101 protein-coding genes and 2 pseudogenes are annotated in these 114,525 nt (G+C 74.2%); 32 read left to right on the plus strand and 71 right to left on the minus strand.

Annotated elements, in window-relative coordinates; genetic code table 11:
- Positions 1-129: 129 nt before the first annotated feature.
- On the minus strand, positions 130-2,685 hold the full coding sequence (locus tag SLP03_RS01430) for an FtsK/SpoIIIE domain-containing protein (protein WP_319458639.1): 2,556 nt from the start codon (positions 2,683-2,685) through the stop codon (positions 130-132).
- Positions 2,686-2,899: 214 nt separating this feature from the next.
- On the opposite strand from SLP03_RS01430, the gene SLP03_RS01435 reads away from it, so the two are divergent.
- Both SLP03_RS01435 and SLP03_RS01440 read left to right on the plus strand, forming a co-directional pair.
- Positions 2,900-4,321, plus strand: coding sequence for an alkaline phosphatase PhoX (locus SLP03_RS01435; protein WP_319458640.1), 1,422 nt, complete (start codon positions 2,900-2,902; stop codon positions 4,319-4,321).
- 261 nt (positions 4,322-4,582) lie between these two features.
- Entirely contained in the window at positions 4,583-6,118 is a 1,536-nt protein-coding gene (locus SLP03_RS01440) for a M1 family metallopeptidase (protein WP_319458641.1), read from the plus strand.
- A 132-nt stretch (positions 6,119-6,250) separates the two neighbouring features.
- On the opposite strand, the gene SLP03_RS01445 is transcribed toward SLP03_RS01440, so the two are convergent.
- The 3 genes from SLP03_RS01445 to gltB form a co-directional block, all read right to left on the minus strand.
- Complete coding sequence (locus tag SLP03_RS01445) at positions 6,251-7,819, minus strand: MFS transporter (RefSeq protein WP_319458642.1); 1,569 nt, start codon at positions 7,817-7,819, stop codon at positions 6,251-6,253.
- 126 nt (positions 7,820-7,945) lie between these two features.
- Complete coding sequence (locus SLP03_RS01450) at positions 7,946-9,463, minus strand: glutamate synthase subunit beta (protein ID WP_319458643.1); 1,518 nt, start codon at positions 9,461-9,463, stop codon at positions 7,946-7,948.
- Positions 9,456-14,183, minus strand: coding sequence for a glutamate synthase large subunit (gene gltB / locus SLP03_RS01455; RefSeq protein ID WP_319458644.1), 4,728 nt, complete (start codon positions 14,181-14,183; stop codon positions 9,456-9,458). Before gltB ends, SLP03_RS01450 begins: the two co-directional genes overlap by 8 nt.
- A 145-nt stretch (positions 14,184-14,328) precedes the next feature.
- Here gltB and SLP03_RS01460 point away from each other — a divergent pair, with 145 nt between their 5' ends.
- Complete coding sequence (locus SLP03_RS01460; RefSeq protein WP_319458645.1) at positions 14,329-15,174, plus strand: GNAT family N-acetyltransferase; 846 nt, start codon at positions 14,329-14,331, stop codon at positions 15,172-15,174.
- Between the two features lie 9 nt (positions 15,175-15,183).
- On the opposite strand, the gene SLP03_RS01465 is transcribed toward SLP03_RS01460, so the two are convergent.
- Complete coding sequence (locus SLP03_RS01465; RefSeq protein WP_319458646.1) at positions 15,184-16,371, minus strand: NAD(P)/FAD-dependent oxidoreductase; 1,188 nt, start codon at positions 16,369-16,371, stop codon at positions 15,184-15,186.
- A gap of 11 nt (positions 16,372-16,382) precedes the next feature.
- On the minus strand, positions 16,383-17,570 hold the full coding sequence (gene lgt, locus SLP03_RS01470) for a prolipoprotein diacylglyceryl transferase (protein ID WP_319458795.1): 1,188 nt from the start codon (positions 17,568-17,570) through the stop codon (positions 16,383-16,385).
- A gap of 118 nt (positions 17,571-17,688) precedes the next feature.
- Here lgt and SLP03_RS01475 point away from each other — a divergent pair, with 118 nt between their 5' ends.
- Entirely contained in the window at positions 17,689-18,273 is a 585-nt protein-coding gene (locus SLP03_RS01475; protein ID WP_319458647.1) for an NUDIX hydrolase, read from the plus strand.
- A gap of 439 nt (positions 18,274-18,712) precedes the next feature.
- Here the strand turns inward: SLP03_RS01475 and trpA are convergent, their stop codons facing one another.
- From trpA to trpC, 3 genes are read right to left on the minus strand one after another with little or no spacing between them, the layout of a single operon-like run.
- Entirely contained in the window at positions 18,713-19,516 is an 804-nt protein-coding gene (trpA, locus tag SLP03_RS01480) for a tryptophan synthase subunit alpha (protein WP_319458648.1), read from the minus strand.
- 4 nt (positions 19,517-19,520) lie between these two features.
- On the minus strand, positions 19,521-20,753 hold the full coding sequence (trpB, locus tag SLP03_RS01485) for a tryptophan synthase subunit beta (RefSeq protein ID WP_319458649.1): 1,233 nt from the start codon (positions 20,751-20,753) through the stop codon (positions 19,521-19,523).
- Positions 20,754-20,789: 36 nt separating this feature from the next.
- Complete coding sequence (gene trpC / locus SLP03_RS01490; protein WP_319458796.1) at positions 20,790-21,593, minus strand: indole-3-glycerol phosphate synthase TrpC; 804 nt, start codon at positions 21,591-21,593, stop codon at positions 20,790-20,792.
- A 489-nt stretch (positions 21,594-22,082) separates the two neighbouring features.
- On the opposite strand from trpC, the gene SLP03_RS01495 reads away from it, so the two are divergent.
- On the plus strand, positions 22,083-22,346 hold the full coding sequence (locus tag SLP03_RS01495; RefSeq protein WP_319458650.1) for a hypothetical protein: 264 nt from the start codon (positions 22,083-22,085) through the stop codon (positions 22,344-22,346).
- Here SLP03_RS01495 and SLP03_RS01500 read toward each other — a convergent pair.
- From SLP03_RS01500 to SLP03_RS31465, 4 genes are all read right to left on the minus strand, one after another.
- Entirely contained in the window at positions 22,339-22,917 is a 579-nt protein-coding gene (locus SLP03_RS01500; protein WP_319458797.1) for a Trp biosynthesis-associated membrane protein, read from the minus strand. The genes SLP03_RS01495 and SLP03_RS01500 overlap by 8 nt on opposite strands.
- A gap of 29 nt (positions 22,918-22,946) precedes the next feature.
- A complete protein-coding gene (locus SLP03_RS01505; protein WP_319458651.1) occupies positions 22,947-24,500 on the minus strand; it encodes an anthranilate synthase component I in 1,554 nt (517 codons plus the stop codon).
- The gene (hisI, locus tag SLP03_RS01510; protein WP_319458652.1) at positions 24,497-24,931 is read right to left on the minus strand and encodes a phosphoribosyl-AMP cyclohydrolase; all 435 of its coding nucleotides are present in this window, start codon (positions 24,929-24,931) and stop codon (positions 24,497-24,499) included. Before hisI ends, SLP03_RS01505 begins: the two co-directional genes overlap by 4 nt.
- 457 nt (positions 24,932-25,388) lie before the next feature.
- Entirely contained in the window at positions 25,389-25,877 is a 489-nt protein-coding gene (locus tag SLP03_RS31465; protein WP_413644196.1) for a HEAT repeat domain-containing protein, read from the minus strand.
- A gap of 362 nt (positions 25,878-26,239) precedes the next feature.
- On the opposite strand from SLP03_RS31465, the gene SLP03_RS01515 reads away from it, so the two are divergent.
- The 3 genes from SLP03_RS01515 to SLP03_RS01525 are packed head-to-tail and all read left to right on the plus strand — an operon-like array spanning position 26,240 to position 28,334.
- The gene (locus tag SLP03_RS01515; RefSeq protein WP_319458653.1) at positions 26,240-26,986 is read left to right on the plus strand and encodes an ABC transporter ATP-binding protein; all 747 of its coding nucleotides are present in this window, start codon (positions 26,240-26,242) and stop codon (positions 26,984-26,986) included.
- Positions 26,983-27,738, plus strand: a complete 756-nt coding sequence (locus SLP03_RS01520) for an ABC transporter permease (RefSeq protein WP_319458654.1) — start codon at positions 26,983-26,985, stop codon at positions 27,736-27,738. The genes SLP03_RS01515 and SLP03_RS01520 overlap by 4 nt, the downstream gene beginning before the upstream one ends.
- Complete coding sequence (locus SLP03_RS01525) at positions 27,738-28,334, plus strand: TetR family transcriptional regulator (protein ID WP_319458655.1); 597 nt, start codon at positions 27,738-27,740, stop codon at positions 28,332-28,334. Before SLP03_RS01520 ends, SLP03_RS01525 begins: the two co-directional genes overlap by 1 nt.
- 64 nt (positions 28,335-28,398) lie before the next feature.
- On the opposite strand, the gene SLP03_RS01530 is transcribed toward SLP03_RS01525, so the two are convergent.
- The gene (locus SLP03_RS01530; RefSeq protein WP_319458656.1) at positions 28,399-30,171 is read right to left on the minus strand and encodes an ABC transporter ATP-binding protein; all 1,773 of its coding nucleotides are present in this window, start codon (positions 30,169-30,171) and stop codon (positions 28,399-28,401) included.
- Positions 30,168-32,045 (minus strand): ABC transporter ATP-binding protein, encoded by a 1,878-nt coding sequence (locus SLP03_RS01535; protein ID WP_319458798.1) that lies wholly within the window; start codon positions 32,043-32,045, stop codon positions 30,168-30,170. Before SLP03_RS01535 ends, SLP03_RS01530 begins: the two co-directional genes overlap by 4 nt.
- 215 nt (positions 32,046-32,260) lie before the next feature.
- Here SLP03_RS01535 and SLP03_RS01540 point away from each other — a divergent pair, with 215 nt between their 5' ends.
- The 3 genes from SLP03_RS01540 (at position 32,261) to SLP03_RS01550 (ending at position 35,365) form a co-directional block, all read left to right on the plus strand.
- Entirely contained in the window at positions 32,261-32,890 is a 630-nt protein-coding gene (locus SLP03_RS01540) for a TIGR03085 family metal-binding protein (RefSeq protein ID WP_319458657.1), read from the plus strand.
- Between the two features lie 170 nt (positions 32,891-33,060).
- Positions 33,061-33,396, plus strand: a complete 336-nt coding sequence (locus SLP03_RS01545; RefSeq protein ID WP_319458658.1) for a terpene synthase family protein — start codon at positions 33,061-33,063, stop codon at positions 33,394-33,396.
- 142 nt (positions 33,397-33,538) lie between these two features.
- A complete protein-coding gene (locus tag SLP03_RS01550) occupies positions 33,539-35,365 on the plus strand; it encodes a long-chain fatty acid--CoA ligase (protein ID WP_319458659.1) in 1,827 nt (608 codons plus the stop codon).
- Between the two features lie 68 nt (positions 35,366-35,433).
- On the opposite strand, the gene SLP03_RS01555 is transcribed toward SLP03_RS01550, so the two are convergent.
- Positions 35,434-36,747 carry a low temperature requirement protein A gene (locus SLP03_RS01555; protein WP_319458660.1) on the minus strand — a complete coding sequence of 438 codons (1,314 nt, stop codon included), beginning with the start codon at positions 36,745-36,747 and terminating at the stop codon, positions 35,434-35,436.
- A gap of 87 nt (positions 36,748-36,834) precedes the next feature.
- Complete coding sequence (locus SLP03_RS01560; protein ID WP_319458661.1) at positions 36,835-38,292, minus strand: PLP-dependent aminotransferase family protein; 1,458 nt, start codon at positions 38,290-38,292, stop codon at positions 36,835-36,837.
- A 59-nt stretch (positions 38,293-38,351) separates the two neighbouring features.
- Between SLP03_RS01560 and SLP03_RS01565 the strand changes: the two genes are divergently transcribed.
- Positions 38,352-39,038: a hypothetical protein gene (locus SLP03_RS01565; RefSeq protein WP_319458662.1), complete on the plus strand. Its 687-nt coding sequence runs from the start codon at positions 38,352-38,354 to the stop codon at positions 39,036-39,038.
- A gap of 212 nt (positions 39,039-39,250) precedes the next feature.
- Positions 39,251-39,712 carry a hypothetical protein gene (locus SLP03_RS01570; RefSeq protein WP_319458663.1) on the plus strand — a complete coding sequence of 154 codons (462 nt, stop codon included), beginning with the start codon at positions 39,251-39,253 and terminating at the stop codon, positions 39,710-39,712.
- Between the two features lie 76 nt (positions 39,713-39,788).
- Here the strand turns inward: SLP03_RS01570 and hisF are convergent, their stop codons facing one another.
- The 13 genes from hisF to hisD all read right to left on the minus strand — a co-directional run bounded on the left by hisF (position 39,789) and on the right by hisD (position 48,602).
- The gene (gene hisF / locus SLP03_RS01575; RefSeq protein WP_319458664.1) at positions 39,789-40,556 is read right to left on the minus strand and encodes an imidazole glycerol phosphate synthase subunit HisF; all 768 of its coding nucleotides are present in this window, start codon (positions 40,554-40,556) and stop codon (positions 39,789-39,791) included.
- Between the two features lie 73 nt (positions 40,557-40,629).
- A complete protein-coding gene (locus SLP03_RS01580) occupies positions 40,630-41,628 on the minus strand; it encodes an NADP-dependent oxidoreductase (RefSeq protein ID WP_319458665.1) in 999 nt (332 codons plus the stop codon).
- 46 nt (positions 41,629-41,674) lie between these two features.
- Positions 41,675-42,106 (minus strand): organic hydroperoxide resistance protein, encoded by a 432-nt coding sequence (locus tag SLP03_RS01585; RefSeq protein WP_319458666.1) that lies wholly within the window; start codon positions 42,104-42,106, stop codon positions 41,675-41,677.
- A gap of 1 nt (position 42,107) precedes the next feature.
- Entirely contained in the window at positions 42,108-42,554 is a 447-nt protein-coding gene (locus SLP03_RS01590; RefSeq protein ID WP_319458667.1) for a MarR family transcriptional regulator, read from the minus strand.
- Positions 42,555-42,650: 96 nt separating this feature from the next.
- A complete protein-coding gene (locus SLP03_RS01595; RefSeq protein ID WP_319458668.1) occupies positions 42,651-43,064 on the minus strand; it encodes a RidA family protein in 414 nt (137 codons plus the stop codon).
- Positions 43,061-43,789 carry a bifunctional 1-(5-phosphoribosyl)-5-((5-phosphoribosylamino)methylideneamino)imidazole-4-carboxamide isomerase/phosphoribosylanthranilate isomerase PriA gene (gene priA / locus SLP03_RS01600; protein ID WP_319458669.1) on the minus strand — a complete coding sequence of 243 codons (729 nt, stop codon included), beginning with the start codon at positions 43,787-43,789 and terminating at the stop codon, positions 43,061-43,063. The genes SLP03_RS01595 and priA overlap by 4 nt, the downstream gene beginning before the upstream one ends.
- 67 nt (positions 43,790-43,856) lie before the next feature.
- Positions 43,857-44,261: a zinc ribbon domain-containing protein gene (locus SLP03_RS31470; protein ID WP_413644146.1), complete on the minus strand. Its 405-nt coding sequence runs from the start codon at positions 44,259-44,261 to the stop codon at positions 43,857-43,859.
- Between the two features lie 6 nt (positions 44,262-44,267).
- Positions 44,268-44,591 carry a hypothetical protein gene (locus tag SLP03_RS01605; RefSeq protein ID WP_319458670.1) on the minus strand — a complete coding sequence of 108 codons (324 nt, stop codon included), beginning with the start codon at positions 44,589-44,591 and terminating at the stop codon, positions 44,268-44,270.
- Between the two features lie 55 nt (positions 44,592-44,646).
- Positions 44,647-45,270, minus strand: a complete 624-nt coding sequence (gene hisH, locus SLP03_RS01610; protein ID WP_319458671.1) for an imidazole glycerol phosphate synthase subunit HisH — start codon at positions 45,268-45,270, stop codon at positions 44,647-44,649.
- Positions 45,270-45,428 (minus strand): hypothetical protein, encoded by a 159-nt coding sequence (locus SLP03_RS01615; protein WP_319458672.1) that lies wholly within the window; start codon positions 45,426-45,428, stop codon positions 45,270-45,272. The genes hisH and SLP03_RS01615 overlap by 1 nt, the downstream gene beginning before the upstream one ends.
- A 117-nt stretch (positions 45,429-45,545) precedes the next feature.
- Positions 45,546-46,157, minus strand: coding sequence for an imidazoleglycerol-phosphate dehydratase HisB (gene hisB, locus SLP03_RS01620; RefSeq protein WP_319458673.1), 612 nt, complete (start codon positions 46,155-46,157; stop codon positions 45,546-45,548).
- 55 nt (positions 46,158-46,212) lie between these two features.
- On the minus strand, positions 46,213-47,283 hold the full coding sequence (locus tag SLP03_RS01625; protein ID WP_319458674.1) for a histidinol-phosphate transaminase: 1,071 nt from the start codon (positions 47,281-47,283) through the stop codon (positions 46,213-46,215).
- On the minus strand, positions 47,280-48,602 hold the full coding sequence (gene hisD, locus SLP03_RS01630) for a histidinol dehydrogenase (RefSeq protein ID WP_319458675.1): 1,323 nt from the start codon (positions 48,600-48,602) through the stop codon (positions 47,280-47,282). The genes SLP03_RS01625 and hisD overlap by 4 nt, the downstream gene beginning before the upstream one ends.
- Before the next feature lie 131 nt (positions 48,603-48,733).
- On the opposite strand from hisD, the gene SLP03_RS01635 reads away from it, so the two are divergent.
- Positions 48,734-49,435, plus strand: coding sequence for an LON peptidase substrate-binding domain-containing protein (locus SLP03_RS01635; RefSeq protein ID WP_319458676.1), 702 nt, complete (start codon positions 48,734-48,736; stop codon positions 49,433-49,435).
- Here the strand turns inward: SLP03_RS01635 and SLP03_RS01640 are convergent.
- From SLP03_RS01640 to mraZ, 25 genes are all read right to left on the minus strand, one after another.
- On the minus strand, positions 49,350-50,258 hold the full coding sequence (locus tag SLP03_RS01640; protein ID WP_413644150.1) for a DUF2567 domain-containing protein: 909 nt from the start codon (positions 50,256-50,258) through the stop codon (positions 49,350-49,352). The genes SLP03_RS01635 and SLP03_RS01640 overlap by 86 nt on opposite strands.
- Positions 50,259-50,305: 47 nt before the next feature.
- Positions 50,306-51,844: an AAA family ATPase gene (locus tag SLP03_RS01645; protein ID WP_319458677.1), complete on the minus strand. Its 1,539-nt coding sequence runs from the start codon at positions 51,842-51,844 to the stop codon at positions 50,306-50,308.
- 100 nt (positions 51,845-51,944) lie between these two features.
- Entirely contained in the window at positions 51,945-52,877 is a 933-nt protein-coding gene (locus tag SLP03_RS01650) for a hypothetical protein (RefSeq protein WP_319458678.1), read from the minus strand.
- Positions 52,878-52,918: 41 nt separating this feature from the next.
- Positions 52,919-53,863, minus strand: coding sequence for an RluA family pseudouridine synthase (locus tag SLP03_RS01655; RefSeq protein ID WP_319458679.1), 945 nt, complete (start codon positions 53,861-53,863; stop codon positions 52,919-52,921).
- A complete protein-coding gene (gene lspA / locus SLP03_RS01660) occupies positions 53,860-54,486 on the minus strand; it encodes a signal peptidase II (protein ID WP_319458680.1) in 627 nt (208 codons plus the stop codon). The genes SLP03_RS01655 and lspA overlap by 4 nt, the downstream gene beginning before the upstream one ends.
- A 65-nt stretch (positions 54,487-54,551) precedes the next feature.
- Positions 54,552-54,971 carry a TraR/DksA family transcriptional regulator gene (locus SLP03_RS01665; protein ID WP_007463005.1) on the minus strand — a complete coding sequence of 140 codons (420 nt, stop codon included), beginning with the start codon at positions 54,969-54,971 and terminating at the stop codon, positions 54,552-54,554.
- Between the two features lie 231 nt (positions 54,972-55,202).
- Positions 55,203-56,705 carry a potassium/proton antiporter gene (locus SLP03_RS01670; RefSeq protein WP_319458681.1) on the minus strand — a complete coding sequence of 501 codons (1,503 nt, stop codon included), beginning with the start codon at positions 56,703-56,705 and terminating at the stop codon, positions 55,203-55,205.
- 22 nt (positions 56,706-56,727) lie between these two features.
- A complete protein-coding gene (locus SLP03_RS01675; RefSeq protein WP_319458682.1) occupies positions 56,728-57,027 on the minus strand; it encodes a DUF167 domain-containing protein in 300 nt (99 codons plus the stop codon).
- Between the two features lie 12 nt (positions 57,028-57,039).
- Complete coding sequence (locus tag SLP03_RS01680) at positions 57,040-57,747, minus strand: hypothetical protein (RefSeq protein WP_319458683.1); 708 nt, start codon at positions 57,745-57,747, stop codon at positions 57,040-57,042.
- Positions 57,748-57,819: 72 nt separating this feature from the next.
- On the minus strand, positions 57,820-58,623 hold the full coding sequence (locus SLP03_RS01685) for a DivIVA domain-containing protein (RefSeq protein WP_319458684.1): 804 nt from the start codon (positions 58,621-58,623) through the stop codon (positions 57,820-57,822).
- A gap of 43 nt (positions 58,624-58,666) precedes the next feature.
- Entirely contained in the window at positions 58,667-58,972 is a 306-nt protein-coding gene (locus tag SLP03_RS01690) for a YggT family protein (RefSeq protein ID WP_319458685.1), read from the minus strand.
- Between the two features lie 28 nt (positions 58,973-59,000).
- Complete coding sequence (locus tag SLP03_RS01695; RefSeq protein WP_319458686.1) at positions 59,001-59,702, minus strand: cell division protein SepF; 702 nt, start codon at positions 59,700-59,702, stop codon at positions 59,001-59,003.
- Positions 59,703-59,891: 189 nt separating this feature from the next.
- The gene (locus SLP03_RS01700; protein WP_319458687.1) at positions 59,892-60,644 is read right to left on the minus strand and encodes a YggS family pyridoxal phosphate-dependent enzyme; all 753 of its coding nucleotides are present in this window, start codon (positions 60,642-60,644) and stop codon (positions 59,892-59,894) included.
- 9 nt (positions 60,645-60,653) lie between these two features.
- A complete protein-coding gene (gene ftsZ, locus SLP03_RS01705; RefSeq protein WP_319458688.1) occupies positions 60,654-61,769 on the minus strand; it encodes a cell division protein FtsZ in 1,116 nt (371 codons plus the stop codon).
- A 263-nt stretch (positions 61,770-62,032) separates the two neighbouring features.
- Positions 62,033-62,851: a cell division protein FtsQ/DivIB gene (locus tag SLP03_RS01710; RefSeq protein WP_319458689.1), complete on the minus strand. Its 819-nt coding sequence runs from the start codon at positions 62,849-62,851 to the stop codon at positions 62,033-62,035.
- A complete protein-coding gene (gene murC / locus SLP03_RS01715) occupies positions 62,848-64,329 on the minus strand; it encodes a UDP-N-acetylmuramate--L-alanine ligase (protein ID WP_319458690.1) in 1,482 nt (493 codons plus the stop codon). Before murC ends, SLP03_RS01710 begins: the two co-directional genes overlap by 4 nt.
- Before the next feature lie 31 nt (positions 64,330-64,360).
- Positions 64,361-65,467, minus strand: a complete 1,107-nt coding sequence (murG, locus tag SLP03_RS01720; protein WP_319458691.1) for an undecaprenyldiphospho-muramoylpentapeptide beta-N-acetylglucosaminyltransferase — start codon at positions 65,465-65,467, stop codon at positions 64,361-64,363.
- A complete protein-coding gene (locus SLP03_RS01725) occupies positions 65,467-66,930 on the minus strand; it encodes a putative peptidoglycan glycosyltransferase FtsW (protein ID WP_319458800.1) in 1,464 nt (487 codons plus the stop codon). The genes murG and SLP03_RS01725 overlap by 1 nt, the downstream gene beginning before the upstream one ends.
- Positions 66,931-67,103: 173 nt before the next feature.
- The gene (mraY, locus tag SLP03_RS01730; protein WP_319458692.1) at positions 67,104-68,228 is read right to left on the minus strand and encodes a phospho-N-acetylmuramoyl-pentapeptide-transferase; all 1,125 of its coding nucleotides are present in this window, start codon (positions 68,226-68,228) and stop codon (positions 67,104-67,106) included.
- The gene (locus SLP03_RS01735) at positions 68,225-69,622 is read right to left on the minus strand and encodes a UDP-N-acetylmuramoyl-tripeptide--D-alanyl-D-alanine ligase (RefSeq protein ID WP_319458693.1); all 1,398 of its coding nucleotides are present in this window, start codon (positions 69,620-69,622) and stop codon (positions 68,225-68,227) included. The genes mraY and SLP03_RS01735 overlap by 4 nt, the downstream gene beginning before the upstream one ends.
- Complete coding sequence (locus SLP03_RS01740) at positions 69,619-71,241, minus strand: UDP-N-acetylmuramoyl-L-alanyl-D-glutamate--2,6-diaminopimelate ligase (protein WP_319458694.1); 1,623 nt, start codon at positions 71,239-71,241, stop codon at positions 69,619-69,621. The genes SLP03_RS01735 and SLP03_RS01740 overlap by 4 nt, the downstream gene beginning before the upstream one ends.
- A 52-nt stretch (positions 71,242-71,293) precedes the next feature.
- Positions 71,294-73,498, minus strand: a complete 2,205-nt coding sequence (locus SLP03_RS01745) for a penicillin-binding protein 2 (RefSeq protein ID WP_319458695.1) — start codon at positions 73,496-73,498, stop codon at positions 71,294-71,296.
- Between the two features lie 4 nt (positions 73,499-73,502).
- Complete coding sequence (locus tag SLP03_RS01750; protein WP_319458696.1) at positions 73,503-74,099, minus strand: hypothetical protein; 597 nt, start codon at positions 74,097-74,099, stop codon at positions 73,503-73,505.
- Positions 74,096-75,205: a 16S rRNA (cytosine(1402)-N(4))-methyltransferase RsmH gene (gene rsmH / locus SLP03_RS01755; RefSeq protein ID WP_319458697.1), complete on the minus strand. Its 1,110-nt coding sequence runs from the start codon at positions 75,203-75,205 to the stop codon at positions 74,096-74,098. The genes SLP03_RS01750 and rsmH overlap by 4 nt, the downstream gene beginning before the upstream one ends.
- A 206-nt stretch (positions 75,206-75,411) precedes the next feature.
- Positions 75,412-75,843 carry a division/cell wall cluster transcriptional repressor MraZ gene (gene mraZ, locus SLP03_RS01760; protein ID WP_200209727.1) on the minus strand — a complete coding sequence of 144 codons (432 nt, stop codon included), beginning with the start codon at positions 75,841-75,843 and terminating at the stop codon, positions 75,412-75,414.
- Between the two features lie 355 nt (positions 75,844-76,198).
- Here mraZ and SLP03_RS01765 point away from each other — a divergent pair, with 355 nt between their 5' ends.
- Genes SLP03_RS01765 through SLP03_RS01775 form a run of 3 tightly spaced genes read left to right on the plus strand, consistent with a single transcriptional unit; the run spans position 76,199 to position 78,838 of the window.
- Entirely contained in the window at positions 76,199-77,446 is a 1,248-nt protein-coding gene (locus SLP03_RS01765) for a MurT ligase domain-containing protein (RefSeq protein WP_319458801.1), read from the plus strand.
- Positions 77,436-78,158, plus strand: a complete 723-nt coding sequence (locus SLP03_RS01770) for a glutamine amidotransferase (RefSeq protein ID WP_319458698.1) — start codon at positions 77,436-77,438, stop codon at positions 78,156-78,158. Before SLP03_RS01765 ends, SLP03_RS01770 begins: the two co-directional genes overlap by 11 nt.
- Positions 78,098-78,838, plus strand: a complete 741-nt coding sequence (locus tag SLP03_RS01775; protein ID WP_413644199.1) for a TVP38/TMEM64 family protein — start codon at positions 78,098-78,100, stop codon at positions 78,836-78,838. The genes SLP03_RS01770 and SLP03_RS01775 overlap by 61 nt, the downstream gene beginning before the upstream one ends.
- Before the next feature lie 74 nt (positions 78,839-78,912).
- Here SLP03_RS01775 and leuS read toward each other — a convergent pair whose 3' ends face one another.
- On the minus strand, positions 78,913-81,753 hold the full coding sequence (gene leuS, locus SLP03_RS01780; protein WP_319458700.1) for a leucine--tRNA ligase: 2,841 nt from the start codon (positions 81,751-81,753) through the stop codon (positions 78,913-78,915).
- Between the two features lie 454 nt (positions 81,754-82,207).
- Here leuS and SLP03_RS01785 point away from each other — a divergent pair, with 454 nt between their 5' ends.
- The 3 genes and pseudogenes from SLP03_RS01785 (at position 82,208) to SLP03_RS01795 (ending at position 87,048) form a co-directional block, all read left to right on the plus strand.
- Positions 82,208-83,266 carry a MoxR family ATPase gene (locus SLP03_RS01785; RefSeq protein WP_319458701.1) on the plus strand — a complete coding sequence of 353 codons (1,059 nt, stop codon included), beginning with the start codon at positions 82,208-82,210 and terminating at the stop codon, positions 83,264-83,266.
- Between the two features lies 1 nt (position 83,267).
- A complete protein-coding gene (locus SLP03_RS01790; protein WP_319458702.1) occupies positions 83,268-84,566 on the plus strand; it encodes a DUF58 domain-containing protein in 1,299 nt (432 codons plus the stop codon).
- Positions 84,563-87,048, plus strand: a pseudogene (locus SLP03_RS01795) (DUF3488 and DUF4129 domain-containing transglutaminase family protein). Before SLP03_RS01790 ends, SLP03_RS01795 begins: the two are co-directional and overlap by 4 nt.
- 79 nt (positions 87,049-87,127) lie before the next feature.
- On the opposite strand, the gene SLP03_RS01800 reads toward SLP03_RS01795, so the two are convergent.
- The 10 genes and pseudogenes from SLP03_RS01800 to SLP03_RS01845 all read right to left on the minus strand — a co-directional run bounded on the left by SLP03_RS01800 (position 87,128) and on the right by SLP03_RS01845 (position 98,803).
- On the minus strand, positions 87,128-87,520 hold the full coding sequence (locus SLP03_RS01800; RefSeq protein WP_319458703.1) for a DUF3040 domain-containing protein: 393 nt from the start codon (positions 87,518-87,520) through the stop codon (positions 87,128-87,130).
- Between the two features lie 115 nt (positions 87,521-87,635).
- Positions 87,636-88,895 (minus strand): DNA polymerase IV, encoded by a 1,260-nt coding sequence (locus tag SLP03_RS01805; RefSeq protein ID WP_319458704.1) that lies wholly within the window; start codon positions 88,893-88,895, stop codon positions 87,636-87,638.
- 24 nt (positions 88,896-88,919) lie between these two features.
- A complete protein-coding gene (locus tag SLP03_RS01810; RefSeq protein ID WP_319458705.1) occupies positions 88,920-90,272 on the minus strand; it encodes a transposase in 1,353 nt (450 codons plus the stop codon).
- A 211-nt stretch (positions 90,273-90,483) separates the two neighbouring features.
- Positions 90,484-91,665, minus strand: a complete 1,182-nt coding sequence (locus SLP03_RS01815; RefSeq protein ID WP_319458706.1) for an alkaline phosphatase family protein — start codon at positions 91,663-91,665, stop codon at positions 90,484-90,486.
- Positions 91,662-92,411, minus strand: coding sequence for a methyltransferase domain-containing protein (locus SLP03_RS01820; RefSeq protein WP_319458707.1), 750 nt, complete (start codon positions 92,409-92,411; stop codon positions 91,662-91,664). The genes SLP03_RS01815 and SLP03_RS01820 overlap by 4 nt, the downstream gene beginning before the upstream one ends.
- 41 nt (positions 92,412-92,452) lie before the next feature.
- Positions 92,453-92,635: a hypothetical protein gene (locus tag SLP03_RS01825; protein WP_319458708.1), complete on the minus strand. Its 183-nt coding sequence runs from the start codon at positions 92,633-92,635 to the stop codon at positions 92,453-92,455.
- A gap of 94 nt (positions 92,636-92,729) precedes the next feature.
- A complete protein-coding gene (locus SLP03_RS01830) occupies positions 92,730-96,140 on the minus strand; it encodes an error-prone DNA polymerase (protein ID WP_319458709.1) in 3,411 nt (1,136 codons plus the stop codon).
- A gap of 27 nt (positions 96,141-96,167) precedes the next feature.
- A pseudogene (locus SLP03_RS01835) lies at positions 96,168-97,432 on the minus strand (DNA polymerase Y family protein).
- A gap of 20 nt (positions 97,433-97,452) precedes the next feature.
- The gene (locus SLP03_RS01840; protein ID WP_319458710.1) at positions 97,453-98,190 is read right to left on the minus strand and encodes a hypothetical protein; all 738 of its coding nucleotides are present in this window, start codon (positions 98,188-98,190) and stop codon (positions 97,453-97,455) included.
- 163 nt (positions 98,191-98,353) lie between these two features.
- Positions 98,354-98,803, minus strand: a complete 450-nt coding sequence (locus SLP03_RS01845; RefSeq protein ID WP_319458711.1) for an SAV_6107 family HEPN domain-containing protein — start codon at positions 98,801-98,803, stop codon at positions 98,354-98,356.
- A gap of 518 nt (positions 98,804-99,321) precedes the next feature.
- Between SLP03_RS01845 and SLP03_RS01850 the strand changes: the two genes are divergently transcribed.
- From SLP03_RS01850 to SLP03_RS01860, 3 genes are read left to right on the plus strand one after another with little or no spacing between them, the layout of a single operon-like run.
- Positions 99,322-100,719, plus strand: a complete 1,398-nt coding sequence (locus tag SLP03_RS01850; protein ID WP_319458712.1) for a ferredoxin reductase family protein — start codon at positions 99,322-99,324, stop codon at positions 100,717-100,719.
- A gap of 20 nt (positions 100,720-100,739) precedes the next feature.
- Positions 100,740-101,315 carry an FMN-binding protein gene (locus tag SLP03_RS01855; protein ID WP_319458713.1) on the plus strand — a complete coding sequence of 192 codons (576 nt, stop codon included), beginning with the start codon at positions 100,740-100,742 and terminating at the stop codon, positions 101,313-101,315.
- Between the two features lie 14 nt (positions 101,316-101,329).
- On the plus strand, positions 101,330-102,142 hold the full coding sequence (locus SLP03_RS01860) for an FAD:protein FMN transferase (RefSeq protein WP_319458714.1): 813 nt from the start codon (positions 101,330-101,332) through the stop codon (positions 102,140-102,142).
- On the opposite strand, the gene SLP03_RS01865 is transcribed toward SLP03_RS01860, so the two are convergent.
- The gene (locus SLP03_RS01865; protein ID WP_319458715.1) at positions 102,124-103,320 is read right to left on the minus strand and encodes an FAD-dependent monooxygenase; all 1,197 of its coding nucleotides are present in this window, start codon (positions 103,318-103,320) and stop codon (positions 102,124-102,126) included. The two genes, SLP03_RS01860 and SLP03_RS01865, sit on opposite strands and share 19 nt — an antisense overlap.
- Before the next feature lie 95 nt (positions 103,321-103,415).
- On the opposite strand from SLP03_RS01865, the gene SLP03_RS01870 reads away from it, so the two are divergent.
- Genes SLP03_RS01870 through SLP03_RS01900 form a run of 7 tightly spaced genes read left to right on the plus strand, consistent with a single transcriptional unit; the run spans position 103,416 to position 109,417 of the window.
- Positions 103,416-104,147, plus strand: coding sequence for a TetR/AcrR family transcriptional regulator (locus tag SLP03_RS01870; RefSeq protein WP_319458716.1), 732 nt, complete (start codon positions 103,416-103,418; stop codon positions 104,145-104,147).
- A gap of 35 nt (positions 104,148-104,182) precedes the next feature.
- The gene (locus tag SLP03_RS01875) at positions 104,183-104,671 is read left to right on the plus strand and encodes a YbaK/EbsC family protein (protein WP_319458717.1); all 489 of its coding nucleotides are present in this window, start codon (positions 104,183-104,185) and stop codon (positions 104,669-104,671) included.
- On the plus strand, positions 104,668-105,399 hold the full coding sequence (locus SLP03_RS01880) for a monooxygenase (RefSeq protein WP_319458718.1): 732 nt from the start codon (positions 104,668-104,670) through the stop codon (positions 105,397-105,399). The genes SLP03_RS01875 and SLP03_RS01880 overlap by 4 nt, the downstream gene beginning before the upstream one ends.
- Positions 105,396-105,974 carry a GNAT family N-acetyltransferase gene (locus tag SLP03_RS01885; protein ID WP_319458719.1) on the plus strand — a complete coding sequence of 193 codons (579 nt, stop codon included), beginning with the start codon at positions 105,396-105,398 and terminating at the stop codon, positions 105,972-105,974. The genes SLP03_RS01880 and SLP03_RS01885 overlap by 4 nt, the downstream gene beginning before the upstream one ends.
- Positions 105,974-106,789, plus strand: coding sequence for a carotenoid biosynthesis protein (locus tag SLP03_RS01890; protein WP_413644201.1), 816 nt, complete (start codon positions 105,974-105,976; stop codon positions 106,787-106,789). The genes SLP03_RS01885 and SLP03_RS01890 overlap by 1 nt, the downstream gene beginning before the upstream one ends.
- Entirely contained in the window at positions 106,786-107,919 is a 1,134-nt protein-coding gene (locus SLP03_RS01895; RefSeq protein ID WP_319458721.1) for a glycosyltransferase family A protein, read from the plus strand. The genes SLP03_RS01890 and SLP03_RS01895 overlap by 4 nt, the downstream gene beginning before the upstream one ends.
- A 10-nt stretch (positions 107,920-107,929) precedes the next feature.
- Positions 107,930-109,417, plus strand: a complete 1,488-nt coding sequence (locus SLP03_RS01900; RefSeq protein ID WP_319458722.1) for a phytoene desaturase family protein — start codon at positions 107,930-107,932, stop codon at positions 109,415-109,417.
- A gap of 38 nt (positions 109,418-109,455) precedes the next feature.
- Here the strand turns inward: SLP03_RS01900 and SLP03_RS01905 are convergent, their stop codons facing one another.
- From SLP03_RS01905 to SLP03_RS01920, 4 genes are all read right to left on the minus strand, one after another.
- A complete protein-coding gene (locus SLP03_RS01905) occupies positions 109,456-110,145 on the minus strand; it encodes a CDP-alcohol phosphatidyltransferase family protein (protein ID WP_319458723.1) in 690 nt (229 codons plus the stop codon).
- A gap of 46 nt (positions 110,146-110,191) precedes the next feature.
- Complete coding sequence (metF, locus tag SLP03_RS01910) at positions 110,192-111,109, minus strand: methylenetetrahydrofolate reductase [NAD(P)H] (RefSeq protein WP_319458724.1); 918 nt, start codon at positions 111,107-111,109, stop codon at positions 110,192-110,194.
- A 275-nt stretch (positions 111,110-111,384) separates the two neighbouring features.
- Positions 111,385-111,570: a hypothetical protein gene (locus tag SLP03_RS01915; RefSeq protein WP_319458725.1), complete on the minus strand. Its 186-nt coding sequence runs from the start codon at positions 111,568-111,570 to the stop codon at positions 111,385-111,387.
- Positions 111,571-111,897: 327 nt separating this feature from the next.
- Positions 111,898-112,272 (minus strand): hypothetical protein, encoded by a 375-nt coding sequence (locus SLP03_RS01920; protein WP_319458726.1) that lies wholly within the window; start codon positions 112,270-112,272, stop codon positions 111,898-111,900.
- 757 nt (positions 112,273-113,029) lie between these two features.
- On the opposite strand from SLP03_RS01920, the gene SLP03_RS01925 reads away from it, so the two are divergent.
- Positions 113,030-113,227, plus strand: a complete 198-nt coding sequence (locus SLP03_RS01925) for a hypothetical protein (protein WP_319458727.1) — start codon at positions 113,030-113,032, stop codon at positions 113,225-113,227.
- Positions 113,228-113,406: 179 nt separating this feature from the next.
- Positions 113,407-114,489, plus strand: coding sequence for a polyprenyl synthetase family protein (locus SLP03_RS01930; protein WP_319458728.1), 1,083 nt, complete (start codon positions 113,407-113,409; stop codon positions 114,487-114,489).
- The last annotated feature ends 36 nt before the right edge of the window (positions 114,490-114,525 follow it).

Raw genomic sequence — 114,525 nt, forward strand, 5'->3', positions numbered from 1 at the left:
GCTGGCCGAGCTGGTCGGCGGAGGCGTGCAGCGCGCGGCGGCGTTCCTCCTCGGCGACGGCGGCCCGGTCCGCGCCGCGCCGCTGCGCGGAGAGCTGCCGGGCCAGCGCCGCGTACTCCTCGAATGCGGTCACCGGTCAGCGCTCCCGTCCGCCTCGGATCCGTCGTGGACGAACGGCACGATCAGGCGGAGGCGGTGGTCGTGCCGGTCCACCAGCAGCGCCCGGCCGGCCCGCGGGGCGTAGCTGAGGTCGTGCACGCCGAGGTGCAGGCCGAGGTCGGCGCCGGGCACGTTCAGCGCGACCAGGCAGGCGACGTCGTCCCGGTGCTGCGTGCCGCCGAGGTCCTCGGCGAGCCGGCGCAGCCCCCGCCACCAGCCGAGCAGGTGCACCCCGTGGCCCGGCCCCTGGCGCAGCAGGGCCCGCAGGTCGTCGTACCCGGAGCGGAAGGTGGCCGGGTCGGTGGCACCCAGCGCGGCGGAGGCGGCGTCCATGCCGAACACCACGAGGTAGGTCCGGCCGGCGGTGTCGGCGGCGATTCCGGGCCGGTCCGGTGCGGCGAGCGCGGCGATGCGGTCCGGCAGGGCCGCCGCGTCGAGGCACTCGACGGGGTGGCCGGCTGCGGCCAGCGTCATGGCCAGGTCGTCGGCCAGCTCGGCCGTCCCGGCGGCGAGCGGGGCGAGCAGGAAGCGGGCGCCGCCGGGGGCGTGCTGGCGGGCCAGGCTGAGGGTGGCCGTCCGGAGCACGTCCGCCCCGGCGGCGGCGGTGCCGACCACCGCCAGGTGCCGGCCGGGGGTGGCGTCCAGGCTGAAGCCGACGGCGCTGCCCGCCACGTCGACCGCGCGGCCGACCAGGGCGAGCGGCGCGTCGGCGCCCGGCCGCAGCCCGGCCCAGGTGGGATCGTCGGCCAGCCGCGGCGCCTCGTACCCCCGGAAGACGGCGGGTGGCCGCGCGCCCGCCGGCCGGGCCTGGAACAGCTCGTGGCGGAGGGTGGCCAGGTCCGCGGCGGCGGCGTGCGCGTCGGGGAACCGGACCACGGTGTTCGCGCCCGCCGCCCCGCCGGCGGTGTTGACCACGGCGGAGCCGACCTCCAGCGTCTTCGCCGCGTCGTTCAACGGGTCGAGCACGCCGCCCCCGCCGGGCAGCGCCACCCGCAGCGGGAACTGGCCGAAGATCGCCTCGGCCCGGCCGAAGATCGCCTCGATACCGGTCGTGCTCTGGCTGGCCAGCACCAGGTGCAGCCCGTACGAGCGGCCCTTGCGGGCCAGCTCCTCCAGCAGGTCGACGGCCTGCCGGGCGAGAGCGTCGTTGCCGGCGAAGAGCACCTGGAACTCGTCGACCACGGTGACGATCCGGGGCGGACGGGCGTCCGGGGGCAGGTCGGCGAGCTTGGTGACGCCGTGTCCCTTGAGGACGTCGGCCCGCCGGGTCAGCTCCGCGCGCAGCTCCCGCAGCACGGCCACGCCGTACTCGCGGTCGGTTTCGATGCCGACCGCGCGGGCGTGCGGCAGCCAGGACGGGTCGCGTTCGGTGGGGACGAACTCGGTGAAGCTCACCCCCTCCTTGAAGTCGAGCAGGAGGAGTTGGAGGTCCGGCGGGGCGTACCGGGCGGCCAGCCCGTAGAGCACGTCGAGCAGGAACACCGTCTTGCCCGCCCCGGTACGACCACCGACCAGCCAGTGCGGGGTGGCGTCGTCGAAGGCGACCGTCACCTGCTCCCGACCGGCCCGGCCGAGCACCGTACGCAGTCCGGCGCCGGCCGACTCCGCCCAGCGCCGCGCGGGCAGCAGGTCGGTGAAGCGCAGCGCCTCGGCGCGGCGGGTGGCCGCGGCGAGCCGCGCGCCGAGCGCGGCGACCGAGGCAGCCGGCGGGTCCCCGTCGAGCAGCACCGCGGCCGCCAACCCGGTGCCGTCGGCGCTGTACGGCTGCCCGGGCGGGTCGCCCACCAGCGCGTACCGCTCGTTGAGGCGGAGCTGGGTGGTCGCGCCCAGCGGCGGCGCGGCGTCGCCCGGCCCGGCTGGCGGGTGGCCGGCGAGCAGGACGCAGACCCCGGCGGCCGGGCCGGCGTGGGTCAGCGCGGCGAGCCGGGCCAGCTCCCGGGGCGGCGGCGCGGACGCGGCGACGAGCAGCAGCAACTCCCGGTCGGCCGGTCCGGCGTGCTGGGCGGCGCGCGCGTGCCGCTCCGCCTCGTCGAGGAGGGCGGCCACGTCGGCGGCGGTGGTGGCCGGCGGGGCGAGCACCCCGGCGTCGAGCAGCGGCCGCAGCGGCAGGAAGGCGGCGCCGAAGGCGACCGGGTCGATCCCGGCGACCCGGACCGTGCCGGCCGGGGCGGCGGCGAGCAGCCGCACGATCACCGCCCGCAGCAGTTCGCCGACCCGGGGGTCCCGGGCGTCACAGTACACCGCGAGATGGGCGCCGCCGCCCAGCGGCAGCAGCACCGGGAAGCCACCGTCCAGGGTTGTCGCCTCGCCGACGCGTACCGGCACCGGGGCGGCGGTGAGGTCGGCGGCGCCGGGCGGTGGGGCGGTGAGGGCGGCGCCGACCCGGGCCAGCCGGGCGACCAGTTCCGCGTTGTCGGGGGCGGGCGGTCCGGCGGCGGCGAGCGACCGGCGGGCGTTCTCCCACCGCCGTACGGCCTGCCGGTGAGCGGCGACCGCCTGCCCGTACGCCGTCGCGAGCCTGCCCACCCTCTGCCCCCCGACGCCGCCGCGGTCCACGATCGAGGGGAACCCTAACGGACGCGCGCCGACCGGGCACGGCGCGCGGCGCACCGAGGATTGGTCGACTGTTCACCTGGCCGCCGCCGGCCACCCCGGCCGTCGTTGGCCCGGCCCCACTTGCCTGCTCAAGGAACGACAATGGTGAAGACGGAACGACAATGGTGAACAGGAAGGCGACGACGTGACCTCCTCCCCCTTCTCCCGCCGCTCCCTGCTGCGCGGTGGCGCGGCCGGCGGCCTCGGCATCGTGGTGGCCGGCAACCTGGATGCCATCGCGGGACCCGCGGCGGTCCGGGCCGCCACCCGTCCGGCGGTCGGCTACGGCGACCTCGTCCCGGACCCAGCCGGCCTGCTGGCGCTGCCGCCCGGCTTCTCGTACACGATCGTGGCCCAGGCCGGCGCGACGCTGCTGGAGTCCGGGCAGCCGACCCCGAGCGACGCCGACGGCACCGGCTGCTTCCTGGGCCGTGAGGGCTCGGTGCTGGTCAACAACCACGAGATCGGCGGCAGCGAGCCCTACCCGGTGCCCGCGCTGGCCGGCCTTACCTACGACCCGGGCGCCCGCGGCGGCACCACCACCATCGAGGTGGACGCGCACGGCCGGCGGCTGCGCGAGTACGTCAGCGTGGCCGGGACGCACAACAACTGCGCCGGCGGCATCACCCCGTGGGGCACCTGGCTGACCTGCGAGGAGACCGAGCAGCGGGCCGGCGGGGTCTTCCTCAAGGACCACGGGTACGCCTTCGAGGTGGACCCGCACGACCGGGCCGCCAACCAGGACCCGGTGGCGCTGAAGTTCCTCGGCCGCTACGCGCACGAGGCAGTCGCGGTCGACCCGTACACCCACTCGATCTTCCTGACCGAGGACGCGGGCGGGCCGAACGGCCTCTACTTCCGGTGGACGCCGCCGGCGGGCTTCCGGGGCGGCAAGGGCACACTGCGCGCGCTGGCCCAGCGGCCCGACGGCGACACCGCCGGCCGGCTCCAGGCGATGAGCTGCCGGCACGGCAGCAACCACGTCGCCGACCTGTCCGAGGCCACCACCCCGGGCACGCGGTACAAGGTGGAGTGGGTGGACGTGCCGGACCGGGACGCGAAGACGGTCTCGGTGCGCAAGCAGTTCACCGACGAGCAGGTGACCCGCAGCCGCAAGCTGGAGGGCGCCTGGTGGGCCGATGGCGGGGCGTACTTCGTGGCCAGCTTCGCCCGGCACTCCGACGGCAGCACCAACGAGCACGACGGCCAGGTCTGGTTCTACGACCCGCAGACCGAGACGGTCACCCTGAAGACCATCTTCGGGGTCAACCAGCACCCGGACGCCGACGCCGGGAACTTCGACGGGCCGGACAACATCACCGTCTCCCCCTACGGCGGGGTGATCCTGGCCGAGGACGGCGAGGGGGTGTCCCACCTGGTCGGGGTGACCGCCCAGGGCAAGGCGTACCCGCTGGCCCGCAACGAGCTGAACGACAGCGAGTTCACCGGGCCGACGTTCAGCGCGGACGGGAAGATCCTCTTCGCCAACATCCAGTCCCCCGGCTACGTCTTCGCCATCACCGGCCCGTGGGGCCGGCCGAGCAACGCGGACGTCGCCGACGCCTGACCACGGCGCGCCACGGCCGGCGGTCCTCACGAGGGGCCGCCGGCCGTCCGGTCGGCCAGCCGGCCCGGCAGGTCGGGCGAGGTCAGCCGATCCCGGCGGTCAGCGCCGGCAGGTAGCCGTAGCGGTAGCCGTCGGCGTCCGGGTAGCTATCGAAACATTTCCATAATATGAATGGGCGGAGACGGGCCGCGGGGTCGGCGACGTTCACAACTGTCGATTAGGTTGGCCGGTGCGTACACCCCGATGGAGGGAGTCCACCTCGTGCGACGCGTTCTCACGGCGGCCATCGCCGCCCTGACCGTCACCACCGCCGGCACCGTGACGACCGGCGCCCCCGGCCAGGCCGCCCTACCGGGCTGGGGCCGGCCGGCGCCCGCCTCGGCCACCCCGACGCCCGGCAGCGCCGGGCTGGGCGACAGCTACTTCCCCGACTACGGCAACGGCGGCTACGACGTCGGCCACTACGACGTCCGGCTGCGCTACGAGCCGGCCACCGACCGGCTCACCGGCACCACCACCATCCTGGCGAAGGCCACCCAGGCCCTCTCCCGGTTCAACCTGGACTTCCTGCTCGGCGTGCGGTCGGTGCGGGTCAACGGCTGGCCGGCGACGTTCAAACGAGCGGGGGTCCACGAGCTGGTGGTGACCGCCCCCCGGCCGATCGCCAAGGACCAGCAGCTCACCATCGTGGTCACGTACGCCGGCGTGCCGTCGGAGACGCTGGTCAACGGCTACTCGGGCTGGACCCGGACCGCGGACGGCGCGCTCGCGGTCAACGAGCCGGAGTCGGCCTGGTGGTGGTTCCCCAGCAACGACCACCCGAAGGACAAGGCGACCTGGGACATCTCGGTGTCCGTGCCCACCGGCGTGGAGGTGGTCAGCAACGGGGTCCAGCCGCGCGACCCCGTCGCGGAGGCCGGCAACCGGACCCGGTGGAGTTGGCGCAGCACCAAGCCGGGCGCGACGTACCAGGCGTTCCTCGCCATCGGGCAGTACGACATCGTCACCGACACCGCGCCGAGCGGGCAGCCGGTGATCAACGCGTACAGCACCACCCTCGGCGACCGGGAGCCGGCCGCGCGGGCCAGCATCGAGCGCACCGCCGAGATCGTCGACTGGGAGAGCGGCCTATTCGGGCCGTACCCGTTCGAGGCGCAGGGCGGCGTCGCCGGCCCGATCGACGGGATCGGGTTCGCCCTGGAGACGCAGACCCGTCCGGTGTACGGGCCCGGCTTCTGGCGGCGCGGCGCGAACCCGTACGTGGTGGTGCACGAGAACGCCCACCAGTGGTTCGGCGACTCGGTCTCGGTGGCGGACTGGAGCGCCATCTGGCTGAACGAGGGCTTCGCCTCGTACGCCGAGTGGCTCTGGTCGGAGGAGCAGGGCGAGGGCACCGCGCAGGAGCTCTTCGACTTCACGTACGCGGGCTACCCGGCCGACTCCGAGTTCTGGCAGGTACTCCCCGGGAACCCGGGCGCCGACCGGGTCTTCGACGACGCGGTCTACGACCGGGGCGCGATGGCGCTGCACCAGCTCCGGCTGGCCGTCGGCGATCAGGCGTTCTTCCGGATCCTGCGCGCCTGGGCGGCCCGGCACCGGTACGGCAACGGCACGATCGCGCAGTTCCAGGCGCTCGCCGAGCGGATCTCCGGCCGGAACCTGGATGGCGTCTTCACCACCTGGCTGTTCACCGCCGGACGCCCCGAGCTGACCGGCGCCGCCCGGACCGCGGTCGCGCCGGTGCAGCCGAAGTCCTGGCCCAGGCTGCGCGAGGCGCACCAGCTCCTGCCGCACTGACCGCCGCCGGCCCCGATGGACTGAGCCGACGCTACGGAGCTGATGTCACCGATGAAACAATCTCGTGCACTACGTGGCGGAGTGGGACCTGCGGACACCGGACGTAGTGGCACAGCCGAGTCATCCACGACATCAGCTTCGTAGCGCCCGACCCGTACACCGGGTCGCGCGGGCGGCATCAGCCGGAACCAGGACGGTCGACCAACTCCGCCCGGACCCCGCGCCCACCCCCCGCGCGCAGCCGGCGCACTCGTGGGCCGCCCGGACCGCCCGGCTGGACCGCAGCCGCCCGACGCCCGGGCGGAGCCCCGCGACGCGCAGGCCGGACGGCAGGTTCCCCGCCGGCCAAGGCGTTCCGGCCAGGCGGGCGGGCGCGACGATCGGCGTCGCGGGCCGGACGACGCGGGCGGCCGTGGCGACGGCCCGGCGTAACGGGTGGCGCACGGCGGGCGCGGCCAGCATCAGGGTTACCCGACGAGGCAGCCGGTGGTCGCGCAGCCCGCCGACGGCGACGCCCGCGACGACGGTGGCGACCGCGGCCACCGCGCCGGCCAGCACCAGGGTCTGCCGGGGCCCGGCGTGCTCGGAGAGCCAGCCGAGCAGGGGTGCGCCGACCGCGGCGGAGACCGAGCCGGTGACCGCCAGGGCGGCCAGCACCCGACCGCGCATCGCGTAGTCGGTGTCGAGCTGGGCGCGGGCGCCGACCGTGGTGTCGATGATTACCGCCGCCGCGGCGACGGGGAGGATCACCGCGGCGAAGCTCATCGTGCCGGGGGCCAGCCCGGCGACGATCTGCAGCACGCTGGCCAGCAGCCCGGCGCCGACCAGCATCCCGTAGCCCAGCTCCCGGCGACGGGCCGCCACGAGCGCGCCGAGCACCGTGCCGACCGCGAAGACGGTGGAGAGGAGGCCGTAGCCTGACGCGCCGCCGTGCAACGGGCCGTCGCTCATCGCCGCCATGGTCACCTGGTAGTTGCGGCCCAGGCTGCCCAGCACGAACGACAGCGCCAGCGCGACCAGCACCACCGGCTGGCGGAGCAGGTAGCGGAACCCGGCCCGGACGCTGCGGTCCGCCGGCGCGTCGTCGGCCGCCGGCGCCTCGCCGGTGTGCCGCTCCCCCTCGCGTACGGCGAACAGGGCGACGACCACCGCGACGAAGCTGGCCGCGTTGATGCAGAAGAGCAGCGCCGGGCCGACGGCGGCGACCACGACGGCGCCGACGCTCATGCCGAGGATGCGCCCGGCGGAGTTGGTCAGCGAGCCGAGCGCGAGGGCGTTGCCGAGGTCCTTCCGGTCGACCAGGGTCGAGGACCATCGACCCGCCACCGGCCCCTCGATCGCCGAGACCGCGCCGGTGACCAGGGAGATCGCGTAGATCGCCGGGAGGCCGCCGGCGCCGGTGACGGCGACCACGGCCAGTCCGGCCGCGAGCGCGGCGTGCGTCGCCTGGGCGGCGATCAGCAGCGGCTTCGCCGCCAGCCGGTCGGCCAACGCCCCGCCCCAGACGCTGAGCAGCAGCGTGGGCAGGGCCTGGAGCAGGATGGCCAGGCCCATCGAGGTCGCCGAGCGGGTCTGCGCGAGCACGTACCAGTTGACGCCGAGCACCTGCATCCAGGTCCCGATCACCGACACGAACCCGGCACCCGCCCAGATTCGGTAGTTCCGGTGACGCAGCGCGGCGAACGTGGCTCCGAGGGCCACGACGACCTCCCTGTTGGCGACTACATGACAAAGCCGCACCATTTCGGGTGCGGCAGCCGCCAAGTCTTGCGGCAGTTAAACCGTTTTGCCATGTTTCGTGAGCGGACTCACCGGCTCGACGAGGGGTCAGCGGGCAGCGAGCGGCTGCCGGGCCGGGTCCACCGAGGCGGGCAGGGCGCCGGCCCCGCCCAGGAAGGAATGGATCGCCGCGGCGGCGGCCCGCCCCTCGGCGATCGCCCAGACGATCAGCGAGGCGCCCCGGTGCATGTCGCCGGCGACGAAGATCCCGCCGACATCGGTCTGCCAGTCCGGCCGGGCGTCGACCGCGCCCCGGGCGTTGCGAACCACCCCGAGCTGGTCGAGCAGCGGCTGCTCCTCGGTGCCGTCGAAGCCGATGGCCAGCAGCACCAGGTCGGCCGGCAGCTCCCGCTCGGAGCCGGGCAGCGCGGTGACGATCCGCCGGCCGTCCCGCTTCTCCACGCTCACCTCGGCGATCCGGACGCCCTTGACCTGACCGGTGCCGTCGTCGACGAACTCCTGCACCGCGACGGCGAAGACCCGCTCGCCGCCCTCCTCGTGCGCCGGGTAGTTGCGCAGCACCCACGGCCAGGTGGGCCACGGGTCCCGGGCGGCGTCCCGGCTGGTCGGCGGCTCCGGGTAGAGGTCGAGCTGGTGGACCCCGGCCGCGCCCTGCCGGTGGGCCACGCCGAGGCAGTCGGCGGCCGTGTCCCCACCGCCGATGATCACCACGTGCCTGCCGGCCGCGTCGATCGGCGTGCCGTCGGGCAGCACGGCCAGCGCCGGCCGGCCCTCGCCGGCCGCGGCCACCACCCGGTTGGCGGCGACCAGGTGTGACATCGCCTGATGCACGCCACGCAGCGGACGGCCCGGCGTCTCCGGGGTGTCCCGGCCCTGCAACGCGCCGCAGGCGAGCAGCACCGCGTCGTGCTCGGCGCGCAGCTGCTCGGCGGTGACGTCCACCCCGACGTTCACCCCGGTGCGGAACCGCACGCCCTCAGCGACCAGCTGCGCCAGCCGCTTGTCGATGTGCTGCTTCTCCAGCTTGAAGTCGGGGATGCCGTACCGGAGCAGGCCGCCAAGCGCGTCGTCGCGCTCGTACACGGTGACGGCGTGACCGGCGCGGGCGAGCTGCTGCGCGGCGGCCAGCCCGGCGGGTCCGGAGCCGACCACGGCGACGGACTTCCCGGTCTGGGCCGGCACCGGGCGGGGGAGCAGGCCGCCCCGGGCCACCGCCGCGTTGGCGATCTCCACCTCGACCTGCTTGATGGTGACCGGGTCCCCGCCGCCGATGCCGAGCACGCAGGCCGCCTCGCAGGGCGCCGGGCAGAGCCGGCCGGTGAACTCCGGGAAGTTGTTGGTGGCGTGCAGCGACTCCACCGCCGCGTCCCAGTTGCCGGTCCGGACCAGGTCGTTCCAGTCAGGGATGCGATTACCGAGAGGACAGCCGGCTGTGTCGCTCTGGCAGAACGGGATGCCACAGTCCATGCACCGGGTGGCCTGCTCGCGGACCAGCTCCTCACCGGCCGGCGGGTACACCTCCCGCCAGTCGGAGATCCGCACCGGCACCGGGCGGCGCGCCGGCAGCCGCCGGTTGTAGCGCAGGAAACCGTTCGGGTCAGGCACGAGCCACCTCCTGGGCGACCGCCCGCGGGGCGGGCGGCACCGGCATGGACGAAGCGGAAGGCGCCGACTGCGGTGTCGGGGCGGCGTGCGCCGCCAATGCGCTCATCACCGCGTCGTCGACGTCACGGCCGGCGGCTTCGGCGGCCCGCATGATCTCCAGCACCCGGCGGTAGTCCCGGGGCACCACGGCGGTGAACTCCTCCACCGCCTCCGGCCAGCGCTTCAACAGCTCCCCGGCGACCGCCGAGTCGGTCTCGGCGAAGTGCCGCTGAACCAGCTCGTGCAGCCGGTCCCGCTCCTCGGCGCGCAGCGGCGACAGGTCGACCAGTTCGGCGTTGACCCGCGCCCGGTCGAGCCGCCAGACGAACGCGGTGCCGCCGGACATGCCGGCGGCGAAGTTACGCCCGGTCTCGCCGAGCACCACCACCGTGCCGCCGGTCATGTACTCGCAGCCGTGGTCGCCGACGCCCTCGACGACGGCCACCGCGCCCGAGTTGCGCACCGCGAAGCGCTCGCCGACCCGGCCGCGCAGGAAGACCTCGCCCGCGGTGGCCCCGTACAGGATGGTGTTGCCGGCGACGATCTGGTCCTCCGCCCGCTCCCCCGGCCCGGCCTCGCCGTCGACGAACGGTGCCGCGGGGTCCGGACGGACGATGAGCCGGCCGCCGGAGAGGCCCTTCCCGACGTAATCGTTGGCGTCGCCGTGCAGCCGCAGGGTCACCCCGCTCGGCAGGAACGCGCCGAACGACTGGCCGGCGGTGCCGTGCAGCAGGAACTCGACGGTGTCGGCGGGCAGGCCCGCACCGCCGAAGCGGCGGGTCACCTCGCCGCCGAGCATCGCGCCGACGCTGCGGTGCTCGTTGCGGACGGCCACCTCGACCCGGACCGGCGTGCCGTCGCGCAGCGCCGGCTCGGCGAGCGCGATCAGCTCGTTGTCCAGGGCCAGCTCCAGGCCGTGGTCCTGGGCCCGGACGCCGCGCCGCGCCGCGCCCGCCGGCAGCTCCGGCAGATGCAGTACGGGCGCCAGGTCGAGCCCGTGCGCCTTCCAGTGGTCGATCGCCGGGACGACGTCGAGCAGCTCGGTCTGCCCGATCGCCTCCTCGAAGGAGCGGAAGCCCAGCTCGGCCAGGTAGCCGCGGACCTCCTCGGCGAGGAAGAGGAAGAAGTTCTCCACGAACTCCGGCCGGCCGGTGAACCGCTCGCGCAGCACCGGGTTCTGGGTGGCGATGCCGACCGGACAGGTGTCCAGGTGGCAGACCCGCATCATCACGCAGCCCTCGACGATCAGCGGGGCGGTCGCGAAGCCGAACTCCTCGGCGCCGAGCAGCGCCGCGATGAGCACGTCCCGGCCGGTCTTGAGCTGGCCGTCGACCTGCACGGTGACCCGGTCGCGGAGCTTGTTGAGCAGCAGCGTCTGCTGCGCCTCGGCCAGGCCCAGCTCCCACGGGGTGCCAGCGTGCTTGAGCGAGTTGAGCGGCGACGCGCCGGTGCCGCCGTCGTGGCCGGAGATCAGGATGACGTCAGCCTTGAGCTTGGCCACGCCCGCCGCGACGGTGCCCACGCCGACCTCGCTGACCAGCTTGACGTGCACCCGGGCGGCCGGGTTGACGCACTTCAGGTCGTGTACGAGCTGGGCGAGGTCCTCGATGGAGTAGATGTCGTGGTGCGGCGGCGGGGAGATCAGGCCGACGCCCGGGGTGGCGTGCCGGGTCCGCGCGATCCACGGCCAGACCTTGTTGCCGGGGAGCTGGCCGCCCTCGCCGGGCTTCGCGCCCTGGGCCATCTTGATCTGAAGGTCGTCGGCGTTGACCAGGTATTCGCTGGTCACCCCGAACCGGCCGCTGGCGATCTGCTTGACCGCGGAGCGGCGGGCCGGGTCGTGCAGCCGGTCGACGTCCTCGCCGCCCTCGCCGGTGTTGGACTTGCCGCCGAGGCGGTTCATGGCGATGGCCAGGGTTTCGTGCGCCTCGGCCGAGATCGACCCGTACGACATGGCGCCGGTGGCGAACCGCTTGACGATCTCGCTGGCCGGCTCCACCTCGTCGATCGGCACCGGCGGGCGCACCCCGGTACGCAGGGTGAACAACCCGCGCAGCGAGCCGGCCCGGGCGGCCAGCTCGTCGACCTTGGCGGTGTACTGCCGGAAGACGTCGTACTGGCGGGTGCGGGTGGCGTGCTGGAGCAGGAAGACCGTCTCCGGGTTGAACAGGTGCAGCTCCCCCTCGCGGCGCCACTGGTACTCGCCGCCGACCTCCAGGCGGTCGGAGGTCTCCGCGCCCGGGGCCGGCCAGGCGAGCGAATGCCGGGCGGCCACCTCGGCGTGGATCTCGTGCAGCCCGATGCCGCTGATCTTGCTGGGGGTGCCGCGGAAGTACCGCTCGACCAGGCGGGTGTCCAGGCCGACCGCCTCGAAGACCTGCGCCCCGCAGTACGACGAGACCGTCGAGATACCCATCTTCGACATGATCTTCAGGACGCCCTTGCCGAGCGCCTTGACGTAGTTGCGGACCGCTTTGGCCGGGTCCATGCCGACCAGCGCGCCGGTGGAGATCATGTCCTCCACCGACTCGAAGGCCAGGTACGGGTTGACCGCCGCCGCGCCGTACCCGATCAGCACCGCCGCGTGGTGCACCTCCCGGCAGTCGCCGGACTCCACGATCAGCGCCACCTGGGTGCGGGTCTGCTCGCGGACCAGGTGCTGGTGCACCGCCGCGGTGAGCAGCAGCGACGGGATCGGCGCCAGGTCGGCGTTGGAGTCCCGGTCGGAGAGGACCAGGATCCGCACCCCGTCCTCGATCGCCTCGGAGACGTGCCGGCAGATCTCGGTCAGCCGGGCCTTGATGCCGGCGCCGCCGTCGCGGACCCGGTACAGGCCGGAGACCCGGACCGCCTTGAAGCCGGGCAGGTCGCCGTCCTCGTCGATGGAGAGGATCTTGGCCAGCTCGTCGTTGTCGATCACCGGGTACGGCAGCACGATCTGCCGGCAGCTCGCCGGACCCGGGTCGAGCAGGTTGCCCTCCGGCCCGATGGTCGACGCCAGGCTGGTCACCAGCTCCTCCCGGATCGCGTCCAGCGGCGGGTTGGTGACCTGGGCGAAGAGCTGGTGGAAGTAGTCGTAGAGCAGCCGCGGCTGGGTCGACAGCGGGGAGATCGGGGTGTCCGTGCCCATCGAGCCGATCGGCTCCGCGCCGGCCCGCGCCATCGGCGCGAGCAGGATCTTCAGCTCCTCCTCCGTGTAGCCGAAGGTCTGCTGACGGCGGCGTACCGAGTCGTGGGTGTAGACGATGTGCTCGCGCGGCGGCAGATCGCCCAGGTCGATCAGGCCGGCGTGCAGCCAGTCGTCGTACGGCTGGGAGGCGGCCAGCTCCGCCTTGATCTCGTCGTCGGAGACGATCCGGTGGTTGACCGTGTCGACCAGGAACATCTTCCCGGGCTGGAGCCGCCCCTTGGCGACCACCCGGGCGGGGTCGAGGTCGAGTACGCCCGCCTCGCTGCCCAGCACCACGAGCCCGTCGGCGGTCCGCCACCAGCGGCCGGGGCGCAGCCCGTTGCGGTCCAGCACGGCGCCGACGATCTCGCCGTCGGTGAAGGCGACCGAGGCCGGCCCGTCCCACGGCTCCATCAGGCTGGCGTGGAACCGGTAGAAGGCGCGCTTGTCGGCGCGCATCTCCGGGTCGTTCTCCCAGGCCTCCGGGATCATCATCAGCACCGCGTGCGGCAGGCTCCGCCCGGCCAGGTGCAACAGCTCCAGGACCTCGTCGAAGTTCGCCGAGTCGGAGGCGCCCGGGGTGCAGACCGGGAAGACCCGCCGGATGTTCCCCGGGATCTGTCCGCCGGCTCCGCCGGCGGCAGCGGAACCGCCGCTGAGCATCGACTCTCGTGCCTGCATCCAGTTCCGGTTGCCACGGATCGTGTTGATCTCGCCGTTGTGCGCGATGAACCGGTACGGGTGGGCCAGCGGCCAGGACGGGAAGGTATTGGTGGAGAAGCGCGAGTGCACCAGCGCGATCGCGCTGACCACGCGCTCGTCGGTCAGCTCCGGGTAGTACGCCGGCAGCTGGTCCGGGGTGAGCATGCCCTTCCAGACCATGGTCCGCCCGGACAGCGACGGGAAGTACGCCGGCGCGCCCCGCTCGGCGGTCTCCCGCTCGGCCTGCTTGCGCACGCAGAACGCCACCCGGTCCAGGTCCAGCCCGCTCAGCGGGGAGCCGGCCGGGCCGGCCGGCGAGTCGGTCAGCCGGTGCGCGGCGAGGAAGAGCTGCCGGACCCGGGGCATCGCCGCGAGCGCGGTCTCGCCGAGGCCGCTCGGGTCGGTGGCCACGTCCCGCCAGCCGAGCACGTCGGCCCCCTCGACCAGGGCGTACTTCTCCACGACCCGGCGGGCCAGCGCCTCGCCGGCGTCGTCGTCGGGGAGGAAGACCAGGCCGGTCGCGTACTGGCCGGCGGGCGGCAGCGGAAAGTCGACCACCGCGCGCAGGAACGCGTCCGGCACCTGGATCATGATCCCGGCGCCGTCACCGGTGTTGTGCTCCGCGCCCCGGGCGCCCCGGTGGTCCAGCCTGCAGAGCGCGCCGAGACCGTTGGCGACGACCTCGTGCGACCGGCGTCCGTGCAGGTCGGCCACGAAGGCCACGCCGCACGCGTCGTGCTCCTGCGCCGGGTCGTAGAGGCCCGTCGCAGGCGGGGCCGACTGCGGGCTGAGAGGGTACGGAAAGGCCACCGGGCCTCCTGTCGTCACTCAGGTTGGATCATGGTCGGGACGACGTCGGCCCTCGTGGGTTTATTGAGTCTACGTTAGGGCGTGCGGCGCAAGGCCAGTTCGGATTGATCACACTTCCAGAATCTGGGACATGTAGTCTCGCGCGGTGGATAGCGTACGCGCTGAGGCGTTCGACCGGCTGGAGCGTTTCTACGACGCGGTGCCCCGCGACGGCGCCCGTGCGGAGGAGTACGGCGCCCTGGTGCTCTTCGTCCGCGACGGCGCCGGTTGGCCGTTCTACGCCCGGCCGCGGCGGGACGCCACGGCGCCGCCGTCCCTGGCCGACGTAACCGCCGTCCGGGCCCGCCAGCGGGAGCTGGGGCTGCCCGAGGCGTTCGAGTGGGTGCACGAGGTCACACCCGATCTGCTCACAGTCACCCGCTCGGCGGGGCTGAGCGTGCTGGAGGCGCCGCTGATGGTGCTCGACCCGGCCGGCCCGCCGGACCCGGCGACGCTCAGCGACGTACCGGTGCGGGTCCTCGACCCGGCCTCCCCCGGCTTCGCCGGCGACGTGGCGATCCGGCGGGCCGTCGCGGCGGTCGGCTTCTCCCACGGCGGCACCGCGCGGGGCGGGGCCGGACCGGCGGAACGGAACGCGGTGATAGCCCACCTCGACGTGGCCGCGCTGGACGAGGAGGGCGCCCGGATCGCCGACGGCCGGCGGATCTCGGTGCTCGCCGAGACTCCCGAGGAGGGGGCGCTGGCCAGCGGGATGGCGATGCGGGTCGAGGACGTCGCGGAGATCGCCGGGGTGGCCACCCTGCCGGTCGCCCGCCGCCGCGGCCTCGGCGCGGCGGTCACCGCCACCCTGGCCCGCGAGCTGCGCGCCGCCGGCACCGACCTGATCTTCCTCTCGGCCGGCAGCGAGGAAATCGCGCGGGTCTACCTGAAGGTCGGCTTCCGCCGCGTCGGCACCGCCTGCATCGCCGAACCGGCCGCCCTCATCGTCTGACGGGTCGGCTCAGGCTGGCGGGTGCCACTGGGCGGCGGCGGAGGCGGCGGTGTTGCGCAGCCGGGGGCTGATCGTGCCGAGGGCGGCGTCGCGGGCGCGCAGCGCCAGCCGGCCGCGGGTCTGGAGCACCGCCGACATCCGGCGGGTCTGCCGGATCATCGTGGCCGCGCGGGGCCGGCGCAACCGGTCGTACGACGCCACGGCGTCGGGCAGCCGGGACTCGCGTAGCAGGGAGGCGAGCGTGGCGGCGTCCTCGAAGGCGAGGCAGGCGCCCTGCCCGAGGTGCGGCGGCATGGCGTGGGCGGCGTCGCCGAGCAGCACCACGCCGCCCGGGCCGGCCGGGAAGCCGTACGCCCGGGGCAGCGGACGCAGCTCGCGGATCTCCTGCTGGACCAGGTCGGCCGGGTCGGTGGCGTCGAGCAGCTCGGCGATCGGCGCGGGCCAGCCGGCGTACCAGCGCTTGAGCAGGGCGAGCTGGGTCTCCGGCGGCTCCGGGCGCGGCGCGCCGGCGGCGGTGGCCACCCAGTAGATCCCGCCCCGGCTGGACCCGCCGGCCGCGCCCCGGTCACCGAGCGAAGCGGCCACGAAGCGGTAACCGGCACCCAGCGTCTCCCCACCCACCGGCTGGTCGGCGGGGAGCCTCGGCGCCCGGTACCAGGGGATCACCGCCCGCCAGGCGGCACAGCCGGAGCTGACCACCCTCGACTCCGGGGCGAGCTGACGGCGAATCTCACTGTCGGTGCCGTCGGCGGCGACCACCAGGTCCGCCTCGACGGTGTACCGGCCGTCGCCGACCGCCGGACGCTCGCCGGGGACCGCGCGGACCGTCCGGACGGCCACCCCGGTCCGCAGCTCGACCCGGTCACCGAGGCCGGCGATCAGCGCGTCGTGCAGGTCCTCCCGGTGCACCACCACCGGCATCCGCTCGGCCGGCGTCGGCCGGGGCTGCACCAGCCAGTGCCCGTCCGGGCGGCGGACGCCGCCGTCCGTCAGCGGTGTGGCGATCGCGTCCAGCCCGGCGCCGAGCCCCAGGGCGCGCAGCGCGCGCACCCCGTTGGGCCAGAGCACGACGGCGGTCGGTTCCGGACGGACCCGGTCGGCCCGTTCGAGCAGGGTGACCCGCCACCCGGACCGGGCCAGCGCGCCGGCCACCGCCAGCCCGCCGAGTCCGGCGCCGACCACCACCGCGGTACGCATCGCCGACCCGCTCAGCTGTCCCGGTCGGCGGGGTGGGCGCCGGCCGCGCCGGCCCGGTCGTCCTTGGGCCGGTCTGCGCCGGTCGTCGCCTCCCCCGGGGCCGGTTCGGCCCGGTCGGCGGCCTCGGCGGCGGCGCTGTCCGCGACGGCCGTGCCGTCGGCGGCCCCGTCCCCGGGCGTGGTCTCCGTCGGCTCGTCCGGCACCACGCCGGTCTCCTGGTACGCCCGGAACTGCTCCTCGCTCACCACCCGGTAGCCCTCCGGCGCGACCGCCCGCGGCCCGGCCTCCCGGGCGGAGAGGTCGACCTGCGACACGTCGCCGCCCGCCGGCGGGACCGGCGTCGCCGGCGTGCCGACCGGGATGAGGTACTCCCGCGGACCGCGGACCCGGACGAAGTAGATCAGCGCGCCGAGGAAGACCAGCGCCGCCGTCCAGACGTTGAGCCGCAGGCCGAGGATGTGAGTCGCCTCGTCGGTCCGCATCAGCTCGATCCAGAACCGGCCCGCGGTGTAGCCCATCACATAGAGCGCGAACGCCCGGCCCTTACCCAGCCGCAGCTTCCGGTCGAGGACGAGGACCAGCGCGGCGACGCCGATGTTCCAGAGCGCCTCGTAGAGGAAGGTCGGGTGGTAGAGCCCCGGCTGGAGAATCGGGTTGCCGGCGTCGTCCCGCAGCGCGTGCCCGGGGTTGTCCGGGTCCATCAAGTGCACCTCGAGCCCCCACGGCAGCGACGTGCGACCGCCGTACAGCTCGTTGTTGAACCAGTTGCCGAACCGGCCCACGGCCTGGGCCAACGGCAGGCCCGGCGCCAACGCGTCGGCGACCACGGCGAACGGGATGCCGAGCTGTCGGGCGGCGATCCAGGCGCCGACCGCGCCACCGGCGACCGCGCCCCAGATGCCGAGACCGCCCTCCCAGATCGCGAACGCCTTGAGCGGGTGCCCGTCGGCGCCGAAGTACTTCTCCGGCGAGGTGATCACGTGGTAGATCCGGGCGCCGATGATGCCCGTCGGCACCGCCCAGACGGCGATGTCGAGCACCGCGCCGGGAGCGACGCCGCGCTGGCGCAGCCGGCGTTCGGTGACCAGGCAGGCCACCACGATGCCGACGATGATGCAGAGCGCGTACGCCCGGATCGGTACCGGGCCGAGCTGCCAGACGGCGGTGCTGGGGCTGGGCAGGGCCGCCAGTGGGGTCATCGGGGCGTGGGTCACGAGTGCACACGCTACCGCTGCGGACCGGCTCCGCGGCACCCCGGTCCGGTCGGCCTCGCCGGCCGGCTGACTACTGGTTTGCACGGCCGTAGGCTCTTTGTCCATGAGCGCGCTCACCTGGGCGGTCGCGGCGGTCGTCAGCGACGACGCCGGTCGGGTGCTGCTCTGCCGGCAGGGCCGGGGCGAGCGACGCTGGGCGCTGCCCGGCGGGCGGCTGCGCCGGGACGAGAGCCCGGCCGCGGCGGTACTCCGCAACATCCGCGCGGAGACGGGCCGGGAGATCCGGGTCGTCGACCTGGTGGGCCTCTACCGGCTCAGCGACCGGGGCCCCGCTCCGCCCGCCGCGGGGCGGTGCGGCCCGCTGCCGGACGTGCTGGTGCACGTCTTCCGTGCCCAGGTGACCGGCGGAACGCCGACGGCAGCCCCGGCGGGTGGCTGCCACCTGGGCTGGCACGTCCCGGCCGACCTGCCGGACGCCGTCACCCCGATCACCCGGGCCGCCGTCACCGACGCGCTGGCCGGCCGGTCCGGGGTGCTGCGGGACGCCGGACCGGAGCCGGCGCGGCCGGCGGCCGTCCCGTCCACCGGGGAAGCCGGCGGAGGGCCCGGCGGCCGCGGCCCGAGCGACGACCTGGTCGCGCCCGGGCAACGGGCCGAGCCGGACGACATCCCCATCCCCCGACGCTGAGCCGCCGCCGTCGCGGACATGGACGCCGGCGCCGGCGACTATGCCCAGCGCCCCTACCAAGCTGATGTCGTAAACGATTCACGGGTCGGCACCCCCGCCGTCGCGGTCAAGATCCGCACGCCTTCCGGCAGGGAGTGACCTCGGCGTGCGGGAAAGCCGCCCTCTCCCGCAAGCTGCGGCGTCGTCACGGGCTGCGCCGTGCGGCAGCGCGGTGCGGAGGGGCGCTGTGGGCCGCGCGGACGCGGGCCCGGACACCGCGGACGCGGGACCGGACCGCACGGACGCGGGCCGGACCGCGCGACACCACCGGAAGAGTGCCCGCGCCTAGCGGCGCCGGCCGGCCTGAGTCACCTGCGACATCAGCTTCATGGCGTCCGTCAGCGGGCACCGCCGTCGGGGCGCGGCGGGGCGCAGCAGGGCCCCGCCGGACCGTCCGGGTTCAGCGGACCGGGGTGCGGACGCCCTCGGCCAGCTCGGCGCTGAGCGTACGCAGCGCGGCCAGGCCGGCGGCCTGGTCCGCCGCGTCGAGCAGGCAGCGGACCAGCGCGCTGCCGACGATGACGCCGTCGGCGTACCCGGCGACCGTGCCGGCCTGCGCGCCGGTGCCCACGCCCAGCCCCACGCCGACCGGCAGGTCGGTGACCTCACGCAGCCGGGAGACCAGGATCGGCGCGGCGCCGGAGGTCTTTGCGCGGGCGCCGGTGACGCCCATGATCGCGGTGGCGTAGACGAAGCCCAGGCAATGCTCCACGGTCATCTTCAGCCGAGCGTCGGTGGAGGACGGGGAGACCAGGAACGTGCGGTCCAGGCCGTGCGCGTCGGAGGCCGCCAGCCACTCGTCGGCCTCGTCCGGGATCAGGTCCGGGGTGATCAGGCCGGTGCCCCCGGCCGCGGCGAGGTCGCGGGCGAAGGCGTCCACGCCGTACTGCTCGATCGGGTTCCAGTAGGTCATGGTGACCACCGGGGCGCCGGTGGCCGCGACCGCCTCGACGATGCGCAGCGTGTCCGCGGTGCGGACGCCGCCGGCCAGGGCGATGTCGCTGGCCTTCTGGATCACCGGGCCGTCCATCACCGGGTCGGAGTACGGGATCTCCACCTCGATGACGTCCACGCCCGCCTCGACCATCGCGGTCATCGCGGCGATGCTGCCCTCGACGGTCGGAAACCCGGCCGGCATGCAGCCGACCAGCACGGCCCGCCCGTCGGCGCGGGCCTTGTCGAAGGCGACCCCGATGCGGCTCACGCTGTCACTCCTTGTCGAGGATGCCGAAGTACTCGCTGGCGGTGTGCACGTCCTTGTCGCCCCGGCCGGAGAGGTTGACCACGATGACCGGCTCCCGGCCCAGCTCGGCGGCGAGCGTCGGGGCGATCTTCAGCGCGCCGGCGAGCGCGTGCGCGCTCTCGATCGCCGGGATGATCCCCTCCGTCCGGCAGAGCAGCTCGAACGCGGCCATCGCCTCGGTGTCGGTCACCGGCGCGTAGCTGGCCCGGCCGCTGTCGTGCAGCCAGGCGTGCTCCGGACCGACGCCCGGGTAGTCCAGCCCGGCCGAGATCGAGTGCGACTCGATGGTCTGGCCGTCTTCGTTCTGGAGCACGTACGTCCGGGTGCCGTGCAGCACACCGGAGCTGCCGCCGGTGATGCTGGCCGCGTGCCGGCCGGTCTCCACGCCCTCGCCGCCGGCCTCGAAGCCGTACAGCCGGACGTCGGTGTCGGGCACGAACGCGTGGAAGATGCCGAGCGCGTTGGAACCGCCGCCGACGCAGGCCGCGACCGCGTCCGGCAGCGCGCCGGTCAGGTCCAGGCACTGCTGGCGGGCCTCCTCGCCGATGCCCCGCACGAAGTCCCGGACCATCTCCGGGAACGGGTGCGGGCCGGCGGCGGTGCCGATCAGGTAGTGGGTGTCGTCGACGTTGGCGACCCAGTCCCGCATCGCCTCGTTCATCGCGTCCTTGAGGGTCCGCGAGCCGGTGGTGACCGGGACGACGGTGGCGCCGAGCATCCGCATCCGGGCCACGTTGAGCGCCTGCCGCTGGGTGTCGACCTCGCCCATGTAGACCACGCACTCGAGGTCGAACAGGGCGGCGACGGTGGCGGTGGCCACGCCGTGCTGGCCGGCGCCGGTCTCCGCGATCACCCGCTTCTTGCCCATCCGCCTGGTGAGCAGCGCCTGGCCGAGCACGTTGCGCACCTTGTGCGCGCCGGTGTGGTTGAGGTCCTCGCGCTTGAGCAGGATCCGCGCACCCGCCTTGGCGGAGAACCGCTCGGCGGTGTAGAGCAGCGACGGGGTGCCGGCGTAGTCGCGCAGCAGGGCGTCGAACTCGGCAAGGAAGCTCTCGTCGGTCATCGCCTTGCGGTACGCCGCGTCCAGCTCGTCGAGGGCAGCGACCAGCGCCTCCGGGACGAACCGGCCGCCGAACCGACCGAAGTGACCGGCGGCATCGGGGAGCTGGCCGGCCGGGGCGGACGCGTTGGCGCTCATCGGTGTCCTCTCGCTGCTGACTCTCCCCGGTGCGGGTCAGCGCACCGGGCGGGGCGTGGCCGGGTGGTTGCCGGCGTTGACCAGCTCGGCGACCGCCTCGCGGGGGCTCTTCTGGGTGACCAGGCCCTCGCCGACCAGGACCGCGTCGGCGCCCGCCGAGGCGTACCGGATGAGGTCGTGCGGGCCACGCACGCCGGACTCAGCGATCTTGACGACGCGACTGGGCAGGCCGGGCGCGATCCGCTCGAACACCGAGCGGTCGACCTCCAGGGTACGCAGGTCACGGGCGTTGACGCCGATCACCTGCGCGCCGGCCTCCAGGGCCCGGTCGGCCTCCTCCTCGGTGTGCACCTCGACCAGCGCGGTCATCCCGAGCGACTCGATCCGCTCCAGCAGCCCGACGAGCGCGTTCTGCTCCAACGCCGCGACGAGCAGCAGCACCAGGTCGGCGCCGTGGGCCCGCGCCTCGTGCACCTGGTAGCTCGAGACCACGAAGTCCTTGCGGAGCACCGGGACCTTCACCGCGGCCCGCACCGCGGCCAGGTCGTCGAGCGACCCGCCGAACCAGCGGCCCTCGGTCAGCACGCTGATCGCCCGGGCGCCACCGGCCGCGTAGTCGCCGGCCAGGTCGGCCGGGTCGGCGATCTCCGCCAGCCGCCCCTTGGACGGCGACGAGCGCTTCACCTCGGCGATCACGGCCACCCCGGGCCGGCGCAGGGCCGCGTACGCGTCCAGGGGCGGCGGCGCGGCGGCGGCCAGCTCCCGGATCCGCTCCAGCGGAACCTGCTCCTGCCGTCGTGCCACGTCCTCGCGGACGCCGGCCAGGATCTCGTCGAGCACGCTTACGGACGCCGCCGAACCGGCCTCGTCCCCCTCCGCGTGCGCATGCTCAGCAGTCACCAGCGGACTCCCCTCTCCGGGTGTCATGGGCCGATGCTAGGGGGCGCCACCTGGCCACAGGTGCCGGGGGTATGGCGCTCCTCACGAGATGGGCTGTGGCATGATGCCGGACTTCCGGTGAGCGATGTGTCACGCAGCGCCACCGCGCCCATCGACCGGCGTCACCTCCGCCCGTCGACCCGCGTCGACCGCTCCATGGATCGCCGCCCATGCTCCATCTCACCACGGCCGGCGCGGGGATGCAGGACGACGATCCCGGTCGATGCTGTGACCAAGCTCAAGGCCGAACGGCTCTACCCAGGTCGTATCCCCGGCGGCACAGTTGACCTGCCCTTCACGGCCGCGAAACGTCAGACGGGCAGCATCTTCCTCGGGCAGACTCGATGAGGCGTCCGCCAACCGTCGCCAACGATCTCGTGTGGGGTGACCATGAGCACCAACGGGCCGAACCAGACCATCGGACTGACCACCATCTCCCGGACTGTCGCCTCGCTCGCCGTCGGCGTGGTGGACACCCTCGAACGGGCAATGGTGGGTGACGGCCGGATGCGGACCGCGCGCGGCAACGCCTGGGAGGCGGTCTGCGCCGACCGGGCCCGCGCCGAGCAGCGTCGGGAGCTGGACCGCCTGGTCGCCGAGCTGGCCGCCGCCCGGGACCGCGTCGAGGTGCGCCAGCCGCAGTCGGTCAGCTGACCGTCGGGTCCTCACCCCGGTCGAGCGCGTCCCAGGCGTCCCGGGTGCTCCGCCCGACCGCCGGCCCGTCCGTCGGCGACTGTTCCGCCGCGCGGACCGGCCGCTCGTAGCGCGCCCCCATCGCCGGCCAGTCGCCACCCCGCAGCGCGGTGACCAGGCCGCCGGCCGCGGCGATCAGCCCGCCGACCAGACAGAGCGCCGGCCACTGCCGGCTGACCTCGCCGTCGAAGGCGGCGGTCAGGCCGTACCCCCCGCCGGCCGCCACGGCCAGGCCGAGCAGGGTCAGCAGGCCGCCCAGCAGACGCCGGACCCGACCCCGGGTGGCCAGTACCGCGCCACCACCGGCCAGCGCGACCAGCGCCAGCGCGGAGACCCACGGCAGCAGGTCCGTGCCGCTGCGGGCCTGCCGGGACGGCGGCAGCGACCCGCGGGCGGTCAGCTCGACCGACCAGGTCCGGGTCGCCGCCCAGCACGCCAGGCCCGCCCCGGCCAGGCAGAGCAGCACCGCGTACGTCAGCTCCCGCCGCCGGTGCGCGACCGGCGCGCCGTCCTCAGCGCCGGTGGCCGAGATTTCGGCGGCCGACGGGTCGGGTGCGGCGCTCACCGGGCCGGCCGGAGGGTCTCGGCGGCGGCGATCGCGGCGAGCACCGCGGCGGCCTTGTTCCGGGTCTCCTGGTCCTCCGCGGCCGGATCGGAATCGGCCACCACGCCCGCCCCGGCCTGCACGTACGCCCGCCCGTCGCGGATCAGCGCGGTGCGGATGGCGATTGCCATGTCCAGGTCGCCGCCGAAGCCGAAGTAGCCGACCGTGCCGCCGTAGAGGCCCCGCCGGACCGGTTCCAGCTCCTCGATGATCTCCATGGCCCGCACCTTCGGCGCGCCGGAGAGGGTCCCGGCCGGGAAGGTCGCGGCGAGCGCGTCGAAGGCCGTCCGGTCCTCCCGCAGCTCCCCCACCACCGTCGAGACGATGTGCATGACGTGGCTGTACCGCTCGATGGTGGCGAACTCGGGCACCTCCACGGTGCCCGGCCGGCAGACCCGGCCCAGGTCGTTGCGGCCGAGGTCGACCAGCATCACGTGCTCGGAGCGTTCCTTCGGGTCGGCGAGCAGTTCGGCGGCGAGCCGGGCGTCGGCCTCCGGGCTGCCGCCGCGGGGGCGGGTGCCGGCGATCGGGTGCAGCAGTGCGCGCCGCCGGCCGTCCCCACCGGTGCTGACCTTCAGGTGCGCCTCGGGAGAGGAGCCGACGATGTCGAAGCCGTCGAAACGCAGCAGGTACATGTACGGGCTGGGGTTGGTGGTGCGCAGCACCCGGTACACGTCGAGCGGGTCGGCGTGCGTCTGGCGCTCGAAGCGCTGGGCGAGCACGATCTGGAAGCACTCGCCGGCCCGGATCGCCTCCTTCGCCGCCTCCACCGCCTTCGGGTACCCGCCGTCGGGGGTACGGCTGACCACCTCGCCGGCGGGCGGCCGGTCGACGGTCGAGATCATCGGCGGAATCGGTCGGGACAGCGCGGTGGTCATCGCGTCGAGCCGCCCCACCGCGTGGTGATACGCCGCCGCGACCAGGGGCTCCCGGTCCGGCGCGTCCGGCGGCGGCAGGATCGCGTTGGCGACCAGGATCGCCGAGCCGTCGTAGTGGTCGAGCACCACCAGGTCGGTGGCGAGCATCATGCCCAGCTCGGGCACGCCGAGGTCGTCCTCGGTCAGCTCGGGCAGCCGTTCGAAGCGGCGGACCAGGTCGTACCCGAGGAAGCCCACCATCCCGCCGGTCAGCGGCGGCATGCCGCTGGCCGGGTCCCAGGCCGGCCCGGCGAGGGCCGCGACGGTCTCCCGCAGCACCCGGACGGGGTCGCCGTCGACGGGCAGGCCGGCCGGCGGCTCGCCGGTCCAGACCGCGGCGCCGTCCCGTGCGGTGAGCGTGGCGCTGCTGCGGACGCCGATGAAGGAATACCGGGACCAGGCCATCCCGGCCGAGCCGACGCCCTGCTCGGCCGATTCCAGCAGGAAGGTGCCGGGGCCGCCGGCGAGCTTGCGGTACACCCCGACCGGGGTCTCCGCGTCGGCGAGCAGCCGCCGGGTGACCGGGACGACCCGCCAGCGGGCCGCCAGGTCGGTGAAGGTCGCCTGGTCCGGGCTGACCGCGCCGTCGGTCATGAGGTCGCCTCCGGGGCGGTCACCGGAAGTTCGGTGAAGAAGCAGGTCCGGTGCCCGGTGTGGCAGGCCGCGCCGACCTGGTAGACGCCCACCAGCAGGGCGTCGCCGTCGCAGTCCAGGGCGACCGAGCGGACGTGCTGGTGGTGGCCGGAGGTGGCGCCCTTGACCCAGTACTCCTGCCGGCTGCGCGACCAGTAGGTGGCCCGACCGGTGGTGAGGGTGCGGTGCAGCGCCTCGTCGTCCATCCAGGCGACCATCAGCACCTCGCCCGAGTCGTGCTGGCGCACCACGGCGGCCACCAGGCCGTCGGGGGTGCGGCGCAACCGGGCGGCGATGGCCGGGTCGAGCCGGGACGGGCGGACCGGGCCGGGGGCCGCGGGTTCGCCGGAGGTGGCGGGGGCGCCGGTGAGCGGCGCGTCAGAGGCGGGCACAGTGAACCATTGTCCCGCACGCGGCGACGGGACCGGCGGCGCGTCCCGACCGCCGGGCACAGCGCACGCGACGGCCCGGGTCAGCTGGGCCAGTTAGCGGTCCAGCAGGGCGTCCGCCAGGTCCGCGCCGGACACCGCGGCGATCTCCTCGGCGTACGGGCGGACCAGCGGCACGATCCCGAGACCTCGGCCCGGTCGCGCCCACTCGTCGCCGGATCATGCGCCCTCCTCCTCCGCCCGGCGATACGCGTCGATCTTGTAGTCGAGCATCTTCAGGAGGTAAGCCCTCCGGGTCGCCTCCACAGTGGTCGACCGCCCTACAGATTCCCAGTTAAAAGCACCGTCACTCGACTACGCAATGGCCCTAGGGCTGTCGGGCGGTCACGGCGACACCCACACAGCACAGCACCATCTCGGAGCCTGCATCCGCTGATCCGTCTGGCCGCCATTGATCACGTCAAACTCCCTTTGAAGACCCTTCACCCAACCGCCCAAGCGCCCATTCCGCAGCACGACGAACCTGCTCATGAGGATCGTCAAGCGCAGCCTGAAGCAGGGGTATAACGGAGGGGTCACCAAGACCACCAAGCGCGTACGCGAGACCACTGCGACCTTGGGGCGTAGGCTCCCCCTCCCAGTGCCTCAAGAGCGTCGGGAGGATGCGCCGAATAAGTCGGTCCGGAATGGGTTGCACCCCGCCATATGCAAGGGCCTTGGTAATTGCGTCAGCAGCAGAGGCGCGGACGCCGCGATCGTCATCCTCAAGAGCTTCCAGCAACTCCGTGAGAGCCGACCTCCCGGCACGAAAACCAATCAGGTCGCACAGCAAATGGCGAGTCAGAGGACGTTCAGCAACTCTGAGCGCCTGAGTCAGGACACGAACGGAAGCCTGACGTCGAAGTCTGTCAACGACAGGACGCCGGTCGTCGGTTTCCCGCTCTAACATCTGAATGACTTCCGTCGATGTCAGGTTAAAATCCACCACGACTCGATCACCTAATTTCAAGTGGAAACTCTCAAAGAGGGCCGGACTAATCGCACTCGAAAAGTACTCGACCTTGCGCTAGTAGTCCCAAAGGTCACGCCGTCGATGCCGCCGCAGCACCACCAAACAGTAGGTCCTCCTCCAGTTCAGCCATCCGGGCCAGCACCCGGGCCCGGTGGGCCTCGAAGAGCGCCCGTCGGGCGCCCAGCGTCCGGTCGCCCTGTCGGGCCAGCTCGGCGTAGCACTCGAAGTCAACCGTTGCGCGCCGGGGTGCAATTCATCTACCGTTGAGTTCAACGGATGATGAGTTTTGGAGGCGGGCGATGGAGGACGCGGTGGTGGTCCGTGACCTGGTCGTCGACCGGGGACGCAGGCGGGTGCTCCAAGGCATCAGCTGTGCGGTGCCCCGCGGCGCGGTCACCGGGCTGCTCGGGCCGAGCGGCAGCGGCAAGACCACGCTGATGCGGGCGTTGGTCGGGGTGCAGACCGTCAAATCGGGCACGGTCACCGTGCTCGGCCGGCCGGCCGGCGCGCCGGAGCTGCGCCGCCGGGTCGGCTACCTGACCCAGGCGCCCAGCGTCTACGCCGACCTGACGGTGCGGGAGAACGCCCGCTACTTCGCCGCCCTGCACGGCCGCAGCCACGCGGAGGCCGACCGGGCGGTCGCCGACGTCGGGTTGGCCGACGCCGCCGGTCAGCTCGTCGGCACCCTCTCCGGCGGTCAGCGCAGCCGGGCCTCGCTGGCCTGCGCCCTGGTCGGCGATCCCGAGCTGGTCGTCCTCGACGAGCCGACCGTCGGCCAGGACCCGGTGCTCCGGGCGGACCTGTGGGCCCGGTTCCACGCGATGGCCGCGACCGGGACGACGCTGCTGGTGTCGAGCCACGTGATGGACGAGGCCGCCCGCTGCGACCGCCTGCTGCTCGTCCGGGAGGGCCGGCTGATCGCCGACGACACCCCGGACGCCATCCGAGCCACCACCGGCGTCCACGACCTGGAGGAAGCTTTCCTCCGACTGATCAGGGCGAACGAGGCGGGCCAGCGGCACGCCGGACGGGAGGAGCAGTCATGAATCCCCGGATCCTGGCCGCGACGACCGGCCGCATCCTGCGCCAGCTCGGTCACGACCGGCGCACCGTCGCGCTGCTGGTGGTGCTGCCCACCGTGCTGCTCACCCTGGTCTACTTCATGTACGTCGACCAGCCCACCCCGCCGGGGCAGCCCGCGGTCTTCGACCGGGTGGCGCTGATCATGCTGGGCTTCTTCCCCTTCATCATCATGTTCCTGGTGACCAGCATCGCCATGTTGCGGGAGCGCACCACCGGCACCCTGGAACGGCTGCTCACCACCCCGCTGGGCAAGCTCGACCTGCTCTTCGGCTACGGCATCGCGTTCGGGCTGGCCGGCGCGGTCCAGGCGACCATCGCCTCGGCGGTCGCGTACTGGGTGTTCGACCTGGACACCGCCGGCAGCATCGGGCTGGTGGTGCTGATCTCGGCCGTCAACGCCGTGCTGGCGGTGGCCCTGGGGCTGTTCTGCAGCGCCTTCGCCCGCACCGAGTTCCAGGCGGTGCAGTTCCTGCCGGTCGTGGCGGTGCCGCAGCTGCTGCTCTGCGGGCTGTTCGTGCCCCGGGGCCAGATGGCCGGCTGGCTCCAGGCGGTCAGCGACGTGCTGCCCCTGTCGTACTCGGTCGAGGCCCTGCAGGAGGTCGGCCGGCACGTCGACCCGACCGGCACCATGTGGCGGGACCTGGCGGTGGTGGCCGGCGCGGCGGTGGCGGCCCTGGTGCTCGCGGCGGCCACCCTGCGCCGGCGCAGCGGGTGATGGCCCGTCGGACCGGCCGGCGGCCCGGCAACCCGGACACCCGGGAGGCGATCCTCACGGCGGCCCGGGCGGCTTTCGCCGAGCGCGGCTTCGACGCCACCTCGATCCGGGGCATCGCCACCGCCGCCGGGGTGGACCCGGCCCTGGTGCACCACTACTTCGGCACCAAGGAGGAGCTCTTCCGGGCCACCATGAACGTGCCGATCGACCCGGCCGAGCTGCTGCCGCGCGTGCTGGCCGGCGGCCCGGACGGGGTCGGCGAGCGGCTGGTCCGGACGTTCCTCGGGGTCTGGGACTCCCCGGCCGGAGCGGCGGCGGTCGCGCTGCTCCGGTCGGCGGTCAACAACGAGTGGACCGCCCGCCTGATGCGCGAGTTCCTGGTCACCCAGGTGCTTCGCCGGGTGCTCGACCACCTCGACATCGACCCGGATGAGCTGCCGCTGCGCGGCTCGCTGGTGGCCACCCAGATGCTCGGGCTGGCCATGACCCGGTACGTCGTCCGGCTGGAGCCGGTCGCCTCCGCCGACCCGGCGACCCTGGCCGCCGCGATCGGCCCTACCGTGCAGCGCTACCTCACCGGCGACCTCGACGCCTGATGGGCGCGGGCGCCGGGTCTTCCTGCGGCGGCGGAACGGCCGGGCGACGCTGCCCGCCGGATGCCTACCGGGTCTGCTCCAGCCACGATGCGAAGAGCAGGCCGTAGATCGACTCGGGATCCCTGACCAGTTCGTCGTGCGGGCCGCGCTGCACGATCCGGCCCCGGTCCACCACGATCACCTCGTCGGCGGCCTGGGCGGTGGAGAGCCGGTGGGCGATGGCGAGGGTGGTCCGGCCCCGGGTGACCGCGTCCAGGGCGCGCTGGAGGCGCACCTCGGTGGCCGGGTCGACCGCGCTGGTCGCCTCGTCGAGCACCAGCAGGTCGGGGTCGGCGACGTACGCCCGGGCGAGCGCCACGAGCTGCCGCTCTCCCACGCTGAGCGCCTCCCCACGCTCGCCGACCGCGGTGTCCAGCCCCGCCGGCAACCCGTCCAGCCAGTCGGCCAGGCCCAGCTCGGTGAAGGCGGCGGTGAGCTCCGCGTCGGTCAGCTCGGGCCGGGCGAAGCGGACGTTCTCCCCGACGGTGGCGTCGAAGAGGAAGCCGTCCTGCGGCACCATCACCACCCGGGAGCGCAGCGAGTCGAACCGGACCTGCCGCAGCGGCACCCCGGACAGCAGCACCTCGCCGGCGGTCGGGTCCATCAGCCGGGTGAGCAGCTTGGCGAAGGTGGTCTTGCCGCTGCCGGTCTCACCGACCACGGCCACCCGGCTCTTCGCCGGGATGTCCAGGCGGACGTCGTGCAGCACCGGCGGCCCGCCCGGGTAGGCGAACGTCACCCCGGCGAAGCGGATGTCCAGCGGGCCGGGCGGCAGCTCGCGCCCCTGCGCTCCCGGGTCGGCCACGTCCGGGGCGATGTCCAGCACGTCCAGCACCCGGCGCCAGCCGGCGATCGCGTTCTGCGCCTCGTTGAGCACCTCGGTGGCGATCTGCACGGGCTGGATGAAGAGCGTCACCAGGAACAGGAACGCGGTCAGCTGACCGATCGACAGGGTGCGGTCGACCCCCAGGGTGACCCCGACGACGACCACGCCGGCCAGCGCCAGGCCGGCCGCCAGCTCCCCCACCGAGCTGCCCACGATGCTGATCCGGATGGCCCGCTGCTGGGCCTGCCGCTGCCCCTCGATCGCCGTGTCCAGCCGCCGGGCCGTCCGCCCGGCGATCCCGTACGCCCGGATCACCGGGGCGCCCACCACGCTCTCCGCGATGATGCCGAGCAGCGTGCCCATCCGCTGCCGGACCAGACCGTACGCGCTGGCGAGGCGACGCTGCAGCAGCCGGATCACCAGCACCGCCGGCGCGAACGCGACGAGCACCACCAGGGTGAGCTGCCAGGAGTACGCCAGCATGACGATCGTGGTGACCACCAGCTGACCGAGGTTGACGATCAGGATCACGCCGCCCCACTGTAGGAACGTGGTGATCTGGTCGACGTCGCTGGTCACCCGGGACACCAGCGAGCCACGCCGCTCGGACTGCTGGTGCAGCATGGACAGGTCGTGAACGTGCCGGAACGCCCGGGTCCGCACCCCGGCCAGGGCGGTCTCGCTGACCGTGAAGAGCCGCCGCATCATCAGGTAGCCGCAGGTGGTGGTGACCACCAGCACGGCCGCGGTGACCGCGACCACCCGCCACACCACCCCGAGGTCCAGGCCGCCGATGATGCCGTGGTCGATGCCGCGCTGGACGGCGACCGGGACGGCCACCCGGCCGACCATGTAGATCAGCGCCAGCACGACCGTGCCGGCCAGTCCGGTCTTCAGCTCCGGGGAGAGCGCCAGCCCCCGCCGCAGCGTCCGCCAGGTCGATTCCGCCTGCTCTTCGGGCTCCCCCGTCACCGGTCAACCTCGACTTCCAGGCCGGAGGTCAGCGGCGTGACCTCGTCGTACGTCCGGGTCTGCTCGCGGTCGTGTTCCGCCTGCTCGTACGCGGTGACCAGGTCGGCGTAGCCGGAGACGGTAGCCAGCAGCTCGGTGTGGGTGCCCCGGGCGAGGACCCGCCCCTGCTCCAGGTAGATCACCTCGTCGGCGAGGGCGATGGTCGCCCGCCGGTACGCGACCACCAGGATCGACGCGGCGGCGCCGGGGCCGCCGGTCGGGGCGCGCAGGCCGGCCAGGATGGCCGCCTCCACCCGTGGGTCGACGGCGCTGGTGGCGTCGTCGAGCACCAGCAGCCGGGGCCGGCCGGCGAGCGCGCGGGCCAGGGTGAGCCGCTGCCGCTGGCCGCCGGAGAGCGAGGTGCCCCGCTCGCCGACCATGGTGTCCAGCCCGTCGGGGAGTGCGGCGACGAACCCGTCGGCCTCGGCCAGCCGCAGGGCCGCCCACACCTCGTCGTCGCCGATGCCCGGCCGGTCGAGGGCGATGTTGGCCCGGACCGTGTCGTCGAAGACGAACGGCACCTGGGCGACCAGGGCGACCGTCGAGGCGAGCGAGGCGGCGGTGAGGTCACGGACGTCGGCGCCGTCCAGGGTGACCGTGCCGGCGCGCGGGTCGACCAGCCGGACCGCGAGGGACGCGATGGTCGACTTGCCGGCGCCGGTCGGCCCGACCAGGGCGACGGTCTTCCCGGCCGGCACGGTGAAGCTCACCTCGCCGAGCACCTCGGTGCCGGGGAGGTGCGCCTCGGCCGGCTCGTAGCCGAAGTGCACGTCGTGGAAGGCGAGGGTGGCCGGCGTCGGATCGGCCCGGTCGAGGACGGTGTCGCCGTACGGCATCTCGCCGGTGGCGTCGAGCACCCGGCGCACCCGGTCCCAGCCGGCGACGCTGCGCGGCAGCTCGGCCAGCACCCAGCCGATGGCCCGTACCGGGAAGGCCAGCACGGTGAAGAGGAAGGCGACGCTGACCAGCTCGGCGACGCTGATCGCGCCCTGCTGGAGCCGGATCGCGCCGACCACCAGCACGGCGAGGGTGCCGAGGCTGGGCAGGGTCTCCAGCATCGGGTCGAAGACGCCGCGGAGCCGGCCGACGTCGATCAGTGCGTCGCGCAGCTCACCGGCGTGGGACGCGAATCGCGCGGTCTCCTGCGCCTCCCGGCCCATCGTCTTGACCACCAGGGCACCGTCGAAGCTCTCGTGGGCGATGCCGCTGACCTCGGCGCGCAGCCGCTGGGCCCGGGCCTGCCGGGGCGCCATCCGCCGGGAGTAGACCACGTTGAGCGCGAAGAGGGCGGGGAAGACGGCGAGGCCGACCAGGGCGAGCCCCCAGTCGGTGAGGAAGAGCGAGACGACCGCGCCGACCAGCATGACCAGGGTGCCCACCGCGAACGGCAGGGGTGCGATCGGGTACCAGGCCGCCTCCACGTCCGAGTTGGCGTTGGAGAGCAGCGTGCCGGTGGCGTTGCGGTGGTGCCAGGACAGCGGCAGGTCCAGGTAGCGCCGGGTGACCCGGCGGCGGTAGGCGGCCTGGAGCCGGAACTGCATGTAGCCGGCGCCGAGCCGACGGCCGAAGATGCCGACCACCCGCAGCACGCTGATCCCGAACAGGGACGCGGCGGCCAGGGCGAGCACCCCGGCGCCGACCGAGCCGCGGGCGATCGCCGGCACCACGACGTCGCCGACCACCCGACCGACCACGAACGCGCTGGCGATCACCATGAGGCCGAAGAGCACGCTCCCGGACACCGCGACCGTGAAGATCCGCGGCTGCTCCCGGATGGCCCGGCCGAGGACCCACAGCCCCCTGCCGAGGACGTCCCGACTTGTCCCGCTCGCCACGCTCTCCCCCGCCGTAAGCCGCAATTATCTCCCTCATCCTTACCGGTCCGTGCCAGCTCCGACGAGCCGGAAGGATATGTCCACCGTCACTCCCCGGGGCGGGGGCGTGCCCACCAGGGCACCCGTCGCCGCGGTGGACCGCAGCCGGGCCGGCCGCGGTGGCGCCGCGCCGCGCCCGGCGCGCCGGGACGCCGCCGCGGCCCTACGATCGGCCCATGCCGCGGTACGCCCGATCGGAGCGCGAGGCGCTCGCCGACCTGTTGCTGGACCTGGGACCGGACGCGCCGACGGTCAACGAGGGGTGGAGCACGCGGGATCTCGCCGCGCACCTGATCGTCCGGGAGCGCCGGCCGGACGCCGCCGGGGGCATCCTGCTGCCGCCGCTGCGCGGCCACGGCGAGACGGTCCGCCGCCGGTTCGCCGCCCGCCCGTATTCGGAGCTGGTGGCGCGGGTCCGCCGCCCGCCGGTCTGGAGCCCGCTGAGCAACCCGCTCACCGACGAGCTGGTCAACACGGTGGAGTTCTTCATCCACCACGAGGACGTGCGGCGGGCCCGCCCGGGCTGGCTTCCCCGGGATCTGCCGGCCGGCCTGTCGGCGGTGCTCTGGAAGCGGACCGCCGTGCTGGCCCGGGTGGCGTTGCGCCGGTTCCCCGCCGACCTGCTCGTCCAGGCGCCCGGGTTCGGCGACCGCACCGTCGGTCGGGGCGGGGAGCGGCTGCGGCTGGTGGGCGCGCCGGGGGAGCTGGCCCTCTTCCTGTCCGGCCGGCAGCGGGTGTCCCGGGTGCAGATCGACGGGCCCGCCGCCCCGGCAGGTCGGCTGCGGGCGGCCAACCTGGGCTTCTGACCGAGTGTCCGGAAACGGCCACCGACCAATGTGAACGACGCTCGACCCAGGGACGGCCGCCGATCCGTGCTCCCGTACGCTGCTGCCCGCCGCCCTTTCCCGGACGCCGGCATTCCGCCGTCGATCTGGTCGCCGAGGAGAGCACCGGGTGGGCGCGCGACCTCGATCTGGTGACCACGGCGGCCGGCCTGCGCCGGTTGCGCGGGGCCGGCGCGGCGGAGCTGGTCTGCTGGTGCAACGACCTCTTCTCCTACGGCAAGGAGTTGAGCAGCGCGCCGGACGTGCACAACCTGGTCACCACGATCGCCGGCGAGACCAGGCAGGGCGAGGAGTCGGCGCTGCGGGCGGCGGCCGCCCGGTTCAACGAGGGCCTGGCCGCGTACGCCGAGTGGGAGGCCGCGCTGGCGGGGGCCGGGGAGGAGTCGGTCCGGGCCTTCCTGGTCACCCGCCGGAACTGGATCCGGGCCACCTACGACTGGTCGCTCGCCGTCTCCCGGTACGCCTGATCGGGGCGTTCCACGTGCCGGGACGCTGGCCGCCACCCGGTGGGAGGGCTAGCCGCTGCCCCGGCGCAGGCCATACTCTTCGGTAACCGCAGAATGGCGTGACCCCCGTCACGTCCTACCACCCTTGAAGGCGGCTACAGCGATGGCTCTCGATGTACCGTACCGTTCCATCCCCGACATGTTCCTCAAGCGCGTGGCGGCGACCCCCGACCACCACGCCTTCGCCCATCCCGCCCCCGACGACTCGGGACCGGTCTGGCTGAGCTGGGAGCAGGTCGGTCAGCGCGCCAAGGCGGTCGCGGCCGGGCTGCACGGGCTCGGCGTCGGCCTGGAGGATCCGGTGGCGATCCTGGCCAACACCCGGCTGGACTGGGTGCTCGCCGACTTCGGCATCATGTGCGCGGGCGGCGCGACCACCACCGTCTACCCGACCACCGAGCCCGAGGACGCGACCTTCATCATCGCCGACTCCGGGTCCCGGGTGCTCTTCGCCGAGAACCCGGGCCAGGCCGCGAAGATCGCCGGCGCCGAGCTGCCGGCGCTGACCCACGTGGTGCTCTTCGACGGCTCCCCCGACCCGGCCGCGGCCGTTCCCCAACTCACCCTGGCCGAGTTGGAGGAGCGGGGGGCGCGCGCTCTCGAGGCCGAGCCGGACCTGATCGACATGCTGGTCGCCGGCATCGGACCGGAGCACCTGGCCACCCTGATCTACACCTCCGGCACCACGGGCCGACCCAAGGGCGTCGAGCTGCTGCACGGCGGCTGGTGCTGGGAGGCGGTCGTGCAGGCCGAGACGAGCCTGCTGCGCGACGACGACCTGCAGTACCTGTGGCTCCCGCTGTCCCACTCGTTCGGCAAGACCCTGCTCTGCGGCTCGACCCACGTCGGCCTGCCGACCTACGTCGACGGCCGGGTGGACAAGCTGGTCGAACTGCTCGGCGTGGTGAAGCCGACGCTGATGTGCGGCGCACCCCGGGTCTTCGAGAAGGTCTACAACCGGGCGGTCACCACGGCACAGGACGCCGGCGGCGCGAAGGCGAAGATCTTCGCCTGGGCGGTCGGCGTCGGCAAGGAGAAGGTCGCCCTGGAGCAGGCCGGCAAGCCGGTCCCGGCCGGGCTGAAGCTGAAGTACGCGCTGGCCGAGAAGCTGGTGTTCAGCAAGCTCCAGGCCCGGCTCGGCGGCCGGATCCGGGTGCTGGTCTCCGGGGCGGCGCCGCTGAGCAAGGAGATCGCCACCTTCTTCGCCGCCGCCAACCTGCCCATCTCCGAGGGGTACGGCCTCACCGAAACCAGCGCCGGCAACTTCGTCAACCCGCCGGACGGGCTGCGGATCGGCACCGTCGGCCGGCCGATGGGCGACCTGGAGTGCCGGATCGACACCGACGGCGAGATCCTGGTACGCGGCAGGCCGGTGATGCGCGGGTACCACAACCTCCCCGAGGAGACCGCCGCGGCGTTCACCGAGGACGGCTTCTTCCGTACCGGCGACATCGGCAGCCTGGACGACGACGGCTACCTGCAGATCACCGACCGGAAGAAGGACCTGGTCAAGACCTCGGGCGGGAAGTACATCGCGCCGTCGCACATCGAGGGCATGTTCAAGGCGATCTGCCCGTACACCTCGCAGGCCGTGGTGATCGGACAGGCCCGGAACTACTGCACCATGCTGGTCACCCTCGACCCGGACGCGATCAAGGGCTGGGTGGCCGGCGGTCCGCTGGAGGGCAAGGAGTACGCGGAGATCGTCACCTCGCCGGAGGCGCAGGCGATGGTTGACGGGTACGTGGCCGAGCTCAACGCCAAGCTCAACCGGTGGGAGACGATCAAGAAGGTCAGCATCCTCTCCCGGGACCTGACGATCGAGCACGGCGAGATCACCCCGTCGATGAAGATCAAGCGCCGGGGCGTGGAGAGCAACTTCGCCGCCGAGATCGACAAGATGTACGCCGGCACCCTCGCCGAGCTCTGACCCACCCGTACCGGCCGGCGGCCGTGCCCCCACCGTCCCGGGGCACGACCGCCGGTCCGTCCGGGACGTCAGAGGTGGTGCCGGCGCCACTCGCTCTGCTCCGCCTCGGCAGCGAGTTGCTCGTCCAGCGCCACTTTACGCACCCCCCGCCGGGCCGCGGCGCCGGTGACGGCCTGCGCCGCCGCCATCAGCACGCAGACCAGCGCGAGCAGTCCCAGCGCGGCCAGTTCCGGCAGCGGCGAGGCGACCGGGACCAGCCCGACGATCAGCACCAACCCGGTCAGCGGCACCCAGCGGACGGTCCGCAACGTCCGCAGCGCCAGGGCGCCGAGCGACAGCAGGTAGAGCGCCACGCCGCCGTAGAGGCTCAGCAGCCCGACCCGGGTCAGCGGATCGCCCCAACGCGGAGTGGACGGCTCCGCCACGTTCGACAGCAGGCCCTTGAGCCCGAGCGCGAAGAAGATGATCCCGGCGATCATCGGCAGGTGCAGGTAGGTGTAGGCGTCCCGGGCCAGGGCGATCCGGACGGACCGGTCCCGGGTGCGGTGCAGGAGCTGCTCGACCGCGAGGGCCAGGGTGTCGAAGTACGCCCACCACAGCACCGCGGCCACCGCGATGCCGCAGACCGCGGCGACCACCACCGCCCAGGTGAGCGGCAGTCCGCCGATGAACTTCGGCCCCAGGCCCAGCGAGATGATCGTCTCGCCGAGCGCGACGAGGATGATCAGGGCATGCCGTTCGGCCCAGTGGCCGGCCGACACCACCGTCCAGCCGGCACCGCCCAGCACCAGGCCGACACCGTACTCGGCGAGGATCGCGGCGAGCCAGAGACCCAGCCGGATCAGCGACTCCGCGGCTCCGTCGGCGAGCCGCTGCGGGACCACCGCGGCGGTGACCAGCAGCGCGGTCGCCACCAGCACCGGCAGGGCGAGCAGCAGCCACCGCCGACGCAACTCGGGATCAGCCCGGGACACCCAGCCGAGGACCGCCACCTGCGTGGCGCGGACCAGGAAGTAGCAGCTGGCGAAGACCAGCGGACCGGGCAGCCCGCCCGGGCGGTCGGTGAAGGCCTCCGGCAGGGTCAGCGCCAGCAGGAAGGCGGCCGCCACGGTGACGAACCCGACCACCGGAAGGACTCCCTGGTCGGTGCGGACCAGGTTGCCGAGCGCGGCGAAGCCGCTCCAGCACCACCAGAGCAGGGCGAGCACCAGCAGGCAGCGGACCAGGGAGTGGACGCTCAGGTAGGTCGCGGTCAGTGTGGTGACGTTGAGGAAGGCGAAGACGAAGACCAGGTCGTAGAAGAGCTCAAGCCGGGTCGCCCGAGATCCCGGCGCGCCGGGCCGGACGCCGCGCGACCACCGGGCACCGCCGCCGTTCCCCACCAGCGCAGTCTCCCAGCCCGGACCACCGTCGCAGGGGCGAACGGCAGGTCAGGCGCCCGAAACGCCCGGCGGTCGGTGCCGCCGGCCTCAGGCGATGACGGAGGGCTCCCGCCACTGCGGCCGTCCCGCCCGGTCCAGGTCGTAGCGGACCGCGGCGAGCCGGCCCACCGCCTCGACCAGGTCTGCGGCGGGCAGCGTGAAGGGCAGCCGCAGGAAGCGTTCGAGGGTGCCGTCCAGGCCGAACCGGGGGCCGGGCGCCAGTCGTACGCCAACCTCCTCGGCGGCCCGGGCCAGGGCGCTGGAGATGGGGCCGTCCAGCTCGGCCCAGAGCGTCACGCCGCCGCGCGGGACGGCGACCCGCCAGTCCGGCAGCCGCTCGGCCAGCACACCGATCAGCGCGTCCCGCTGGGCGGTGAGCTGCGCCTGGCGGGCGGCCACGATGGCCGGCGCGTCGGCCAGCAGGTGCACCGCCACCAGCTGGTCCAGCACCGGGCTGGCCATGTCGACCCCGACCCGGGCGGCGGCCAGCCGCTGGACCTGCGGGGCGGAGGCGCGCACCCAGCCGATCCGCAGCCCACCCCAGTAGGGCTTGCTCATCCCGCCGATGGAGATGACCCGGGAGTGCCGGTCGAAGGTGGCGGTCGGCGGGGGCAGCTCGGTGCCGTCCAGCGGCAGGTCCACGAAGGACTCGTCGACGACCAGGTCGGTGCCGGCGGCGTGGGCGGTGCCGACCAGCCGCTCGCGCAGCTCGGCCGCCATCAGGTGGCCGGTCGGGTTCTGGAACTCCGGGATCAGGTACGCCAGCTTCGGCCGGGTCTGCCGGATGCTGCCGAGCAGCAGGTCGGCGTCCCAGCCCGCGCCGTCGGCGGCGAGCCCGTGGGTGGTGATCCGGGCCCGGCGGGCGGCGAGCGCCGCGAGGGCGTTGGGGTAGGTCGGGGACTCGACCAGCACCCCGCCGCCGGGCGATAGGGCCAACCGCAGCACCAGGTCCAGCGCGTGCTGGGTGCCGCTGGTGACCATGATCTGCTCGGGGCTGGTGGGCAGGCCCCGCTCGGTGTACGACCGGGCGACCGCCTCGCGCAGCTCGATGATCCCGGTCGGGTGGTAGCCGGCCCCGCTCACGTAGCGCGGCAGGTCCTCGGCGGCGGCCCGGGCGGCCGGGACGAGCTGCGCCGGCGCGGCCAGCGCGGCGACGCCGAGGTCGATCATGTCCCGGTCGTCCAGCGGGGTCCACAGGCCGGTGCTGGCCACCCGGTGGGTGCCCGGGAGCATGGTCCAGCTGCCAGCGCCCCGGCGGCTGGTCAGGTGGCCGGTCTCCCGCAGCTCCCGGTACGCGGCGGTGACCGTGGTCCGGCTGATCCGCAGCGCCTCGGCCAGCTCCCGCTCCGCCGGCAGGCGTACCCCCAGGGGGAGCCGGCCGTCGGCGAGCAGGCCGCGGACCGCGGCGGCGAGCGCGGCGTAGTCCGGGTTGCGTCGCCGGCCCGGCAGCGCGTGCCACTGGCCGAGCAGCCGGGCCAATTGGATGCCACGTACCTGAGTCGTCATGGCCACCCCTCCGGAATTGGCTCCTTCAATCGCCGCGATTGGCCCCTAGGGTGGCATGCATGGCAGCGATTGGCAATCTCCGGTACCGGCCGGCCCGGCGGCTGAGCCAGCTCTACGTCGGGCTCGCCCTCTACGGGATCAGCATGGCGCTGATGATCCGGTCCGGGTTGGGGCTCGACCCGTGGGACGTGTTCCACCAGGGCCTCGCCCGGCAGACCGGGCTCTCCTTCGGCACGGTGACCATCGCGATCGGCGCCCTCGTCCTGCTGCTCTGGATCCCGCTGCGGCAACGCCCCGGCCTGGGCACCGTCAGCAACGTGGTGGTGATCGGCCTGGTGGTGGACGGCACCCTCGCGGTGCTGCCGCCCGGCGGACCGCTGCCGGTGCGGATCGGCATGCTGGTCGTCGGGATCGTCGCCAACGGCGCCGCCACCGGCCTCTATCTCGGCGCGCGACTCGGCCCGGGCCCGCGCGACGGGCTGATGACCGGGTACGTCGCCCGCCGCCCGGGCCGATCCATCCGGCTGGTCCGCACCGTCATCGAGGTGACGGTGCTGACGCTCGGCTGGCTGCTCGGCGGCACTGTCTGGGTCGGCACCGTCGCCTACGCGCTCGCCATCGGGCCGCTGGCCCAGGTGTTCATCCCGCTCTTCGCGGTGCCCCCGGAACCCGGACCGGCACCGTCCATCCCGGACCCGGCGGTCCGCGCCGCCGGTCCCGCCGGTCCGGCGACCGAGGCGGCCTGACCTTCTCCGGTCGCGCCGCCCCGCCCCGCACACCGCCGCCGCGCCCCGCCCGGTTCGGCGCCGACGCACACGCCCCTCGGACACCCAGCGTGAACCGCCGGACACGCCGACCGCCACTGGATGGGATCGCCCGGACCCGAGGTGAGCTGCGGTGATGTCCGCCGGGAAAACCGGGTGTTTGCACCGCCGCCGACGCCGGGCATCATTCGTGCATGGGGGAGAGCGGATGGCGCTGGACCGACGCCTGGATCTTCGTCTCACTGGTCATCGCGAGCGGCGCCGGCCGGCACCGCCGGGCGGCTGCGAGCCGACGACCCGAGGGCGTGCGCCTGGCTGACGTGCTCTCCACCGCGGACCACCTCAACCAGTCCATCCCCGAGCGGCACGAGGTGGAGGGCGCGGTCCGCCGGCTGTCCGGCGCCGGGTTGGTCAGCGTCTCGGACGGCTGGTTCCGGATCACGCCGGACGGGGAGCGGCTGTGGCGCACCCGACCCAGCGCCGGCGTGGCGACCACGGTGGACACCGTGCAGGGGGTGCTGAGCCGTCGGCACACCCCGGGCACCGCCGACTGGAGCCTCCCCGAGGACGACCACGCCGCCGCCGTCCAGGAGTACGTGGTCCGCTCGATCCCCGCCCCGCGCCGCTCCCCCGAGGGCCACTCGAGCCGCGACTGAGCGGGTCCAGGCTCGGCCCCGCCTCGATCCGCCCAGTCGCCGGGGCCGGGCGAGATCACGAGGTCGGCCGCGGTGGTCAGCGGACCGGGTGGCCGGCTCCGCGCAGGGCGTCCTTGACCTGACCCACGGTCAGCTCGCCGAAGTGGAATACGCTGGCCGCCAGCACCGCGTCCGCGCCCGCCCCGATCGCCGGCGGGAAGTGCGCCACCTCGCCGGCGCCGCCGCTCGCGATCACCGGCACGTCGACCACCGCGCGGACCGCCTCGATCAGCGCCAGGTCGAAGCCGGCCTTGGTGCCGTCGGCGTCCATCGAGTTCAGCAGGATCTCCCCCGCCCCCAGTTCCGCGCCGCGCCGCGCCCACTCGACGGCGTCGATGCCGGTGCCCCGGCGGCCGCCGTGAGTGGTCACCTCGAAGCCGCTTCCGGTGGTGCCGGCCCGCGCGCGCCGGACGTCGAGCGAGAGCACCAGCACCTGCCGGCCGAACCGGTCGGCGATCGCGGCGATCAGCTCCGGGCGGGCGATGGCGGCGGTGTTCACACCGACCTTGTCCGCCCCCGCCCGCAGGAGCGTGTCGACGTCGGCGACCTGGCGTACGCCACCGCCGACGGTCAACGGGATGAAGACCGACTCCGCGGTGCGGCGGACCACGTCGAGCATGGTGCCCCGGTCGCTGGAGGACGCGGTGACGTCGAGGAAGGTCAACTCGTCCGCGCCCGCCCGGTCGTAAGCCGCCGCGAGCTCGACCGGGTCACCGGCGTCCCGCAGGTCGAGGAAGTTGACCCCCTTGACCACCCGCCCGGCGTCCACGTCCAGACACGGGATCACCCGAACCGCCACCGTCATCTCGCGAGCCTATCCAACGCGTACGGCACGACGGCCGGCCCGACCGGGCCGACCGCCGTGAACGAGTTCCGGGTCACACCCGGACGAGCATCTTGCCCAGGTTCTCGCCGCGCAGCACGCCGAGGAAGGCAGCCGGGGCGTTCTCGATGCCCTCGACGACCGTCTCGTCGTACGAGATCCTGCCGTCGCGCAGCCAGCCGGACATCTCCTGGACGAACTGGTCGCGCAGGTGGCCGTGGTCGCCGACCAGGAAGCCGCGCAGGGTGAGCCGCTTGCCGATGACCAGCGCCAGGTTGCGCGGCGCGGCCGGCGGCTCGCTCGAGTTGTACTGCGCGATCATGCCGCAGATGGCGGCCCGGCCGTGCAGGTTCAGCGCGCCGATCGCGGCCTCCAGGTGCTCGGAGCCGACGTTGTCGAAGTACACGTCGATGCCGTCCGGAGCGGCGGCCTTCAGCGAGTCGCGCACCGGGCCGTCGTGGTAGTCGAAGGCGGCGTCGAAGCCGAGCGCCTTGAGCCGCTCGACCTTGGCCGGTGAGCCGGCACTGCCGATCACCCGGGCCGCGCCCCGGAGCTTGGCGATCTGGCCGACCATGCTGCCGACCGCGCCGGCCGCGCCGGAGACGAAGACGGTCTCGCCGGGCTTCATCGCGGCCACGTCGAGCAGGCCGGCGTACGCGGTCAGGCCGGTCATCCCGAGCACGCTCAGGTACGCGCTCGCCGGGGCCAGGCTCGGGTCGACCTTGCGGGCCGCCTTCGCGTCGAGCAGCGCGTACTCCCGCCAGCCCAGGCCGTGCAGCACGGTGTCGCCGGGCTTGATCCCCTCGGCCTCGCTGGCCACCACCTCGCCGACCGCGCCACCGTCGAGCGGCGCGTCGAGCGAAAACGGCGGCACGTACGACTTGACGTCGTTCATCCGGCCCCGCATGTACGGGTCGACCGACATGAACTGGTTGCGGACCACGATCTGGCCCGCGCCCGGGGCGGGCACCTCGGTGGTGACGAGGCGGAAGTTCTCGGCGGTCGGCCAACCCTGGGGGCGGGAGGCCAGGTGGATCTCACGGTTGGTGCTCATGGATGTCGTCCTCTCGTACGCGATCGTCGGCGGCCTGCGGTGCCGGTCAGGCGGCCGCGGCCTCGCGGACGGTCAGGGCGACCTCGATGTTGCCACGGGTCGCGTTCGAGTACGGGCAGACCTGGTGAGCGGCCTCGACCAGCTGCTCGGCGGCGGTGCGCTCGACGGCGGGCAGGTCGACCACCAGGGCGACGGTCAGGCCGAAACCGCCGCTGCCGTTCGGGCCGATGCCCACCTCGGCCTCAACGACCGAGCCGCCGACGTCGGCCCTGGCCTTGCGGGCGACCAGCCGCAACGCGGAGTGGAAGCAGGCCGCGTAGCCGGCGGCGAAGAGCTGCTCGGGGTTGGCCGCGCCGCCGGCGCCGCCCATCTCCTTCGGGAACGCCAGGTCCAGGTCGACCGTGCCGTCCGAGGTGCGGACGTGGCCGTCCCGGCCGTCACCGGTGGCGCGGGCGGAGGCGGTGTAGAGCACCTGCATGTCACTGCTCCTTCTGTCGGTGGATCGTCTCGGTGACCCGGGTGAGGGTGTCGCGCAGCCCGATCAGCTCGGCCTCGGTGAGGCCGGTGGCGCGGGCGACCCGCAGCGGCACGTCGTGCATCCGCTGCCGCAGGTCCCGGGCCCGCTCGGTGAGGCCCACCTCCACCCGGCGCTCGTCGCGCGCCGCGCGGCTGCGGACCACCAGGCCCGCCGCCTCCAGCCGCTTGAGCAGCGGGGAGAGGGTGCCGGAGTCGAGCCGGAGCTGGGCGCCGAGCTCGGAGACCGTGGGGGCCTCGTCGCCGCGCTCCCAGAGCACCAGCAGCACCAGGTACTGCGGGTAGGTCAGCCCGTGCTCGTCGAGGATGGGCCGGTAGACGTCGGTGAGGGAGCGCGACGCCGCGTAGAGGGCGAAGCACACCTGCCGGCGCAGCACCAGATCATCGGTCACGCCCAGAACCGTAGCGCGCAATTAAGTTGTACACAACTTATCTGCGCGCGGTGTGCCCGCGACCACCCGTCGTCCGGACGGGCCGGCCTGCCGGCGTCACCCGTCGCCGAGCCAGGCCTCCAACTCGATTTCCACCAGGTGCTCCGGGTCGATCAGCCCGGCCACCACCACCAGCGTCGCCGCCGGACGGACCGCCCCGAAGACCGCGTTGTGCGCCCGGCCCACCTCGTCGACGTAGCTCCGGTCCGTCACGTACATCCGGGTCCGGACCACATCGGACGGCTCCGCCCCCACCCCGGCCAGCGCGTCCAGCCCGATCCGCAACGCCTGGGCGGTCTGCGCCGCGGCATCCCCGACGTGCGCCACCCGGCCGTCAACGGTCGACGTGCAGCCCGCCGTCCAGGCCAGGCCCCCGGCCCGGACCACCCGCGAGTAGCCGTAGACGGCCTCCCACGGGCCGCCCGAGCCGAGCCGGGTGACGGCCGCGCCGTCACCCGCGACCGTGGTCACGCGGCGGCCCGCAACGTCTCCAGCGCCTCGGCGACCGTGAACGCGCCGGAGTAGAGCGCCTTGCCGGCGATCACGCCCTCCACGCCGTCGGACTCCAGACCGGCCAGGGCGCGCAGGTCGTCGAGGGTCGAGACCCCGCCGGAGGCGATCACCGGAGCGTCGGTACGGGAGCAGACCTCGCGGAGCAGGTCGAGGTTCGGGCCGCGCATCGTGCCGTCCTTGGTGATGTCGGTCACCACGTAGCGGGAGGCACCGGCCTTGTCGAGGCGCTCCAGCACCTCGAATAGGTCTCCCCCGTCGCGGGTCCAACCCCGCGCCGAGAGGGTACGACCCCGCACGTCCAGCCCGATCGCCACCCGATCGCCGTACTGGCCGCAGACCCGGTCGCACCACTCCGGGTCCTCCAGCGCCGCGGTGCCGATGTTCACCCGGGCCGCGCCCGTGCCGAGGGCCGCGTGCAGCGACTCGTCGTCCCGGATCCCACCGGAGAGCTCGACCTTCACGTCGAGCTGCCGGACCACCTCGGCGAGCAGGTGCGCGTTGGTGCCCCGGCCGAACGCGGCGTCCAGGTCGACCAGGTGGATCCACTCCGCGCCGTCGGCCTGCCAGGCCAGCGCCGCCTCCAGCGGATCACCGTAGGTGGTCTCGCTGCCGACGGCGCCCTGCACGAGCCGGACGGCCTGGCCGTCGGCGACGTCCACGGCGGGCAACAGGATGAGGCTCAACGCACTTCTCCTCGCTTGACTTCCTCCCCGCGCCTCGTGGCGGGGGATTCCCGTGGCCGGTGCACGTTCATGCCGCCGGCCGTTCGGGGGGTTGGCGCTTCGCAGACCGCCCAACGGCGAGGTCTCCACGCCCTGTCACCGCCAGCCCGGCGGCGAGAATGTTCCTGGCCGCATCCACGTCAGCGTTGTCCTGGCGCCCGAAGGCGACGCATCGGAACACCGCTCGGCTCTCGCGGGACCCCCTAGCGACGTGCTTGCAGGCGTAGCAGGTCAGGGACGTGTACGCAGGGTCGACCCTGACCACGGCCGCGCCATGATATCTGGCGGCGTGAATCAGCGCGAGCAGGAGACCACCCCAACCCCCACTGAGGTCTGGGACGTACGCTTTCGCACTATAATGCGCCTCTTCCCGCTGCCTGCGCAGGCTTGACGGGCGAAACCTGGCGAGGAGAACCCCGGTTCCGCCCCACACTGTCGATCAGGTACGACGGTCCAGGGCGAGCACCACGATCGCCGGCAGGGCCAGCAGCAACAACACGACCAGCGCCAGCCGCAGCGCCAGGTCGTCGACGAAATTCCAGATCCCGCCCAACGCCGCCCCGGTGAGCAGCACGATCGCCGCCCGCTCGCCCCGGCTGTGCCGGGCCAACCGGCCGGTACGGCCCCGCCGCACGGTCGGCGTGAGCCTGCGTACGACCGCACGGCGCCGCTCCCGGCGGGCCACCCGGCGCCGCCGCACGGCGCGTTCGGCCTCCAGCTCGGCCTGGCGGGCCACCCGGCGGCGGGCCCGCTCCTTGCTCACCGAACCACTACCGTTCGCGACTGCGGGGCTCGCAAACCCGGCTCACTCCTCGCGCTCACAGTGTGGCGAGCCAGTTGCGCAGCAGCGCGGCACCGGTGTCCGCCGACTTCTCCGGGTGGAACTGGGCGGCCGACAGCGGTCCGCGCTCCACGGCCGCCACGAAGTCCGTGCCGTGGTGCGCGGTGGTGACCTTCGCGCCGACGGCGGCCAGCCCGGCCACGTCGTTCACCCCGTACGAGTGGACGAAGTAGAACCGGCTGGCCGCGGGCAGTCCGGCGAAGAGCACCGAGCCCTCAGCCGCGCGCACGGTGTTCCAGCCCATGTGCGGCAGCCGCTCGGCGGGCAGCTTCTTCACCCCGCCGGGCAGCAGCCCGAGGCCCTTGGTCGCCACGCCGTGCTCGTCACCGTGCTCGAAGAGCACCTGCATGCCGACGCAGATGCCGAGCACCGGCCGGCCGGCGGCGACCCGCTCGGCGACCACCGGGCCGGCGCCGAGCGCCTCGATCCCGGCCATGCACGCCGCGAACGCGCCCACCCCCGGCACGACCAGCCCCTCCGCCTCGGCGGCAGCGGCCAGGTCGTCGGTCACCGTGACGTCCGCGCCGGCCCGCTCCAGGGCGCGCTCGGCCGAGCGCAGGTTGCCCGAGCCGTAGTCGAGCACCACGATCCGCTTGCCCATCAGCCCTCCCCGGGTAGCAGCCAGAGCACCCCGCCGACGGTGGCCAGCGCGGCCAGCAGGCCGGTGATTACCACCGCGCCCCGCGAGGCGCCCTGCTTGTGCAACGACCAGGCCCCGCCGACCAGCACGCCGGCCAGGATCAACAGCACCGTCCCCATCAGAACCGTCCCTCATTCGCGACTGCGGTACTCCGCTGCGCTGCGTTCCTCGCGCTCATCAGAACCGTCCCTCATTCGCGACTGCGGTACTCCGCTGCGCTGCGTTCCGCGCGCTCATCAGAGCGCGCCCTTGGTGCTGGGGATCGCCCCGGCGTTGCGCGGGTCGATCGAGGTGGCCTCGCGCAGGGCGCGGGAGACCGCCTTGAACTGGGCCTCGACCACGTGGTGGGCGTCCGGGTGACCGCCGGGGCGGGCCGCCCGCAGCACGTCCACGTGCAGGGTGATCCGGGCCGCCTGGCCGAACGACTCCCAGATGTGCCGGGTCATGCTGGTCGGGTAGACCGGCCCGATGTACGGGGCGAGCGCCGGCTCGTCGTGCACCACGTACGGCCGGCCGGACAGGTCGACGGCGGCCCGGACCAGGACCTCGTCCATCGGGACGGTGGCCGAGCCGTACCGCCGGATGCCCGCCTTGTCCCCCAGCGCCTGGTCGAACGCGGCGCCCAGCGCGAGCGCGGTGTCCTCCATCGTGTGGTGGGCGTCGATCTCCAGGTCGCCCACCGTGCGCACGGTCAGATCGAAGCCGCCGTGCCGGGCGATCTGGTTCAGCATGTGGTCGTAGAAGCCGACGCCGGTGCCGATCTCGGCCTGGCCGGTGCCGTCGAGGTCGAGCTCGACGAGGACCTTTGTCTCCTTGGTGATCCGCTCCACCCGGGCGGTCCTGCTCATGCTGGGCAACCTTTCGTTCACGACTGCGGGCTCCGCTGCGCTGCGCTCCTCGCGCTCACAGGTTCTCCAGCGCACGGAGGAAGGCGTCGGTCTCGGCGGCGGTGCCGGCGGTGACCCGCAGCCAGCCGGGCAGGCCGACGTCGCGGACCAGCACGCCGTGCTCCAGCAGGGTGCGCCAGGCGGCGGCCTGGTCGCCGCCGGTGGCGAAGAGCACGAAGTTGGCGTCGCTGTCGGCGACCCGGTGGCCCCGGGCGCGCAGCTCGACGACGATCCGGTCGCGCTGCTCCATGATCGCAGCGACCGTGCCGAGCAGGGCGTCGCGGTGGGCCAGCGCCGCGCGGGCGGCGGCCTGGGTGAGCGCGGAGAGGTGGTACGGCAAGCGGACGAGCTGCACCGCCTGCACCACCGCCGGGTCGGCCGCCAGGTAGCCCAGCCGGCCGCCGGCGAAGCCGAACGCCTTGCTCATCGTCCGGGTCACCACCAGCCGCGGGTGGCCGGGCAGCACGGCCAGGGCGCTGACCGTGCCCGGCCGGGCGAACTCGGCGTACGCCTCGTCGACGACCACCATGCCCGGCGCCTCGGCCAGCACCGCGGCGACTACCGTCGGATCGAGCGCGGTGCCGGTCGGGTTGTTCGGCGAGCAGAGGAAGACCACGTCGGGGCGGTGCTCCCGCACCTGGGCCACCGCGTCGGCGGCGGTCAGCCCGAAGTCGGCGCCGCGCCGCGCCGGGATCCAGCCGGTGCCGGTGCCGAGCGCCAGCAGCGGGTGCATCGAGTACGCCGGGGCGAAGCCGAGCGCGGTGCGCCCCGGGCCGCCGAACGCCTGCAGCAGCTGCTGCTGGATCTCGTTGGAGCCGTTGGCCGCCCAGACCTGATCGACGGTGAGCCCGTGGCCCAGGTATTCCGCCAGGTCGGCGCGGAGCGCCACCGCGTCCCGGTCCGGGTAGCGGTTGAGGTCGCGCAGCTCCGCCGCGAGGGCCTTGCCGATCGCGTCCACCACCGGCTCGGGCACCGGGTGGGAGTTCTCGTTGGTGTTCAGCCGCACCGGCACGTCGAGCTGCGGTGCCCCGTACGGCTTCAGCCCGCGCAGGTCGTCGCGGATCGGCAGGTCGTCCAGGCTGGTCACGAGGACCCTCCGGGGAACCGGGCGCTGACCGCCTGGCCGTGCGCCGGCAGGTCCTCCACGGTCGCCAGGGTGACCACGTGCGGGGCGACGTCCCGCAGCGCCTCCTGGGTGTACTCCACCAGGTGCACCCCGCGCAGGAAGGACTGCACCGACAGCCCGGAGGAGTGCCGGGCACAGCCGCCCGTGGGCAGGACGTGGTTGGAGCCGGCGCAGTAGTCGCCGAGCGACACCGGCGACCAGGCGCCGACGAAGATCGCCCCGGCGTTGCGCACCCGCAGCGCCCACTCGCGGGCGTCGACGGTCTGGATCTCCAGGTGCTCCGCCGCGTACGCGTCGACCACCCGCAGTCCGGCCTCGAGGTCGTCGACCAGGACGACGCCGCTCTGCTCGCCGGTGAGCGCGGTGGTGACCCGTTCGACGTGCTTGGTGGCCGGGACCTGCCGGGCCAGCTCCCGCTCGACCGCGTCCGCGAGCGCGACCGACGGGGTGACCAGCACGCTGGCGGCGAGCGGGTCGTGCTCGGCCTGACTGATCAGGTCGGCGGCGACGTGCGCCGGGTCGGCGCTGTCGTCGGCCAGTACGGCGATCTCGGTCGGGCCGGCCTCGGCGTCGATGCCGACCACGCCGCGCAGCAGCCGCTTGGCGGCGGTGACCCAGATGTTGCCCGGGCCGGTGATCATGTCGACCGGCTCGCAGCGCTCCGCGCCGTCCGGGTCGACGGTCGAGCCGTACGCGAGCATCGCCACCGCCTGGGCGCCGCCGACGGCGTACACCTCGTCGACGCCGAGCAGCGCGCAGGCCGCGAGGACCCGCTGGTCGGGCAGGCCGCCGTTGTCCAGCTGCGGCGGGCTGACCACGACCAGCGAGCGGACCCCGGCCGTCTGGGCGGGCACCACGTTCATCACCACGGTCGACGGGTACATCGCCAGGCCACCCGGGACGTAGAGGCCGACCCGGTCGACGGGCACCCAGCGCTCGGTCACCGTGCCGCCGGGCACCACCTGGGTGGTGTGGTCGCTGCGCCGCTGGTCGGCGTGGACCTTGCGGGCCCGGGTGATCGACTCCAGCAGGGCGGCGCGGACCTGCGGGTCGAGGGTCCCCTCGGCCTCCTTGATCGCCTCGGCCGGCACCCGCAGGCGCTCCGGGGAGATGCCGTCGAACCGCTCGCTCGCCGCCCGGATCGCCGGGTAACCATGCTCCCCGACCGCCTCCACCAGCGGGCGGATCCGCTCGACGGCCACCGACACGTCGAGCTGGGCACGGGGCAGCAGGCGGCGCGGGTCACGAACCCCGCCGCGCAGGTCGATCCGATTCAACACCCTTGCGAGTCTAGGCGGCCGGTCCGGACCCGACCCGCGCCGCCCGAACGCCGGGACGGTGAGCCGGGACGGTGAGCCGGGACGGTGAGCCGGGACACGCCGACGGGCGCCGATCGGACTACGCTCGACGGGTGACCGTACGGCTGCCGGTGTTTCCGCTCGGAACGGTGCTCTTCCCGGGGCTGGTGCTGCCGCTGCACATCTTCGAGGAGCGCTACCGGGCGCTGGTGCGACACCTGGTCGGGCTGCCCGAGGGGGCGCCGCGCGAGTTCGGCGTGGTGGCGATCCAGTCCGGCTGGGAGGCCGCCCCGGCCGGGCCGCCCGGCCGGCCCGTCCCCGACGGGGACGTGACCCTGCACGAGGTGGGCTGCACCGCCGAGCTGCGGCAGGTCACCGAGCTGGCCGACGGCGGGTTCGACATCGTCACCGTCGGGCGCCGGCGGTTCCGGATCGCCGATGTCGACGCCGACGCCGAGCCCTACCTGACCGCCGAGGTGGAGTGGCTGCCCGAGCCGGCCGGGACGGACGAGGTCACCGACCTGCTCGCCGCCCGGGTGATCTCGGTCTTCCGGCAGTATCTCGGGCTGATCCGGCCGGACCCGCAGGACATCTCCGAGCAGCTGCCGGAGGACCCGACGGTGCTGTCGCACCTGGTCGCCGCCACGGCCGCGCTGACCGTCGCCGACCGCCAGCGCCTGCTGGCCATCGACGACACCGCCGGCCGGCTCCGCGCCGAGCTGCGGCTGCTCAGCCGCGAGGCGGCTCTGCTGCGCCAGGTCCGGGCGGTTCCGGTGCCGCTGAGCGAGCTGGCCGGTCCTCCGGCGCCGAACTGAGCCCCGCGCCAGCGGCCGGGCCGTCCTGCGGCCAGGCCCACTGAGGCTCGGGTTCCGGACGCAGCGACGGCCAGCGGGACCAGCCGGCCAGCAGGGTGTACGTCACGGCGGCGCCGAAGGCGGGCAGCAGCAGGTTGCCGTGCGGGACCGGCAGCACGCGGAGGAGCCAGTCCACGCCGCCGGCCCGCAGGTCGGCCGGCTTGGTGAAGGCCCGCCCGTCGGGCGCGGTGTCCAGCAGCCGCTGGTAGGTCGACAGGCCGATCCGCCGGCCGAGCGGCCAGGCCACCACCGCCGCGCCGAGGCCGCCCAGCGTGCCGGCGAGCAGTCCGGCCGGGCCGCGACGGCGGCGCAGCAGGAACCACAGGGCGATCGCGGCGAGCACGCCGAAGCCGAGCCCGAGCAGGCTGAACCAGCCGTCGGCGGCGATCGGCTGCTCCGGCTGGGGCGTGGCGTAGACCGCCCCCTCGGCGGTCTTCACCACCGGGATGTCCGGCGCGACGGCCGCCCAGAGCAGCCCGAGCGGGGCGCCCAGGACGGTGAGCAGGAGCGCGACGCCGAGGGTCACCCCGACGGTCCGGCGTACCCCGCGGGCGGGCCGGACGGTCACGGCGGGCCCGGCGACCGTCGCCGGGCGGTGCTCGGCCCCCGGACCGGCCCAGGCGAACGGGTCGGCCCCAGGCGCGCCGGCCGGGGTGCCGGCCGGCACCGGCAGGCCGGCGGGTGGGTCGACGGAACGCTGCTCGGCCTCGGGCTCGGCGCCGGCTCGGCCGGGCTCGTCCGGCCGGTGCGCGGCCCGCTCGGGATCAGGGGTGTGCGAACTCACCCGATGATCCTCTCAGGCGCCGGCCCGTCGTGGGGCGGTGGTGGCGGTCAGCGGGAGAACGGCTCCAGCATCACCGCGGCGGCCTTGAGCCAGGCCTGCCGGGTCTCCGGTTGGAGCTGGTCGTACTCGATGGACGAGCCGGTCTCGAGCGCCGGGTCGTACGGCACCACGGCGACCGCCCGGGTCCGGGTGGCGAAGTGCCGCTCCAGGTCGTCCTGGAGCGATGTACGGCCCGGCGTCGGACAGGAGATCAGGGTGACCGCGTTGTCGGCCAGCTCCCCCATCCCCACCTCGTGCAGCAGGTCGAGCATCCAGTCCGCGCTGAACGCGGCGTCCTCGCGCGGCACGGTGGTCACCACGAGCTGGTCGGCGGCCTGCATGACGGTACGCCAGTTCGGGCTCTCCACGTTGTTGCCGGTGTCCACGCAGACCACGTCGTGGGTGCGCCGCAGCAGCTCCAACACCCGCTTCACGGTGAACTGGTCCAGCCGCTGGGCGAACCGGGGGCTCTCCTCGCCGGCCAGCACGTCGTACGAGCCGTCGGAGGCGTGCCGCAGGTAGTCGTCGAGGTGTTCCAGCAGGATGGCGCCCTCCATGATCTCGATCTGAGCGAGATCCTGGATCAGGTGCCGGATGGTCCGGGCGTGTCGGGCGCTGCCGGCGCGCAGGCCGAGGGTGCCGCGCAGCTCGTTGTCGTCCCAGGCGAGCACCCCGCGACCGCGGACGCTGCCCACGGTGGCGGCGGCGAGCACGGTGGCGGTGGTCTTGTGCACCCCGCCCTTCGGATTGGCGAAGGCGAGCACCCGGGGGCTGCCCAGCTCGCGGCGGAGCACCCCGGCGGCCCGGTCCAGCTCGCTCTCCGGGGCCGGGGCCCGCCACTCGACGTGGGCCGCCTCGATCCGGGCCGGGTAGGAGTCGGCGACGGCCGGCGGCTGGTACGCGGCCGGCGCCGGTACGACCGGCTCCGGCGGCTGATGGGCCGGCTCCGGCCGGTAGCGGTCGTCGTCCAGCAGCGCGTACCGGGACTCGACCGGCGGGGGGTCGTGCCGGTAGCCGTTGTCCAGGACCGCGTACCGGGACTCGACGGAGGCCGATCCCCGGTGCGACCCGCGGTCGGGGTGGTCCGGCTCCGGCTCCGCCCGGTACGACGGGTCGGCCCGGTACGACGGGTCGGCCCGGTAGGCGGGCTCCGCGGCGGGACCGGGCTCCACCGGATAGGACCGCTCCGTGCCGTAGGGCGGCTCCGTGCCGGGGGCCGGCTCCGCCCGGTAGCGCGGCTCGGCCTGGTACCCGGGGTCCACGCGGTAGGCCGGCTCGACCCGGTAGGTCGCCTCGACGCGGTAGGCGGGCTCCGCGCCGTACGACAGCTCGGCGGGATGCCCGATCGCCGGCGCACGCCCCGACCAGCCGGTGCCCGGGCCCCGCCCGGCCAGCGGCTCGGGAGGCAGCGCCGCCAGCTCCTCGGCGCGGCGGTCGGCCTCGGCCTGCTCCGCGCCGCGGCCGCCGAGCCGGGCCCGGTCGAGCAGCGCCCGCCACCGCGGTGCCGGCTCACCCTGCCGACCCCAGCCGGTTTCGCTGCCGTCCAAGGTCGCCCTCCCCAGCCACACATCGATCTCCGCCTGACAGGCTACGAACGAAACCCTATGCGGACCACACCCATCCGCGCACATCCCCGGGTGGGGATGCTCACCGGTACCCCGTCGGCGCGCCGCCGCCGGCCGCGTCCGGGGAGGTGGGGACGGTGCCGGGCGGCGTTCCGCCCGGCGCCGGTCCGCCGACGCCGGGTGAGGAGGCAATCACCGTCGGTGCGGCTTCCGACGAATCGCCCACCGGAGGGGCCGGCCCGGCCGGCGTGGCGGCCAGCCCCGCGTCGGCCGGCGGCCGGGCCACGTCCCGTTGCTCGGGCAACGGCGGGGTGAAGACCGTGCGGTCCAGCCGGCTCACCTCGGGGGCCGGGTCGACGGCCCGCACCCCGGGCCGGGCGGCCAGGCCGCGCAGCGCGTCGGACGTGGCGCGGATCACCGCCGCGTACACGCAGGCGCAGCCCGACCGGTACGCCGCCGCCTCCTCGGCCGAGACCCGCGCGCCGGTCTCGTACCAGCGGCGCAGCTCGCCGTCGGCGGACGCGGCCGGGGCGACGACGCGCGCCCGGTAGTCGGCGGCCTCCCCGTCCTTGCGCGCCGCCACCTCGGCCATCCCGGCCACCACGTCCTGCGGTACGCGCAGCGCGGCGATCCGGACGATCTCGGTCTGCCGGCCGGGCAGCGGCACCCGGGCGACCACCGCGGAGACCGGCGCCCCGCCCAGCGTCGCCGCGACCCGCTGCGGGGTCAGGTACGCCGAGAAGGCGACCAGCGCGTAGGTGCCGCTCGTCGGTCCGGTGGCGTCGGTCAGCCGGGCCAGCTCCTCGGCCGCGGCGCGCAGGTACGCCGGGACCGGGTCGCCGGCCGCCACGCCGACCCGGGTGACCTCGCCGACCGTGCGGTCCCCCACCGGCTGGCGCCGCTCGGCCCGGGCGGCGGTGACCAGGACCGCCACCGCGCAGAGCAGCGCCACCCAGGTCAGCACCGCGGACCGCGACATCCCGCGGCGCGGGCGCGGCGGGAGGTCGGCGGGCACGGGGGATCCCCTCGTCGGGCGGTCGGTGGGTCGGGCGCGGGTCAGTCGCGCAGGACGTCCAGCGCGCGCGCCAGGTCGTCCGGGTAGTCGCTGACGAAGGTGACCTCGTCGCCCGTGCGCGGGTGCTGGAAGCTCAGCGAGCGGGCGTGCAGCCACTGCCGGCCCAGCCCGAGCCGGGCCGACAGGGTCGGGTCGGCCCCGTACGTGATGTCGCCGACGCACGGGTGGCGCAGGGTCGAGAAGTGCACCCGGATCTGGTGGGTGCGCCCCGTCTCCAGGCGCACGTCGAGCAGGCTCGCCGCCGGGAACGCCTCGAGGGTGTCGTAGTGGGTGATGCTCGGCTTGCCTCCACTGACCACCGCCCAGCGGTAGTCGTGGTGCGGGTGCCGGTCGATCGGCGCGTCGATGGTGCCGCGCAGCGGGTCCGGGTGGCCCTGCACCACGGCGTGGTAGCGCTTCTCCACCTCGCGGTACTTGAAGGCCCGCTTCAGCGCGGTGTACGCCTGCTCGCTCTTGGCCACCGCCATGATCCCGGTGGTGCCCACGTCGAGCCGGTGCACCACGCCCTGCCGCTCGGCGGCGCCGCTGGTGGAGATCCGGTGCCCGATCGCGGCCAACGCGCCGATCACGGTCGGGCCGGTCCAGCCGGGGCTGGGATGGGCGGCGACGCCGACCGGCTTGTCCACCACCACGATGTCGTCGTCGGCGTAAACCACGGTCAGGCCGGGCACGGCCTGCGGGACCACGGTCGGCGGGGCGATCGCGGCGGGCAGGGTCACCTCCAGCCAGGAGCCGGCCTTGACCTTGTGCGAGTTGGCCCGGACGGTGCCGTCGACCAGCGCGTCCCCGGCGTCGACCAGGGCCGCGGCGGCGGTCCGGGAGAGCCCGAAGAGCCGGGACACGGCCTGGTCCAGCCGCATGCCGTCGAGGCCGTCCGGCACGGGCAGGGAGCGCTGGTCGCCGCCGGCGGCAAAGGCCGAGGTCATGCCCGCTCCCGCTGCTCGCTGCCGGTGGCCGCCCCGGCGCCGGACTCCGCCGGCTCGCCGGCAGCGCGACGGCCGACGCGCCCGCCGTCGCGCTGCCGGCCGGTCAGTTCCAGCAGCACGGCCAGGATCACGCCGCAGACCAGGGAGCTGTCGGCCAGGTTGAACACCGGCCAGACCTGCCCGTACGGGTCGAAGAGGCTGATCATGTCGACGACGTGCCCGACGAAGTGGCCGGGCGCGCGGAAGATCCGGTCGGTGAGGTTGCCGAGCGCCCCGCCCAGCACCAGGCCGAGGGAGACCGCCCACGGCAGCGACCGCAGCCGCACCGCCATCCAGGCGATCCAGGCGATCACGCCGATGGTGATCAGCGGGAAGACCCAGGTGTGCCCGGCGCCGATGCTCCACGCCGCACCGCTGTTGCGGGTCAGGGTCAGGTAGACCGTGCCGCCGAGCAGCGACACCGGCCCGCGGCCGGTGAGCGCGGAGAGCGCGAGCTGCTTGGTGACCAGGTCGGCCAGGAGCGCGACCAGAGCGACGCCGAGGAGGACCCCGACCGCTCGACGTCGGGGCGTGCCGCCGCCCGACTCAGCGGTGCCGGCTCCGGCGGGCGGTGCTGCGGTCATCTGCTCCCCATCGACACTCTTGGCGGTGATCCCTCACGGTCTCACTCCGCCCCCCGGGAGCGGGCCTAGCGCCGCTCCTCCAGCTGCTTGCAGGTCACGCAGAGGGTGGCCGACGGGAAGGCGGCGAGGCGCTCCACCGGGATGGGGTTGCCGCACCGCTCGCACCAGCCGTAACCACCCTCGTCGAGCCGCTCCAGGGCCCGCTCGACCTGCGTGATCCGTTCCAGGATGCTGTTGGCGAGTGAGATCTCCTGCTCGCGCTCGAACGTCTTGGTGCCGGTGTCGGCCTGGTCGTCCCCGGCCGAGTCGGTCAGCCGGTCGCGCTGCAGCTCGGTGATCTCGCTCAGCGTCTGATCGTACTCGGCTCGCAACTCGTCGCGCCGGGCCGCCAGGGCCGCCCGGATCTTCTCGGTCTCCGCCGCGCTGCGGGTGGCCTTCGCCACCGGCTTGCGGCCGGCGGTCCTGGTATCGGCTGGCTTAGCCATCGTCAGCTCCCTCGGCCGCGCGGATGCGCGGCGGTCGGCGGTGCGGTGCCTGGGCAGGGGCCACCGGCGTGGGCGTCCCCGTGTACGAAACGGGCGCACGGCGACCAGGGCCGCGCACTCCGGAGGGTGGCAAGAATACGGAACGTACGGGCGTCCGACAACGTGCCGCACCGTTGCTCCGCGATTCAGCCCCGAACAGCCACCAATCAGGGCAAAAGGAACGCTAGCAGATTATTCGTCCCGGTCCTCGCCGTACTCGCCAAACCACCGGGCCAGCCGACCCCGGCGGCTGACCGCCCGCAGCCGCCGCTCCGCCTCGTCCCGTACCTCCGCCGTGGCGACGATGAGCAGGCTGTCGCCGACCTTGAGCCGGGTGTCCGGCCCGGGCACGAAGCCCACCCCGTCGCGCAGCACCAGGGTCACCGACGCGCCCACCGGCAGCCGCAGCTCGTCCACGTGCACGCCGCCGAGCCGGGACCCCGACGGCACCTCGAGCTGGAGCAGGTCCGCCCGCATCCGCTCCAGCGGGGCCGTATCGACCCGGATCTCGGCCGCCTCGGCCGGGGCGGTCACCCCGAGCCGGCGGGCCGCCGGGGCGAGGGTCCCGGCCTGCACCAGCGTGAAGATCACCACCAGCACGAAGACCGCGTCGAAGAGCCGGTCCGCCCCCGGAACCCGCTCGGAGAGCGGGATCGTGGCCAGCACGATCGGCACCGCGCCGCGCAGCCCGGCCCAGGACAGGAAGGCCTGCTCGCGCAGGCCGATCCGGAACGGCAGCGCGGAGACCGCCACCGACAGCGGCCGGGCGACCAGCACCAGGGCCAGACCGGCCACCACCGCGGGCAGCACCGCCGCGTCCAGCCGACTCGGCGCGACCAACAGGCCGAGCAGCACGAAGAGGCCGATCTGGGCCAGCCAGGCCAGCCCGTCGGCGAAGCCCAGGATGGCCTGGCGGTGCGGCAGCCGCGCGTTGCCGAGCAGCACCCCGGCGACGTACACGGCGAGGAAGCCGGAAGCGTGCAGCACCGCCCCGGCGGCGTACGCGAGCACGGTGAAGCCCACCACCGCGATCGGGTAGAGCCCCGCCGAGGGCAGCGCGGCCCGGCGCAGTGCCCACCGACCGGTGATCCCGGCCGCCACCCCGACCGCCGCGCCGACGCCCAGCTCGTACCCGACCAGGAGGATCTCGTACCACCAGGGGTGGGCGGCGGGGCCGGCCCGGGACAGCAGCACCACCAGGATCACCGCCGGGGCATCGTTCATGCCCGACTCGGCCTCCAGGGTGGCCACCAGCCGGGGCGGCAGGCGCAGCCGGCGCAGGGTGGCGAAGACGGCCGCCGCGTCGGTGGAGGAGAGCACCGCGCCGTAGAGCAGCGCCAGCCGCCAGTCCAGGCCGAGCAGCAGGTGCACCACCAGCCCGACGACCACGATGCTGACCACCACGCCGACCGTGGAGAGCGCGGCGGCCAGCCCGAGCACCGGCCGCACGGTGCTCCACCGGGCGCTCAGCCCGCCCTCCGCGATGATCACGATGAGGGCGCAGAACCCGAGCACCCGGGTCAGTTCGACGTCGTCGAAGCGGATACCCAGGCCCGCCTCGCCGATCGCCACCCCGAGCGCGAGATAGACCAGGAGACTGGGCACCCCGAGCCGGGTGGAGAACCGCACCGCGCCCACCGCCACCAGCAGGACGGCCGCGCCGAGCAGCAGGGCGAGGTCCAGCCCCGGGGTCATCCGCGGCCGGCCCGGGCGGCCCTCACTCGGCCGATCCGTCGCGCAGCCGGCGCAGCATCCCGGGCAGCTCCGACGACGGGCGATCGACCAGGAAGAGCTTGTCGCGGCTGGCCGCGCCGGTGCGCAGCGAGACCGCCGCCGCCCGGACGCCCAGGGCGTCCGCGAGTGCCCGGCGGGCCGCCTCGGTGGCCCGGCCGTCGACCGCCGGGGCGTTCACGGCGATCACCAGGGCCGGCCCGTGCGGACCGTCGAAGCGGCCGCCGACCCGGGCTCGGGAGGCACCGGGCTTCACCCGTACGGCGACGGTGAGCGTCTCGTCCATGGTCGTCCGCGCTCAGGCCGGACGCGCGTCGTCGAGCAGGACGAGGTCCGGCGCGCAGTACGCGCACGGCGTGAAGCCCAGCTCGACCGCCTCGGAGACGGGCAGCGGCTCGTCGTCGCGCCCGACCAGGTGCGGGCAGTCGGCCAGGTGGTAACGCGGACGGCAGTCGACCACGCGCACCTCCGCGTCGAGCCGGGCGACCCGCGCGGCCTCGTCCGGCGACCTCTGCTGGACCGGCGGCTCGTCCGGGAGCGGGCCGTCGCCGGCCGGCGAGGTCGGCGATGGCGAGTCGGGGAAGGGGCCGTCGACGCGCGACGGCACGGCGTCGAAGCCCGGGGGCGCGGCGTCGAAGCGCTGGTCCCGCTGCGTCGGCGGGGCGAACGGGTCGGCCACCGGCGGCTCGGGCGGTTGCCGCCACCCGGGCCCGCCGGAGCCGTCCGTCGAAGGAACGTGCTGGACCGGGATGTCCGGCTCCCTGGGCGGGGGGCCGTACCCGGTCGGGGAGCCGACCGGACCGGTCCGGGTGCGATCGCGCGGCCCGGTGCCCCGGTCCGTCGTCGCCCGGGTGGCGGTCGCCCTGCGGGCGCCCACGACGAGAGCGACGGCGGCCAGCAGGCTGGCCGCGATGGAGATGATCAGCAGCAGGCTGGACCCACCGGCCAACCCGGCCACCAGGAGCACCACGGCGACGAGGATGAGCGGGATGCTGGCGACGATCACGGCTCACCTCCCGCCGCGTAGGGTCGGTCTGCGAGCGGTCGGCGGCCGTCGCGGGGACGGCCGCCGACGGGATCAGCGGCCGGACTCGAGCGAGCCCGAGCGACCGCCACCGTACGGGCCGGCGAGGCCTGCGGCGGCGAGGCCGTTGCTGCCGCCACCGGAGCGATTGCCCTCGGTGCGGTTGACCTCGGCATCCAGGCCCTGGGCCCGGCCGTCGAGGTCCCGCAGCTGGCTCTCCAGGTACGCCTTGAGCCGCGTGCGGTACTCCCGCTCGAACTGCTTGAGCTCCTCGATGTGCTTCTGCAGGGCGGTCCGCTTGGCGTCCAGGCCACCCATGGCCTCCTGGTGCCGCTGGCGGGCGTCGCGCTCCAGCGCGTCGGCCTTGGCGCGGGCCTCGCGGGTGACCTCTTCGGCCTTGGAACGGGCCTCGGAGAGCAGCTGGTCGGCCTCGCGGCGGGCGTCCGACACGTGGTCGTCAGCGGTGCGCTGGGCCATCATCAGCACCCGCAGCGCCTGCTGCTCGCCGTCCGCGCCGGCGGCCGGGCCGCCCTGGGTGCGGACCTGCTCCAGCTCGGCCTGCATCGCCCGGGCCGCCTGCTCGGCGGCCGCCTTGTCGCGCTGCACCCGGTCCAGCTGGCCCTTGACGTCGTTGAGCTCCGCCGCGAGACGGGGGTCGCCGCCGGGGCCGGCGGGGGCGGGGCCACGGCCGCCGCGCTCCACCTGGGCGCGCAGCTCGTTGTTCTCCTCGATCAGACGGGCGAGCTCGCGCTCGACCTCGTCCAGGAAGGCGTCGACCTCCTCCTCGTCATACCCCCGCTTACCGATCGGTGGTTTTTTGAAGGCGACGTTGTGGACGTCGGCCGGGGTCAGCGGCATCGAAACTCCTCGGGTCAGTTGCGGCCGCGAAAGCGCGCGCTGGTCAGGAGAAGGTCCTGATCAGCGGATCTAACACAAACCTCATCAGCACGAACAGGATAACCAGGAGCACAAGAGAGGCCAGGTCGATGCTCACGCTACCAATTCGCAGTGGTGGGATCACACGCCTCAACGTCCGCAGAGGCGGATCAGTGACGCTCCACACCGATTCCAGTCCCGCCGAGGCTCTGCGTCCCGGTTGCCAGCGGCGACCGTACGCGAGAACGGCGCTGAGGACAAATCGGGCTAAGAGCACAAGCAGGAACAGGTAAACGAGCAGGTAGAGCACCTGGAACAGGATCGACAACACGGCAGGCGACGTCCCTCGGTCGGGCGGGCTAGCTCAGGCTGAAAAAGCCACCCTCAGCGATCTTGGCCTTGTCCTCCGCGGTGACCTGGACATTGGCCGGTGAGAGCAGGAACACCCGGTTGGTCACGCGCTCGATCGTACCGCGCAGCCCGAACGCCAACCCGGCGGCGAAGTCCACCAGCCGGCGGGCGTCCGCCTCGTCCATCTCGGTGAGGTTGATGATCACGGGCACGCCGTCCCGGAAGTGCTCGCCGATGGTGCGCGCCTCGCGGTAGGTGGTGGGGTGCAGTGTGGTGATCTGGTAGCGCTGCTCCTCCTCCGCCACCACGGCCCGCTCGCGGGACTGGACCTGCGGCGCTAGGGCGAGGTTGTCCCGGGTGTGGTAGGTCAGCGCACCGGACGTCTCCCCGGCCCCCGACCGGGTGATCGACCGGACGCTGGACCGCTCGACCCGCTCCGACCGCTCCGACCGCTCGCCGTCGGCGCGGTCGGCCTCCGCCGCCCGGCTCGCCGCACGCTCGGTCAGCCGGCCCCGATCGCCGCCCCGCCGCCGCGCCGGAGGCTCCTCCGACTCGTCGTCCTCCTCGTCGGCGAACTCCTCGGAGTAACGACTCGACCGGTAGCGCGAGTCGCGGTAGCCACCCTTGTCGTAGCCGCCGTCCTCGTACGCCCGCTCGTCGTCCTCTTCGACAAGACCGAGCCAGACCCCCGCCTTGCGCAGTGCACCCATCCCGCGCCCTTCCGTCCGCCGTGCGGCACGCACCCCCGTGCCGTGTCGCTTGATCACGAGTGGACAACGATGCCCACCGGACCGGATCGGCAATCCCGTGACGTGCGATTCGCGGTCCGCCCGCCATGCCCCTGACAACGGGACGCCGTTCCTAACAACACTGATGTAATTTGCTTCTTCGTGGTCAGGCTACCGCAGCGTGGGGCGCATTCCGAGCAACGCGCTGCCGACGCGGACATGTGTCGCGCCGTATCCGATCGCAGTTTCCAGATCCCCGCTCATCCCGGCCGACAGCATGGTCGCCGCCGGATGCCGCCGGCGGAACCACCCCGTCACCTCGGCCAGCCGGGCGAACGCCCGCTCCGGCTCCCAGCCCAGCGGCGCCACCGCCATCAACCCACCCAGCCGCAGCGCCCCCGCGCCGGCCACCGCCTCCGCCACCGGGCCGAGGCCGCGGTCCGGGTCGGCCGAGTCCGGCAGCGCCCCGCCCCGGGCCGGGTCCCCGTCGATGCTGACCTGGACCAGCACGTCCAGCGGCAGCTCCCGATCCCGGCCGGCCGCCGCCGCGGCGTCCAGCGCCCCGGCCAGCCGGACGCTGTCGACCGACTGCACGACGTCGGCGTACCGGACCACCGAACGGCACTTGTTGCGTTGCAACTGGCCGATGAAGTGCCAGCGCGGCGTCACTCCGGCCGCCGCCACCTCGGCGGCCTTGGCGGCCGCCTCCTGGTCACGGTTCTCCCCCACGTCGACGACGCCGAGCCCGGCGAGCGCCACCACGTCGCCGGCCGGGTAGGTCTTGGTCACCGCGATCATGGTGACCTCGGCGCGGTCCCGGCCGGCGGCGGCGCAGGCGTCGGCGATCCGGGCCCGCACCAGGGCGAGCCCGGCCGCGAGCTCGGCCCGACGATCCGGTCGTACCGTGGCTGGTGGCTCCGTCATCGGCGCGGCTCAGGAGCCGTTCTTGAGGAAGTCCGGCACGTCCACGTCGTCGAAGAGCACCCGGCGCGGCGGCTGCTGCGGCGCCGGCATGGTGGCCGGCGGCGCGACCGGCGTGCTGGGCTGCGACGGCTGGTTCTGGTTCGGCTTGCGGGTCGGCTCGGCCGCCTTGTACGAGGGCGTGCCCCCGTCGAAGCCCGCCGCGATCACGGTCACCCGGACCTCGTCACCCAGGGCGTCGTCGATGACCGCACCGAAGATGATGTTGGCGTCCGGGTGCGCCGCGTCGGTGACCAGCTGGGCCGCGTCGTTGATCTCGAACAGGCCCAGGTCGGAGCCGCCCGCGATGGAGAGCAGCACGCCGCGCGCGCCGTCCATGCTCTGCTCCAGCAGCGGGCTGGAGATGGCCGCCTCGGCCGCCTCGACCGCGCGGTTCTCGCCGCGGGCGCTACCGATGCCCATCAGCGCGCTGCCGGCGCCGCTCATCACGCTCTTGACGTCGGCGAAGTCCAGGTTGATCAGACCCGGGGTGGTGATCAGGTCGGTGATGCCCTGGACACCGGAGAGGAGCACCTGGTCGGCGGTCCGGAAGGCGTCCATCATGGAGATGTTGCGGTCGCCGAGCGCGAGCAGCCGATCGTTCGGAATGACTATCAGCGTGTCGCACTGGTTGCGCAGCTCGTCGATGCCGGACTCGGCCTGCACCTGGCGGCGCTTGCCCTCGAACGAGAACGGCCGGGTGACCACGCCGATGGTCAGCGCGCCGAGCTTGCGGGCGATGTTCGCCACCACCGGCGCGCCGCCGGTACCGGTGCCGCCGCCCTCGCCGCAGGTCACGAAGACCATGTCGGCGCCCTTGAGCACCTCCTCGATCTCGTCGCGGTGGTCCTCGGCGGCGTTCTTGCCGACGTCCGGGTTGGCCCCGGCGCCGAGGCCCCGGGTCAGCTCCCGGCCCACGTCGAGCTTGACGTCGGCGTCACTCATCAGCAGCGCCTGCGCGTCGGTGTTGATCGCGATGAACTCGACGCCCTTGAGCCCAACCTCGATCATCCGGTTGACGGCGTTGACGCCGCCACCCCCGATGCCGACGACCTTGATGACCGCCAGGTAGTTGTGCGGAGGTGTCATCTCCGGTCCTTTCCCTTCGAGATTGGCATGGGCCGACCCCACACGGCTTTGCCAGACCAGCGGTCGACGCAGTTTCCGGCGAGGCTGCGGGCCGAAACCCTCACCCTCTACTAGAGGCTTACAGTTATGTCAACCACTGATCCTCTTCGGGGCAACGTAAGCGCCTCCACGCCGAGAGCCAAGGACCCGCCCGGCGTGTCGCCGCCCATAGCGGGACGAGTCACGTCCCGCCGGCCGCCGGACACCCCCCGCCGACCGGCGGATCACTGGAAGGTGACCACGTCCGGCGCGCTCACGTCGATCGTGTCGGCCTGCCGACCCAGCAGCGCGGTCGCCACCCGCGACTTGTCGGCGCCCCGGGTGGCGTCCCCCCAGACCACCGTCCGGTCGGGCCGCAGCCGCAGCGTGATCCGGGCCAGCCCGGCCACGTCCACCGACACCAGCTGGGCCCGGAGCTGCGGGCTCAGCGCGGCGAGCACCGCCAGCCCCGCCCGGGTGCCCGGGTCGTCCGGCGCCGGCCTGCCGACCCGGACCAGCGGCAGCGCGTCCGGGGCCTCGGACACGGTCCGGAAGACCACGCCGGCGCGGTCGATCACGGCGAACTGCTCCCCCTGCGGGACCGCCGCCACCGCCGTCCGCTCCACCACCCGGATCACCAGCGCGCCCGGCCAGTCGCGGGACACCGATGCACGCTCCACCGGCGCCAGCGCACCGACCCGCCGGGCGGTCGCCGCCAGGTCCACCAGGGCGAGCGGCTGGTCGTCGGGGACCGCCGCCGCGTCCCGCACCTCGACCTGGGTGACCAGTTTCGCGCCGACCACCCGAACTTCGCGGACGCCGAACAGGCCGGTGCCCAGCACGGTCCAGGCGACCAGACCGGCGAGGGCGAGCACCCCGGCCGCGACCGCCCAGGGCAGGGCCGCCCGCATCCGGCGCTGCCGGGCCCGGGCCATGAACCGCCGGGTGGACGGCGGGACCGCGTCGGTGCCGGCCCGGACCAGCTGCCAACGCCGCGCCGGTCCGCGCCGGCCGGCGCCACCGTCCGGGCCGGGCGTCCGGCCGCGGGCCGGGCCGGGACTCATCCGGCAGTGGCGGCCGCGCCGTCCGTGTCGACGGCGGCGCCCACAGCCGTCGCGCCGCCGGCACGGGCCAGCAGCGCGTCGAGCAGCTGGTCGCCCATCAGCGAGATGGGCGGCGCGCCCATGGTGACCACGACGTCGCCCGGTCGGGCCCGGCGGGCCACCTCGGCCGGCGCCTCGTCCCACGAGTCGACGAAGACCTTCCGGTCCGCCGGCAGCGGCACCGCCTCGACCAGCGCGGCCGCGCCCTCGCCGGGCTGCCGCAGCTCACCCGGGCCGAAGACCTCCAGCAGCACCAACTCGTCGGCGATCCCCAGCGCCGCGGCGATCTCGGCCTGCAGGTCCCGGGTGCGGTACAGCCGGTACGGCTGGAAGACCACGATCAACCGGCCCTCGCCGGCCACCTCGCGCAACGTCTGCAGGGCCAGCGTCATCGAGGTCGGGTGGTACGCGTACTCGTCGTAGACCAGCACGCCGTCCGCGACGCCCTTGCGCTCGAAGCGCCGCCGGACGCCGGGGAACGCGCCCAGCGCGGCCTCCGCCGCTTCCACCGGCAGCCCCAGCAGGTACGCGGCGAGCACCGCGGATGCGCTGTTCAGCCCCATGTGCCGCCCCGGCACCGGCAGCCGGATCTCGCCCAGCGAACGGCCGTCGATCTCGGCGAGGAAGCGCACCCCCTGCGCCGAGGAGACCATCTCGCTCAGCCGCAGGTCGGCGTCGGGCGACTCGCCGTACGTGTACACCCGGCGCCCCCCGGCCCGCAGCGTCTCGGCCAGCCGCCGCCCGCCCGCGTCGTCGGCGCAGGTGATGATGAAGCCGTCCGGGTCGGTGAGCCGGGCGAACTCGGCGAACGTCGCCTCCAGGTTCGCCAGGTCGCCGTACGTGTTGAGGTGGTCCGCCTCGATGTTGGTGATGATCGAGACGTACGGGCGGTAGATCAGGAACGAGCGGTCGCTCTCGTCCGCCTCGACCACGAAGTACTCGCCGGTGCCGTGGTGGGCGCCGGAGCCCACCTCGGAGATCTCCCCGCCGATCACGAAGGACGGGTCGGTGCCGGCCTGCTGGAGCACCATGGTCACCATCGAGGTGGTGGTGGTCTTGCCGTGCGTGCCGGCGACCGCCACGGCCCGCCGGCCGGTCATCGCCGCCGCCAGGGCCTCGGAGCGGTGCAGCACCCGCAGGCCGCGCCGGCGCGCCTCGACCATCTCCAGGTGGTCCTGCGGGATCGCCGAGGAGTAGACCACGGTGTCCACGCCCTCGAGGTTGGACACCTCGTGGCTCATGTGGATCGTGCCGCCGAGCGCCCGCAGGCCGGTCAGGGACGGCCACTCCCGCAGCTCGCTGCCGGAGACCGGCAAACCCCGGGTGAGGAAGAGCCGGGCCAGGCCGGTCATGCCGACCCCGCCCACCCCGATCAGGTGAATCCGACCCAGGTCCTCCGCGGTCAGCGTGCCGGCGGGGGTGAACTGCGCGGTGTTCATGAGACGTACCTTCCCGTCGCGACGGTCCGCATCAGCGGGCCACCGCCTCGTAGACGAAGTTCAGCAGCGCGACGTCGCCGTCCCGGCGGCCGTACCCGGCCGCGGCGGCGCCCATCACGGCGAGCCGCTGCGGGTCCCGGATCAGCGGGATGACCGTCCGCTCCAGCCAGTCCGGGGTCAGCTCGGCGTCGTCGACGAGCAGCCCACCGCCGGCCTCCACCACCGGCAGCGCGTTGCGCTTCTGCTCCTGGTTGCTGTGCGGGTACGGCACGTAGATGGCGGGCAGCCCGATCGCGGCCACCTCGGCGCAGGTCATCGCCCCGCCCCGGGCCAGCATCAGGTCGGCGGCGGCGTAGCCCAGCTCCATCTCGGACAGGTAGGGCACCGTCACATACGGCACCGGCAGATCGGTGGGGACCGACACCGGCTCGTTGCGGGCGCCGATGACGTGCAGCACCTGCACGCCGTTGCGGGCCAGCTCCTTGGCCACCCCGGAGACCGCCAGGTTGATCGAGCGGGCGCCCTGCGAGCCGCCGGCGACGAAGAGCACCGGCAGGTCGGGGCGGAGTCCGAAGTGGGCCCGCGCGGCGTTGCGCATCGCCGCCCGGTCCAGCCCGGCGATCCCCCGGCGCAGCGGCACGCCGACCACCCGGGCGTCGCGCAGCGACTCCGCCTGCACCGGCTGGTGCGGGAAGCCCACGGCGATGTTCTTGGTGAACTTCATCCCGAGCCGGTTGGCCACGCCCGGGGGCACGTTCACCTCATGGATGACGATCGGCAGCTCGCGCCGCCAGGCGGCGAGGTAGCCGGGCACCGAGACGTACCCGCCGAAACCGACCACGGCGTCGGCCTGGACCTCGTCGATCACCTTGCCCGCCGCGCGGGCCGCCTTCCACATCCGGTCCGGGGTGCGGACCAGGCTCATGTTCACCGAGCGGGGCAGCTGGTAGGCCGGGATCTGCCGCAGGTCGTAGCCGGCCGGCGGGATCAGCTCGTTCTCCAGGCCCTTGGGGGTGCCCAGGCAGGTGATCCGGACGCCCGGGTCGTGTCGGCGTAGGCAGTCGGCGAAGGCCAGCAACGGGTAGATGTGGCCACCCGTGCCCCCTCCGCAGAGCACCACCGAACGCAGCTGACCCATCAGCGTCTCCTCTCGCTCGCCGTGCCGGCGCGCGTCCGGCTCGGCCGGGCGCCGCGGGTCGCGGCCTGGTCGTCCTCCCGCCGCGCCCGGGACCGGGGTACGGACCCACGGTCGGCCGGTGGCGACGCCGGGCGGCGTCGCCGGCCGGGAAGCGGCGGCAACGGGGCCCAGACTAGTCGGACCCACCGGGCCGGCGGACGGGCATGCAGGGCTCGGGCCGCGTCGGGCTCCGCGCGGGCGAAGGAGGCGAGCATGCCGGTCGCCGCCAGGGTCACCACCAGGGCGCTGCCGCCGTCGGAGATGAACGGCAGCGGCACGCCGGTCAGCGGCAGCAGTCCGGTGACGCCACCGATGTTGATCACCGCCTGGCCGACCAGCCAGGCGGTGACCCCGGCGGCGGCGAGCCGGCGGAACGGGTCCTCCACCCGGCGGGCGATCCGCAGCCCGGTGTACGCCAGCACGGCGAAGAGGACCAGCACCACGGTGCAGCCGACCACGCCCAGCTCCTCGGCGATGATCGCGAAGATGAAGTCGTTGTGCGCCTCGGGCAGCCAGCCGAACTTGAAGCTGCTCTTGCCCAGCCCGACGCCGAACCAGCCGCCGTGCTCGATGGCGTTGCGGGCCTGGACGATCTGGTAACAGTTGTTCTCAAAACAGGTCTTCGGGTCGGGCGAGTTGAGGAACGAGGTCAGCCGGGCCAGCCGGTAGTTGTCGGCGTCGCGCGAGCCGGAGCCGGCGCCGAGCGAGGCCACCGCGACCAGCAGGCCGATCCCGAGCAGGCCGACCGCGGAGAGCACGGCGAAGATCTGCATCCGCACCCCGGCCGCCCAGAGCAGGCCGACGACCAGGGCCAGCAGGCAGAGCATGCTGCCCAGGTCGTTGTAGCCGACCAGCACGAAGAGCAGGCCGACCACCGGGAAGAGCGGGGTGGCCAGCTCCTTCCACCAGCCCAGCGCGGCACCCTTGCGGGCCAGCACGTGGGCGCCCCACAGCACCAGCGCGAACTTGGCCAGCTCGGCGGGCTGGACCTGGATCGGCCCGAGGAAGAGCCAGAGCAGCTCGGCGTGCAGCGGGCCGACCGACTCCACCCGGAACAGCGCCTCCAGCGCGACCAGCACGTTGAGGATGAGCAGCAACGCCACGGCCACGCCGAGCGCGGGCCGGCCCACCGCGCGGAAGGTGCGGGCGGGCAGCCGCTGGCAGGCCCAGAACGCCACGATGCCGATCACCGCGAAGATCGTCTGCTTGACCAGGGACGCGGTGGCGTCGCCGTCCTCGGCGTAGTCCTTCACGCTGGTCGCCGAGAAGACCATGGTCAGACCGATCAGCAACAGCAGGCCCGCACTGGACAGCAGCAGATAGTAGGAGGCCAGGGGCCGGGCCAGCAGACCGCGCAGCGCGGCCAGCCCGCCGGCCGCGTCCAGCCCGAACAGCCCGCCGGGCGGTTCGGCCGGCCGGGTCACCGGAGGTGGTCGGCGGGTCTGGGTCTCGGTCCTGCCCTCGGTGTCTCGTTCCTCCCCCACCCGCCCATCATCGCGGCTGGGGCCGTCCGCCCGTGGCGCAACCGCCCGGTCGGCGTGTCGGAACGCGAAAGGAGGGGCCACCCGGGCCCCTCCTTCCACCGTCGGCGCCCGGGTCAGGTGACCGCGGCGAGGAACTCGCTGTAGAACAGGCCCAGCGCGATGGCCACACCGATGCCCGCGATGATCCAGAACCGGACCACGATGTTGACCTCGCTCCAGCCGGCCAGCTCGAAGTGGTGCTGCAACGGCGACATCCGGAACACCCGCTTGCCGGTGGTCCGGAAGGAGATGATCTGGATCACCACGGACATCGTGATGATCACGAAGAGCAGGCCGATGATCGGCAGCAGCAGAATGGTCCGGGTGGACATCGCCATGCCGGCGATCAGGCCGCCCAGGCCGAGCGCCCCGGTGTCGCCCATGAAGATCCGGGCCGGCGAGGTGTTCCACCAGAGGAAGCCGACACAGGCGCCGGCCGCCGCCCCGGCGATCAGCGCGATCTCCAGCGGGTCCCGGACCGAGTAGCAGTACGCCTCGGTGTAGTTCGGGTCCGCGCACCAGTGCCGGTACTGCCAGAAGGCGATCAGCGCGTACGCGGCCAGCACCATCACCGAGGCGCCGGTGGCCAGGCCGTCCAGGCCGTCGGTGAGGTTCACGCCGTTGGTCGCCGCCATCACCACCAGGATGATCACGATCACCGAGGCGACCTTGCCGATCTCCAGCACCGGGATGTCCCGGATGAAGCTGAGCGTGGTGCTGCCGACGGTCTCGGCGTTGGTCCGGGCGCCGGACGCGTCGTACATGGTGCTCGGGAAGTACAGCGCGACGATGCCGAAGACCGCGCCGACCAGGATCTGGCCGGCCAGCTTGCCGCGCTTGTTCAGCCCGCCGCTGTGCCGCTTGCGGACCTTCAGGAAGTCGTCGATGAAGCCGACCGCGCCGGAGAAGACCATCAGCCCCAGCAGCACCAGGGCGGTGATGGTCGGCTCCACCTGGGCGATCTGGGCGTCCGGCAGGGTGGTCAGGGCAAGGTGCCCGGCGACGTACGCGATGACCGTGGCCAGGATGAAGACCATGCCGCCCATCGTCGGCGTGCCCTTCTTGCCCTGGTGCATGGCCGGACCCTCGGCCCGGATCGGCTGGCCGGCCTTCAGCCGGGTGAACACCTTGATCGCGATCGGGGTGCCGAGCAGCGAAATCAGGAAGGCGACCCCGATGGCGACGATGACCGCCCTCATGAGGTGACCCCCTCCCCGGCGGTCTCGCGCAGCGCGTCCGCCACCTCCCAGGTGCGGTACCGGGAGCCCTTCACCAAGACCACGTCACCCGGACGTAGCTCGCCCCGCAGCACCTCGACGGCCGCCGCCTGATCGGTGAGCAGCACCGACTCTCCTCCCCAGTCACTTACCGCTGTCGCGCCTTCGTGGATCTGCGCCGCCGGCTCACCCACCACGAGCAGCCGGTCGACGCCCAGTTCGGCCGCGAGCCGGCCGACCTGCTGGTGCCCCTCCCGCTCGAACGTCCCCAGCTCGGCCATGTAGCCGAGCACCGCGACGGTACGCCCCTGCCCGTGCAGGCCGGCCAGCGCCCGCAGCGCGACCGCCATCGAGGCCGGGTTGGCGTTGTACGAGTCGTCGATCACCGTGATCCCGTCGGAGCGCTCGAAGACGTCCATCCGTCGGGTCGAGAGCAACACCAGCTCGCCCAGGGCGACGGCCAACTCGGCCAGGGGCATCCCCAGCTCGCGGGCCACCGCCGCGGCGGCGAGGGAGTTGGAGACCTGGTGCCGTCCGGTCAGCCCGAGCCGTACCGGCGCGTTGCCCTCCGGGGTCACCAGGGTGTACGACGGCCGGCCCCGCCCGTCCAGCGTCACGTCCACCGCCCGGACGTCGGCGTGCGGCGCCTCGCCGTACCGGACCACTCGGGCCTGGGTACGGGTGGCCATCGCGTCGACCAGCGGATCGTCGGCGTTGAGCACGGCCAGCCCGTCGACGGGCAGCGCCTCGACCAGCTCCCCCTTGGCCAGGGCGATGGTCTCCACCGAGCCGAACTCGCCGATGTGCGCGACCCCGACGTTGAGCACCACGGAGATCCGCGGCGGCACCACGTCGCAGAGGTAGCGGACGTGCCCCACCCCGCGGGCGCCCTTCTCCATCACCAGGTAGCGGGTCTCCGGCCCGGCCTGCAGCGCCGTGTACGGGTGACCCAGCTCGTTGTTGAACGAGCCGGGCGGCGCCACGGTCGGGCCGAGCCGCACGGTGAGCTGGGCGATCAGGTCCTTCGTGGTGGTCTTGCCGGAGGAGCCGGTCAGCCCGATCACGGTGAGCCCGGGCAGCCGGTCGACCACCGTGCGGGCCAGCCGCCCCATCGCCGCGAGGGCGTCGTCGACCAGCACCATCGGCACGCCGGGCACCTCCCGGGTGCCGAGCACCGCCACCGCGCCGGCCGAGACCGCGCCGGCGGCGTAGTCGTGCCCGTCCACCTTCTCCCCCGGGAACGCCACGAAGAGCCCGCCGGGGGCGACCTTGCGGGAGTCGAACTCGACCGACCCGGTCACCCGGGCGTCCGGGTCGGCGACGACCAGCCGCCCATCGACGGCCGAGGCGACCTCGGCCAGCGTCAGCGGGATCACCGTCGACCCACCAGGTCGCCGAAGCGGGCGCGCAACGCCTCGGCCAGCTCGACGCGGTCGTCGAACGGGAGCACCTCGCCGGCGACCTCCTGGCCGCGCTCCTGCCCCTTGCCCAGCACCGCCACCACGTCGCCCGGCTCGGCCAGCCGGACCGCCTCGGCGATGGCGGCCCGGCGGCCGGGCGCCTCGATGATCCGGGCGGCCGCGTTCGCCGCGAACGCCCCGGCGAGCACCTCGGCCCGGATCGCGGCCGGGTCCTCGGTACGCGGGTTGTCGTCGGTCACCAGCACCACGTCGGCCCCCTCCGCCGCGGCGGCGCCCATCACCGGCCGCTTCCCCCGGTCCCGGTCGCCACCCGCGCCGATCACGCAGATCAATCGCCCGATGCTCAGCTCGCGCAGCGCGACCAGGACGGCCTCGATCGCATTCGCCTTGTGCGCGTAGTCCACCACCCCGCGCACCGGCGCGTCGCCGCTGACCAGCTCCAGCCGCCCCGGCACCCCGCCGCAGGCGGAGACCCCGGCGACCGCGGTCTGCGGGTCGACCCCGGCGGCGACCAGGGTGGCGACGGCCAGCAGCGCGTTCGCCACGTTGTGCCGGCCGGGCAGCGCCACCGTGGCGGGCAGAGCCAGCCCGTCCGGGCCGTGCACGGTGAAGCGCTGGGCGTACCCCTCGCCGTCGATCCCGTCGGCCCACCAGGTGGCGGTCGGGTCGCCGGCCGCCGAGTAGCTGACCGTGCCCGGCTTGAACAGCGGCCGCAGCGCCGGGTCGTCGTGGTTGAGCACCTCGACCTGGCAGCGCCCGTCGAAGAGCTTCGCCTTGGCCGCGAAGTAGTCCGCCGAGTCGGCGTGGAAGTCCAGGTGGTCGGAGCCGAAGTTGGTGTAGCCGCCGACGGTGAAGCGGACTCCGCCGACCCGTCCCATGGCCAGGGCGTGGCTGGAGACCTCCATGACCACCGCGCTCACTCCGCGCTCCCGGGCCACGGCGAGCATGGCGTGCAGGTCGGTCGCCTCCGGGGTGGTCCGGACGCTGTCGATCACCAGGTCACCCAGCCGGGTCTCCACGGTGCCGATCAGGCCGGTGGTGTGGCCGGCGGCGCGCAGCCCGGACTCGATCAAATAGCTGGTGGAGGTCTTGCCGGCGGTGCCGGTCACCCCGATCACGGTCAGCCCCTCGGTCGGGTCCCCGTAGACGGTGGCGGCGACCTCGCCGAGCACCGCGCGGGGGTCGTCGACCACCAGCGTCGGCAGGCCCACCCCGGCGGCCAGTTCCGCGCCGGCCCAGTCGGTCAGCAGGGCCACCGCGCCGGCCTCGGCCGCCCCCGCGGCGAACTCCGCGCCGTGCCGGCGGGCGCCGGGCAGCGCCGCGTACAGGTCCCCGGGGCGGACCTCCTGGCTGGCGTGGGTCACCCCGGTCACGGCCACCCCGGCGACGCCCTCGGGCGGCATCGCGGACCGCGCCTGCTCCCCGCCCGCGACCGCGGGGCTCGCGAACTCACTCCTCGCGCTCGCAGGGAGTCGCGCGGCGAGGTCGCCGAGCCGGACGGGATTCACGGTACGGGGGCGTGGATTGCCGGGCACGGCGTCAGACCCTACCCGGTCGTCCGGTTCCGACCGCACGGCCGCCCCGGTGGTTCGTCGCCACTCACCGATGATGTCCCGCCCGCCCCGCTCAACGCGGAAAGACCTCGAACTTGGGGGACCTGCTGGTCGCCGACGGCGGCACCCGGTAGTGCCGCAGGGTGTAGCCCATCATCTCCCGGAAGGCCGGCGCGGCGACCGCGCCGCCCTCGCCGCCGGGGCTCCAGACAAAGACCGCCACCACGTACCGGGGATGCTCCGCCGGGGCCATCCCGATGAACGAGCCGACCTCGCCGGGCTGCTGCTTGCCGTCGGCGTACCGCAGGCCGGTGCCGGTCTTGCCCGCCACCCGGTAACCGGGGACGGCGGCGGCCAGGCCGGTCGCCGGGCCATCGGCGCCGTTGACCGTGGTGACCGCCTCCAGCATGGTGCGCAGCGCGGCCGCGTTCTGCGGGCTGAGCACCGACCGGGTCACCGGCGCCGGGCCCGGCGTCCGCTTCCCGTCCGGACCGAGCACGTCCTTGATCAGGTGCGGCTGGACGTAGGTGCCGTTGTTGGCGATGGCGGCGTACGCGGCGGCCATCTGCAGCGGGGTGGCGTCGACGCTGTGCCCGATCGGCACCGACCCGTACGACGACCCGCTCCACTCGTCGGCCGGCAGCAGCCGCCCGGAGGCCTCACCCGGCATGCCCTCGCCGGTGCGCTGGCCGAGCCCGAACCGCTTCTGGTAGTCGATCAGCCGGTCCCGGCCCAGTTTGCCGGCGATCTCGATGGTGCCGACGTTGGAGGAGTAGGCCAGCATCCCGGGGATGCTCATCCGCTGCCCGTTGGCCGGGTGGGTGTCCCGGAAGGTCCGGTCGCCCCTCTGGATGGTGTTCGGGATGGGCATCGTGGTGTCCGGCGTGATCACCCCCTCCTGCAGCGCCGCGCCGTAGGTGATCGCCTTGTGGATCGAGCCCGGGTCGACCACGAAGCTGGTCGCCGCGTCCTCCCGGTCGGTCGGCCTGCTGCCCTCCGGGTCCGCCGCGTCGTAGGTCGGGTTGCTCGCCTGGGCGAGCACCTCGCCGGTGGCGACGTCGATGATCACCGCCGCGCCCACGCTGCCCTTCGTCTGCGCCATCTGGGCGCTGAGGATCCGCTGCGTCTGGAACTGCAGGTCCCGGTCGATGGTCAGCTTCAGGGAGCTGCCCGGCTTGGGCAGGGTGGTCAGGCTGTACCCGCCGGGGATCGGCGCGGCCAGGTCGCCCTGCCCGATTTCGTAGGTCTTCCTGCCGGCCTGCCCCTGGAGCAGGTCGTCGTACTTCGCCTCCAGCCCCTCGAGGCCGTGCATGTCCTGGCTGACGAAGCCGATCAGGTTGGCGCCCAGGTCACCGCCGGGCACCTCGCGCCGCTCGTCCCGGTGCACGTAGATGCCGGCCAGGTCCAGCGCCATGATCTGCTTCGCCTTGCCGATCTCGACACCGCGGGCCAGGTACTCGAACTGCGACGGGGTGGTGGTGCCGGGCAGGGTTCGCTGCTTCATCTTGTCGGCCAGCTCGGAGACCGGCTTGCCGAGCAGCGGGGAGAGCAGCCGGGCGGTGGCGAACCGGTCCTTGACCCGGGTCGGGTCGGCGTAGACGTACCGCGCCTCGACGCTGTGCGCCAGCGGGTCGCCGGTCCGGTCGTAGATCGCGCCGCGTGGCGCGGGCAGGTCGACCACGGCGAGCCGGCGGGGCAGCCCGCCGTCGGCGTACGCCGGGGTGTCCACGGTCTGGAGGACGACCAGCCGGATGCCGATCGCGGCGAAGAGGGTCAGGGTGAGCAGCGTGCCGAGCCGCAGCCGGCGGCGCGGGTCGGCGAGCTTCGGCGGGCGGCGCGGCTTGCGCGACGGCCGCCGGGCGGCGGGCCGGGCCGGCCGGCGCGGGCCCGGCCGGCGCCGGGGCGCCGGCGGTTCGTCGTCGTCGAACGGCTCCCGCACCGGGCGCGGCGAGACGGTTCGCACCACGCCGGCCCGGCCGCCGCCGGCGGTCTCCCGGCGGCCGGCGCGGCCGCCGTCGAGCACCTGCAAGGCGGGCCGGAACGGGTCGCCGGAACGGCTGCTGCGTGGGGTACGCCGCTGCTCGGCGCCCCCGGTGGGCGCGGACCGGACGCCCCCGCCCTCGCGGATGGTCCGCCCCCGGGGCGTGTACGCCCGGGCGTCGGAGATGCCGCCGACGCCCGGCTCGCCGGAGCGCGGGTCGGCGCCCCGACCATCCCGGGACGAGCCGCGCCGGGAGCCCGTGGCGTCCCGGCGCGGTTCTTCCGATCTCGGGGGCACCCGACTACCCCCCGTTGCCCTGCTGGCTGGTGATCGCCGGCGCGCCCTCCGCCGGGTGCGGAACGCCGATCATCTTCCCGTCCGGCAGCCGGATGTACGCGGGGTCGTCGGACTCGACCAGGCCGAGCTTGCGGGCGTTCGCGGTCAGGTTGCCCGGCGCCTTCTGGTCGGCGATCTCCTTCTCCAGCTGCTGCTGGTCCACGTTGAGCTTGGCCTGCTGCTGCTGGAGCTTCTCCAGCCGGAAGGCGTTCTCGTTGATCTTCGTGTTGACCAGCAGGATGCCGAGCACCCCACCGACCACCAGCACGAGGATCAGCCCGACGAACGGGGCCCGCGGCACGGAGACCGGCGGCGGCGGGGCGACCCGCAGCCGCGGCGAGGCCGCCGCCGTGGTGACCTTCGTCCGCTCGGCCGGCCGCAGCGCGGCGCTGCCCTGGGTGGGGAACTCGCGCGTCCCCCGGGCGCGGGTCTCCTCCCGGCGGTCGGCCCCGGCCGTCACGGTGGCCGCTCGCGTGGTGCGCTGCGCCGCGGTCCGGCCCCCCGACCGCGGTGCGCGCTGCTCGATGCCGGTGTCCCGGCCGGCGCGCCTGTTGACGTTCATGTCCCCTCCCCCTCTTCGTCCGTCCCACTGCCGTCCCCGGGAGTCGACCGCGGATCCGTCCCGGACCCCGGCGACCCCGTCCCCGGTTGGTGCATCGCCTTGACCCGGCGGCGGTACCGTTCGCGGTCGGTACGCCCCTGCTGGGCCGCCTCCGGGTCGAGCCGTTCCGCGGCCCGCAGCCGCACCGAGGCGGCGCGCGGGTTCGCGGCGATCTCGGCCTCCCCGGCGAGCTCGGCACCCCGGCTGAGCAGCCGGAACGTCGGGCCCGATCCGGGCAGTTCGACCGGGAGGTCGATCGGGCCCTTGCTGCGGACCCGGTCGGCGAGCGCCTGCTTGGTGAGCCGGTCCTCCAGCGAGTGGTAGGACAGGACCACCATGCGGCCGCCCACGGTGAGCTTGTCGAGAGCGGCCGGCAGCGCCGCCTCCAGCGCTGCCAGCTCTTTGTTTACCTCGATCCGTAAAGCCTGAAACGTTCTCTTTGCCGGGTGCCCCCCGGTTCGTCGGGCTGGTGCCGGAATGCTCTCTCTGACCAGCTCGGCCAGCCGGGCCGACGAGGTGATCCGGCCGCGCTCCCGCTCCCGGAGGATCGCCGAGGCGATCCGCCCGGCGAACTTCTCCTCGCCGTACACCCGCAGCACCCGGGCCAGCGCCGGGTGCGTGTAGGTGTTGACCACCTCCTCGGCGGTCATCCCCCGGGTCTGGTCCATCCGCATGTCCAGCGGCGCGTCCTGCGCATACGCGAACCCGCGGTCGGGCGCGTCCAGTTGCAGGGACGAGACGCCGAGGTCGAACAGGATCCCGTCGATCGCCGGATACCCGAGCCGGTCGAGCACGTCGGGCAGCTCGTCGTAGACCGCGTGCTCGAGGTGGATCCGGTCGGCGAACCGGGCCAGCCGGAACCGCGCGTGGGCGAGGGCCTCGGTGTCCCGGTCCAGGCCGATCAGCACCGTGTCCGGATGTGCCTCCAGGACCGCCTCGGCGTGCCCGCCCAAGCCGAGCGTCGCGTCGACGTGTACGGTGCGTCCGTTCCGACCCAGCGCGGGGGCCAGCAACTCGAGACACCGCTCGAGCAGCACCGGCACGTGCGTGCCACGTAGCTCCCCCATGTCGACCCCCACTGGTTGAAACCCACTTCCGTCCGTGTCGCGTCCTGTGTCGCCACGACACCTCGTCGTACCGCCAGATCCCCATCCGCTCCCGCCCGCCGAAGGCCGGAGCCCCCGATACGGATCGTGCGCCTGGCACCGGGGAAGGGGTGCCAGGAACTCGAAAGCGGCTGGAGATCTCGCAGTACGCCGGGCGTCGTCGCGCCCTACAGACCGCCGGGCAGCACCCCCTCGGAGATGTCGGCGAAGTCGTCTTCGCTCTCCGCGAGGTAGGCCTCCCAGGCCGCCCTGTCCCAGATCTCCACCCGCGTGCTCGCGCCGATCACGACCAGATCGCGGTCGAGCGCGGCGTACGAGCGCAGGTGCCCGGGGATGGTCACCCGGCCCTGCTTGTCCGGGACCTCGTCGTGCGCGCTGGCGAAGAAGACCCGGCTGTAGGCCCGGGCCGCCTTGTGCGTCATCGGCTGCGCGCGCAACTGCTCCGCGATCCGCTGGAACTCGGGCATCGGGAAGACGTAGAGGCAGCGCTCCTGCCCTTTGGTGATCACGACACCCCCCGCCAGTTCATCCCGGAACTTCGCCGGAAGGATCAACCGGCCCTTGTCGTCCAGGCGCGGAGTGTGGGTGCCGAGGAACATCGGCCCAACCCCCCTCGCCCTGAGCGGCGTTCGCGGCGCCGCTGACCCCCCGGGCCGGTGCGGCCCTCCCGGCCCCACCATCGCGCCCCACTCTACTCCACTTCCCTCCACCCGCAACCAGAAACGCCCGCGTGGCGCGCCGTTTCCGCGCGCAAAAGAGCACGTCAAAGGGGGTGGGGTGGAGTGGAGGGCCGCGGCGGCCCCCGGCCGCGTCCGCTTCCCGACATTGATCGACTCCATCCGGCCGAACGCCGGCCGGCCGTCCGCCGGGCCGCCACGGCCGAACGGATCGCCGTCGGCCGCGATCTGGCCGTGCCACGGGTCCGGTAACCTCGCTCGGGTGACCGACGCGAAGATGCCCCTGCGGGCAAAGGTGGCCAGCTCCGTGTCGCGGACCGCCGCGGCGCTGTCGCGGGCCGCCGGCCGCGGCGACGGCTCGGTGATCGGCGGCTGGATCGGCCTCAAGATCGACCCGGACCTGCTCGTGCACCTGGCGGCGGGTCGGGCCATCGCCCTGGTGTCCGGAACCAACGGCAAGACCACCACCACCCGGCTCACCACCGCCGCCGTCGGCGTGCTCGGCCGGGTGGCCACCAACTCCTTCGGCGCCAACATGCCCAGCGGCCACACCTCGGCCCTGGCGAAGGCCGGCAGCACCCCGTACGCGGTGCTCGAGGTCGACGAGCACTACCTCGCCCAGGTGCTGGAGGCCACCGAGCCGCACGTGGTGGCGCTGCTCAACCTCTCCCGCGACCAGCTCGACCGCGCCAAGGAGGTCGCCATGATGGCGCAGCTCTGGCGCGCCGCGCTGGTCCAGCACCCCGACGTGCGCGTGGTCGCCAACGCCGACGACCCGATGGTCGTCTGGGCCGCCACCCCGCCCGCCGACCCGGCCCGCGGCCACATCCCGCCGCACGTCACCTGGTTCAGCGCCGGCCAGCGCTGGCACGACGACTCGTGGGTGTGCCCCGAGTGCGGCTCCACCATCGAGCGCTCAGGTGAGCAGTGGCGGTGCACCGGCTGCCCGCTGCGCCGCCCGGAGCCGCAGTGGACCGTCGAGGACGACGGCGTGCTCGACCCGACCGGCGCCTGGCACAAGGTGCAGCTGCAGCTCCCCGGCAAGGTCAACCTGGGCAACGCGGCGACCGCCCTCGCGGTGGCCGCCGAGTTCGGCGTACGCCCGGTGGACGCCGTCTCCCGGCTCGGCACGGTCACCTCGATCGCCGGCCGCTACGCCCAGGTGGACCGGGACGGGCGCAACATCCGGCTGCTGCTGGCCAAGAACCCGGCCAGCTGGCTGGAGGCGTTCGACATGGCCGACGAGGCGCCCACCCTGCTTTCCATCAACGCCCGCGACCCCGACGGGCTGGACACCTCCTGGCTCTTCGACGTCGACTTCGCCCCGCTGCGCGGCCGGCAGGTCCTGATCACCGGCGACCGGGCGTACGACCTGGCCGTCCGGCTGGACGTCAACGGCGTGCCGTTCCGGCACGTCCGGGCCTTCGACGACGCGATCCGGGCGGTGCCACCGGGCCGCCTGGAGGTCATCGCCAACTACACCGCCTTCCAGGACATCCGAGCGGAGCTGGACCGTGTCAACTGAGAGCCTGCGCATCGTCTGGATCTATCCCGACCTGCTCTCCACCTACGGCGACCGGGGCAACATGCTGATCCTGGCCCGCCGGGCCCAGCTGCGCGGCATGCCGGTGGAGGTGCTGGAGGTCCGCTCCGACCAGCGGCTGCCCGCCACCGCCGACATCTACCTCCTCGGCGGCGGCGAGGACGGGCCGCAGGCGCTCGGCGCCCAGCGCCTGCTCGCCGACGGCGGCCTGCACCGGGCGGTGGCCCAGGGCTCGGTGGTCTTCGGCGTCTGCGCCGGCTACCAACTCCTCGGCACCTCCTTCTTCGCCAAGGGCACCAAGTGCGCCGGGCTGGAGCTGCTCAACCTCTCCTCCGACCGCGGCCCCACCCGGGCCGTCGGCGAGCTGGCCGGCGAGGTCGACCCGCGCCTGGGCATCCCCGCGCTGACCGGGTTCGAGAATCACGGCGGGCGCACCCACCTCGGGCCCGGCGTGTCGCCGCTGGCCCGGGTCACCGCCGGGGTCGGCAACGACGGCGTCACCGAGGGCGCCTGGCGGGGCAAGCTGCTCGGCACGTACTCGCACGGACCGGCCCTGGCCCGCAACCCGGCCCTGGCCGACCTGCTGCTGCGCTGGGCCACCGGCATCCACCAGCTCTCCGCGCTGGACGACACCTGGGCCGAGCGGCTCCGCTCGGAGCGCCGCGACGCGGTGGCGGCCGCCGCCCGGGCGTGATCCCCGCCGTCCGGCGGCTGCTGCGGCAGCCGTCGGCGCTGCGCTTCGCCGGCTTGCTGGTGCTGCTCGCCGCGCTCGCCGTGGCGCTCCTGCTGGTGCCCCGGCCGGACCCGGCGCGGCTGCCGCAGTTCGCCGACTCCCTCGGCGGGTACGCCCCGGTCGCCGCCATCGTCGGCGGGGCGCTGCTGCTGGTGGCGCTGGTGCCACGGACCTTCGTCACGCTCGCCGCCGGGGCGATCTTCGGCCCGCTGGAGGGCGCCGCGTACGCGCTCGGCGCGGCGCTGCTCGCCGCGGCGCTCGGCTTCACCGTCGGCCGCCTGCTCGGCCGGGAGTTCGTGGCCGAACGGGTCCGCGGCCGGCTGGCCCGGCTGGACGGCTGGTTCGCCCGGCAGACCGTGTTCGGGGTGATCACCGTCCGGCTGCTGCCGATCGCCGGCTTCGGCCTGGTCAGCTACGGCTACGGCACCACCGGCGCCCGCGTGCTGCCGTTCCTGGCCGGCAGCGTGATCGCCTCCGCCCCGACCGCGTTCGGGTACGCCGCCATCGGCGCGGCGGTCAGCTCGCCGGGCCACGTCAACTGGTACGCCGCCGCGCCGGCCAGCCTCGGGCTGATCGCCAGCGTGGTGCTGGTCCACCGTTGGTGGCGCGCCGAACGGCAGCGCCGGGCGGCCCGGAGCTGATGCCCGCCGAGGAGCTGCTGCCCGGGCGGAGGCGCGCCCGGGGTGGGGCGCGCCTCCAGGTCGGGCGGACGGCATCAGGCGACGACGGAGACCATCCGGCCCTTGACGACGATGACCTTGCGGGGCTCCTTGCCGGCCAGCGGACCCGCGACCGCGGCCAGGGCCGCCGCGCGTACCTCGTCCTCGGGCGCGTCGGCGGGGACCTCGATCCGGCCGCGGACCTTGCCGTTGATCTGCACCGGGTAGGTCACCGTCTCGGCGACCAGCAGCGCCGGGTCGGCGGTCGGGAAGTCCGCGTACGCCAGCGAGGTGTCGTGGCCCAGCCGCCGCCACAGCTCCTCGGCGACGTGCGGGGCGAACGGCGCCAGCATCAGCACCAGCGGCTCGGCGACCTCCTCCGGCGTGGCGGACAGCCGGGTCAGCGCGTTCGTCAGCTCGATCAGCTTGCTGATCGCGGTGTTGAACCGGATCCCCTCCATGTCGCCGCGGACCCCGTCGATCACCTGGTGCAGCAGCCGCCGGGTGGCCTCGTCGGCCGGCACGTCGGTGACCCGCGGGTCGCCGGTCCGCTCGTCGACGACCGCCCGCCAGACCCGCTGCAGGAACCGGTACGACCCGACCACCGCCCGGGTGTCCCAGGGGCGGGACACCTCCAGCGGCCCCATCGACATCTCGTACACCCGGAAGGTGTCCGCGCCGTACGCCGCACACATCTCGTCCGGGGTGACGACGTTCCTCAGCGACTTGCCCATCTTGCCGTACTCGCGACTGACCTCGGTCTCACCGTGGAAGAAGCGGCCGTCGACCTCGGCGACCTCCTCGGCGGGCACCGGCGTGCCCCGGGAGTCGCGGAACGCGTACGCCTGGATCATGCCCTGGTTGAACAGCTTGCGGAACGGCTCGAACGACGAGACGTGCCCCAGGTCGAACAGCACCTTGTGCCAGAACCGGGCGTACAGCAGGTGCAGCACGGCGTGCTCGGCGCCGCCGACGTACAGGTCGGTGCCGCCGCAGTCGCCCGCCCCGCGCGGCCCCATCCAGTACGCCTCGTTCTCCGGGTCGACGAACCGCTCGTGGTTGGTCGGGTCCAGGTAGCGCAGCTCGTACCAGCAGGAGCCGGCCCACTGCGGCATCACGTTGGTCTCCCGGGTGTACCGCTTCGGCCCGTCACCCAGGTCCAGCTCCACCTCCACCCAGTCGCGCCGCCGCGACAGCGGGGTCTCCGGGTCGCTGTCGGCGTCCTCCGGGTCGAACGTCTTCGGCGAGAAGTCGTCCACCTCGGGCAGCTCGACCGGCAGCATCGACTCGGGCAGCGCGATGGCGGCGCCGGTCTCGTCGTACACGATCGGGAACGGCTCGCCCCAGTAGCGCTGCCGGGAGAACAGCCAGTCGCGCAGCCGGTAGGTCACCGCGCCGGCGCCGTACCCGTTCGCCTCCAGCCAGGCGATGATCACCGCCTTGGCGTCGGCGACCCCCAGGCCGTTCAGGTCCAGGCCGCGGTCGGGCGCGGCGCTGTTGATGGCCGGGCCGTCCCCGGTGTACGCCGTGCCGTCGAAACCGTCGGCGGGCTGCACGGTCCGCACGATCGGCAGGTCGAAGACCTCGGCGAACGCCCAGTCCCGCTCGTCCTGCGCCGGCACCGCCATGATCGCGCCGGTGCCGTAGCCGGCCAGCACGTAGTCGGCGATGAAGATCGGGATCGGGTCGCCGGTGACGGGGTTGGTCGCGTACGCGCCGACGAAGACGCCCGTCTTCTCCTTGGTGTCGGCCTGCCGCTCCATGTCGGTCTTGGTCGCAGCGGCCTTCCGGTACGCCTCGACGGCCGCCCGCGGGCTGGCGTGCCCGCCGGTCCAGGCGTCCTTCGTCCCGGCCGGCCAGGTCGCCGGCACCAGCAGGTCGACCAGTTCGTGCTCGGGGGCCAGCACCATGTAGGTGGCGCCGAAGACGGTGTCCGGCCGGGTGGTGAACACCCGGATCGGCTCCAGGGTGGTGGGGAAGTCGAGGTGCGCGCCCTGGGACCGGCCGATCCAGTTGCGCTGCTGCAGCTTGATCGGCTCCGGCCAGTCCAGGGTGTCCAGGTCCTCCAGCAGCCGGTCGCCGTACGCGGTGATCCGCATCATCCACTGCTTCAGGTTGCGCTTGAAGACCGGGAAGTTGCCCCGGTCGGAGCGGCCGTCGGCGGTGACCTCCTCGTTGGCCAGCACGGTGCCCAGCCCCGGGCACCAGTTCACCGGCGCCTCGGAGACGTACGCCAGCCGGTGGTCGTCGACGATGGCCCGCCGCTCGGCCACGGTCAGCTCGGCCCAGGGGCGACCGTCCGGGGTCGGGCGGGCGCCTCCCTCGAACTCGGCGATCAGCTCGGCGATCGGGCGGGCCTGCTTCGCGTCCCGGTCGTACCAGGAGTTGAAGATCTGCAGGAAGATCCACTGGGTCCAGCGGTAGAAGTCGGTGTCGATGGTGGCCACCGTGCGGCGCTCGTCGTGGGCCAGCCCCAGCCGGCGCAGCTGCTCCTTGTACCGCTCGATGTTCGCCACTGTGGTGGTCCGCGGGTGGGTGCCGGTCTGCACCGCGTACTGCTCGGCGGGCAGGCCGAACGCGTCGAAGCCCATCGCGTGCAGCACGTTGCGCCCAGCCATCCGCTGGTAGCGGGCGAAGCAGTCGGTGCCGATGTAGCCCAGCGGGTGACCGACGTGCAGGCCGGCGCCGGACGGGTACGGGAACATGTCCAGGACGTACAGCTTCTCCGCGCCTGCCCGGGGGTGGTCCGGGTCGGCCAGCGGACCGGTCGGGTTCGGCGCGTGGAAGGTCCCCTCCCGCGCCCAGCTGTCCTGCCAGCGGTGCTCGATCTCGCCGGCCAGGGCCGCGGTGTACCGGAACGGGGGAATGTCGTTCGCCGGTGCGGCTGCCTCACTCATGGCGTCTCCTCGGCACGGTGATGTCGGAAATGAGAACTCTGCTCAGGGCACAAAAAAGCCCCTCACGCAGGAGGGGCCGCCGTGCTGTCGCGCGTCAGCGCATCAGCACGGCCCGGTAAGAAGCAGGAAGACTCCGGCCATGACCGGGAGTGTACCCGCCCCGCGGGCGTCCGCGCCGACCGCTACCGCGGGTCGGGACGCGGGCCGGGCCGGAGCGATCCCGGTACCGGGCCGGACGGCCCCCGACGACGGGCCGTGACGGACCCGTTCCCCCGACCTGACGAATATTCCGGGCGTAACCGACCGACTGGCTGCGGGGGTCGGCGACAGCGACAAACATGGTTAGCCTGAGAGACCAGTGAGATTATTGCGGCAAACGAGGCTCGCACGTCGCGAACCCAACGGCGGGTCCAGGTGCTCTATACAGAACTGCCGTCCGACGAGGAGGAGGCCCGTGACACAACAGACCTGGGACGAGCTGGGCGGTCTGCTGCCGCACGACGAGTTCCGCGCCGCCAGCGAGGCCATCGTGGCCAACATCGAGCAGGTCATCGAGGGCAAGACCGCGACGGTCCGGCTCGCCCTGGCCGTGCTGCTCGCCGAGGGTCACCTGCTCATCGAGGACGTCCCCGGCGTCGGCAAGACCAAGCTGGCGAAGGCCCTCGCCCGCTCGATCGACTGCTCGGTGCGCCGCATCCAGTTCACCCCGGACCTGCTGCCGAGCGACGTCACCGGGGTCAGCGTCTACAACCAGGAGAACCACGACTTCGAGTTCCGGCCCGGCGCGGTCTTCGCCAACCTGGTGGTCGGCGACGAGATCAACCGGGCCTCGCCGAAGACCCAGTCCGCCCTGCTGGAGTGCATGGAGGAGCGGCAGGTCACGGTCGACGGGGTCACCTACCAGCTGCAGACCCCGTTCATGGTGATCGCGACCCAGAACCCGATCGAGATGGAGGGGACGTACCCGCTGCCCGAGGCGCAGCGCGACCGGTTCACCGCCCGGATCGCGATGGGCTACCCGGACGTCGGCGCCGAGCTGGCCATGCTGGACGGTCACGGGGCGACCGACCCGCTGAACGAGCTGCGCCCGGTCTCCGACGCGGCCACCGTGCGCCAGCTCATCGCCACCGTCCGGCAGGTGCACGCCGCCGACGCCGTCAAGCAGTACGCGATCGACCTGGTCACCGCCACCCGCGAGGCCCCGGACCTGCGCCTCGGCGCCTCCCCCCGGGCCACCCTCCAGCTGCTGCGCACCGCCCGCGCGGTGGCCGCCCTGGAGGGGCGCGACTACGTCCTCCCCGACGACCTTCAGGCGCTCGCCGTGCCGGTGCTGGCGCACCGGATCATCCCGACCGCCGACGCGCAGCTGGCCCGCCGCACCACCGACGCGATCGTCGCCGAGCTGGTGCACCGGCTGCCGTTGCCGCACGACCGCAAGCGCTCCCCGTACGACACCCGGCCCGCCAAGGGCGACGGCATCGGCCGCGGCCCGTTCGAGCCACGGAGGCCGTGACGTGCGCGACGGGCTGCGCGGACTGACCACCCGGGGCCGCTCGTTCCTGGCGGCCGCGGTGGCCGCCGCGGTCTCCGCCGGCATCCTCGGCGAGAAGGACCTGCTGCGGGTGGCCGTCCTGCTCGCCGTCCTGCCGCTGCTCGCGGCGGCGTACGTCGGGCGCAGCCGCTACAAGCTGGCCTGCAACCGGTCCCTGGAGCCGCACCGGGTGCCGGTCGGGGCCAGCTCCCGGGTGGTGCTGCGGCTGCAGAACCTGTCCCGGCTGCCCACCGGCACCCTGCTGCTGGAGGACCGACTGCCGTACGCCCTGGGCAGCCGCCCCCGGGTGGTGCTGGAGCGGCTCGGCGCGCACCAGGCCAGCTCGGTGGCGTACACGGTCCGCGCCGACGTGCGCGGCCGGTACGAGGTGGGTCCGCTGGTGGTCCGGTTGACCGACCCGTTCGGGTTGTGCGAGCTCACCCGCGCCTTCCCCAGCACCGACCACCTCACCGTCATCCCGCAGGTCGCCCCGTTGCCGTCGGTCCGCCTCCCCGGCGAGTTCGCCGGCAGCGGCGACAGCCGGGCCCGCTCGGTCGCCGTGCACGGCGAGGACGACGCGGCCACCCGGGAGTACCGGGTCGGTGACGACCTGCGCCGGGTGCACTGGAAGTCGACCGCCCGCACCGGCGAGCTGATGGTGCGCCGCGAGGAGCAGCCCTGGGAGAGCCGGGCCACGGTCGTGCTGGACACCCGGGCCTTCGGTCACCGGGGCGACGGCCCGACGGCGAGCTTCGAGTGGGCGGTCTCCGCCGCGGCCAGCATCGCGGTGCACCTGCGCCACGCCGGCTACAAGCTGCGCCTGGTCACCGGCTCCGGCGCGGACGTGGACGCGACCGAAGGGACCGGCGAGGGGCTGCTCCTCGATCACCTCGCCGAGGTCCGGCTGGACCAGCGGGTCGAGATCGCCACGCTGGTGCAGCGGGTCCGGCAGCGGGCCGACGGTGGGCTGATCATCGGCCTGTTCGGCTCGCTGAGCACGGCCGAGGCGGAGCTGCTCCGCGGGTTGCGGGGCAGCGGCGCCACCTGCGTCGGCTTCGTGCTGGACAGCACCACCTGGCTCAATCTCCCGCCGAAGGCCCGCGCCGAGGCGGAACACGCGCACGGCGCCGCGGCGCTCGCCCTGCTGCAGAGCGGTTGGCGGGTGATCGGCGTGGACCACGGCGGCCGGCTGCCGGTGCTGTGGCCGCAGGCCGGCCGCGGCTCGCAGGGCTTCGCGCTACGCGCGGCGCTCGCCGAGACGGTGGCCGGGGGCGTGCGATGACCGGAAGGACGACCTCGTGACCGCGACCCGGAACCTCGGCTTCGTCGCCGCGGCGGCGACCCTGCTGGCCGCGGCGCCGCTGTCGGCCATCTTCCAGCGCTGGACGTGGCTGATCGAGGCGGCCATCGTGGTGGCGGTGGTGGCCGGGGCGGCCGCGCTGAGCCGGCTGGTCCGGGCGCCGCTGTGGGGCCAGGTGCTGGCCATGCTCGCCGGCCTGCTGGTCGCCCTCACCTGGATCTTCCCCGGCGGCACCGAGCTGCTCGCGTTCCTGCCCACCCCGGCCACCTTCGCCCACTTCGGGGAGCTGCTCGGCGCGTCGCTGCAGGACATGCGGTCGTACGGCGTGAAGGTGCCGGACGTCGACTCGCTGCTGTTCCTCGCGGTGCTCGGCATCGGCGGGGTCGCGGTCGTGGTCGACGTGCTGGCCGTCGGCCTGCGCCGACCGGCGCTGGCCGGCCTGCCGATGCTGGCGATCTACTCGGTGCCGGTGGCGGTCTATGTGGACAGCGTTCCCGCGACCCCGTTCGTGGTGGGCGCCGCCGGGTACCTCTGGCTTCTGGTCACCGACAACGTCGACCGGGTACGCCGGTTCGGCCGCCGGTTCACCGGGGAGGGCCGGGACGTCGACGTGTGGGAGGCGTCGCCGCTGGCCGCCGCGGGCCGCCGGCTGGCCGTGGTCGGCGTCGCGCTGGCCGTGGCGCTGCCGCTGGCCGTGCCGGGGATGACCGGCGGCCTGATGGACGCGGTCGGCAACGGGACGGGCGACGGCACCGGGCGGCCGGGGCAGGGCGGCAGCCCGGGTCGGATCGACCTCTTCGCCGCGCTGAGCGGCCAGCTCAACCAGTCCCAGGTCTACGAGATGGTCAAGGTGACCACCAACGAGCCGAACCCGTTCTACCTGCGCTTCGGCGTCGCCGACGAGCTGCGCCCGAACGGCTTCCAGGTGCGGGTGCCGACCGGTCGGGCGGCCAACCGGAGCCTGCCCGACCCGACCGAGCGGGCCGGCCGGGGCGTCGAGCAGCAGCGCTACCGGGCGACCGTCGAGGTGACCAAGAACCTCAACATGCCCTACATACCGGTGTACGCCGAGCCGGTGAAGACCGAAGACCTCAGCGGCAACTGGCTCTACGACCGGAACCTGCAGGTCCTCTTCTCCAACCGGGAGAGATCCCGGGGCAAGCACTACTCGTTCGACTACGTCCGCTCGACGTTCAGCCCCGCGGCGCTGCGGGCGGCGCCGTCGCTCTCCGCCGACGACCCGGTGCTGCGTCAGCAGACCATGGCCCCGGTGGTACGCGAGGTCGACAAGCTGGTCGACCAGCTCATCAAGGGCAAGCCGAACGACTACGACAAGGTGCGGGCGATCTACGACTACTTCTCGGTCGAGAACGGCTTCGCCTACTCGCTCGCCACCAAGGGCGGCACCAGCGGCGACGACATCACCGACTTCCTCGCCACCAAGGTGGGCTACTGCCAGCAGTACGCCGCCGCGATGGCGTGGCTGGTCCGCCGGGCCAACATCCCGGCCCGGGTGGCGTTCGGCTTCACCAACGGCAGCAACACGGGCGGCACATACGTGCTGACGAACCGGAACCTGCACGCCTGGACCGAGGTCTTCTTCGGCGGGATCGGCTGGGTACCGTTCGACGCCACCCCGGCGGCGAGCGTCCAGGGCTCGATCCGGTCGGCCTGGGCCCCGGACACCGACTCCCCGGAGGAGACCACCCCGTCGACGGGCAGCACCTCGGCCCCGGGCGCGGTCGACCCCTCGGCCGGTCCGGACGGGCTGAACCGGACCGACAAGGAGACCGACGCCGGGCTCGCCGTGAATGGTGGCGGCCCGACCCGGCAGGCCCCGGTCTGGCCGTGGTGGACGGCGGGCGTGCTCGCCCTGCTGGCGCTGCTCGCCGTGCCGGCGCTGCTGCGCCGGGCGTTGCGCCGGCGCCGGCGCGGCCGGGCGCACGGGCCGACGGCGGCCGTGCTGGACGCCGGCCCGGGCACGCCCGGCGGGACGCGCGAGGTGATGGTCGGTGTGGACGCCGACCGGGCCCGCGCGGATGCCCACGCCGCCTGGGACGAGCTGCTGGACACGCTGGTGGACTTCCGGGTGCCGGTCGACCGCACGGAGACGCCCCGGTCGACCGCCGACCGGCTGGTCCGTGACTCGCTCACCGAGGACGCGTCCGCCGCCACCGCGGCCCGGCTGCTCGGCCGCGCCGAGGAGCGGGCCCGGTACGCACGCGACCCGCTCACCGGCGAGGCGCTGCACCCGGCGCTGCGCACCGTACGCGGGGCGCTCTCCGCGCGGGCGGACCGGCGTACCCGCCTGCTGGCGGCCGTGCTGCCGCCGTCGGTGCTGCTGCGCTGGCGGCGCGCCATCTCGGACGCCTCCACCGGCCTGGTCACGACGGGCGGCCAGGTGCGGCTCCGCCTGCTGCGGTGGAGTCCCCGTCGCCTGCTGGCCAGCCGCCTGGCCCGCTGAGGGCGCGACGACGCGACCGCGCTCGCCGGAGGTCTCCGACGCGGCGCCGTCGCGTCACCCCTTCAGGGGTGTCACCTGGTCAGCGGTGCCCCTCCGGGCGCTGCCGCCAGCGGTCCTCCATCCGGTCGAGGAACGACCCCCGCCGGCCGGTACGACCACGGGGGCGACGGCGACTCGTCGTGCCGCCCACCACGTGCAGGTCGGGCGACTGGGAGCGGCGGTGCGACTGCACCGCGTAGCCCAGCGCGGCCAGCATGACGACGAAACCCGCCACTGACAGCAGCGGGGTCGTCATCACGCCGTAGACCAACAGGGCCAAACCAGCGATGACCACGCCGGCAGCGACGAGCAGGCGACGCCGCGTGTGGAAACGCGGGTCGCTGGCGCGCACGGCCGAGGCGAATTTGGGGTCCTCGGCAAGCGACCGCTCGATCTGCTCGAACAGCCGCTGCTCGTGCTCCGAGAGCGGCACGGCACTCCTCCCCGGTCACGTTGGTCGGCCCACTCGGGCCGACAGACCGTGGCAGCCAACCGGCTGCTTACCCGCAAGTCTACGAGGGGGCCCGCGCGTCGGAAAGCGGGACGACCTATGGTCGGCTCGGATTTTCGTCTCGACCCCGATGACGCTTGCCGAGAAGACTGGCCGGACCTATGACGGACCGCCCGAATCGGGCAGCCGCGGCGTCGGCGACCGCCTCCGCCTCCCGCCAGCCGCGCTCCGGCTCGCCCAGGGTGAGCTGGCGTGGCGTCTCTCCGGCGGCGGCCAGCCCCTCCACCCGTACGCCGACCAGCCGGACCGGCTCCCCCGGGTCGAGGGCCGTCCAGAGCGCCCAGGCGATGTCGAACATCTCCCGGGCGGTGTCGGTCGGTACGCCGAGGGTGCGGGACCGGTTGACCGTGCGGAAGTCGGCCAGCCGGACCTTGAGCGACACCGTCCGCCCCACCTGCCCGGCGCCGCGCAGCCGGGCGCCGACCTTCTCGGCGAGGGCGAGCAGCGCCCGGCGGATCTCCGTCGGGTCGACGACGTCGACGTCGAAGGTCAGCTCCGCGCCGATCGACTTCTCCACGTGTTCCGGGCTGACCCGGCGCGGGTCCCGCCCCCAGGCCAGCTCGTGCAGGTGAGTCGCGGAGGCCCCGCCGACCGCCCGACGGAGCAGCCCGACGGGCGCCTCGGCGAGGTCGCCGACGCTGGCCAGGCCGAGTCGGCGCAGCGCCTCGGCGGAGCGTTCCCCGACCCCCCAGAGCGCCCCCACCGGGAGCGGGTGCAGGAAGTCGAGCACCCAGGCCGCCGGCACCACGAGCAGGCCGTCCGGCTTGGCCCGGGTGGAGCCGAGCTTGGCCACGAACTTGCTCGACGCCACCCCCACCGAGCAGGTCAGCCGCTGCTCCTCGGCGACCCGGCGGCGGATCAGCCGGGCGATCTCCGCCGGGGCGCCGAAGAGCCGGCGGGCGCCGGCCACGTCGAGGAAGGCCTCGTCCAGGGAGAGCGGCTCGACCAGCGGGGTGACGTCCCGGAAGATCCGCATCACCGCCCGGGAGGCGGCCGTGTACTGCGGGAAGTCGGGCGGCAGGTAGACGGCGTGCGGGCAGAGCGCCCGGGCCCGCGCGGTGGGCATGGCGCTGCGGACGCCGTACCGGCGGGCCTCGTAGCTGGCGGAACTGACCACGCCGCGCGGCCCGATCCCGCCGACCACGACGGGCCGGCCGCGCAGCTCGGGGCGGCGGCGCACCTCGACCGAGGCGAAGAACGCGTCCATGTCGACGTGCAGGATCCGGCAGCCGGTGTCGTCGGCGTCCGGCCCGAAGCGCGGATCATCGCCCCGGGGCAACGACTGGCTGCGGCCCATCCCCGCAGGCTAGTGCGGTGTCCACTAACGTTCACCGGGGGTCCGGTGGGTGTTGTGGATCCTCGCCTTGGGGGCGAGCGACTCCCCACCGGGTGGTGGGGCGGGCCTCCGCGGGCCAACTGATCCTCGCGCCACCCTTGGCGGGCGGCGGGGGTCACGCCGGGACCGGCCGGCACCGGGCAGGTGTCGGCCGGCTCGACGGTGCGTGACCACCTCCGGCAGCACAACGGCTGCCAGGGTGGTGGATCCGCCACCCGGAATGCGGGTGGCGATGCTGGCCGCCGCGACCAGGTCGCGGTGCCCGGAGAATGCGCAGTGCGGGCAGGACAACGTCCTGCCACGAGGTTTCGGCACCCGGCGGTGGCAGGCGGGGCAGGTCGACGAGGTGCCGCGTTCGTCGACCAGCCGGACGGTGATCCCGGCCAGGGCAGCCTTGTCGGTGAGGACCTGCAGGAGCCGGCCGATCTGCCACTGCCGCAACCGCAGGTTGTGCCGCCGCCCCGCCTGCAGGTCCAGCACCCCGCGGGGGTCACCGACGTGCAGCACACCCACCCGCTGCTCCACCGCCCACGAGACGACCGTACGGGCGGCTTCGTGCTGGGCCTGGCGAACCCTGCGCCGGTGCCGGCCCTCCACCAGCCGTGTCCGACGGCGGTACTGCCGCCACCGCCGCGACCCCTTCTGGCCCGGCTTTGGCCCCCGACGGGCGACGGCACGGCGCCGGCCCTTGGTGTCGGCCAGGTGCATGCGGTGCTCGGCGCGGACCGCCCGCCCCGACACCAACAGCCCATCGCCGTCGGGGCCGGCCACCGCGTAGGGGTGGATGATCCCCAGATCCACCCCGGCCACCCGGCCCGGATCCGGCTCCTCACCCGGCGGGTAGACCGCCACCGGGACCTCGGCCGTCACGTCCAGGAACAGCCGGCCACCCTCACACAGCAGGGTGACCGAGCGGACCTGCTCGGCCGGATACGGCACCTCCCGCGCCAGGCGCACCCACAACGGCGCACTGCCTTTCGCGGTCGGAATTCGTACCCGGCGGCCGTCGAGGGTGAACGTGCCGTGATACCAGCGCACCGGCACCAACCCCCGCCGGCGACGCGGGAACCGCGCCGACACATCACCGGCGCCGCGGCGCTTCGCCGCCGCGAACCACGCATCCGAAAACCGGCGCAACACCGACCGGGCACCCGTGGAGTCCAGTTCGGCGAACGTGCCCGGCCCGGGCCCGGACAGCTCCCGGCACAACTCCTGATAACCGGACAGGGATACGTCCCGGCGGCGGCGCCGCCAGGCGTTGACCTCCAGCACGCACGCCCACACGTCACCGGCCGAGCGCAGCAACCCGAAACACCGCCGCCGCTGGCCAGGCGTCACCCGCAATGCCACACGCGCGGTGCGATACACGACCCGCGGGGCGGCGGGATCCCGACGACGAGGCACGAACCGAAGCCAACACCACCCCTACGACAATTTCCCCAACCCCGACCAACCCGGCCAACGTTTGTGGACACCGCACTAGCCGCCGGGTCCGACAACTGAGCCGTCCGACCGCCCCGACAGCCGCCCGGGCCGACGACCCGACCGGTCAGCCCCTGACGACCAGCAGCGGGATGGTCATCTCGGCCGCGGTGTCCGCGCCGTGGTACGCCACCAGCCGGGACTCCATCGGCTTCTCCGACCGGGTGGCGACCACCGCGTACGTGTCGCGGCAGACCACCACCACGTCGCCGATCCGGCCCAGGTGCTCCTCAGGCACCGGCCCGAACCAGCCGGTGGCCACCGCCTCCTCGCGGGTCAGCACCCGGGCCGCGTCGCCCAGCACCGCCGACCAGGCGGCCAGCACGTCGGCGACCGCGCCCGGCTCGACGTGCAGGTAGCGGACCCGGGGCTCACCGGCGATCACCCGCACCCCGGCCCGCAGCCGGGCATCGATGTCGAAGTCGACGCGGTGGGCCTGCGGCACGTTGAGCTGGCCGTGATCGGCCGTGACCAGCAGCGCGGCGTCCGGCGGCAGCCCGCCGACCAGCCGGGCCAGCAGCCGGTCCACGTCGGCGGCGGCGAGCCGCCAGGGCGCCGAGTCGACCCCGGCGAGGTGGCCGTGCCGGTCCAGGTCGGGGTGGTAGCCGGAGACCAGGGCCGGGCCGGCGCCGGCCGCCAGGGCGGTGAGCATCTGCCCGGCGAGCCCGTCCACGTCGGAGGCGCCCCGGTAGTCGCCGCCCCGGTTGGCGGCGAGGGTGAGGCCGCTGCCGCCGTACTCGGGGCGGCTGACCACGGTGACCGCGACGCCGGCGGCGCGGGCCCGCTGGTACTGGGTGGGCACCGGCTGCCAGCGCAGCGGCTCGGGATCACCGGCCCACTCGATGTGACTGAGCACCCGGTCGGTGTCGGGGACCCGGACCTTGAACCCGAGCACGCCGTGCGCGCCGGAGGCAACGCCGGTGCCCATGCTGACCAGGCTGGTCGGGGTGGTGGAGGGAAAGCCGGAGGTGAGCGGGGCGCCGACGGTGGCGGCGAGGCGGGCCAGGGTCGGCGCGTACGGGGCGGCGGTCGGGATCTGGTACCAGCCGAGCCCGTCCACCAGCAGCACCGCGATCCGGCGTACCCCGGCCAGCCGGGGACCGAGGCCGAGCAGGTCGACCGCGCCGGGCACGCCGAGCACCGCCAGGGCGCTGGGCAGCACGTCCGCGAGACTGCCGCCGCCGTAGCGCGGCGCAACCGGGTCGAGCGGACCGGGTCGCCCGGCGGGGGCGGGCGACGGGCCGGTCATGCCGGGCGGCGGGCGAAGAGGTGCAGTTGGGCGGCGAGGTCCCGGTACGGCGACCGGGCCGCCAGGGCCCGCTCCAGCTCGACCAGAGCAGCCGGCTGGCCGTCCGCCACCGCGGCGGGGAGCAGGTCGGCGAGGACGCGTACCCCGTGGATCTCCTCGACGGTGAGCCCGGCGGCGGTCAGCAGGTCGGCAGCGCCGTCGACGTCGTACCGCCGGCGCAGGGTGTCCCGCGGCCCGGCCCTGCCATGCGGGTCGGCGGCCAGCGCGGCGGCCACGTCGAGGTGGCCGTTCATCGCCCGGCCGAGCACGGCGGCGGCCCGACCGGCCACCAGCACGCTGGCCGCGCCACCGTGGCGCAGCGCGCCGACCAGCGCCGACACCACCGACGCCGGCTCGTCGACCACCTCCAGGACGGAGTGGCAGAGCACCAGGTCGACGCTGGCCGGCTCGACCAGCCCGGCGAGCGCGTCGCCGTCGCCCTGCAGCGCGCGTACCCGGTCGGCGACCCCGGCCTCGGCGGCCCGGCGGGTCAGCGCGGCGAGCGCGTCGGGGCTGGCGTCGACCACGGTGACCCAGTGGCCGGCCTCGGCGAGCGGGACGGCGAATCCGCCGGTCCCGCCGCCGACGTCGAGCACGGTGAGCCGCTCGCCGGCACGGCGCTCCAGCTCGGCCCGGAGCACCGACCAGATGACGGCGGTACGCGGGGTCAGCGTTCGAGTCTGCTCCACCCGGTCGAGCCTAGTCACCCGCGCCACCCGGCTCCCGGAGGCGGTGCCGGCTCTCCGGGTCAGGACTCGCCGCCGCCGGCGGGGTCCTGCTCCTCCGCGCGGGACCGCTGCGCGTTGGCCACCGGCCCGTCGGTCACCTGGTACTCGCGGGCCTCCGTGTCCGACGCCGGCGACCAGCCGGCGGCCAGCCGGGTGCGCCGGGCGTTCGCCACTCCACCGGTGTACGTGCTGTTCGAGGTCATCGGTCTTCCCCCATACCGGGCGGGCCACTCTGCCCGCGCGTGCCGGAAGTCTCCCGCGTACGTCGCCCGGGCACCGTAATGTGGATCACTCCGTTCAGCGGAAATCCCGGGATGCCGGAGCCACGGGAGGCTCGATCGCGTCCAGCCGGTCCGCGGTGAGGCTGGTGACCCCCTCGTGCCGCTGCAACCGACCCCGCACCACCAACGCCGCGCTGGTGCGGGCGATTCGACGGTAGCGCTGCCAGAGGCCCGGGGAGCAAGTGACATTGAGCATCCCGGTCTCGTCCTCCAGGTTGAGGAAGGTCACCCCGCCCGCGGTCGCCGGCCGCTGCCGGTGGGTGACGATCCCGCCGACCCGGATCCGCTGGCCGGGCTCCACCCGGCCGAGCCGGGCGATCGGCACCGCGCCGAGGGCGTCGAGCCGGTCGCGGATGAACCGGGCGGGGTGGCTCTCCGGCGACAGGCCGGTGGCCCAGACGTCGGCGACGAGGCGGTCCACCGCCTCCATCCCGGGCAGGGGGGGCGCGGCCACGCCGGTCACCGTGCCGGGCAGCCGGCCCGGCCGGTCCTGGGCCGCCGCGCCGGCGGCCCAGAGCGCCTGCCGCCGGCTCAGCCCGAAACAGGCGAAGGCGTCCGCGGTGGCCAGCGCCTCCAGCTGCGCGGCGGTGAGACCGACCCGCCGGGCCAGGTCCGGCATGTCCCGGTACGGCCCGTGCGCCGCCCGCTCCGCCTCGATCCGCTCGGCCACGCCCTCGCCGAGGGTACGCACGCCGCCCAGTCCGAGCCGGACCGCCGGACCGTCCAGCCCCCACTCGTGCGGCGGCTCCCCGGGGGCGCTCCCCCACCGGGTGGTCGGGGTGGACTCCAGCACCGCCAGCGCGCCGCTGGCGTTGAGGTCCGGCCGGCGTACCTCGACGCCGTGCCGACGGGCGTCGTCGACCAGGGTCTGCGGCGAGTAGAAGCCCATCGGCTGGGCGTTGAGCAGCGCGGCCAGGAACGGCGCCGGGTGGTAGCGCTTGAGCCAGGAGCTGGCGTAGACCAGGTAGGCGAAGCTCATCGCGTGGCTCTCCGGGAAGCCGTAGCTGGCGAACGCGGTGAGCTTGCGGTAGACGTCGTCGGCCAGCTCGCCGGTGATGCCCCGCTCGGCCATCCCGGCGTAGAGCCGGTCGGCGATCTGCGCCATCCGCTCCACCGAGCGCTTGGCCCCCATCGCCCGGCGCAGCTGGTCGGCCCCGGCCGCGTCGAAGCCGGCCAGGTCGATGGCGAGCTGCATCAGCTGCTCCTGGAACAGCGGTACGCCGAGGGTCTTCTCCAACGCGTTGCGCATCAGCGGGTGCGGGTACGTCACCGGCTCCTGGCCGTTCTTGCGCCGAATGTACGGGTGCACCGAGCCGCCCTGGATCGGGCCGGGCCGGATCAGCGCCACCTCCACCACCAGGTCGTAGAAGCAGCGGGGCTTGAGCCGGGGCAGGGTGGCCATCTGGGCGCGGCTCTCCACCTGGAACACCCCGACCGAGTCGGCCCGGCAGAGCATGTCGTAGACCTCGGGGTCGTCGAGCGTCATGTCGCCCAGGTCGAGGGTCGTCCCGATCATGTCGTAGCCGTAGTGCAGCGCGGAGAGCATGCCGAGGCCGAGCAGGTCGAACTTGACCAGCCCGACCGCGGCGCAGTCGTCCTTGTCCCACTGGAGCACGCTGCGCCCGGGCATCCGGCCCCACTCCACCGGGCAGACCTCGATCACCGGCCGGTCGCAGATCACCATCCCGCCGGAGTGGATGCCCAGGTGCCGGGGGAACGTCTGCAGCTCGTTGGCGTACGCGACGACCTGCTCGGGGATGTCCTCGACGTCGACCGACGCGACGGAACCCCAGCGGTCGATCTGCTTGCTCCAGGCGTCCTGCTGGCCGGGTGAGAAGCCGAACGCCTTGGCCACGTCCCGCACCGCCGAGCGGGGCCGGTAGGAGATGACGTTGGCGACCTGGGCGGTGTGCTCCCGGCCGTACCGGGCGTAGACGTGCTGGATCACCTCCTCCCGACGGTCGGACTCGATGTCCACGTCGATGTCGGGTGGCCCGTCCCGCTCGGGGGCGAGGAAGCGCTCGAAGAGCAGCCGGTGTCGGACGGCGTCCACGTTGGTGATCCGCAGCGCGTAGCAGACCGCCGAGTTGGCCGCCGAGCCGCGGCCCTGGCAGTAGATGTCCTGCTCCCGGCAGAACGCGACGATGTCGTAGACCACCAGGAAGTAGCCGGGGAAGTCCAGCTCGTCGATCATCCGCAGCTCGTGCTCCAGCTGCGCGTACGCCTCGGGGTGCGCCTCGCGCGGGCCGTAGCGCTCCCGGGCCCCCTGCTCCGTCAGGTGGCGCAGCCAGCTCATCTCGGTGTGCCCCGGCGGCACCGGGTACGCCGGCAGCCGCGGCGCGACGAGCTGGAGGTCGAAGGCGAGTTCCGCGCCGAACTCGGCGGCCCGGGCCACCGCCCCGGGGTACGCGCCGAACCGGGCCGCCATCTCCGCGCCGCTGCGCAGGTGTGCGGTGGCGGCGGCGGGCAGCCAGCCGTCGATCTCGTCCAGGCTCCGCCGGGCCCGTACGGCGGCCAGCGTGGTGGCCAGCCGGCGCCGGGCCGGGGTGGCGTAGTGCACGTTGTTGGTGGCCACCGTGGGCAGCCCGGCGGACGCGGCCAGCTCGGCGAGGGCGTCGTTGCGGTCGGCGTCGACCGGGTGCCCGTGGTCGGTCAGCTCCACCGCCACCGTCTCCGCGCCGAAGAGCGCGGTCAGCCGGTCCAGCTCCCGGGCCGCCGCGTCGACGCCCTCGGTGAGCAGCGTGCCCGGCACGTGCCCCTTGCGGCAGCCGGTGAGCACCAGCACGTGGTCGCGCAGCTCGGCGGCGACCTCCTCCAGCTCGCCGTAGACCGGTCGGCCCTTCTCCCCGCCGCGCAGCTGGGCGCGGGCGATGGTGGTGGCCAGCCGGGCGTACCCCTCGTGGCCGTGGGCGAGCACCAGCAGGTGCGCGCCGTGCGGGTCGGGTTCGCCGTTCTGCGGGCCGGGCAGCCCGAGGGAGAGTTCGGCGCCGAAGATGGTCGGCAGGTGCAGCGCGCGGGCCGCCTCGGCGAAGCGGACCACCCCGTAGAAGCCGTCGTGGTCGGTGACGGCGAGCGCGGTGAGACCCAGCCGGGCGGCCTCCTCGGCAAGTTCCTCGGGGTGGCTGGCGCCGTCGAGGAAGCTGAAGTTGGTGTGCGCGTGCAGCTCCGCGTAGGGCACCGTGCCGTCCGGGCGGGGCAGCTCGGGCGCCTCGTAGTGCTGCCGCTTGCGGCTCCAGGCCGGGGAGTCGCCACCGTCGGCGTCCACGGCGAGGGGATCCACCACGTGCAGGTGCCGCTCGTCCCGCGGCCGCCCGCCCCGTGGCCGTCCACCGTCGCCCGACCGCCCGCCGGACCGTCCGTCGCCGGGTCGCCCGGAGAGCACGCGTTCCAGCTCGGACCAGGGCAGGTTGGGATTGTGGAAGCTCATCCGGCCGCTCCGGCCGGCCGACCCGGCTCAGTCATAGATCGCCTCCACCAGCCACTGGCCGCCCTCGACCGCCAGCAGCAGCGCGGCGCCGTCGGCGAGGCAGACCTGGAACCGGGCCCGCCGCCGGGCCTCGGCCGGCGCCCACCAGCGCTCGTCCACCGGCCACGGACCGGCCCAGCCGACGATCTCCGCCGGGCGGGCGGTACCGACGGCCAGCCGGGCCGGCGCGGCGCTCACCTGGAGCCGGGCGCTGACCACGACCGGCTCACCGGCGGCGTCGTGCACGGCGGCGGGGAGCGGGGTCGGCAGCACCACGGCCGGCGCGGGTGACGGAAGGCGGCCGGGCCACGGCGGCGTACCGGACCGCGTCGCCCCACCCGGCCGGGAGGCCACCGACCCCGGGGCTCCGTCCGGTCCGGCCGGCCCCTCCGGCAGTGGCGGCGGGCCGGGGCGGGCGGGGAGTCGTTCGTCGCCCCACGGCACCAGGCGCACCTGGTCGGTCGGGGACCGGCCGCCGCCGAGCACGGCGGTGACCACCGCGTCGGGGCCAAGGATGCCCTGCACCCGGCTCAGCGCGCGGTGCGCCCGCTCCCGCTCCTCACCGGTCTCCCCCCACAGTCCTGGTTGCAGGCCGGCCTGGGCGAGCACCCCGTCCGGCACCAGCCGCAGCCGGATGATCCCGGCGGTCGGCCGGGCCGGGCCAGCACGGCGCCGGCGGGCAAGGCGGCGAAACCCCCGAGGGTACGCACCCCCAGCCGACGCAGCAGATCGGCCAGGGCCGGCTGGCCGAGCGCCTCGACCGGCAGGGCGGCCAGGAACTCCGGCGTCCCGCCTGGCGGCACGATCCGCCCGTCCCGGGCGGCCAGCCCGGCGGCGAAGACCCCGTCGGCGATGCCGACCTGGCTCTCCACCGCGCAGGACTGGGCGACGTGCTCGACGATCCGCTCGGCCGCCGCCTCCTCGCCGCCGAGGTAACGGCTCGGGCCCCGGGCCGCCAGCGCGCAGGCCCCGGGACGGACCACCTCGACCCCGGCGGCCACCTCCTCGACGGCGGCGACCACCGGCTCGAACGCCCGGACGTCCCGGCCGGGGTCGTACTCGACGACGGTGAGCTGCGGGCAGCGCCCCTGCGCCTCGCGTCTGCGCAGCCCTCGGCGCACCCCCTCGGCGCGGGCCCGCTCGGAGCAGGCGACCACCCGGTTGGCGTGCAGCACCGCGACCGGGTCGGTGGCCGGCACCCCGTCGACGATCTCCGCGGCGAGGACCGGCCAGTCCGGGCACCAGAGCAGCATCGTCCGCACCGGCGCGGCCGTCACGCCGGACCGACCAGGGTCAGCGCACCGCGGCGGGACGAGGCGGCGACCGGGGGGCCCAGCCCGGTCGCGCGGGGGATGACCCGGGTGAGCGCGTCACCGGGCAGCCAGACCTTTATCTCCTTGGGGCGGGCCGCCGCGCCGCGCCCGCGCGCCGAGACGGTCACCTCCCGACGTCGCAGCCGTCCCCGACCCGGCCCGAGCCCCTCCCAGACACCCCGGACCACCTGCAACGTGACGTCCGCGCCGTCCCAGCGGCCGTACGGGACGAGCACGCTGCCGCGCTGCCGGGCGCGGGCGGCCAACCGGTTGGCGACCGAGGCGGAGACCGCGGTCGGCACGGCGGTGACCACCACGTCCACCCCGTCGATGAGCGCGGCGATGACGGTGGGCCACTCCGGACCGGGATTCGGCACCAGGGCCAGCCGGTCCAGGACGATCCCGGCCTCGGCCGCCGCGCCGGCCCCGAAGGTGGGGACCCCGACCACGGCACACCACGAGCCGGCCCGGGACGCCTCGGCGAGCAGCGCCAGGATCAGCGACGTCGCACCGCTGCGCCGGGGCTGCCCGGAGCCGATGGCGATGGTGCTGCCGCGGCGCAGCCCGCGATTGGGCAACAGCCCGGTCAGCTCCGGCCGGACCGGCAGCACCCGGTGGCCGCCCGCCGGGTCGGGCGCGCTCGCCGGACGCACCAGATCGGCCAGTGCGGCGGAACCGACCACCATGCGGCCCGCCATCGGCCAACCCCCCGTCGTGTCGCGCGGGGACCAACCCCGTCATGTGCTGCTAGATCAGAAAACGCGGCGGCTGCCGCCTGGATCAGCCGATGCGTCGGCCCGCTCCAGGTGTCTCGGTGCCCCGGCCACATCCGGTTCCCGCCGATGGCCGGGGCACCAAGGGTCAGGCGGCGATCCCGTCGAGCGCCGGTTGGTGCGCCAGGCCGAGCGCGGTCTCCACCACCGTGACGAACTGCTCGGCGGAGCGGAGCAGGTCGTCGGCCTCCCGGGCGGTGACCACCCGTGGGATGCCGGCCTCGGCGGCGGCCCGCTTGCCGGCGCCGGCGGCGAAGTAGCACGCCCACTCGTCGAGCTCGGGGGCGACGCTGGAGAGCAGGACCCAGACGCTGGTGATCCGGTTGCGCCGGCCGGGGGCGGGGCGGGCGCGGGCGGCGAGCAGGGCGGCGGCGGCGCGCAGCGCCGAGAGGTGGGCGGCGGCGTACCGGAGACCGTCAGGACGGGTCCGGGCGGCCTCGGCCAGCCCGTGGCGGGCCACCGCGAGCAGCTGGGCGGGGGTGCGGTGCGGCAGCACGTGGGCCGGCACCATCGGTGCCTGAGCCGGACTGGTCGGCATTGGTGTCTCCTCCGCGTGGCCGGGGCGGGCGCGTCGCGCGACGGATCGGATCCGTCGAGCGGGACGCCCGGAGCGGGTGGTGCGGAGGAAGACGCACCGTGGTGTGGGCCGGCCGGGTGTGGATGCTTCCCCACACCCCACCCGGCCGGCGTACCGGCGGGTCCGTCGCCCGCCGCCCGGGGGTCGTGGGCGGCGGGCGACGATCCTGCCTGACGGGACCGGACTCGCGACTGCCCGGAACCCGGTGCGGTTCGCGGAACCGCACCGCCCGGGATCCGGCGCCGCGAAACACCTCTCCCGGGTGGTTGGAACGGGCGTACGACTGAATCGAACACTCGTTCTAACCGCCCTGACAGTACACCTCCCCTCCGACGAAAATGCAACGTGTGACGCGCCGCGGCTCGCCGGGGCCGGGTCGGATTCTCAGGCCACGCACAGCAACGGCAAAGGCGGTCCGGAGGTGGTCATCGCAGGGTTGACCCCATGAACGTCGTAAGCCGTGCCGAAACGACCGTCCGGTGACCGCCGCCGTCGCCGACCGGCGGACCACGCGTCGCGCCCTCCCGGCGGTCCCCGGCTGGTGGGCCGACGTCGCGGGCAGCGCCGCCGTGCTCAGCCTGCTGGTCGTCGCCGCGCTCTGGACCGCCGACCGGGGGGTGCAGGAGCTGCTCGGCGGCCTCGCCACCGGCCTCACCTCGCTCGGCCGGCTCGCCGGCCTGGTCAGCGCCGACCTGATGCTCATCCAGGTGGTGCTGATGGCCCGGGTACCGCTGATCGAGCGGCGCTTCGGCCAGGACCGGATCGCCCGCTGGCACCGGCTCGCCGGTTTCACCTCGTTCCACCTGCTCCTCGCGCACGTGGTGCTGACCACCCTCGGGTACGCCGGCACCGCCCGGCGCAACGTCCTCGTGGAGACCTGGGAGCTGGTCACCACGTACCCGGGGATGCTGCTGGCCACCGCGGCGCTGGCCCTGCTGGTGCTGGTGGTGGTCACCTCGGTCCGCGCGGCCCGGCGCCGGCTGCGCTACGAGTCCTGGCACCTGCTGCACCTGTACGCGTACCTCGGCATCGCCCTGGCGCTGCCGCACCAGCTCTGGACCGGCGCCGACTTCGTCGGCTCGGCGGCCGCCCGGGCGTACTGGTGGACGGTCTACCTGCTGGCGCTGGCCAGCGTGCTGGTCTTCCGGCTGGGCCTGCCCGCCTGGCGCTCGCTGCGGCACCGGGTCGAGGTGGCCGCGGTGGTCGCCGAGGCCCCCGGCATCACCTCGATCTGGCTGCGCGGGCGCGACCTGCACCGGCTGCCCGCCCGGGCCGGGCAGTTCTTCCTGTGGCGATTCCTCGACGGTCCCGGCTGGTCCCGGGCGCACCCGTACTCGCTGTCGGCGCCCCCGTCCGGGGACCTGATGCGGATCACGGTCAAGGAACTCGGGGACGACAGCTCCCGGGTGGCCACCCTGCGCCCTGGCACCCGGGTGCTGCTGGAGGGGCCGTACGGGCGGCTGACCGGGGAGCACTGGCGTGGCGGCGGGATCACCATGCTCGCCTGCGGCGTCGGGATCACCCCGCTGCTGGCGCTGCTCTGGGAGCTGCCGTACGCCCCCGGCGAGGCGGTGCTGCTCTACCGCGCGCGTACCCCCGACGAGCTGGCCTTCGCCGCGGAGCTGGACCGGCTCGCCGCGGAGCGCGGGGTGGTCGTGCACCACCTGGTCGGCTCCCGGGCGCGGCGGCCGTCGTGGCTGCCCGCCTACGCCGAGGGCAGGCCCGACGCGGAGGCCCTGCGCCGGCTCTCCCCCGGCATCGCCGGTCACGACGTCTTCCTCTGCGGCCCGGACGGCTGGGTCGACGCGGCCCGCGCCGCGACCCGGGCGGCCGGGGTGCCCGACGCGCACACCCATCACGAACGCTTCGCCTGGTGACAGGCGCGAAAGGAGGATCCGTGCGACGGATCACCGTCTGGCTGCTCTCCACCGTGGCCGCCGTGGTGCTGCTGTTCAGCTACAAGACCAGCACGATGGGCCCCGGCGGGGAGAGCAGCGCCATCGCCGGCTCCGACGGCTCGGCCGCGGGCTCCTGGGCCGCGACCGACGACTCGGGCGGCTCGAACTCGACCGGCTCGAACTCGACCGGCTCGAACTCGACCGGCTCGAACTCGACCGGCTCGAACTCGACCGGCTCGGGCTCGTCGAGCGGCTCGGGCTCGTCGAGCGGCTCGTCGTCCAGCAGCTCCTCGGCCAACGGCAAGGCCACCGGGTCGGTGGCGCAGACCCGGTGGGGCCCGGTGCAGGTCCGGATCACCGTCGCCGGCGGGAAGATCACCGGCGTCGCCGCGGTGCAGGTGCCGGACGGCAACCACCGGGACCAGGAGATCAACGACTACGCGGTGCCGATCCTGCGGCAGGAGAGCCTCGCCGCGCAGAGCGCGCGGATCGACACGGTCTCCGGGGCCACCGTCACCAGCGACGGCTACCGCGAGTCCCTGCAGGCCGCCATCGACGCGGCGCACCTGAAGTGAGCGGGGTGGCGGCCATGAAGCTGACGGCGGAGCTGGACCGGCGGGCCTGGGTGATGCAGGTGATGGGACTGCCGGTCAGCGTGCACCTGCGCGGGCCGCAGGTGCGCACGGACGCGGTGGCGGAGCGGGTGGAGCGGGTCTTCGCCGAACTGCGGGAGATCGACGCGGTGTTCAGCACGTACCGGCCGGAGAGCGTGCTGGGCCGGCTCGGCGGCGCGATGCCCGACCCGGCGACCGCCGCGCCGGTGGTGCGCGAGGTGGTGGAGCTCTGCGAGCTGGCCCGGCTGCGGACCGACGGGTGGTTCGACGCCCGACGCCTGCCGCTGCCCACCGGCGGCACCGGCTTCGACCCGTCCGGCCTGGTCAAGGGCTGGGCGGTGGAGCGGGCCGCGCGGTGGCTGGCCGACCTGCCCGACCACGACCGCTGCCTCAACGCCGGCGGGGACGTGCTGCTGCGGACCGCGCCGGGCCGGCCCGCCTGGCGGGTCGGGGTGGAGGACCCCGGACACCCCGAGCGGCTGCTCGACGTGCTGGAGCGGGAGCACGGCGCGGTCGCCACGTCGGGGACCGCGCGGCGCGGCGCGCACATCGTGGACCCGCGCGCCGGCCGGGCCGCCGAGGCCGTCCGGTCGGTCACCGTGGTCGGCCCCGAGCTGCTCTGGGCCGACGTGTACGCGACCGCGGCCGTCGCCCGGGGCGCGGACGCGCTCGACTGGCTGGCCACCCTCGACGGGTACGCCGGCCTGCTGGTGGACGCCGCCGGTCGGGTCCGGGCCACCCCGAACTGGCCCGGAACCCGACCGGTGGCTCAGACCCGCGCCGGATAGTCGGGCAGGTCGAGGTCGGTGGCCAGCGAGCCGGTGCTCCGGACGAGCATCGACTGGACCGGCCGGGTGGCCAGCAGCCGGTTGCGCAGCCACAGCCCCCATCCGGTGGCGGGGGCGAGGAACCGGCCCGGGCTGGCGCCCCGCTGCCAGCGCATCGCGTAGCCGCGCATCCGCTCCTCGTACGCGGCGAAGGCGGTCCGGTGGTCGCCGCCGGCCAGGGCCAGCTCGCCGGCCAGCACGTACGCGCCGACGACGCCGGTGCCAACGCCCATCCCGCCGAGCGTGACGCCCCAGGCCGCGTCGCCGAGCAACGCCGTCCGGCCGGCGTGCCAGCGGGGCACGCTCACCCGGCTGATCGAGTCGAAGTACAGCTCCGGCGCGTCGCGCAGGCCGGCCAGCAGGTGCGGCACGTGCCAGCCCAGCCCGGCGAAGGCGTTCGCGATCAGCTTCTTCTGCTGATCGAGGTCACGCCAGTCGAGGTCGAGCCGGGGTGCGGCGAAGACGACGAGGGCGCCGGCCCGGTCCGGGTCGCGCTGGTCGGCGGCGACGCTGGCCATCCGCCCGGGGACGTTGTACTGCCGGGGGACGGCGCCCACCCCCAGCTTGTTGGGCAGGTCCCAGCCGGCCAGGTGGTAGCCGAGGTGCCGCACGTACGCCGGCTCGGGTCCGAGGACGAGCCGCCGTACGCCCGAGTGCAGCCCGTCCGCGCCGATCACCAGGTCGACGGTGCGCGACGCGGCGCGGGCGAAGTCGACGCGTACGCCGTCGGCGGTCTCGGCGAGGGCGGTGATCACGTCCCCGAACCGGTACTCCACCCGGTCGGCGCCGTGCTCGTACAGGATCCGGGAGAGGTCCCGGCGGTAGACCTCCAGCTCGCCCCCGGCGAACTCGGCCGGCAGCCGGAAGATCTCCCGGTCGTGCTCGTCGACGCAGCTGACCGCCCCGGCGTGGGTCTGCCCGGCGCGCAGTTCGTCGAGCACCCCCATGGCGGCCAGCACGCCGAGGTGGGTAGGGCCGCGGAAGTCGACCGCGAAGCCGCTGGCGCGCAGCGCCGGGGCCAGCTCGACCACGGTGACCTCGGCGCCGTAGCGGGCCAGCCACCAGGCGAGCGCGGGCCCGGCGATCCCGGCCCCGGAGATCAGGACGCGCCGGTCGCGCAGCGGAAGGGTGTGGGACATCGGCTTCCCCCCGTCGAAGCAAAACTGTGTCCGTTGGATACAGAGTACTGTAGACACAGTTTTGGTCCCCGGACAAGACCGATCGAGGGAGCACCATGGACCGGGCGGGCGCCGACGACGTGGCGGACAAGCGCAGGCTCCGCGAGCTGCTGTGGGACACGCCGAGCGGGCCGCGGCGCGGGCCCCGCCCCACGCTGACCCTGCCGGCCATCGCCCGGGCCGGCATCGCGATCGCCGACGCCGACGGGCTCGACGGCCTGACCATGCAGCGGGTCGCCGAGTCGCTCGACGTGACCAAGATGGCGCTGTACCGGTACGTCCCCGGCAAGGCGGAGCTGGTCGCCCTCATGATCGAGGTGGCGATCGGTGAGCCTCCTCCGCCTCCGGCGGACGCCGGCTGGCGCGGCCAGCTCGACGACTGGGCACGGCAGATGTTCGACCGCTTCCGGCGGCACCCCTGGGCCCTGACGGCCACCGTCGGCGCGCGGGTCATGGGCCCGAACGAACTCGGCTGGCTGGAACGGGCCCTCGCCGCCCTCACCGGCACCGGCCTGCACGGCGGCGAGATGCTGGACGTCGCGGTGCTCCTGCTCGGGCACGCCCGCAACCTGGCCCAGCAGGTGTCCGCGATGGAGACCGGCACGCCGGAGCAGGCACTGGAGTCCGGGCTGGCGGCCCTGCTCCGCGGCCGGGAGGAGTGTTTTCCGGCGCTGATCGCCGCGGTGGAGTCGGCGGCCACGCACGCTGCCCAGGATCAGGCCCTCGACTTCGGACTGTCCCGGATCCTCGACGGCGTCGACCTGCTGATCAAAACCCGCCACCCCTGACCCCATTCCCCTGGTGGACCGGGGAGAATGACCGGATGCAGCCACACCCGAACGTGCAGGCGGTGCAGCGGGCGCTCGACGACGCGGGCGCGCGGGACGGCGCCGGCGGCGCCAGCCAGGTCCGCCTGCTGCCCGAGGCGGTGCACACCGCCGCGGCGGCGGCCGAGGCGCTCGGCGTCGGCGTGGGCGCCATCGCCAACTCGCTGATCTTCGACGCGGACGACGCGCCCCTGCTGGTGCTCACCTCCGGCGCGCACCGGGTGGACGTCGCCGGCCTCGCCGCGTCCATCGGGGTCACCCGGCTGCGCCGGGCCACCCCGGAGTTCGTCAAGGAACACACCGGTCAGGTCATCGGCGGCGTCGCCCCGGTCGGCCACCCACGGCCGCTGCGCACCCTCGTCGACACCGCCCTCGCCGGGCACGACGAGGTGTGGGCCGCCGGCGGGGTGCCCCAGGCGGTCTTCCCCACCACGTACGCGGAGCTGCTGCGGATCACCGCCGGGATCCCGGCCGAGGTGGCGTGAGCAGTCCCGAGCTGGTCACGCTGCACGTGTGGCGGATCCCCCGCACCGCGGTGCCCCGGGCGCTGACCCGGATGGCGCTGCACCCGCTCCGGCTGCGCCGCACCCCCGGCGTACGGTTCGGCAAGCTGCTCGGCACCGGGACCGGCACCGGTTTCGGTCCCGGCGACGCCGACCTGACCCGGTGGGCCGCGCTGGTGGTCTGGGACTCCCCCGCTGCGGCGGCCGGCTTCGACGACTCGCCGGTGGGCCGCTCGTGGGCCCGGATCGCCCGCGCGTCGGTGCGGGTGGAGCTGCGCCCCCTGACCAGCCGGGGCGAGTGGTCCGGCGTCCGCCCCTTCGGCGACCCGCCCGGCGGCCGGGTCGACGGGCCGGTGCTGGCGCTGACCCGGGCCCGGCTGCGAGCCCGCCGGGCGGTCACCTTCTGGCGGGCGATCCCGCCCGTCGCCGCCGCCCTGCACGCCGCGCCCGGGCTGCTCGCCCGGTTCGGTGTCGGTGAGGCCCCGCTGGGCTGGCAGGGCACGGTGAGCGTGTGGCGCGACCCGACGGACCTGGTGGCGTTCGCGTACCGTCACCCGGAGCACCGAGCCGCGATCACGCGCACCCCCACCGAAGGGTGGTACGCGGAGGAACTCTTCGCGCGGTTCGAGGTGCGCGACGTGGTCGGCGACCGGACGGTGCTCGGGTGGGTCGCCGAGGGCGACCCGGAAACGGCGAGGGGACACGCGTGAGGTTGGTGCGGTGGACGCCGGACGATCTGCTCCGGCGGCTGGACGACGTGGTGGCCGTCTACGGCGAGGCGATGGGCTATCGCGCCGACCTGCTGGAGGCCCGGCGCGGCTACATCGCCACCCACGTCCGCCGCCCCGGCTTCCGGGCCGTCGCCAGCCTCACCACCGAGGGCCACCTGGCCGGCTTCGGGTACGGCTACCTCGGCGCCGCCGGCCAGTGGTGGCACGACCAGGTGTACCGGACGCTCGACGCCGACGCCCGGCACCGGTGGCTGACCCACTGCTTCGAGGTGGTGGAGCTGCACGTCCGGCCGCCGGCGCAGGGGCACGGACTGGGCGCCGGCCAGCTGCGCGCCCTGCTCAGCATGGCGGAGGGGACGACCACCCTGCTCTCCACCCCGGAGGCCGACGAGCAGAAGTCCCGGGCGTGGCGGCTGTACCGCCGGTTCGGCTTCGTCGACATCCTGCGCCACTTCCACTTCCCCGGCGACGAGCGGCCGTTCGGCGTGCTCGGCCGGGACCTGCCGCTGCCCGCGCCGGGCCCCGACGCCGGGCCCGGCCCAGCCGCGCCGTGATCCCACGGCGGCTGCCCTGGGCGCTGCTGGCCGTCCTGGTCCTCGCCCAGATCTGCTACCCGCTCACCGTCGGCGCGACCCGGGCCGGGCTGACCGTGGCCACCGTCGTGCTCGGCTACCTGCTCTCGGTCGGCCACGCGCTGCTGCGCCGGGGTGCGCGTACGGCGGGGGCGCTGGTCGCGGTGGCCACCGGCGGCGGGTTCGCGATCGAGGCGATCGGGGTGGCCACCGGCGTCCCGTTCGGCAGCTACGACTACTCCGGGGAGCTCGGACCGAAGCTGGCCGGGGTGCCGCTGATCATCCCGCTCGCCTGGACCTGGATGGCCTGGCCGGCCTGGCTGGCCGCGATCCGGCTCACCTCGTCCCGGCCCGGGCGGATCGCGCTGGCCGCGGTCGGCCTGGCCGCCTGGGACCTCTTCCTCGATCCGCAGATGGTGGCCGCGGGGTACTGGGTCTGGCGGGACGCCACCCCGGCGCTGCCCGGCCTGCCCGGCATCCCGGTCAGCAACTACCTCGGCTGGCTGCTCTTCGCGGTGCTGCTGATGACCGCGCTGCGCCCGCTCGCCGGGCCCGCCGCCGACCGCGCCGACGGGCGGGACGCCCCGATGTTCGCGCTCTACCTGTGGACGTACTTCTCCAGCGTGCTGGCGCACGCGGTCTTCCTCCGGCTGCCCGCCTCGGCGGTCTGGGGCGCGGTCGGCATGGCGGTGACCGCCGTGCCGCTGGCGGTGACGCTGGTCCGCGCCCGGCGCGCCGCCGCCGACCGGCGGGAGCCGCACCGGGCGCCGCGCCCCGGCGTCGACGCGGCGGCATGACCGCCGCCGTCGTCGCGCTCGTCCTCGCGGTCGCCGCGCTCACCGCGCACACCTGGGTCAACGCCACCCGCTGGCTGCGCCACCCCACCGACCGGCCGGTCGAGGTGAAGGCCGGCACCGTCGCGGTGCTGCTGCCGCTGCGCGACGAGGCCGACCGGGTGACCCCCTGCCTGCGCGCGCTGCTCGCCCAGCGGGGCGTGCCCGATCTGCGGATCGTGGTGCTCGACGACGGCTCCACCGACGGCACCGCCGACGTGGTCCGCGCGGTGGCCGGCGACGACCCGCGGCTCACCCTGCTCACCGGGGTCGCCCCGCCACCCGGCTGGCTGGGCAAGCCGCACGCCTGCTGGCAGCTCGCCACCCGGACCGACCCGGCCGCCACGGTGCTGGCCTTCGTCGACGCCGACGTGGTGCTCACCCCGTACGCCGTAGCGGCGGCGGTCACCGAGCTGCGCGCGGCGGGCGCGACGCTGCTGTCGCCGTATCCCCGGATCCTGGTGCGCGGCGTGGCCGACCGGCTGGTGCAGCCGCTGCTGCAGTGGCTGTGGCTGACCTTCCTGCCGCTGCGCGCGATGGAACGCTCGCCGCGGCCGTCCCTGGCGGCGGCCGGCGGGCAGTTCCTGGTCGTCGACCGGGCCGGCTACCTGCGGGCGGGCGGGCACGCGGCGGTCGCCGACAAGGTCCTCGAGGACATCGAGCTGGCCCGGGCGGTGAAACGCTCCGGCGGCCGGATCGCCCTCGCCGACGGCTCGCGGCTGGCCGCCTGCCGGATGTACGAGAGCTGGCCGCAGCTGCGCGACGGCTACACCAAGTCGCTCTGGGCCTCCTTCGGCCACCCGGTCGCGGCGGCCGCGGTGGTGACCGTGCTGCTCCTGCTCTACACGGCTCCCCCGCTGGTCGCGGTCGCGGCGCTGGCGACCGGCGCGCCGGTGGTGGCCGCGCTCGCCCTGGCGACCTACGCGCTGGGCGTCGCCGGGCGGGCGGTCAGCGCCCGGGCCACCGGCGGACGGGCCTGGCCCGACACGCTGGCACACCCCGTGTCGGTCGTGGTCCTCGGTTGGCTGACCCTGCGGTCGTACCATCTGCGGAAGCGACGGCGTCTGACCTGGCGGGGCCGCCGGGTCAGCTAGGAGGGCACGGATGGCGCGGATCGTGGTCATCGGGGCCGGCGTGGGTGGGCTGGCCACCGCCGCCCGGCTGGCCGTCACCGGGCACGAGGTCACCGTCTTCGAGCGGGCCGACACCGTCGGCGGCAAGCTCGGCCGGTACGCCCACGACACCCCGGCGGGGTCGTTCCACTTCGACACCGGGCCGAGCCTGCTCACCCTGCCCCAGGTCTTCCACGACCTGTTCGAGGCGACCGGGGCCAAGCTCGACGAGTACCTCGACCTGACGCCGCTGGACCCGATCGTCCGGCACGTCTTCCCCGGCGGCGGGCCCGCCCTGGACTCCTGCGCCGACCCGGCCGAGTTCGCCGCCCGGATCGGCGCGGCCCTCGGCGACCGGGCCGCCGCCGACTGGCAGCGGCTCTGGCGGCGGGCCGCCCGGGTCTGGGAGGCGTCGCACCGGGACATCCTGCGCCGCGCCATCGACTCCCCCCGCGACCTGGCCGCGCTGGCCTGGCGGCTGGGCGACCTGGCCGCCATCGGGCCCGGCCGCACCCTGCGCGGGCTGGGCCGCAAGCACCTGTCCGACCCCCGGCTGCGGATGCTGCTCGACCGGTACGCCACCTACACCGGCGCCGACCCGCGCCGGGCCCCGGCCGCGCTCGTCGCCGTCCCCTACGCCGAGCTGACGTACGGCGGCTGGTACCTGCGCGGCGGGCTGGGCACCCTGGCCGACGCGCTGCTGTCGCGCTGCCTGGACCTCGGCGTGGTCGTGCAGACCGGCGCCACGGTCACCCGGATCGACGCCACGGGCGGCCGGGTCCACGGGGTACGCCTCGCCGGCGTCGCCGCGCCCGTCCCCGCCGACGTGGTGGTGGCCAACGTCGACGCGCTCACCGTCTACCGGGACCTGCTGCCCAGCCCCCGCCGGCTGACCGGGCTGACCGACCGCAGCCTGGCCGGCTTCGTGCTGCTGCTCGGCGTACGCGGCGATTCCGGGCTGGCCCACCACAACGTCTTCTTTCCCCGCGACCACGACGCCGAGTTCGACGCGGTCTTCGGCGACCCGGGGCGCGGGATCCGGGCCCGGCCGGCGGTCGACCCGACCGTCTTCGTCACCGTCGCCGACGACCCGATGGTCCGCCCGGACGGGCACGAGGCGTGGTTCGTGCTGGTGAACGCCGCCCAGCACGGCACCGCCCCGGGCGCGGTCGACTGGCGCCGGCCGGGGCTCGCCGAGGCGTACGCCGACCGGGTCCTCGACGTGCTCGCCGAGCGGGGCGTGGACGTGCGGGACCGGCTGGTGTTCCGGGAGATCCGTACCCCGGCCGACCTGGACGCCGCGACCGGCGCGCCGGGCGGGACGATCTACGGCACCGCGGGCGGGCTGCTCCGCCCGGCCAACCGGGGCCCGGCGCACGGGCTCTGGCTGGTCGGCGGCTCCAGCCACCCCGGCGGCGGCCTGCCCATGGTCACCATGTCCGCCCAGATCGTCGCCGAGGAGATCGGCCCGGCCTGGTAGCCGCGTCCCTGCGCCGGCCGCAGCTCGCCCGGGGCAGGTCAGTCGGCGTCGATCAGGGCGCGGCGGACGGCGGAGAGAAGCTGCCCAAGGCCGAAGCCGGCCAGCAGCACCCAGACCGTGGTGGCCATCGTGATGGTGCCGGCGGTGAGATCCACGTCGATCAGCCCGGTCAGGCCGGAGACCAGCAGCCCGACCAGGGCCACGCAGACCCGGGTGGGGCGCTCCCCCACGGTCACCGCACCGATCTCCCGCATGCCGGCGGAGACCGCCCGGGCCCGGACGTACTCGTGCAGCCAGGAGAGGCCACCGGCGGCGGCGACCAGCGCGCCCGGCGCGCCGATCAGCCAGAACGCGGTCAGCCAGGCGGCCTCGCCCAGCCGGTCGGCGACCGAGTCGTAGACGTAGCCGAGCCGGGTGGTCCGGTTCGTCGCCACCGCCACCGCGCCGTCGACGCTGTCCGCGACCGCGGCGAGCAGCACGAACAGGGCCCCGAGCATCGGCCCATCCACCGGCCGCCCGACGAACAGCGGCACGCAGACGCAGAGCAGCACCCCGACCACGGTGACCGGGGTCGGGCCGACCCGGAGCCGGCCCAGCACATACCCGACGTGGTAGGCGAACCGGAGCCAGGCGCGGACCACCGGCGCCGCCGCCCGCGGGTCGAACCCGCCGTGCAGCCGCGCCCACGCGGTCGCGTACTGGTCCCAGTTCAGCTGTGTGCCCACCACGGGATCAACCCTAGAAGGGCGCTGCCGGTGTCGGCGGGACGGGCGGTCACCCCCGCGCGCCGGCCCGGAGGTGCTGCCAGACCTCGCGGGTGGCGGTGGACCGGTTGAGGGTGATGAAGTGGATCCCCGGCACGCCCTCATCGAGCAGCTTCGCGCACATCTCGCTGGCCTGCTCGATGCCGAGCCGGCGGACCGCCTCCGGGTCGTCGGCGACCCGCTCGAACCGCTCCGCCAGCGCGGGCGGGAACGGCGCCCCGGAGAGCTGCGTCGACCGCTCGATGGTGCCGATCTGGGTCACCGGCATCACCCCGGCCAGGATCGGGGCGTCGCACCCGGCCGCCGCGACCCGGTCCCGCAGCCGCAGGTAGTCGTCGGCGTCGAAGAACATCTGGGTGATGGCGAACTCCGCCCCCGCCTGACACTTGCGGACGAAGTGCGCGGTGTCGCTGGCCACGTCGGGCGAGCGCGGGTGCTTGTACGGGAAGGCGGCCACCCCGACGCTGAAGTCCCCGGCGTCGCGGACCACCCGGACCAGGTCCTCGGCGTAGTGCACGCCCTGCGGGTGCGGCACCCACTCGCCGCCCGGGTTGCCGGGCGGGTCGCCCCGCACGGCGAGCACGTTGCGCACCCCGACACCCGCCAGCCGGCCGATGACGTGCCGCAACTCGGCGACGGAGTGGTTGACCGCAGTCAGGTGCGCCATCGGCAGCAGGGTGGTCTCGGTGGCGATCCGCTCGGTCACCGCGACCGTGGTGTCCCGGGTCGACCCGCCGGCGCCGTAGGTGATCGAGACGAACGAGGGACGCAGCGACTCCAGCTCGCGGATCGCCTGCCAGAGCAGCCGCTCCCCCTGCTCCGTCTTGGGCGGGAAGAACTCGAAGGAGAAGGTCGGCTGGCCAACACGGATCAGCTCCCCGATCGCCGGCTGGGGATTCGGGAGGACCGAGGGAAGACCGAGCGCCACGCATCGACTCTAGCCGTCGGCGCTCGAGGCACCCATGAACTTCCCAGCGGGCGGACGGCGGCCGCCGGGAGCGTCGTACCCCGTGGGTAGAAACGGGGCAGCGCGGTGGGGTCGGCCGGTGGCCCGCGCGGCGGTCAGCACGATCGGCGGCGCGCCGGTCCGGCACTGCCGGGCGTCCGCGTCGCCACCCGCGCCGACGCCCTCCGGAGGACCGATGATCCCGTTCCCGCCACACCTTAGAGGGAGGGGCGGTACTACCGCCCCTCCCTCTCGGGTCAGTCGATCGCAGTCACCCGGTGAGTCTCGAACGTGACGAACAGGACTCCGTCCGGGTGGAGCACAACTTCAGTGCAGACAGCCTCCGGGGAGAGCTGGGCGGCCAGCTCCGCCAGGCGGACGGGGGTAACCGGGGGATCAACGTACGTGACAAAGACGTTGGCGGAGTCCTGTACGACTCTCACTGCGTAAACCTCCTGTGCTGTGCAACCCTCCCGCGCTACCGGCGGTTGGCCCTCTTAACTAGGAGCCAGACCAAACCGCCGATGAGCACGGCTGACAGCACGACGCACACGGCTATGTGCCACAGCTTGAGAGCAACCATGGCGCGGAACGTACAGCTACCCGGCGACGTTCAGGACTTGGCGCAGCCTCCGGGGAGTGATCCCGAGAGCGGCGGCAACCCGCTCACGGGTGGCCTCGGGTTCCGCCAGCATTTCCAGCGCAAGGGCCCGCGTGACGGCCGTACGGCAGTCCGGGTTCGTTATGTAGATGGGTGACGATGGGCTGGGTCAGCGTATCGAGAGCAGCCCGTGATGGAGTGCGGGCAGGAAGGTCTGGTCGGTCTGCGCTTCGATGTGCAGGTTGGCCCATGCTTCGTTGATGTCGACCTGAACGTCGACGTGGCCGCCGGTGGTCATGGTGAGCCGTAGTGAGAACTCGACGCCGTGCTCGCCGTACAGTTCGGCTTCGCCGGCCAACTCCTGCCACATGCGGTGGACCTGGCCGGCGAATCGGTCGATGTCACCGGCGTCCAGCCAGGACGGGCGGGTGCCGGTGAATCCGCCGCAGGTGGCGGCGAAGACGACTTCCTGGTAGCTGTCGTGACTTGGCTTGGTTTGCAGGACGATCGATAGGCCGCCAGCGTGCCAGGTCATCTCGGCCATGGCCGCACCTCTCGTTCGATGGCCACAGGGCCGGGTGCTCGCGCCCGGGGCTGCCCGATCGTCGTCGGCGCGTCATCTGGCGCGGGAGCGACCACCACCCGATCCTGCAGCATAAGGAACCCCAGCGGCCACCCGCTGGGGTCCTGCTGCCTGGGCTGTTCGTCAGTCGCGCCTACGGAACCTGTCGGGCCAGCCGATGAACCGTGTGTAGAGGGCGCGTACGTCTACATCGTTCGGGTTGAGCTTCGTCAGGTCTTCGCAGGCGTCGTACAGCATCGACCCGAGGTAGACGCATAGCGCGGTGCGGTCCTGGGCGTACGCAGCTTTCAGAGACAGTCGAGCGTTAGCGCACGGCCACGGGTCGGCGCAGGCTCGACACAACCACAGCGGACGTAGCGGCAGATGATCTCTAGGCATGCCACCCGCCGTCCGCTCTGTACGCCTGCCCCCGCGTGAGCAGGTTCCCCGTCCAGAGGATCTGGGTTGGCTGGTTCCAATGCGGCGGCTCGATCGTCTGAGGCTCCTAGATCACGGGATGGAACTTGTCTGGGCATGTCTTCCAGCGGAGTCCGCAGGAGCAATCTCGACGGAACCAGCGCCGCCACCGTCGCCAGACGGGGCGGTGGATCGGAGCTAACGGTACGGGTTTCGCTGCTCTCCGTGTGGGCATACACCATCGTGCTACCGCTGTTACCGATCGTCAACCCCGCTCGCTGTTCCCGATCGTCTGACTATCGGCAGTACCTACCGTCAACCCATGGTCGAGTTCGTGGGGATCGCTGAGATACGAGACCTGCTCGGTGGTGTGTCTCGCGCTCGGGCGTCCGTGGTCGCTTCTCGACGTGACTTCCCTGCCCCCTATCAGGTGTTGAAGATGGGGCAGATTTGGCGGAAGTCCGATGTTGAGGCGTGGATCAAGCAGCATCGGCCTGACCTGGCCGACGACAGCAAGTAGGACACGCAAATGGGGCACGGCGCTACGCCGCGCTCCTCGCGGCGGCCCGCCCGTACCTGCCGCTCGGGGCGACGGCCGCACCCGGAGCGGCCCGGGTCCGGCGACCCCGGTCGACGCCCCGCGCGGCGCGCCGACCCGGCGACACGACGCGACCACCGGGGACCGGCTAGCGTCGTGGCGTGACCCACGCTGCTCCCGTTTCCCCCGTCGACCGCGCCGGCCTGCGTCAGCGGATCGACAAGGCCCTGACCGAGTTCCTCGCCGGCCAGCGCAGCTGGCTGACCGGTGTCGACGACGCCCTCGTACCGCTCGCCGAGGCGATCGAGGCGTTCGTGCTGGGCGGTGGGAAGCGGCTGCGGCCGGCCTTCGCCTACTGGGGTTACCGGGGCGCCGGCGGCGTCGACTCCGACCAGGTGGTGACTACCCTCGCCGCGCTGGAGTTCGTGCAGGCCAGCGCCCTGATCCACGATGATCTGATGGACCGTTCGGACACCCGGCGCGGCGAGCCGGCGGTGCACCGGCGGTTCGCCGCCCGGCACCGCTCCGCGGGCTGGGGCGGCGACCCGGACGGGTTCGGCGACGCCGCCGCGATCCTCCTCGGCGACCTCTGCCTGGTCTGGTCGGACGAGCTGCTGCACTCCGCCGGCCTCGACCCGCACACGGTCGCCCGGGCCCGGCCGGTCTTCGACGAGATGCGCACCGAGGTCACCGTCGGGCAGTACCTCGACGTGCTGACCCAGGCGACCGGGGACAGCTCGCTGGAGCGGGCCGGCAAGGTCGCCCGCTACAAGTCGGCGAAGTACACGGTCGAGCGGCCGTTGCTGCTCGGGGCCGCGCTGGCCGACGCGCCGGCGGAGGTGCGGTCGGCGTACTCGGCGTACGGGTTGCCGCTGGGCGAGGCGTTCCAGCTCCGTGACGACGTGCTGGGGGTCTTCGGGGACCCGGCGCAGACCGGCAAGCCGGCCGGCGACGACCTGCGCGAGGGGAAGCGGACCTACCTGGTCGCGGCGACCCTGGAAGCGCTCGACGACGCCGGCCGGGAGCTGCTGCTCGGCAACCTCGGCGACCCCGGGCTCGACGGCGCCGGGGTGGCCCGGCTGCGCGAGCTGATCACCGACAGCGGCGCGCTCGCCCGCACCGAACAACGGATCGGCGCGCTGACCGAGAGCGCCCTGGCCGCCCTCACCACGGTCGACCTGGACACCGAGGCCCGCCAGGCCCTCGTCGACCTCGCCATCGCCGCCACCCGCCGCACCGACTGACCCTCCGCCCCCAGTCCCCCGACCCCGACCCCGACC

It is taken from the genome of Micromonospora sp. RTP1Z1, from assembly GCF_033804685.1.
Lineage (GTDB): Bacteria > Actinomycetota > Actinomycetes > Mycobacteriales > Micromonosporaceae > Micromonospora.

Bases quoted from the DNA above. Each gene is read 5' to 3' on its own strand.
- SLP03_RS01465 (WP_319458646.1), bottom strand. From the start codon at position 16,371: ATGCGTACCGCGGTGGTGGTCGGCGCCGGACTCGGCGGGCTGGCGGTG.
- SLP03_RS01515 (WP_319458653.1), top strand. From the start codon at position 26,240: ATGGAGGACGCGGTGGTGGTCCGTGACCTGGTCGTCGACCGGGGACGC.
- ftsZ (WP_319458688.1), bottom strand. From the start codon at position 61,769: ATGACACCTCCGCACAACTACCTGGCGGTCATCAAGGTCGTCGGCATC.
- SLP03_RS01860 (WP_319458714.1), top strand. From the start codon at position 101,330: ATGAAGCTGACGGCGGAGCTGGACCGGCGGGCCTGGGTGATGCAGGTG.
- SLP03_RS01570 (WP_319458663.1), top strand. From the start codon at position 39,251: ATGGGGGAGAGCGGATGGCGCTGGACCGACGCCTGGATCTTCGTCTCA.
- SLP03_RS01825 (WP_319458708.1), bottom strand. From the start codon at position 92,635: ATGACCTCGAACAGCACGTACACCGGTGGAGTGGCGAACGCCCGGCGC.
- mraY (WP_319458692.1), bottom strand. From the start codon at position 68,228: ATGAGGGCGGTCATCGTCGCCATCGGGGTCGCCTTCCTGATTTCGCTG.
- SLP03_RS01765 (WP_319458801.1), top strand. From the start codon at position 76,199: ATGCCCCTGCGGGCAAAGGTGGCCAGCTCCGTGTCGCGGACCGCCGCG.
- SLP03_RS01875 (WP_319458717.1), top strand. From the start codon at position 104,183: ATGCAGCCACACCCGAACGTGCAGGCGGTGCAGCGGGCGCTCGACGAC.
- SLP03_RS01870 (WP_319458716.1), top strand. From the start codon at position 103,416: ATGGACCGGGCGGGCGCCGACGACGTGGCGGACAAGCGCAGGCTCCGC.
- SLP03_RS01560 (WP_319458661.1), bottom strand. From the start codon at position 38,292: ATGACGACTCAGGTACGTGGCATCCAATTGGCCCGGCTGCTCGGCCAG.
- lgt (WP_319458795.1), bottom strand. From the start codon at position 17,570: ATGACCCCACTGGCGGCCCTGCCCAGCCCCAGCACCGCCGTCTGGCAG.
- hisH (WP_319458671.1), bottom strand. From the start codon at position 45,270: ATGGGCAAGCGGATCGTGGTGCTCGACTACGGCTCGGGCAACCTGCGC.
- mraZ (WP_200209727.1), bottom strand. From the start codon at position 75,843: ATGTTCCTCGGCACCCACACTCCGCGCCTGGACGACAAGGGCCGGTTG.
- SLP03_RS01655 (WP_319458679.1), bottom strand. From the start codon at position 53,863: ATGACCTCGGCCTTTGCCGCCGGCGGCGACCAGCGCTCCCTGCCCGTG.
- SLP03_RS01565 (WP_319458662.1), top strand. From the start codon at position 38,352: ATGGCAGCGATTGGCAATCTCCGGTACCGGCCGGCCCGGCGGCTGAGC.
- SLP03_RS01670 (WP_319458681.1), bottom strand. From the start codon at position 56,705: ATGACCCCGGGGCTGGACCTCGCCCTGCTGCTCGGCGCGGCCGTCCTG.
- murG (WP_319458691.1), bottom strand. From the start codon at position 65,467: ATGGGTCAGCTGCGTTCGGTGGTGCTCTGCGGAGGGGGCACGGGTGGC.
- SLP03_RS01525 (WP_319458655.1), top strand. From the start codon at position 27,738: ATGGCCCGTCGGACCGGCCGGCGGCCCGGCAACCCGGACACCCGGGAG.
- SLP03_RS01475 (WP_319458647.1), top strand. From the start codon at position 17,689: ATGAGCGCGCTCACCTGGGCGGTCGCGGCGGTCGTCAGCGACGACGCC.
- SLP03_RS01830 (WP_319458709.1), bottom strand. From the start codon at position 96,140: ATGAGCTTCCACAATCCCAACCTGCCCTGGTCCGAGCTGGAACGCGTG.
- SLP03_RS01520 (WP_319458654.1), top strand. From the start codon at position 26,983: ATGAATCCCCGGATCCTGGCCGCGACGACCGGCCGCATCCTGCGCCAG.
- SLP03_RS01505 (WP_319458651.1), bottom strand. From the start codon at position 24,500: ATGACCGACGGCGCGGTCAGCCCGGACCAGGCGACCTTCACCGACCTG.
- SLP03_RS31465 (WP_413644196.1), bottom strand. From the start codon at position 25,877: ATGTTAGAGCGGGAAACCGACGACCGGCGTCCTGTCGTTGACAGACTT.
- rsmH (WP_319458697.1), bottom strand. From the start codon at position 75,205: ATGGGGGAGCTACGTGGCACGCACGTGCCGGTGCTGCTCGAGCGGTGT.
- hisB (WP_319458673.1), bottom strand. From the start codon at position 46,157: ATGAGCAGGACCGCCCGGGTGGAGCGGATCACCAAGGAGACAAAGGTC.
- SLP03_RS01700 (WP_319458687.1), bottom strand. From the start codon at position 60,644: ATGACGGAGCCACCAGCCACGGTACGACCGGATCGTCGGGCCGAGCTC.
- SLP03_RS01925 (WP_319458727.1), top strand. From the start codon at position 113,030: ATGGTCGAGTTCGTGGGGATCGCTGAGATACGAGACCTGCTCGGTGGT.
- SLP03_RS01540 (WP_319458657.1), top strand. From the start codon at position 32,261: ATGCCGCGGTACGCCCGATCGGAGCGCGAGGCGCTCGCCGACCTGTTG.
- SLP03_RS01580 (WP_319458665.1), bottom strand. From the start codon at position 41,628: ATGAGCACCAACCGTGAGATCCACCTGGCCTCCCGCCCCCAGGGTTGG.
- SLP03_RS01895 (WP_319458721.1), top strand. From the start codon at position 106,786: ATGACCGCCGCCGTCGTCGCGCTCGTCCTCGCGGTCGCCGCGCTCACC.
- SLP03_RS01750 (WP_319458696.1), bottom strand. From the start codon at position 74,099: ATGAACGTCAACAGGCGCGCCGGCCGGGACACCGGCATCGAGCAGCGC.
- SLP03_RS01840 (WP_319458710.1), bottom strand. From the start codon at position 98,190: ATGGCGGGCCGCATGGTGGTCGGTTCCGCCGCACTGGCCGATCTGGTG.
- SLP03_RS01695 (WP_319458686.1), bottom strand. From the start codon at position 59,702: ATGGGTGCACTGCGCAAGGCGGGGGTCTGGCTCGGTCTTGTCGAAGAG.
- SLP03_RS01665 (WP_007463005.1), bottom strand. From the start codon at position 54,971: ATGGCTAAGCCAGCCGATACCAGGACCGCCGGCCGCAAGCCGGTGGCG.
- SLP03_RS01865 (WP_319458715.1), bottom strand. From the start codon at position 103,320: ATGTCCCACACCCTTCCGCTGCGCGACCGGCGCGTCCTGATCTCCGGG.
- SLP03_RS01920 (WP_319458726.1), bottom strand. From the start codon at position 112,272: ATGGCCGAGATGACCTGGCACGCTGGCGGCCTATCGATCGTCCTGCAA.
- SLP03_RS01615 (WP_319458672.1), bottom strand. From the start codon at position 45,428: ATGGGGACGGTGCTGTTGATCCTGGCCGGCGTGCTGGTCGGCGGGGCC.
- SLP03_RS01685 (WP_319458684.1), bottom strand. From the start codon at position 58,623: ATGCCGCTGACCCCGGCCGACGTCCACAACGTCGCCTTCAAAAAACCA.
- trpB (WP_319458649.1), bottom strand. From the start codon at position 20,753: ATGAGCGCCAACGCGTCCGCCCCGGCCGGCCAGCTCCCCGATGCCGCC.
- SLP03_RS01675 (WP_319458682.1), bottom strand. From the start codon at position 57,027: ATGGACGAGACGCTCACCGTCGCCGTACGGGTGAAGCCCGGTGCCTCC.
- SLP03_RS01710 (WP_319458689.1), bottom strand. From the start codon at position 62,851: ATGAGTCCCGGCCCGGCCCGCGGCCGGACGCCCGGCCCGGACGGTGGC.
- hisF (WP_319458664.1), bottom strand. From the start codon at position 40,556: ATGACGGTGGCGGTTCGGGTGATCCCGTGTCTGGACGTGGACGCCGGG.
- SLP03_RS01815 (WP_319458706.1), bottom strand. From the start codon at position 91,665: ATGACCGGCCCGTCGCCCGCCCCCGCCGGGCGACCCGGTCCGCTCGAC.
- lspA (WP_319458680.1), bottom strand. From the start codon at position 54,486: ATGACCGCAGCACCGCCCGCCGGAGCCGGCACCGCTGAGTCGGGCGGC.
- SLP03_RS01805 (WP_319458704.1), bottom strand. From the start codon at position 88,895: ATGGGCCGCAGCCAGTCGTTGCCCCGGGGCGATGATCCGCGCTTCGGG.
- murC (WP_319458690.1), bottom strand. From the start codon at position 64,329: ATGAACACCGCGCAGTTCACCCCCGCCGGCACGCTGACCGCGGAGGAC.
- SLP03_RS01845 (WP_319458711.1), bottom strand. From the start codon at position 98,803: ATGCCGACCAGTCCGGCTCAGGCACCGATGGTGCCGGCCCACGTGCTG.
- SLP03_RS01495 (WP_319458650.1), top strand. From the start codon at position 22,083: ATGAGCACCAACGGGCCGAACCAGACCATCGGACTGACCACCATCTCC.
- SLP03_RS01900 (WP_319458722.1), top strand. From the start codon at position 107,930: ATGGCGCGGATCGTGGTCATCGGGGCCGGCGTGGGTGGGCTGGCCACC.
- SLP03_RS01585 (WP_319458666.1), bottom strand. From the start codon at position 42,106: ATGCAGGTGCTCTACACCGCCTCCGCCCGCGCCACCGGTGACGGCCGG.
- leuS (WP_319458700.1), bottom strand. From the start codon at position 81,753: ATGAGTGAGGCAGCCGCACCGGCGAACGACATTCCCCCGTTCCGGTAC.
- SLP03_RS01550 (WP_319458659.1), top strand. From the start codon at position 33,539: ATGGCTCTCGATGTACCGTACCGTTCCATCCCCGACATGTTCCTCAAG.